Raw genomic sequence first — 115,343 nt, 5'->3', positions numbered from 1 at the left:
CTTTTACGGGGGCTTCCGACGCAATCACGTGGGAAGTGGATTGCACCAACTTTTCGCCTGTGGCTTGATCGATTTTCATTTTTTGTAAAATATAACGCGTTGCCAATTGCCCGGTAATGGGTTTTCCCTCACGATCCAACTGGGTCAGCTGATTTTCAGAAACCGCATATTCATTGGGTCCGTCGCCGTTGTTGTTAAGACGAATGTGCGTTTCATCTGCATTCCATACATAAGTTCCTTTCGTGACAAAAGGCGCATCTGACTTCCCTAAATACCGGGTAGTCAATACATAGTGCACCGTATCGTTCAATGCCAATTCGGTTTCAATCCCTTCACAATCGGCACAAGGCAAAACGCCTTTGTAATAGCCTTGGTAATCCAACGTTCGTTTGGGTGAATGGGAGACATCTGGAGTATTTTTGGCCGCTTCAGCAGCGGGATGCTCTTCTTTATTTCCACAAGAAACAAGCAGTAATCCAGACAAGACAATAGAAACAAGGGTGGTTTTCATACGGTTGATTTTGTTCCAAAAATACACGGAACTCTCTAAAATATTCCTTAACGAAAGACTAAAAATTTAACAATTGTTTTCCGGGATCGAAATCCTATCTTTGTTTTATGATGCACCAAAATCACCTGATTTATGTCGCTTTTGGCGGTAGTGACTATCACAACGAAGTCGTGTGGTCCCTGCTTTCGCTTTACCTGCAGCATCCCGAACCCGATTTCAATATCCATATTTTTACCGATGCCGTTTCGGAGATGAAAGCGCAGTTGCCCCATTCGGTGGTGATTCACGAACTCACTCCCGACCAAATTCATTGGTGGAAAGGTCCGCAAAATTATCCCTACCGTGTCAAGATTAAGGTACTCCAACAGATGCTGGAAACCCATACCGGAAATTTTCTTTATCTCGACACCGATGTTATTGTACGGCAATCGCTTTCCCCCTTGTTTGCTTCCATTGCCCAAGGCAGCGTTTATATGGATGCCAATGAGGGGCCGCTCCACGCCAACAAAGGCGGCATTGCCCGTAAAATGAAAAAACTGTTGCGGAACCAACAGCAGTTTCGATTACCCAGTGGCGAAAACGTGCATTTGGATACCCAATTTGAAGTGTGGAATTCCGGTTGCATTGGAATCACCAACCGGCAATTATCCCAATTGCAAAAGGCTGAGGCATTGATGGATGTGCTATATGCGGCCTATCCGTTGTTTAGTATGGAACAAATAGCCGTAACCGAAGCTTTGCAAACCAGCGAACTGCATGAAACGAAATCCTATTTGCACCATTACTGGTACTTTAAGGAGTTTCGTCCGGTAATTCGCGATTATTTAAAACATTATCCAACTTGGGAAGCCCGTTTGCAGCATCTGCATTCCTGGGATCCGTGGGAATTGTCGGTCGGCAAACGACAGTACAAACGAAAAGGGTTTTGGGGTCGGACCTACCAAAAAATACGCTACGGTTACCGTTGGAAAAATCCGGTCTTCCTTCCTTAAAAAACAAACAAACCGTTATCTTTGCGATTCAATTTTATAGACATGACAGCATTACAACAAACCATAGAAAACGCGTGGGAAAACCGCGAATTATTAAAAGAGGAAGCAACGCAAAACGCCATTCGCGAAGTAATCAACTTAGTGGATGCAGGTACCTTACGTGTAGCGCAACCCGTTGATGGCGGCTGGCAAGTGAACGAATGGGTGAAAAAAGCGGTAGTGCTCTACTTCCCGATTCAAAAGATGGAAACCTTTGAAGTGGGTATTTTTGAATACCACGACAAAATGCCGTTGAAACGTGGTTATGCTGAAAAAGGAATTCGTGTGGTACCGCATGCTGTAGCCCGTCACGGAGCTTACATTTCAAAAGGTGTGATTTTAATGCCGAGTTATGTCAACATCGGTGCCTACGTGGATGAAGGTACGATGGTCGATACGTGGGCGACTGTAGGGAGTTGTGCACAAATCGGTAAAGACGTTCACTTGAGTGGTGGCGTGGGTATCGGTGGGGTTTTAGAACCCTTGCAAGCCGCTCCTGTTATCATCGAAGACGGTGCCTTTATCGGTTCGCGTTGCATCGTAGTTGAAGGCGTACGTGTAGAAAAAGAAGCTGTTTTGGGTGCTAATGTTTGTTTGACCGCTTCTACAAAAATTATTGACGTTACGGGAACCGAACCTGTAGAATACAAAGGTGTTGTTCCAGCGCGCTCGGTGGTTATTCCCGGCAGCTATACTAAAGAATTCGGTGCGGGAAGTTACCAAGTCCCTTGTGCTTTAATCATCGGCAAGCGCAAACCTTCAACCGACTTAAAAACGTCGTTGAATGATGCGTTGCGCGAGTATGATGTAGCGGTGTAAAAGCGTTTCAGGTTTCAAGTTTCAGGTTTCAAGTTTCAGGTTTCAAGTTAGAACCGTTTAAAAAAGAAATTTATAGATCGGGTTGGATTCTTGAAAACACATGTTAGGAAATACTCAGAAGCTTAGCGGCTCAGAATCTCAGCAGCTATATAAAAGTTTCAGGTTTCAAGTTTAATGTTTCCAGTTAGAACCGTTTAAAAAAAGAAATTTATAGATTTAGTTGAATTCTTGAAAACTCATGTTAGTAATTGCTTAGAAGCTTAGCGGCTCAGAATCTCAGCAGCTATGTAGAAGTTTCAGGTTTCAGGTTAGTACCATTAAAGGAATAATGTACTTTTTCAAGGGACCATTTAACATTTAAAATTCAAAATTTACAATAACCACAATGATTCGCTCCTTTTCCCCTCAGGAAATCCTTTTTTGTTTTGCGTTAGAATCTGAAGCGGCGGATGTCTTTGAGGGTCAGAACGTATTGTTTACAGGTATCGGTAAGGTGCAAGCGGCCTATGCGCTGACCAAAGCCTTGGCGACCCAACGACCCAAGCTCATTATCAATTTAGGAACCGTAGGTAGTACCCATTTCCCAAAAGGAACGGTGGTGCACTGTACCCAATTTGTACAAAGAGACATGGATGTGCGCGGACTCGGGTTTGCCTTATATGAAACGCCGTTGGCGGGGGTGCCTGTGGTTTTGGAGTATGGCGAACCTTTTGCCGGACTCCCGCATGCAGTGTGTGGTACAGGAGATAGTTTTGAAATGGAGCATGCCGAATCGCTATATACCATTGTCGACATGGAAGCCTATGCCCTTGCCTACATCGCCCAACAAGAAAAGATTCCGTTTTTATGCCTCAAATACATCTCCGACGGCGCCGACGACAATGCCGCCACCGACTGGACCGAACAAGTGCATAAAGCGGCTGAAGCGTATGGGAGGCTGGTTTTAGGGTAAGGAGCTGCTGAGAGGCTGAGTGACTGAGCTGCTGAGAAGCTTTGAGAGAAAAGTAGAAAGAGGCAAGAGAAAAGAAAAAAGAGAAAAGAAGAAAGAGAAAAGAAATAGGTGCAACTTCAAGGCACGCAATACACTTTTACACCCATTCCACTTTTACACCGATATAAATTGAGCTTCTGAGAGGCTGAGCTCCTGAGCTTCTGAGCAATCGACGGATTGAAAAGAAAGAGGTGATTGATTAACTTCTAACGTCCAACGACTAAAGACTAATGTCTATCTTCTGCCCACTGCGACTGCGACTGAAAACTCCGACTTTTAAAAACATTAAGGGATTAAGAAATTTCATCATTACCGCTTATATTAAGATTTTTAAGTCGGCCTTAGGCCGCAATTCTTTTAAAACTTAAAACGTCGCGAACTTTGCGTAAACTTTGCTTCTTTGCGGTAAAAAGAAGAAAGAAATGCGGGTTACCTTCTCGGCACGCAATACACTTTTACACCTATTCCACTTTTACACCTCATACGTACTGCTCTCTGCGACTGAAAACTGATCAGTGCCCACTGATCACTACTACAGCATCCATTCTATTCCAAGCGGAAAAAGATAGATGAATACAATTACAAGTACCGGACCCAGAAGATGTCGTTTTGACAAAGCATAGCGCTCTTGAAAATCCGATTGTATTAGTCGAAACAACAACAATAAATGAATGAATAACAAAATGGCCGCAAATAATTGAATGAATTGAAAGGGTTCCGTTCCTAAAAACACCGTTTTCACAAAATGGAATCCACTTTTAAAACACATATAAATTACAGCCCCAACAAGTAATTGCCACCCCCAACGCTTTTTGAAAAGCAAACCTAAACTACCCACACAAATTCCGAGGTTAACCAAACCTTTTAACAATTCATGAATATAAATACGAACTTCAGTAGCTGAATTCACTTGATAAAAACCCATAGAAATATATTCTTTCGATAATTGAATTGTAGCATTTACTTGTATCGTCAAGAAAAATAGACTGAATGCTAAGTAAAAAATTCCAATTAGGCGTTCTTGTGTTACTAAAGCTAACTTCATAATTTTTGTGGCTTTTAAAATGTGAAAGTGTATCAAAGATATTTAATTTTGAGCAACTGTGAGAAGAAAGAAGAAAGAAGAAAGAAGCAAGAGGCAAGAGAAAAGAAATACGGGTTACCATTACGGAACGCAATACACTTTTACACCTTTCCACTGTTCAACCTTTATATGTTGAGCTTCTGAGAGGCTGAGCTCCTAAGCTTCTGAGAAATCGACAGACTGAAAAGACAGTTTTGATTGAATGCCTTCTAATGGCTAACGACTAAAGACTAAAGACTAAAGACTAATGTCTAACCTCTGCTCACTGCGACTGCGACTGAAAACTACTTTTTCAGCTTCCGCTTCAACCACTTCTTCTTATTGATCTTGCGCTTGAAATCTTGGGACGTTTGCCATAACACCGGCCAGAGTTCGCTCTCAGGAATGCCACTGAGTTGGGCATAGGTTTGTGCCACCGTTTTCAACATGGTTTTGGACAACCACATTTTCTTGAAATTGTCCATGCGTTGGTGCATACTCAGGGGTTCGAACCGCATCCGATTCAAGTCGATCAAGTAGAAGTCGTAACGCCCATTACCCAAATCTTTAATCAACGTATTGCCCGGGGAATGATCGAGAAAGTTCACTTGCGCTTCATGCATGGCATAGGTAAACGCTGTGAACTGCTCCAAAATCGCCACCCGATTGGGAAACAAGGGATCGTGAATGAGTTCGCGAATCGTAAAATCGTAGTCAATATGTCGACAGAAATAATAGCTGTCGCCCAACAACCCCAAAGCCTTTCGTTCTTCGATGTAGCCGATAGGAAACGGAGTTAAGATGCCGTGCTGTTGCAAATACAACGCATAATCATAGGAGCGTTTTGCCTTACTCTGACGGAACCACGAATAGATGATGGATTTGACAAAACCGGGGGTTTTAAAAAATTTAATGCTCACCGTTTCGTCGGCTAACCTGTTAGTTTTAATCGAATTGCGCGCACCTTTAACGATTAACGTACCCGATTGCTCAAAGTGAGCGGCCAAGTCTTCCAAAGCAGTTTGTTGGTGGGCGTAATCGGGATGCAATATCGTTGGCACAGGCAAGTTTTAAGTTGGGTAAATGTATAAAAAAATTGTACTTTGCACCAAGATTTTATCCTATGCAAAAAATTCTTATCATCCAAAACAAACGAATTGGCGATGTCTTAATCGCTTCAGTGATTGCCAACAACTTCAAACGCAAGTACCCCGATAGCGAAGTGCATTTTATGGCTTACGACTTTACCACAGGCGTTTTGGAACAGAATCCGAATATCGATAAAATCATTCCGATACAAGAAAAAGAACTGAAAAAAGTACCCAACCTCATCCGGTTTATCCGTTGGGTGCGACAGCAAAAATACGACATCATCTTTGACCCCTATTCCAAAACCCAGAGTCGGTTGATCTGTAAGTTTTCGGGAGCCAAAATGACCATTGGCCATAAATCACGTAAGAAATTCGGGAACTGGAACTACTACACCCACCCTACCGAAGCGCTGCAATCTTCGGACAAGTTCTGTGGCAAAGCCATCGAAGATCGGGTGCATTTGATTGAATATGCGGGCGACTTCACGCCGATTGATTATGCACCTAAATTGTTTCTTTCCGAGGCCGAAAAACAAGAAGATTGGCTGGGCAAATACAAGGATAAAAAAGTGATTGTGATGGGTGTGTTGGGCAGTACGCCGCAAAAGTCCATGCCCTATGATTATGTCGCACAAGTCTGTGATTTTATTGCGTCCCAGTTTGATGTGTACTTGCTCTTCAATTATTCGCCCCATCAAAAGGCAGAGGCGATGAAAATTTACGAGTTATGCCAGCACAAAGACCGCATCATTTTGGACATCTATGCGCCTTCGATACGCGACTTTATCAAACTCATGGCGCAGTGTGACGGATTGGTGGCCAACGAAGGCGGTACGGTGCATATCGCCAAAGCGCTGGACAAACCCACGTTTACGATCTTTTCGCCTTATGTCAACAAAGAACATTGGGCCAGTTTTGAAGACGGCATTCAACATACTTCGGTGCATTTGCGGGAAGAGAAACCCGAATTGTACACAGCCTTCACCTATGAAGAGCGAAAAAAGATTGAAGCCGACCCGAGTGCGATGTACCGCGAACTCCACCCGGACTTGTATCTCGCGCGATTACAGGCGTTTTTGGCTCGGTATGTGGGGTAGATACATATTGACTATTTAAGAAAACAATTAATAAAGGTTTCGTGCTAAAACTTAAATTCCGATAAAATAGAAATTGTACGGATTTATTTTTTATTTTTGTACGTATAATATATTTATTATGGATACTAAATTAACATTGAAGCTAAACCAAGAGATAATTGAGAAAGCGAAAATTTATGCTGCTCAAAAAAATGTTAGTTTATCAAGAATCATAGAAAATTATTTAAACGCAATAACAAACGATTCTAAGAAAGATAATTCAATAGAAATCTCTCCATTTGTAAAAAGTTTGAGTTCGGGTAAAAAAATGCCTGCTGACTTGGATTATAAAAAAGAATATTCCGATTATCTAATGAATAAATACAAATGATTCAGCGGGTTTATTTAGATACTAACGTAATGCTTGATTTGCTTGGTGAAAGAGAACCTTTTTATCAATCAATTGCTCAAATTGCAACATTAGCTGATCAAAAAAAGCTTCAAATCGTTGTTTCTCCCATTTCATTTGCTACAGTTAACTATTTTATTTCAAAGTTTGAAGGAAGTTCAGTTGCAAAAGATAAGTTGAGAAAATTTAAAGTGCTCTGTGAAATCGCAACTATTAATGAAACCATAATTGAAAAAGGGCTCAACGCAAACTTTGATGATTTTGAAGACTCCCTACAATATTTTTGCGCTGTTGATGCTGAATGTACAGTCATATTAACACGAAATGCAAAAGATTTCAAAAACGCCTTACTTCCAGTTATGTCCGCAGAAGAATTTATAAATAGTATCGCTTAAGTACTACTTCATAAACTGGTTACTTGGAGAACTCTAAAAATGGTATTCTTTACATGAACTTAGCGAAGTAAAAAACTTTATCTAACTAAGAAATGATTGTCTCCGATAAACATAAAAACGACCTTACAGCAAATGGTTTTACAACCGTTGTATCAATCTATTCTGATGCGGAAATAGATCGATTAATACAAACTATCGAACAAGCGGATAGCAACAAAGCGACTTTCCGAAAATCAGCGGACTTATTTGCTATTCGGCAATTTTTAAAAGAAATCCCCGCAATTGAACCTTTGGTTTTTAATGCGAATTTAAAGAATGTTGTACGACAACTCTTTGGTGAGGATTATTTCGTGGTTAAGAGCATTTATTTTGATAAACCTGAAACTTCAAATTGGTACGTTTCCTACCACCAAGACTTGACTATTTCAGTAGATAAAAAAGTGGAATTAGACGACTTTGGACCTTGGACCGTGAAGCAAAACCAATATGCTGTTCAACCGCCAATAGCTCTATTAGAAAACATTTTTACTATTCGTATTCATCTTGACGACACCGATGAAAATAATGGCGCTTTAAAAGTTATTCCTAAATCGCACGCAAAGAAAATATACCGTCCTGAAACAATTGATTGGTCGCAAGAAACAGAAACTATTTGTCCGGTAAAAAAAGGGGGTATAATGGTCATGAAACCTTTACTGTTACACAGTTCGAGTAGAACAACAAACCAAAAAAAGCGACGCGTCATTCATATTGAATTTTCAAATCAAGATTTACCCAAAGAATTAAACTGGGCAGAACGAATAAACTAATCAATAAAAAATCTACCTTGTATTCAATGAACTAAAAAAAATAATAATACTGTATTTGAAAAAGAAAATTTCAAAATAACCAATCGAATACCACGACAAAAAATGAAACAGTTCGCCTTAAAACGTCCTGAAAACTGTTCAATTGAAAAATAAAAAGTAGCGATGTTTACCCCCCAAACTTCTCTTTATACCACGCTACTTGCGCTTCTAATCCTTGGCGTAAGGAAGTTTTAGGCGAATACTCCAATAAGCGTTGGGCTTTGTCAATGACAGCGGCGGTACGTTGTTGGTCGCCTTTGCGGGCAGGACGGTGGTCTACAATTAAAGTTTTACCAAGAATGGCTTCAACTGCCTTGATACCTTCTTCAGTGGTGTTGACCTCATCGGTACCTAAGTTGATGATTTCTCCATTGACCAAGGCTTCCCGACCAATAATCGCGGCCAAACCAGCTACAATATCCCCAACATAGGTAAAACTGCGCTCGTGGCGTAAACTGCCTTCAAACAGTGGAAACGGTTGGTCGTTAATCAGGTTTTCAATCAATTTAGTATACAATTTCTCAGGCCGTTCGCGCGGACCGTAAACCGAGTACAATCGGATCGAACAAGCATTTAACTTCCCCGTACGTTGGAGTCCGAGCACCAATTGCTCCCCCGCCAATTTGGTCACCCCATAAAAAGAAACGGGCTGTGGCGGGACAGTTTCATCCACCGTAGCTTCCAATCCATAAACAGATGACGTGGCTATATTGACAAAAGATTTGAGCGATGGAGCATAAGTGAGCACCGCATCCAACAGGTTTTGCGTTGCTTTGATATTATTGATAATGTATTCGTCTAAGGTCGTGTCTGCCGAAATACCCGGCTGTGCCGCTAAATGATAGACATAGTCGTAAGGTTGTGCAAAAACCGCCGACAAATCACCATTCAAATCAGTTTTAAAAATAGTGATTCCCTTGGCTTGCAAGTCGGCCGCATTCAGTGCTTTCAGTTCCGGACTGTAGTAATCGTTGAAGTTATCGACTCCGAACACTTCATGCCCTAAAGCGTGTAGCTGTTCACATAAATGGGAAGCAATAAATCCGGCGGCTCCGGTGACTAAAATGCGCATACTGTGTTTATTTTTTTATTCCAAACGGCGTCCACTTGATTTTTTTGTCCCGCACTTCCTTGCGTATTGCCAAGTTGGCGGCTAAAGATTCTGGCGTTTTGTAACCCCGTGGATGATCCAAATGCAATACTACGGCTTTGTGGCGAATTTGTTTTCCTTTCACACCAAAATTTTCAAGACGCTCCCCAAACTCACGATCGGGTCCGCCGTATTTCATGCGCTCGTCATACCCGTTAATGGCAATCATGTCTTCACGATAGCCCGAAGAATTGCAGTTGTTAAATGACGGTGTGGTGGGAGAAATAAAGTCTAATAATTTGGCTAAAAGCGGGTTGGCACCCAACTTCAACGTATTGGAAAAACCGAGTTTGTCAATGGATTTCAACCAACTCACTTTAAAGCAATCTTGGTTAATTATGTCTTGTTCCGAAATGTGCTTGCTTGTTTTCATGGGTAGTTTGCAATAACCACCGGATAGAAAACGACCGCGTTCAGCTTCATTCGCATGGATTTCGATAAAATCTTTACGGGGTATGCAATCGCCGTCCGTCATGATAATGTACTCGTAAGCCGCCTCCATAATGGCCACATTCAAAATCTCCTGACGGCGGTAGCCTTGGTCTTCATGCCACAAATGACGCACGGGAACGGGATAATTCGCGGCGTAGCGATCAATCAATTCCTTGGTGGAAGGGCGCGAACCGTCGTCTGCGATAATCAATTCAAAATGCGGATAGGTTTGGTATTGGTAGCCAATAAGCACTTTTTCCAACCATTCTTCAGCGTTGTAGGTACTAACCACGACTGAAATTTTCAATTTGTTATCATTTTCAGGTGCCATGAGTAAGGTGCTATTTTTAACGGACTTGTTTTTCAACGTCCCTAAGTTAGTATAAAATCGGTCACGGGGAAAACGGTAATCCCACTGACCTTGGGTAGCCAATTGCAAAAAATCCGATTTCCACAGCGAACTATTGCAAAAATTAAACGGTAATTCGGGCAAGGTTTGGTCTAAAATACCGGCCCAACTCCCCGACTCCAACGGACGAAATACCGAGATGCCTGTATTCGTACCGTATTGTTCCAAAAAGGGCTTTTCAAAACAGTTCCCCGATTCAATAGCGGTGGATTCCAACTGTTCCCAAACCGTTTGTTGGATGAAAAAGAGCGAACCCGTGAGGTAAAAGCCTTCTTCCCGATTCTTGATGTGGTTCTCAATAAAATCAACACGCGGAATCGCATAGGCATCGGCAAAAACCACATAATCGGTAGTGGATGATTGCAAATAATCTTGTAAATCAGCAGAAGCCAATGCTTTTGCAGAAAAAAACAAAGGCAAATCCGGCAATGTGAATGGATTTTCTTGCAATACAACAACTTCAAAATTGCGGTAATTTTGGGCCGCATAGCCCCAAAGTGTGGAGGAAATTGGGCGTGTGCCGACGCCATTCGTTAAGACTACCGTAACATTCTTTTGCATGGGTGCAAAGGTAACCTAATTTTATTAAATTTGTTTTCTAATCCGAAAGAATGCAAACGCTTACTGTTATCATCCCCGCTTATAATGAAATTCACTATTTGGAAGACGCTGTTCGATCAGTGGCTTTTGCCCAACAAATCATTGTGATTGATTCGTTTAGCACGGATGGGACATTCGAACTCGCCCAATCGTTGGGATGTACCGTTTTGCAACGTCAATTTGATAATTTTTCCAACCAAAAAAACGCCGCGATTGCTTTGGCAACAGGCGATTGGATTCTATTCGTCGATGCGGATGAACGGGTGACTCCAAAACTGAAATTGGAAATCCTTTCGACCCTAGAAAATCCGAAACATGCGGGCTACAAAATCAACTTCCCGCATTATTTCATGAACCGGTTCTTGTACCATAAAGTCGACCGCGTGACCCGTTTGGTGAAAAATGACGGTGTACATTTCACCGGCGATGTTCATGAAAAACTCCAAGTCAACGGCACCATTGGGCAGTTGCAACACTTCATGATTCATTACACCTACAAAGGTTTGTTCCATGCCCTCAGCAAAAAGAATTCCTATGCGTGGTTTCAAGCGGGCATGTCCAAAGAAAAAGGAAAAAAAGCCACGATTTGGCATTTGTTGTTCAAACCCTTGTACCGCTTTTTCTCTTCGTACATTCTTAAAAAAGGCTTCTTAGACGGCATCCCCGGCCTTGCTTTGGCCAGCGTCAATGCCTATGGGGTTTTTTCACGGTATGTGAAGTTGCTGTTGCTTGAACGGGAAATGAAATAATTTTTTTTGAGCTTCTGAGAGGCTGAGCTACTGAGTACTGATAACTGATTACTAATCACTAGTCACTAGTCACTAGAAAACCTTCCCGAACCGTAATTTCCACTTAAACTTCCACAAGGCATCTTCGCCTTTGATGTCAATGCGTTTGATTTCGAAAGGTTGGGTGAAGGGAAACCGACTCACTTTATTTCCTATACGTAGGCCGTATTGCATGCCTAGAGCGGCGATTTGCGCAAAGAAACGTTGTTTTTCGGGATTCTTTTTGGGATAATTACCATAAGGATAGGCAATCGCGGGGAACACCTTCAGGTTTTCTTTTTCAATCACTTCAAAAGCAGCGTTGAAGTCGGATGCAATTGCCGCCTCATCCATCTTTGCAAAATGTTGGTGTTTATAAGAATGGTGGGCAAGTTCGATGACTTTCGGATTCAATTGACGCAATTGCTCTGCCGTCATGATGGGTTCGCCTCGATCTTCACCGCCATAATTCCACGAATCCGATTTCCCCAAATAGGCAAAAGGGACAAAAAACAGGGCTTTCATGCCGTATTTTTCTAAAAGAGGAACGGCAAATTCTAATTGGTTTACCGTGACATCATCAAAAGTAATAAGTACTTTTTTTCCCTTTAATGAAGTGGTTTGAGCCAATTCAGACAAAAACACAGCTTCATAACCTGCTGACTTCAAATAATTTAATTGCGACTCAAACCGCTCAGCGGCAATGGTTAAGCCTTTGGATTGGGCTAAATAAGGGGTTACATTATGGTACATTAAAATGGGAAGTCGGGCCACCATTCGTAAATTTTGAAAATTGTAATTCAGTAAAAATAGTATATTTGTCGCACATAGATTAAGCATTCATGTCCGAAACTACCCATTCGCCCAAAATTACCGCCCTGGCAATCTCTTTTAATGAGGAGGCGAATGTAAAACGGTATGTGGAAAGTTTGCATTTCGCAGATGAAATCATTTTTGTGGATTCTGAAAGTACGGACCAAACCTTAGCCATCGCCCAATCCATGGGAGTCAAAGTGATCAATCGTCCCTTTACCAACTTTTCGGAACAACGCAATTTTGCCATCGAACAAGCTAGTCACGATTGGATTGTCTTTTTCGATTTGGACGAAATCATCACGCCAGAACTCGAACAAGAGATTCGGGCCACCGTTCAAAATCCGGGCGAAAAAAATGCCTTCTTCGTCAAACGTACCTTCCATTTTATGGGAAAACGCATTCGTTTCGGGGGTTGGCAAAACGACAAAGCCATTCGTCTTTTCAACAAAAACCACGGAACCTACAATGGAAATTTAGTCCATGAAGAAGTGAAAAGCGACGGGAAAGTGGGCATCTTAAAAAACCGATTGAACCATTACAGTTACAAGAGTTTTGACAATTATAACGACAAACTCAACTTATACAGCAAATTGCAAGCGCTGAATTTGTACCAAAAGAAAAAGCGTCCGAATGCCTACCACTTTTTCATTCGGCCCTTATATCGTTTTCTGTGGCAGTACTTGTTCCGCTTGGGCATATTCGACGGAAAAGAAGGATTTATCTTGGCGTATGTCCACTCCTTTTCCGTATTCAAACGTTACCTGCAATTGTGGATGATGTACCGTAAAATCGACTAGTTATGCGTTTATTACAAATTACCGCTTCGAATGTTTGGCGCGGTCACGAACAGCAAATCGTTTATTATTATGAAGAGTTTGCCGCTAAGGTCGAACACCAAGTCTTGCTCTGCACACCCGATACGCGTTTACACGAAATAGCGGTAGAACGCCAGTACAATGTCCACACCCTGCCCTTTCATTCGGAATACGACAGAAAGTGGATGAAAAAAATTCACCAAATCATCAAAGAAGAAAAAATCGACCTGATTTTGATTCACAACAGTACGGCCCACACGCTTTGTGTGCTCTCTTCGTTGTTGTACGGTTGGAAAACGCCCATGGTCTTCTTCCGAACGTTGATCAAAAAAGTCGACACCAATTTCTTCCGCAAATGGAAATACAATTATAAAGGATTGAAGAAAATCGTGTGCGTTTCCCAAGCCGTAATTGATGTCTTGAATCCTGCAATAAAAGATAAAAGTCGGTTGTCCATTGTGGGCAGCGCGACCGACCTGAACGAATTTCATCGTACCCAACCCAACGGAAATTTACGTCGGGAACTCGGACTCGCAGACGACACCATCATCATTGGCAACATTGCCGCTTTTGTCGGATTTAAAGATCACGTTACTTTGGTCAATGCCGCGGAACAGATTGTGAAAGAAGTGCCCAATGTCAAGTTTGTTTTGGCAGGAAAAGGGGAATTGGAAGCCGATATCAAAGCCTTGGTTGGGGAGAAAAATTTAACCGATTACTTTGCCTTTTTGGGCTTCCGTACAGATATTCCGGAATTGTTTCCAGAATTTGATTTGTTTCTGTTTACGTCGAAGCTCGAACCCACAGGCGGTGTACTCTTAGAAGCCTATGCCAGCCATGTGCCAATTGTAGCGACTCGCGCCGGTGGTATCCCAGAAGTGGTGGTGGAAAACGAAACAGGATTGTTGTGTGAAAAAGAAAATGCATCCGACTTTGCAGAAAAGACCATTCGTTTACTTCAAGATAAGGCCTTGCAAGAACAATTAGTACAAAACGGTTACCAGCATTTGCTGAAAAACTTCACCCGTCAAGTGATTGCCGAGGCGATGTTCAAAGAGTTGGAAGCGGTATTAAAATCCTAGATTATGAAAGTAACGCTCATCAGTTTTGACTATTTCGATTTTGACAAAAACATCATCGATACGTTGCATCAAAAAGGGATTGAAGCCCAACATATCGACATTTCTAAATTTCGTTACCGCTACAAATCGAGTTTTGAAAAAATCAAAAACTTCTTCTCCAAAGCCTTTTTTGGGGTGAATGTCAAACGGGTAAAAATGGAAGAATATGTGCTTTCCCGTTTGGAATCTTTGGGACCCCAAGATCAAATTTTGGTCATCCGCCCCGATCGCATCAGTCGGAAAACCCATGAAAAAATAAAAGGCTACACCCAAAAATACATTGCCTATTTGTACGATAGCACCAACCGTTTTCCGGTCGACCACCTGTTGAAAGGTTTGTACGACACGATTTATACGTTTGATCTGGACGATGCCGACAAATACGGGTTTCGATTCATAAGCAATTACATTTATATCAACAAAAAACCGTTGGTTCCAGCTAACGAACTCCCCACAGACATCTTCATGATTGCCTCTATCGATGAACGCTTACCGCTATGGAATCAAGTGTCGGCTTATTGCCGTGAAAAGGGAATTCAGACGGATTTTATTTGTGTGGGCAAAAGAGAACCGGCCGAATTGGATGCGGGAATTGTCTATTCTAAAAACAATTTATTTTTAGAAGCCATTGAAAACAGGATGTTCCAATCGAAAGCGTTTTTGGATTTGATCCGCACGGAACAAAACGGATTGAGTTTCCGAATTTTTGAAGCCATGGCATACCAACGGAAAATCATCACTTCGAATGCTTCGGTGACGCGCTATCCGTTTTATAATCCCAACAATATTTTGGTGCTCAACGAATCTACTATTTCTGATATAAAAACTTTTATGGAACGGCCGTTCGAACCCTTAACGGAAGAAATGTACCACCACTACACAGTTTCCAATTGGGTGGATACGGTGTTCGAACTCTAACGTACCGCCTTAACGATATTGTCAGTTAAAACCTTACGCGAGAACGGTTGTAACGTAGTTTCGGATTGCTCGCGAATGGATTCCCATAACGTTGCATTGGTATAGGCTGCCATGATTTTTTCAGCAAACTCCGACGGACTATCCGCAATCATCGCGTCAGCTACTTTACCAAAATCAAAACCTTCTGCTCCAATGGGTGTCGTCACAAGTGGGAGTCCGAACTCAAGACTCTGCCCAATTTTCCCTTTGATTCCGGCGCCATAACGCAACGGCGCAATGAATAATCGGTGGGTACAAAACGCCTCCGACAAATCGTTGACATAGCCCAGAATTTCGAATCGTTTTTCGTGTAAGGCCAATACTTCCGGTTTGGGATTGCTCCCGATTACGGTGACTTTTACCTCAGGCAAACGCTCCCATACCAACGGCATGATGTGCTTGCGCAAATACTGTACGGCATCAACATTGGGCACATGCTCAAAACTCCCTACAAACAACAAGTCTTTGCGGTCAGAAAACGACAATTGTCCACGGGTATCCGTAATAAAATCATGGATATTACCCACTACCGTCATTTTTTGGGTTTGGGCGTAATACGGCATTAGATTTTGTTTATCCAAAGAAGAAATGACAATAATTGTATCAGCCGCTTCGCAATTGGCTTGTTCAATTTTCAAAAAACGTTCGGCTTCTGCCAATAATTTGGAATCATTGGACTTCAATTCGGCTTCCCGTTTCATGCGTAAATAGTGGAAATCCACCATATCGTACAAGGCTTTGGCATTGGGATTCAGTGAACGAACCAGGTCAATATACTTCGCAAATACCAACGGGCGGTGCAACCAAACGGCCGAAACCTGCGGCACAATTCGTTCTAGAAATCCTTCCCGAGTCACCAAATTGCCTTCGGCATCTATACTGGGAAAATAGACTTGAACGCCTTTATTTTGGTAGTATGTGCAATAACTTGTATCGTATTTGTATTCTTTTTTATCGGCCATCAAATAGACTTGAATGCCTTGTTCTAACAGAATATCAATGATTAAATTCAAGCGTCTCGAACCCGAATCTTTGTCGTATTCCGGTAATTTATCGTCGACAATCAATACGGAAGCCCCTTTTTGCACATCAGGCAAAACCACTGTAAATGCGGTTTGCGACTGCTTGAGCTTTCCTTTTAATTGTTGGTTTTTGAAATAAATTTTGAGTGATTGAAACATTGTTCGATAGCAATTATGGGCCAAAAGTACTTTTTTTCGACAAGACTTCGGCTAACCTTGTGGGCTAATTTATCATTTTTATCTTTGTAGAAATTTGAAAAACATGGAAATCATCAGCCACCGTGGATATTGGATTGATCCACAAGAAAAAAATACCGAAGCTGCGTTTGTGCGCTCCTTTTCCAAAAATTACGGAACAGAAACCGACTTTCGGGATTACGAGGGGCAATTGGTGATTTCACACGATATGGCTGATGCTAATTGTATGCCGGCGGCTACTTTTTTTGAGATCTATAACCAACACCAATGCTCGGGAACGTTAGCCCTTAATATCAAAGCGGACGGACTTCAAGCGCCGTTAATGGACTTGCTAAAAGCCCACAACATCACCAATTATTTTGTGTTTGACATGTCGGTTCCCGATTTATTGCACTATGATCGTCAAGGTTTTATTTACTATTCCCGTCGCAGCGAATACGAGGAAACTGTAAGCAAATACGCCGACTGCCACGGCATTTGGTTGGATGCCTTTCTTTCAGTTTGGTATACGGCGGGCGATATTGAGCAATTCATTCAAGACGGTAAAAAAGTGGCGATTGTCTCCTGTGATTTGCACCGCAGAGACCACCAACCCTTGTGGACGATGTTGAAAGCTGCGGGATTACACCACAATCCGAATGTGATTTTGTGCACAGATATCCCCGAAGACGCTTCGGCATTTTTTGAAATATAAACCCATTATAAACCATATTTTTAGCGCATTTATACTATTTTTGTGCAAGTTTAAAACCGAAACCCATGGCCAAAATCAAAGCCGTATTGTTTGATATGGACGGCGTACTCATCGATGCAAAAGATTGGCATTATGAAGCCTTAAACAAAGCCTTGCGCTTATTTGGAACCGAAATTAGTCGCTACGATCATTTGGTCACGTTTGACGGACTACCCACCAAAAAGAAATTGGAAATGTTGAGTCTGGAAGGTGGATTCCCTCGCAAACTCCATGGTTTTATCAACGACTTAAAACAAGTGTATACGATGGAAATGGTGTATGCCAAATGCAAACCGTCGTTCAATCACCAGTATACTTTATCAAAATTAAAAGAAGAAGGCTACCACATTGCAGTCTGTTCAAATTCGGTGCGTAATACCATCGAAATCATGATGCAAAAAGCCAACTTGACGCAATATTTGGATTTCTTTATTTCCAATCAAGACGTTACGCACGGCAAACCCGATCCGGAGATTTACCAAAAAGCGATTCAGCGCTTGGGTTTACAACCGGAAGAATGTTTGATTGTGGAAGACAATGAAAACGGAATCAAAGCGGCCCTCGCTTCGGGAGCGCATTTATTCAAAGTAGAAACGGTGGATGATGTTCAATTTACCGCTATTATGAACCGTATAAACGAAATCGAACATGCTTAAAATCATCATTCCTTTAGCCGGTAGTTCTGAATTGTATACCAATGCCGGATTCTCGTATCCCAAACCGTTGGTCGAAATTGATGGCAAACCCATGATTCAAGTGGTAATCGAGCAATTCCAATCGATTACCGAACCGTTTCAAGCGGTTTTCATTTTAAAAGATGAAGATGTACGTAAATTTCACTTGGACAACACCATTCGTTTGTTGGCACCCAACAGCGAAATTGTCAAATTGAAAAGCGATACTAAAGGTGCCTTGTGCAGTATTTTAATGACGATTGATTCGTTATCGGATGATGATCGCATTTTAGTATTGAACGGCGACCAAATCATCAACCATAATTTTCAAGCGATTCTTTCTTCTTTCGACGAGCGCAAAGCCGATGTGGGGATAGTGACTTTCCCATCCGTTCATCCCCGCTGGTCGTATGCCCGCATTGAAAATGGTGAAGTGGTGCAAACGGCAGAGAAAAATCCGATTAGTAATGCCGCTATTGCCGGTTTTTACTTTTTTGCCAAAGCCCAAGATTTCTTTACCAATGCGTTCCAATGCATCCTGGATGATGTGCAAATCAACGGAAACTTTTTTACCTCTTCGGTAATTAACGAATACATTTTAAAGAATCAAAAAGTAGTGGATTTTGGCATTAGCAAAACGGATTACCATTCGTTTTACGCCCCACAAAATTTACAAGAATACCTAAAAGCACAAAAATAATGGCGATCGAAAAACACGATTTAGCGGACATGTTCAAAGGCTGGTTCATTGGCAACTTCGAACCTTCGTTGTATAAAACCAATGATGTTGAAGTAGGCGTGAAATCCTATACCGCTGGCGAATACGAAGCAGCCCATCACCATAAAATTGCCACTGAATTTACCGTAATTATTTCGGGAGAAGTGGAAATGAGCGGTGTGCAATACGGTCCGGGTGCCATTATAAAAATTGAACCCAATACTTCCACTGATTTTAGAGCGTTAACTGACACTACCACCGTCGTGGTGAAAGTACCTGGCGCTTCCAATGATAAATACGTAGATACCTTATGATCAATATCGTTATCCCCATGGCTGGCCAAGGCAGTCGTTTTGCCCAAGCCGGTTACGAAAAACCCAAACCTTTTATCGATGTCAATGGCAAACCCATGATTGCGCGTGTGATGGAGAATTTATATTATCCGAACGCCAATTATATTTTGATTGCCCGAAAAGAGCATTTGGAACAAGAACGAGAGTTGGTGGCCGAATTGGAAAAAAATTACAATGCCAAATTCATTGAATTGGATCAATTGACCGAAGGAACAGCATGTACAGTTTTGTTCGCTCGAAAATACATCAACAACGACTATCCGTTATTGATTGCCAACTCGGATCAATTGGTGGATATGTCGATTGAAGCGTATATCAACGATTGTTTGGATCAAAAAGCAGATGGCAGTATTTTGACGTTTGTCGATGCCGAACGCAATCCGAAGTGGTCGTTTGCCAAAATCGATGACAACGGCAATGTAACTGAAGTAAAAGAGAAAAAAGCCATTTCAGAATTTGCTACAGTGGGCATTTATTTCTTTACCAAAGGGCATTATTTTGTGGATGGTGCGATTGATATGATTGCCAACAACGACCGTGTGAATAATGAATTTTATACCTGTCCTGTGTACAATTATTGTATTGCTGAAGGACAAAAAATCAAAATCTACAACATCGATTTTGAAGCCATGCACGGTTTAGGTACGCCCGAAGATTTGACCCTCTATTTGGAAAAACATGCCTAATCCCTCGGATTTTTCGGTTGTCGTTCAGGGTCCGGTTCACGGGAAACCCACTGATGAAGCGAGCTTACAACTGACAAAACGTTGTCTCGAAAGTGCCCGTGCCTTTTTACCGGGAGCGGAAATCATTTTATCTACCTGGAAAGGCAGTGATGTCTCGCATTTGGACTTTGATGTTTTGTTGGAAAATGAAGATCCGGGTGGCACCTCTTATTACGATAGCAACACCTCCAAATACAATAACAACAACCGACAGATTGTATCGACGCGCAATGGCGTATTGAAAGCCACGCGAAAGTACACAATGAAATTGCGCAGCGATTGCCGTTTGATTCATAACGGGTTTTTGGATTATATGGGCAAATACTCGGCCTACAATGATTACAAGGTTTTTGAAGAACGTGTGCTGACTTCAGTGGCGTTTACCAAAGACCCACGTCGGGTGCCGATTCTCTATCATGTGAGTGATATTTTTCAAGTGGGATTGACTACGGATATGCAGTTGCTGTGGGATATTCCCTTGCAACCCGAACCCGAGACGACCCGTCGTTTTCCTGAAAATCACATTATTTACAACGAAGCCTATCCTTACGAAGCCTATAAAATGCGCTACGCCTGTGAGCAGTACATTTGGTATGCTTGTACGTCCAAAAAAGGAATTGACTTGCAGTTGAATTATTATACCGAATTGCCGTTTTCAAAAATTGCCCTTTCTGAAAAAACGTTGATAGACAACTTTGTTTTTTTGGAATTGGACCAATTGGGATTGCGCTTACCCGAGAAAATGGACATTGAATTGGACAATCCTACCTTATACAGTTTCACCCAATGGGAAGCCTTGTACGATGCGTATTGTGTGCAAAAAAACAGCAATGACTTTTGGATGGCACTGCAGGTGAAATGGAATTCGTTCCGGTATGTTTTAAAAAATTTTAGACGAAGAAAGAAACGTTTACAACGCATGAAGCGTGCTTAAGTTATGGATCCGAAGTTAATAGCAACAGAAGTACACAACGCCTACGAAGTCATTGCGAAAGGCGGCATTATTTTATATCCCACAGATACCGTTTGGGGCATTGGTTGTGATGCGACCAATGAAGAAGCCGTGAAAAAGATCTATGCGTTAAAGCAACGCGAAGAAACCAAGAGCATGATTGTGCTGATGAATGGCGACCGCATGTTGCATTCGGTTTTTCATTCCATTCCCGAAGTGGCTTGGCAAATCTTGGATCTTTCAGAAAAACCGACCACATTGATTTTGGACCAACCCAAAAATGTAGCCCAAAATATTATTGCCAGTGACAATACACTCGGTATGCGTTTGGTGAAAGAACCCTTTTGTTTTAAATTGATGGAACGCATGAAGCGACCGTTGGTATCGACTTCGGCGAATATTTCGGGTGAACCCACACCACAATCGTTTAAAGAAATCAGTCCTGCTATTTTGAACGGTGTGGATTATGTGGTGCAATTGCAGCACGATAAGGTAAATGGAAAACCCTCGACCATTATAAAATTGACGCAAGATGCGCAGGTGACGGTGATTCGGAAATAAGATAATTTGAAAATTTGAAGATTTGAAAATTTGAGGATTTGAAGTTTCGAAAATCTAGATTGCTGCACTGATTGCACCAGCGGTAGTAGCGGCATCCTTTTATGAAGCGTCAGCGGAATAAAAGATACAGCGGATGACGCGCCAGGGTGCCCAAATAACCAAAGTGAATTTGTACTTTTGCAAAAAAAATATTCCGTTGAAAACCCAATACGCTGACGTTTTAGATCAAAAGATATTTAAAGTGGTGACACAAGCGGCTCAAGAATTAGGCCTTGAGTGCTATGTGATTGGCGGCTTTGTGCGGGATATTTTGTTGGAGCGCAACCACAAAAAAGATATTGACATTGTCGCTGTGGGTTCGGGAATTGAGTTGGCGTTAAAAGTCAGCAGCCTCCTTCCCCACCAGCCCAAAGTGCAAGTTTTCAAGAATTACGGCACGGCGATGTTGCGGTACAAAGACATGGATATCGAATTTGTTGGCGCCCGAAAAGAAAGTTATACAGAAGAGAGTCGGAACCCCCTTGTGGCCTCCGGTTCGCTTCAAGACGATCAAAACCGTCGCGATTTCACTATCAATGCCTTGGCGTTTTCTTTGAATTCGGACAATTTTGGCACATTGGTCGATCCGTTTAACGGGGTGGCCGACTTGGAAGCGAAGTTGATACGTACGCCATTGGATCCCGACATTACCTATTCTGATGATCCGTTGCGCATGTTGCGAGCGATTCGTTTTGCGACCCAATTACAATTTACGATAGTACCCGAATCGTTGGAATCCATCACGCGCAATGCCTACCGCATTGACATCATTTCGGGTGAGCGCATTGTGGATGAATTGCATAAAATATTGGCGACTCCCAAGCCTTCGACCGGATTTTTACTCTTGCATCAAACGGGCTTATTGGAACGAATTCTTCCCGAACTGACCGCCTTGAACAATGTGGAGGAAGTGGAAGGTCATACCCATAAAAACAATTTTTACCACACCTTAGAAGTGGTGGATAATATTTGTCCGAACAGCGACGACTTATGGTTGCGTTGGGCGGCATTGTTGCATGATATTGGAAAAGCGCCGACCAAGCGTTTTCACAAAAAACAAGGATGGACGTTTCATGGGCATGAATTTTTAGGCGGTAAAATGGTGAAGAAACTCTTTGCACGTTTGCACATGCCACTGAATCAGAAGATGAAATTTGTGCAGAAAATGGTGATGATGAGTTCGCGCCCGATTGTATTGGCCCAAGATATTGTGACCGACAGTGCGGTGCGCCGTTTGATTTTTGATGCTGGTGAAGATGTGGAAAGTTTGATGACCCTTTGCGAAGCTGATATTACAACGAAGAATCCCAAGAAATTTGAAAAGTACCACAAGAACTTTGAGTTGGTACGCCAAAAAATCGTAGAAGTTGAAGCACGCGATCAGGTGCGGAATTTCCAACCGCCCATTTCGGGAGAAGAGATTATGGAGGTTTTTAAGCTTAAGCCTTCGCGGGAAGTGGGGATATTGAAAGACGCGGTGAAAGAAGCGATTTTAGAAGGTGAGATTCCGAATGAATACCAAGCGGCCTATGACTTTGTGTTGGCTAAGGCGAAAGGAATGGGTTTGGTGTAGCTGCTGAGCTACTGAGCTGCTGAGTATCGTACTTTTAAAACTCAAGACTTTATTAAATTTTGGAACTTTTTACTTACACTCGTTAGAAAAAAACAAAAAATTAACCCCTGTTTAATTGTTCGAATTCGCTCCTGTGATGTACCTTTGTGGGGCTTAAAATTTTGGCACTATGAAAACCGACAAAGGCGTTATTTATTGGTTGTTAACGGGATGTGTAATGGTATTTGTCATGGTCGTTGTGGGTGGTATCACTCGCTTGACCGGATCGGGGTTATCGATGACGGATTGGCATTTGGTTACCGATACCTTCCCCCCCATGAGTGAAGCGGCATGGCAAGCGGCCTTTGACGAATATAAGAAGTTCCCGGAGTACCAAAAAATCAACAGTCACTTCACGCTTTCCGATTATAAATTCATCTATTTCTGGGAGTGGTTTCACCGTTTTATCGCAAGGATATTAGGGTTTGTTTTCTTGATTCCCTTCTTTTATTTTTTAATTAAAAAAAGACTGACGCAAGACACGGTTTTGAAATGTTTGACGCTCCTAGGAATGGGGGCATTTCAAGGCTTTTTGGGATGGTTTATGGTGAAAAGCGGCTTGGTGGATTTCAACCAACCTGATGTGAGTCATTTTCGTTTATCCATCCATTTGACCTTTGCGTTTTTGACGTTTGCTTATACGTTTTGGGTGGCGTTGGATTTGATTTATGCGGGACGCCAAGAGATAATTGCGCCTTTGAAAAAGTTGGCGCGCTTAACATGGATTTTAGTGGTCATTCAAATCATCTGGGGTGGCTTTGTGGCTGGCTTGGATGCAGGCCATGTGCACAACCATTGGCCGATGATGAGCGACGGACAGTTTTTCCATGAAAGTATTGCTTTGGAAAAACCCAATTGGCTGTTGCGTTTTACAGAAGGCAAAAGCGGCGTTCAGTTTATGCACCGAACATTGGCTTATATTGTGGTGGCCTTAATCCTTACACTTTATTTCCGCAGTAAAAAATATGCTTTGTCTACTACTCAACAACGCGGTTTGAACGCATTACTTGTTGTGGTTTTTATACAAGTTGGATTAGGGATTTTCACCTTACTTTACAGTGTGCCCTTGTGGTTGGGTGTGACGCATCAAGCGGTGGCGTTCTTTTTAATGGCGGCCATTACGTTTGTGGTGCATCGGGTGAGTAAGTAATTATTTTGAATTTAGAGTTTAGATTTTAGAATTTATAATAATCAAATTCAAAACAACAAAACCTATCCTAGCCATTCTTTAAACTCCCCTACTCGCTCTCGGGCAACAATGACTTCGTCTGCTTTGTAAGTGGAAAGTAGTACTTTGAGACGGGAATTGCTGTGTAACTGAATTTCGCGAATCGCAGCCAGCGGAATAATGAATTTACGAGAAACACGGAAAAAGGCTTTGGGATCGAGTTCGCTTTCGACTTGTTCGACTGTTTGATCCAACAGATAATCCCGATTGTCCAACGTATGAATGTAGGTTCCTTTGTTTTCGCTGTAGATGCATTCAATTTCTTCAACCGCAATCATTTTCAGTTGTTGGCCTACTTTGATGGTGAAACGCTTCTTGAAGGTTCGATCCAACGGATTCACCAATAACTTGCGAATGGTTTCAAAATCCAATGCCGCGGAAGGCGATACGGTGGCCGTTCGTGCTTTAAACTTGGCAATAGCCGACTCCAATTCGTCTTCATCAATCGGTTTAAGCAAATAATCAATACTATTTAATTTAAAAGCCTTGAGCGCATACTCGTCATAAGCGGTTGTGAAAATGATGGCACTCTTAATTTCGATGGCTTCAAAGATTTCAAAGGATAAACCGTCGGACAATTGGATATCCAAAAATATCAAATCGGGATGCGGATTGTTTTGAAACCAGGCAATGGATTCTTCCACAGAGTGCAACAAATGGGTTACAGTATACCCGAGTTTCTCCACTTTGCGTTGAAGTAAGCGCGCGGCTGGTTTTTCGTCTTCGATGATGAGTAGTGTCATGGGATAGGGTTTCAGGTTTCAGGTTTAAAGTTTCAAGTTTCAGGTTTCAAGTTGTAACCGGTTTTAAACTCAAGTTTCTTGCTTCTTGCTTCTTGCTTCTTTCTTCTAAAAATCACTTCTTTTTCTCTTCCTCCATATACTGTTGGATTTTGCGTTCTTCCCAGTCTTTTCCCAAAATAAATTCAGGAATAATCACTGATAAAGCGTGACCCAGGAGTCCGATACCCCAAAAGAAAGCCGTACTGAAAACACCGGGTTGAAAGAGGGTTTCGTTGTCGGGCAATTCCCGAGCGATAGAAAAAATGATGAGTGCATTGACTATCGCATAAACGAAGGTATGGGTATACAATCCTTTAATTTTCTTCACGCGCTCTTGCGCTGCTTCGTAAGCAAATTGATCTTCTGGTGTCATAACTATTCGTATTTTTTGCGTCTGCGTTGTTCTTCTTCCATAAACTGTCGAATTTTGCGTTCTTCCCAACCTTTCCCAAAAAAGGGATGGTGATTAAAAACCCGAATACCGTGGAAGAACACGCCGATTCCCCAACCCACTGTGGGCCAAAAGAACCATAAATGTTCGGGTGAATGTTTTAAGTTGATATACAAGAAAAAGAGATTGACTAAGATAAATACCATCAGGTGGGAGTAAAATCCGCGTATTTCTTTCACTTGTTCTTTGGCACGTTTGTAATTTTCTTGATCCATTGGTGTTTCCATAGGTACTATTTTTAATTCCATTTACTGGAGTTGTTTTTATTTTTTTGCATGAATTCTTGTATTTTACGCTCTTCCCATTTTTGGCCATACCCAAAAGTTCCAAGGGCATGCATGGTGAGTCCGAACCCCCATCCCATCATCGGAAACCAAAACCATTGGTAACCGCCCGTCCACAAATTGATGATCACGAGTAACGGAATCACGGTACAGTAAGAAATCAAATTGGCGTAAAAATCTTTTACTTTTTTCACTTTTTCACGGGCTCTGAGGTAGGCCGACTTTTCATTGAACTCCTCTACCAAAGTCACAGTTTCAATCGTTTTGGTCAATACCGGCAAATGAACCGAAAAAGTGGTAACCGAACTGTCGATGCGAACTTTTCGGTCGGTCAATAACGCGTACCGACTGAAGATATTCTGGAGTCCGACCCCTTGCCGATCGTCCAAAGTTTCCTTTTTCTGCAAATTATTTGACACGACTAAATAATCGTTTTCCAAGGTAATAGAAATATGTAAGGGCTTTTGTTCGCTCACTACATTGTGTTTGATGCAATTTTCAAGCAACAATTGTAGCGATAGTGGCACCACTTTGGCTTCTTCGGGAACTGTTGTTAGTTCGGGCAAAGTGAATGTAATACTGTTTTCAAATCGCATTTTGAGTAAGTTCATATAGGTTTTGGCGAAGGCCAATTCTTCATGAACGGTTACCACTTCTTTGTCTTTTTGTTCCAAAACATAACGGTAGATTTTGGATAAGGAAGTAGTGAACTTTTGGGCGGTATCCGGATTTTCCTCGATGAGCGAACTCAATACGTTCAAACTGTTGAAAAGAAAATGCGGGTCGATTTGGTTTTTCAAACTTTCAAAGCGGGCATTGGCAGCTCCTGCAATGAATTGTTGTTCTTTGATTTTCCGTTCGCTCAAGGCTTTATAGAAATAAAACGCATGGATGGCCAAGGAAACGATGAGGGTGATGATGATTGAAACCAGGTAATTGGCGGGAGATTCTTTGGCTAAAAAGAGTTCCAAAGGTTTACCTTCGATGACTACAACTTGCCCCAAATGTAGGAGAAACAAAACTCCGATGGTCACTGAAAACGAAGCTAGAAATCCGAACACCAAGCGTTTTGGCGTAAATCGATTGTTGGCAAACATTTTATCCAAGCCCATAAACACCACAGCATTGGCATAATACAGCGTTAAGCCGTAAGTCATGGTATAGAGGAACATCGGACGGATATCGTTCCAAAAGTCCATTTTAGCACCCAACAAAAGATTGATACCTAGCAACACCAAAAATATGGTAAGGGAAATCCAAAGGGCGCGCGGGAATTCTTTAAGCAGTTTCATGGCGTACTGTTTCTGTATTCGGTGAGATTATTTACACTTTGCCAATTGTTCTTGGGCACGATCGGCACCCCAAGAAGGCGCAAAAGGCATCGTCGGTTTTTCAGCGGCAAACAAAACGGTAGCGCGTTCTACGTCTTTACACAAGGCTTTTACATCGGCACCCGTCCATTGTGCGCCACCAATTTCAAATTCGGCTTTACCAAAAACAGCACGCGGATTTTTAGGGTCTAAGGCAATGGCTTTGTTATAGAGTCCGATCACCGTTGCTGAAAGTCGCATACCGTTGGTCATCGGGTCGTAAGCTATCCAAGCGGTATGAATTAGTGCTTGCATTACGATTAACTCTACATTGTCTGGAGCTTTTGCAGTTTCAATATCCAAAACAGCTTGTGCTTTGGTCAACAAGGCATTTACATTCTCGCGATTTTTCGGGTTGAATGCTTCCGTCGTGTTGATTAAAGCAATGTAATAATTGGGCAACCAACTGTTTTTTTCGGCAGCAGCAATGCGTTCTAATAAAGCAGCAGCTTCAGTAGGTTTGTTCTCGCCCCAAAGTTGCATGGCTTTTCCCATTCCTTGTTCAAATGGCGCTTGTGCTGTGATGAGTTGTGCTAAAAAGAAAGTGAATGCGGTGATGATTGTTTTCATGATTTCTATTTTTTAAGGTTTTTGATTCGTAATTATTTGCTTTTTGTTTTTAATTCTGAATCAAAATTCGGTAGAAAGTACCAACATAAAAATTGAAAGATACTGAATTGTCGAAAAAGGGGGACGAATTGTAAATTTATACTTTTTATAATGGATTTAGTGCTTTAGTCTGTGTAATTATGGGCAACAAGGGATGAACCTGCTTATTGATTTCTTGTTCCAAAAAATACAAAACCCGTCGTTTTACAAAATGCCGGTGTACCACCAATCCTATGGAACGAACCGGTACCGGATTTTGAAAATTTCGCAAATACGATTGATCGGATTCCGATAAAGATAATGCGGCCAAATACGGAACAAGCGTCGTGGCTTGATTGGCACGAACAAATCGCAACAAACTATCAATAGAACCCGCTTTGAAATTAAAATTGAGGTGAGTATTGCAATAGTTTTTATCCAAATCACAGAACTTCAAAATTTGGGTGCGCATACAATGGCCTTCTTCCATCAACCAAATATCAGCGGGATCCAGTGCTTCAACGCTCAACGAATTGGTGTATTTTTCCCGATAATCCAACAATTGAAAAGGTTCGTTATATAACGGAATTTCAATCAAATCGGGGTCGTTGATAGGTACGGATAAAATACCGATATCCAATTCACGGGATTTGAGTAATCGGGTAATTTCAGCAGTGGTTTGCTCCCGTATCTCGATATGCAATTGGGGAAATTTTTCAGCAAACGATTGCAAAAACAGCGGTAATAATGGAGGTGCCACTGTGGGAATCACTGAGATGGTCAAATTGCCATTAACTTCTCCTTTGAATTCTTTGGCCAATTCATTCAATACTCCAATTTGGGATTGAATGGCTTTAAGTTGTTCGATTATTACTTCGCCCTCTGCCGTGATCTCAACCGGTTTCTTTTTGCGGTTGAAAATGGTAATGCCCAATTCTTCTTCAAATTTTGAAACCATCGTACTCAACGTCGATTGGGTTGCAAAACATTTTTCGGCGGCCAATTCAAAATGGCGAATTTCTGCGACCGCTAGTATATACTCAAACTGACGTATGTTCATCGATTTTATCAATATTAGGTTTGAAAATATCGTTTTTATCAATCAAATATACATCATAAATTTACATCTCAAACAAATGCTAACACAAACCTTTTTACGATGAAAAAAATACCCATACTCCTATTTGCTGCTTTTTCAAGTAGCGGATTTGCCCAAGATTCGGCAAAAAAAGATTTGTCGCAATGTCCGTTCCACAACGGTACAATGGATGCGGCCAAAACTGAAATTAAGGCAACTACTACAAAAAATAGTGATTGGTGGCCGAGTCAGTTGAACTTATCCGTCTTACGTCAAAATTCCAATTTGACTAACCCGATGGATCCGAATTTTGATTACATCAAGGCCTTTCAGTCCTTGGATTATTTGGCGTTAAAAAAAGACATTCAAGCGGTTTTAACCCAATCTCAAGACTGGTGGCCCGCTGACTTTGGCAACTACGGACCTTTATTTATCCGAATGGCTTGGCACAGTGCGGGAACGTACCGTACCGGTGATGGTCGTGGTGGATCGAGTTCGGGTCAACAACGCTTTGCCCCACAAAACAGTTGGCCCGACAACGCCAACTTAGACAAAGCCCGCCGATTGCTTTGGCCAATAAAACAGAAATACGGCAACAAAATTTCATGGGCGGATTTAATGATTTTAACGGGTAATGTTGCCTTAGAATCTATGGGATTTAAAACATTTGGATTTTCGGGAGGCCGTGCTGATGTTTGGGAACCCGAATCGAATGTGTATTGGGGTTCGGAGTCCAAATGGCTCGACAACAGCAAACGGTACCAAGATGGAAAACTAGAAAATCCACTGGCGGCGGTTCAAATGGGATTAATCTATGTAAATCCAGAAGGACCGAATGGCAATCCCGATCCAGTTTTAGCCGCAAAAGATATCCGCGAAACTTTTGGCCGTATGGGAATGAATGATGAAGAAACCGTGGCCTTAATTGCGGGCGGACATACATTCGGAAAAACCCACGGTGCAGGTCCGGCGAGTCACGTAGGTCCAGAACCCGAAGCAGCGAGTATTGAACAACAAGGCTTGGGTTGGAGCAGCAGCTACAAAAGCGGAAAAGGTGCCGACGCCATCACTTCGGGATTGGAAGTAACCTGGACCACAACTCCCGCCAAATGGGGACATGACTATTTCATGTTGCTCTTTGGTAACGAATGGGAATTAACGAAGAGTCCGGCCGGTGCGCACCAATGGGTGGCTAAAAACGGTGCGAATATAGTTCCTGATGCTTTTGATGCTACTAAAAAGCACAAAGCGACGATGTTGACTACTGACTTGTCGTTGCGTTTTGATCCCGTTTATGAAAAAATATCACGCAATTTCTTAGACAACCCAAAAGCATTTGAAGATGCCTTTGCACGTGCTTGGTACAAATTAACCCACCGTGATATGGGACCAAAAACCCGTCATTTTGGACCAGAAGTTCCTAAAGAAGATTTGATTTGGCAGGATCCTATTCCGATGGTGAATCACCCCTTGGTAGATGCAAAAGACATTACTAATTTGAAAACAGCCATTGCCAATTCAGGATTATCTACTCAAGAATTGGTGAGTACTGCTTGGGCTTCAGCATCGACATTCCGCGGTTCTGACAAACGTGGTGGAGCCAATGGCGCACGTATTCGTTTGTTACCGCAACGCAATTGGGAATGCAATAATCCACAGCAATTGAATAAAGTATTGGAGACTTTGGAAGGCATTCAAAAGAAGTTTCAAGCTAGTTCGGGTGCGAAAAAAATCTCCATGGCCGATTTGATTGTTTTGGCTGGAAATGTAGGTGTTGAAAAAGCGGCCAAAGCGGCGGGATACCCCGTAAACGTTCCCTTTACTCCGGGTCGTATGGATGCCACGCAAGAACAAACCGATGTGAATTCGTTTGCAGTTTTGGAACCGATGGCGGATGGATTTCGCAATTACAAGAAAACACAATATACATTTACCACTGAAGAATTATTGGTTGATAAAGCGCAATTGTTAACCTTAACTGCACCCGAAATGACTGTATTAGTGGGTGGAATGCGTGCGATTGGTGCCAACTACAACGGCACAAACACAGGCGTTTTCACTACAAAAACAGGAGCTTTGACGAATGATTTCTTTGTGAATTTATTGGATATGAATACCCTTTGGAAAGCTAAAGATGCCGACAAAGAAGTATTTGAAGGTCGCGATCGTAAAACCGATGCGGTAAAATGGACAGCGACTCGTGCCGATTTGATTTTTGGTTCCCACTCGGAATTACGTGCATTGGCAGAAGTGTATGCGAGCAATGATGCCAAAGAAAAAATGGTAAAAGACTTTGTGGCCGCTTGGAACAAAGTAATGAACTTGGACCGTTTTGATATACAATACAAAAAATAATTGCTGCACTCTAAAGTAGCAAAGGGGATGTTTCGTTTTGGAACATCCCCTTTTGATTTGAAAACAACTCATGATTTTCAGCCCCGATCGTAACGGCATCCCCCGATTTCTATCGGGGATACAGTGGAGAGCGGGTTATAATTGAGTGAAAAAATCGACTTGTGCTGCCTATAAATTATTCAGCTGACTCTCTTTTTTGTTGTCACTAATAGTCCAAAAGAAGCCGATAAAGAAAAAGCGATCAGCGGTGGGTTGGATGGTTCTTCGATTATAGATTCCGTTGGCATCGGGTGAATTGGCATATTCGTACCCAAATACATTTTGTGTTCCTAATAAGTTGGTCATCGAAAAATACAGAATTTTTTGGGAAGAAATCAAATAAGCCCAACTCAAACTTAAATTGTTGTACGGTTTCGTTTTTCCATTCATAAAAGCCGTCTCGTTGGGATTGTTGAATGGGCGACCCGTCGTAAAACTATGGGTAACACTCAACTGCGATTTCCAATCGTTGATCCAGTATTTTCCAACCACTGACAAACTATGTTTGGCAATAAAATTGGGGGTTACCGTTGCCGTGAAATTGCGGTAATCGCGTTGGCTATCAATGTAGGAATAGGAAATCCAATATTCTAGATTTTTAACTGACTTTCCATCGCGCCAAAAGATATCCAAGCCACGAGCATAGCCGGTTCCGGCATTGTTAAACTGACTGTTGAATTGGGCAGCAGGCGTATCGTATTTGATCAAACTTGAATATTCTTTATCATAAACTTCGACACGAAAGGTTTGACGGTCCCGATTGAACAAATAATTCAAAATATAATGAGCGGCCCGTTCGCTATCCAATTGGCTATCGTATTTCAAATAGTTGGCATTAGGCGCTTGCACAAAAGTTCCATACGCCAAAGAGAATTGATGGTTTTTGGCGGTCTTGTATGCTAAAGAAACACGCGGCGTTACATTGGATTCTACTAACAAACTATTGTAAGAATAGCGGGCACCCACTTTGGCAGCAAATTGTTTGGTGAAAATAATATCGGCTTCTGTATAAAGGGCCGAAATACGGGTTGCATAGCCACTTTTGGATTGGATCGAAGCATTGGAAAAGTCTTCGTTAAAGTCGGTCACAAACTGATCCCCTCCAAAACTCACCTTCACGCGATCAGAGAAAGATTTGCGCAATTTCAATTTCAAGTGTACCGCATTTTCTTGATTAAACGCATTACCCGAATCCAAATGAATTTGATTTTGTCCATGACCATACCCCATTCCGGTGGTGATGAGCCAGCCATCGCCAAAATTTCCTTTGTATGAAGAGTTTAGATAAAAATTATTGTTGGTTAAATCAACTTGCGTTTTGTAAGGCGCATTGATGGTTTCTTGTGTAAGGTCAAAATTGGAATGATCAAAGGCAGCATAGAGCTTAAACATACCGACTTCAAACTTATGACGAAACACCGATTCTCCCGAAAAAGATTGGAACGGTTTATTCCATTGCACATTTTGAGGTACCAATTTTTGATAAGGTTCGAGATTAAGATAGGCAGTGTTAAAGGTGAGCGAATTTTTACCCCAAACTTGCGTATTGGCCAATCCTAGACCCACGGTCATGAACGAAATATCGGTACGTTCTTTCACTTCTTCTTCTTTTGAATTTAATAACAAAACACTGGAAAGTGCTTCCCCATATTCAGCAGAATAACCGCCGGTTGAAAAAGACATCCCACTAAACAAAAACGGTGAAAAACGACCGCGTGTGGGGACATTTTGCGTGGTGGCGCCATAGGGTTGTGCCACCCGAATACCGTCAATGTATGTTTGGGTTTCGTCGGCTTCTCCCCCACGGACAAAGAGTCGGCCATCTTCCGCTACGGTTTGTGTTCCGGGTAAAGTTTGCAAAGCAGCGACAATATTTCCGTTGGAACCTGCGGTAGTTACAATATCCAAAGGTTTAAGTACAGAGACACGCGCCCGTTCCCCAGCATCATAGGTTCCTGCAGTAATGACTACAGTATCTAATGTGTTCACACTCTCCCGTAATTTTATTATTTGGGGCGTGTATTGTTCGAGGGTAATCGCAAGGGTAACGGTATCATAGGTTAACATTGTGATGACCAAATTTTTGGTTCCTTTTTCGGTAGTTTCAAATGAAAATTTACCGTTTGCATCGGTAATGGCGCCATCATAAGTACCGTCAATATAAACGTTGGCACCCACTAACGGTTTATTTTTTGCATCGGTGACGGTACCCGTTAGTGTTGTTTGTGCAAATCCGATGGTGGTTAGGATAAAAAGTACGAAGGTGGTTAAGGTTTTCATGTGTTTCAATTTCTGGAGCAAAGTTGTTTGTTTTTTTGGGGATAAAAAAAAAGGAATGACCGAACTGTAGAAAAAACGGGATGAATTGTTGAAGGTAAATCAAAATACTTTTCTATATTTGGCTTAGAAAACGTTAATCGTCTAAAAGTAAAGTTATGAAATTCGTAAAATTTATTATTGCTGCAGTTGCTTTTTTAGCTGTACAAACCATTTCCGCTCAGTCGGTTACTTCTAAATGGACTCAGTTGCATGAGTACCATGAATTATTATCGAAAACCTTTCACCCTGCAGAAAATGGTAATTTTACTGCGATTAAAAATTCACACGATTATTTAGTTCAAAAAGCGGAAGCGTTGGATGTAGCTACAATGCCTGCTGACTTAAAAACACCCGTAGTGGTTGAGAATGTAGCAGTTTTGAAAAAATTGACTAAAAAGCTAAGCGAGTTGATTACTAATAAAGCTCCGGATGTAGAAATCCTTCGAACTTTCCAGAATGTTCACGATGTATTCCACAAGATTGAAAAAGAATGTGAACATCCAACAAAATAAAAATTTAACCCGACCATGTGTCGGGTTCTTTTTTTAATCCAATTTCCTGCCGTACTTTTGCAAAAATAATTTTTATGTCAAATGTTTATCTCGGGTTTCATTTTACCGTGGAACCAAAAGAGCCTGCTACAGAAATCTTGATTGCTGAATTAGCGGAATTGCCTTTTGAAAGTTTTGTTGAAAACGAAAATGGTGTATCTGCTTATATTCAGAAAGACTTATATGAAGAAGGATCGCTTCAAGAGGTTTACATTTTACAATCGGAAGAATTTACTATCAATTATACTATTGAGGAAATTGATCAAGTGAATTGGAACGAGGAATGGGAGAAAAATTTTGACCCTATTGACGTGGATGGCGTTTGTCATGTACGTGCACCTTTTCATGAAAAAACGGGTGCGGAGTATGATATAGTGATCGAACCCAAAATGAGTTTTGGTACAGGGCATCATGAAACGACGCACATGATGATTCAACATTTGTTGGCGATGGATGTAAAGGGTATGAAAACCTTAGACATGGGGTGCGGAACCGCTTTGTTGGCGATTTTAGCCGAAATGAAAGGTGCACAACCGATTGATGCTATCGATATTGACAATTGGTGTTATTTGAATTCGATAGAAAATGCTGAACGTAACGGTTGCCAGTACATTACGGTTGAAGAGGGCGATGCCGGACTTTTACCTGGTCGTTCCTACGATTTAATAATAGCGAATATCAACCGTAACATTTTACTCAATGATATGCCAACCTATGTAGATTGTTTGCGTCCGGGTGGCACGTTGTTATTGAGTGGATTTTACATCGATGACATTCCGTATTTGGATACAGCTTGTACAGAAAAAGGATTGAAATTTGAATCGAAATTGGACCGCAATAATTGGGCTTCATTGCGTTATAGTAAATAAATAAATGAATATGAGTACCATTGAAAAAGTAAAAGAATCGGTAGAACTTGCCGAAGCTTTGGATTTTGAGAATGAGATTATTTTATTCAATGATGATGTGAACACCTTTGATCATGTTATTGACACCTTGATTCGGGTATGCGATCATACGCCTATACAGGCTGAACAATGTGCAATTTTAGTACATTACAAAGGACAATGTGGCGTAAAATCGGGTTCTTTTGAAGACCTTAAGCCGTTGTGTACCGCTTTGCTGGATGCTGGATTGAGCGCCGAAATACAATAAAAAAGTCCCAAACAAATTGGGACTTTTTTCATAAATGCATTTTGCCAATAGCGCAACTCACTAGGGATTTGGCTTTATCGCCAATTGTATTTTGATCACCTAGAACGGGATAACCGTTAAACTTTAATACTTCTTGGGCATGTTGTAGCGCCATTTCATCCAAATAGTCAAAGGATACGGCACTTTCTTCTACATCTACGTGCACTTCGCCAATATCCTCGAGTTCGGATAATTTTTTGGTTATGGTTCTGGCACAGCCACCACATTTTAAGTTTTGAATATATACCGTCGTTTTCATCGTTTAAATTTTTGACAAAATTACAACGACGGCATGCAACGTTTTGTGACTTTTGTCACTTAATGGGGTAAATAATCTTTAATACAACCGTAAATAAAGGTTCCGAGTAAAGCACCGATCAAAACCAATCCGACCGACATAAATCCAGTTCCTAATAAGATAAAAATGGGCCCCGGACAAGCGCCTACCATGGCCCATCCGAGTCCGAAAATCAAGCCACCAATCCAATAACGAAAGGTTCCTTTTTCTTTATCAGGAATAGTAATGGTTGCGCCATTGATGTCTTTTAGCTGCTTTCTTTTTATGATTTGTACGCCAACAACTCCCGTCATTACGGCAACACCAATGATTCCATACATGTGAAAGGAATCAAATTGGAACATTTCATAGATACGGTACCAAGAAACAGCTTCGGCTTTAGTGAGCACAATACCAAAAACAAACCCGACGAGTAAGAATTTTATATATCTCATAATTTAGAAAAGTAAGGGTAAAATAAAATGCGCCATTAAAAGTCCGCCCACAAAAAAACCAATTACCGCTTTAAGGGATTGTCCTTGAAAGGCGCTCAACCCAGTGATGGCATGACCGGAAGTACATCCTCCGGCATAGCGGGAACCGAAACCGATTAAAAATCCGCCAAGAATAAGTACCACTATCATCTTGGGTTCGGTAAAAACCGTATTCCCAAACAAAGCATCGGGCAATAATTTTGCCTGAGGAGCTTCGATATGTAACTTTTCTAATTTCTCAATGGTTACAGGATTAATTTGAACGATGGTGTCATTAGACAGGTAATTTTTAGCGACAAATCCGCCGATCATGGCCCCTAATACAACGACTAAATTCCAGCGCTGACTTTTCCAATCCCAATCAAAGAATGCAATTTTTTTTCCTACCCCTGTCATAGAGCAAAGACTGCGAAGATTGGAAGACATTCCAAATCCTTTTCCAAAATAAATTAATAGTAGCATGACCATCCCGATTAAAAATCCGGAGATGGACCAATGCCACGTACCCATGATTACATCCATAATTTCCACATTTGAGACAAAAATAAAAATCGTGGTTTGATTATTGCATAGAATTTGAGAAATTTGGCTAATATTTAATCGACATGGAAAAAAAACTTGCCTTCGTTTTATTAATTGCGCTTTCGATAAGTTGTGGGGGTACCCAACTTGTCATCCGAAATATTGACAATACGGCACGAAAGTTACAGACCAAAAATGGTCATTTCGAAATGACAGAATATACAGCAGAACCTAAATACGGGTATACTATGGATTATCCCATCAATTTAGGTTTTGACAATGAACGCAACAATCCAAGAAATGTGGATTATTTTTTCAAAGCTTTGGCAGGACCGAATGGAGAAGAAATTCAGTGGAAAAAAATAGACACTTGTTGTCCATTCCCGAGTGCAAAAAGTAGTACAGGGGCAGGCACACTAGAAATTTACGAAGTTACTTTTGGCAACCAAAAGCTCACCTTTTATGTCAATTTATTCGAACGAAGTAAAATTGTTTGTCCAATTGGATTAACTATTAAAAAAGATTAACTCACACTCACCTTCTTCCCCACCGAAGAAGGTTTTTTATTTCATATATTTGTACATCAAAAATTAATTTCATGAATTTAAATAATCTACCGCAAATCAAACATACCGATAGCGGTAACTTCTTTATTTTGGCTGGGCCTTGTGCCATTGAAGGGGAAGAAATGGCGATGCGAATTGCCGAACATCTTTCAAAAATTTCAGACCAATACCAAATCCCATTTGTTTTTAAGGGTTCGTTTAAAAAAGCTAACCGTTCGCGTATTGACAGTTTCACTGGAATCGGTGATGAAAAAGCTTTAAAAATATTACGTAAAGTTTCGGAAACTTTTCATGTTCCCACAGTAACGGATATTCATACCAATGAAGATGCTATCAAAGCGGCGGAATATGTGGATGTTTTACAAATTCCGGCTTTTTTAGTTCGTCAAACCGATTTAGTGGTTGCCGCTGCTGAGACAGGAAAAACCGTGAATCTCAAAAAAGGACAATTCATGAGTCCGGAAAGCATGAAGCACGCCACACAAAAAGTATTGGATTGCCACAATGAAAATGTGATGGTTACCGATAGAGGAAGCATGTTTGGATACCAAGACTTAATTGTAGATTTTCGCGGTATTCCTACTATGAAACAATTTGCGACTACTGTTTTGGATGTAACGCACTCCTTACAACAACCCAATCAAATGTCGGGTGTAACGGGTGGCCGACCGGATATGATTGAAACCATAGCCAAAGCAGGTATTGCAGTAGGTGTCGATGGCATTTTTATCGAAACCCATTTTGACCCGGCTAATGCCAAAAGTGATGGTGCCAATATGTTGCACTTGGATTATTTTGAAAGTCTAATGCAAAAACTTACACTGATTCGAAAAACGATTAATCAATTTTAAAATGAAATTTTTAGTACGAGGTTTAATCACCTCATATATTGCCTTAAGTTCTTTTACAAGCATTGCTCAAAATCAAGACCAAGTAAAGCCTGAACGCTACACCAAACACAATAAAGGAAAATTCTATATTTTTTGGGGAGGGAATCGGGAATCATATACAAAATCGGATATCCATTTCGAAGGAGCCAATTATAATTTTACCGTTCACGATGTAACGGCCCATGATAAACCAAAAGGTTGGCATTGTGATTACATCAATCCGGGGAATATGACCATTCCGCAAACCAATTTTAGGATGGGTTATTTCATTTCTGATCATTACAATATTTCGGTTGGTTTGGACCACATGAAATATGTCATGACCCAAGACCAAACCGCTATTGTTAACGGTTATATCAATTTACCAGCTAATGAAGTTGGTTCGATGTACAATGGCATTTACCAAAATGCACCCGTTAATTTTGGAACCAATTTTACAGGTTTTGATGATACGACACCGCCACCTTTTCTCACCTTTGAACATACCGACGGCCTCAATTATGTGAATACAGAAATTTGTAGAGTTGATGATTTGTCCGAATTATTTCATTTGCCTAATACGGATAAATTCCAAATTAATATTACCGAAGGGATTGGACTTGGCGTTTTGTATCCCAAAACCAATGCCCGTGTTTTAGGGAAACCAAGACATGATGACTTTCACATTGCAGGTTTTGGTGTTTCGGCTAAAGTGGGATTAAATTTTACCTTTTTCAAACACTTCTTTATTCAAACTGAATTAAAAGGAGGATATATTGATATGCAAGACATTAGAACAACTCACAGTTCAACAGATAAAGCCAGTCAACATTTCTTTTTCTTACAACGAATTATTGCTTTAGGAGGAATTTTTAGAATTTAACAGCCTAAATTAGTATTTTTTTATATTTTTGATAGCTAACAACATAAATACAAACAAACCCATCAATTATTAATTTTTATGAAAAAAATTACTTTATTGATCCTGTTTGCTTTCATGCATTTAACAGGATACTCCCAGTTTCCTACTCCTGGGGTTGAAGGTTTTGAGAATACGACCAATCCGGACGTAGCGACGAATCCTTCACCATGGACTTTAGGAACAGGAGCCACAGGTAACCAGTGGGCAGTTTTTGACAACGGTGTGGGTACCGCCCGTCGTTGGACAATTACCACATCTGCTGCCAATGTTTATGCCGGTACCAATTCGGCGTTCATGAATAATGAAAACATTGGTCAAGGAAACACTTCCGAGGATTACTTGGCTACACCAAAAGTTACAGTACCTGCCAACGGTGAATTACACTTTTGGACCCGTTCAACTTTAACCGGTCCGCAGGGTACAGAATACCGCGTTTTGGTAAACCCTACAGCTACTGCAGGTACGCAAACCAATATTGCGAGTTATACAGTAACTGCCGCTACCTACACTGAAGCAACGCTTTCAACTACCTTTAATGTGTATGAAGAAAAAGTGGTGGACTTATCAGCGTATGCGGGTCAGCAAGTATACATTGCCTTCATGATGCGTTTCACGCAGCCTACTACTGCTTTAGGTGGAGACCGTTGGTTAATTGATTCGGTGAGTTTAGTAGAACGTTGTTTGGTTCCAACCAATTTATCAGCAACAAGTATTACGCAGACTTCTGCACTTTTAGGATGGACGGGTACAGCGCCTCAATACGAAGTGGAAGTGGTACCGGCTACTGGTATTCCAACCGGTTCGGGAGTAACTGTAAGTACAAATTCATATTCAGCTACGGGATTAACACCTGCTACACCTTATGTATATTACGTTCGAGCGTTGTGTTCGCAAAGTAACAGTGCGTGGGTGGGACCGTTTAACTTCACTACGGCCACTCCAGGGTTAACATGTAACTCAGCCATTGCGATTCCGACCTTACCGTACAGTACCAATGACAATACAGCTACATATGCCGACACCAACGACACCAATCAAGGGGGATCGTGTGGTTCGACAACCAATTATATGATTGGTAATGAAGTGTATTATTCGTATACACCTACTACTACAGGTGCTATCAGCATCACGATGACGCCAGGCGCAACCAACTCGGGTATCTTTGTTTACCAAGGGTGTGCGAATGTGGGGGTGAACTGTGTGGCCGGTGTGGCAGATGCTACTTCTGGTGTACGTAACATTCCGAGTTTGAATGTAACAGCGGGTCAGACCTATATTATTGTATTATCATCCTCTGCAGCAACGCAGAGTTATTCGTATAGTTTAATTATTCAACAATTGAACTGTGCGCAACCGGATGCATTAACTGCAACCAATATTGGATTAAACGGAGCTACACTTTCATGGGGTAACCCAGGAGGTGCTACTTCATGGGAATATGTAGTGCAAACTTCAGGTTCAGCTATTCCTTCAGGTTCAGGAACGACAGTAGCAGCAAATACGGGGACTCCTGTAACTGGATTGAACCCAGACACAGCCTATCAATACTGGGTTCGTGCCGATTGTGGTAACGGTACCTTCAGTGCATGGGCAGGTCCGTATGTATTCAACACCTTAGTTCCTCCTCCAGCATGTGGCGGAACGTATACTGATGGTGGTGGTGCAGCGGCAAACTATGCCAACAATGCTGACCAAACAGTAACCATTTGTCCACAAACAGTTGGAGATGTAGTAACTGTAACGTTCACTAGTTTCAATGTAGAAGCGACGAACGATGGTTTATATATTTTCAACGGAAACTCAACAGCAGCACCACAGATTGCTAGTGCTAATGGCGCAGGGGCAGTTCCTGGTGGTTTAGCAGGTGCTTATTGGGGAACTACGAATCCAGGTTCGTTCACTTCTTCAAGCCCTGATGGATGTTTGACATTCCGTTTCCGTAGTAATGCGACTACTACAGCTGCTGGATGGGTAGCCAATGTAACGTGTGCGGCTCCTCCTCCATGTCCAGCTCCATTTTCTTTAACACCAACGGTTGTATTGGGAACATCAGCTACCTTTACATGGACAGCAGGTGGAACAGAAACTCAATGGGAAATCATTGCACAACCTTGTGGAAATGCGGCACCTACGGCTACTACTGTGGGAACTGTAGTAAACACAAATACTTATACAATTCAAAACCTAAACGGTTTAACTTGTTATGATGTCTATGTTCGTGCCATCTGTACTTCACCTGATGTGAGCACATGGACCGGACCAGTATCCATCACAACACAAGTTGCACCACCTGTATGTGGTGGTATTTATGTTGATGAAGGAGGATTAACGGGTAATTATAACAACAATACCAACCAAACGGTTACAATCTGTCCAGATGTTCCAACCAATGTTGTAACGGTAACTTTTACAAGTTTTGCGACAGAAGCCAACTGGGATGGTATGTATGTTTTTGACGGGACATCTACTTCTGCTCCTCAAATTCCTAGTGCAAACGGTCCAGGTAACGTTCCTGGTGGTTTGGCTGGATCTTATTGGGGAACATTGACTGGAGCAAATTTACCTTCATTTACCTCTTCTGCTCCAGGCGGATGTTTGACTTTCCAGTTTATTAGTGATGTAATCATCAATGCTGCTGGTTGGACAGCAAATGTTGTTTGTCAAGCACCACCTGCTTGTCCTAGCCCTTCGGCTTTAACAGTAACAGGAGTAACACACAATACAGCGGTATTTGCTTGGACATCAGCCTCAACCACTCCTACATCGTGGAATGTAATTGCATTACCTTGTGGTTCACCTGTGCCAACAGCTACTTCAACTGGCTTCTTTACGACAAATACAACATCATATACATTTACTACATTATTACCTGATACTTGTTATGATTTCTATGTACAATCTGTTTGTCCTGACGGATCAACAGGTTGGTGGATTGGCCCAAGAAGTGCTACCACTCAAATAGCGCCTCCAGCTTGTGGTGGTGTGTTTACTGACCCTGCAGGTCCAAATGCTAACTATGCAAACAGTACCGATTATACGGTAACTATTTGTCCGAACTCACCTAATGAAGTTGTAACAGTTACTTTCACAGAATTTAATACTGAACAAAACTGGGACGGACTTTATGTGTTTGATGGTAGTGATATTAATGCACCCCAAATTGCAAGCACAAATGGTGCTGGCAATGTACCTGGAGGATTACCTGGTTCCTACTGGGGTAACTTAACTGGAGCTAACTTACCTGGTCCATTTACCGCTTCATCTGTGGGTGGTTGTTTAACATTCCGTTTTAGAAGTGATGGTTCTGTTAATAATCCTGGATGGATTGCAAATGTAACTTGTGAGCCTGCCCCAGCTTGTCCAAAACCTGTGGCATTAAATGTTCAACAGGTAACACAATCATCTGCTCAATTATATTGGACAGAACAAGGTACTGCGACACAATGGGAAATTTTCATTGTACCATTGGGAGGATTACCACCTAATGGAACAAGTATTGGTATTCTAACAACACAAATGCCTTACACTTTAACTAATTTACCTGCTGGAACAGCTTACACGTTCTATGTACGTTCAATTTGTAATGCTTTAGGTGAAACGAGTACATGGTCACAACCATTCACTTTTGGAACTTTACCTGTGAATGACGAATGTAGTAATGCATCTTTTGCCATTGTAAATCAGAACTTGAACTGTGTACAAACAACACCCGGTACTTTAATAGGTGCAACACAGTCTAACCCTGTAGTTAACTGTCCTCCAGGTGTTGCCAATGATGACGTATGGTATACATTTACCGCTACAGCACCAACTCACATTGTATCTTTTAACAATGTTACTGGTAACGCCGATTTAGATTATGCCATTTTTACGGGAACAGCTTGTGGTAACTTTACTCAAGTTAACTGTAACTCAGCTGATAACTTAATACCAGGTACTACGTATTACATTCGTATTTACTCAGCATCTGCTGCTACACAATATGTAAACTTTAATTTGTGTATTGGAACATTACCTTGTACTGAAGCTCCCGCTTTCTGTACAGGTCAAACAGTGACTTATGCGAATTCCACAAACGTACCCAGTTTAGGTCAGATTGGTTGTTTATTTACTTCTCCTAACCCTGCTTTCTTCTTCTTGCAAGTAAATCAGGCAGGGCCTTTGAGTTATTTGATTTCTCAAGTTGACAACAATGGAACTCCTCGTGACGTTGACTATGTGGCTTGGGGACCATTTACCGATTTGAATACAGCATGTATTGGAGTTCCAGCTAACCCAATGGCGGGTCAAATTCCAGCATTAACTCCGGCTCAAGGATGTAATGGAACGTTACATGCTTGTAGTTATTCTGCAGCACCTCAAGAGATTATGTGTATTCCAAATGCTCAATTGTGTGAAGTTTATGTAATTATGATTACCAACTTCTCCAACCAAGCGGGTACAGTAACATTCACGCAAACCAATACAACAGGAGGTACAACTGCTTGTTTCCCAATTAATATTTTCAATTACGATTCAACGTTTTATTGTCAAAATGGTACAGATCCAACTCCGGTATTAGCACCTGGTGCTACAGCAGGAACTTATACCGCTACACCAGCTGGTTTAGTAATTGATTCTGTAACGGGTACTATTGATTTGTCAGCAAGTGCTCCTGGAGCTTATGTAATTACAGCTACAACGGCTACTACTATTGGAGGTACTTGTAATACCATTCCATTTATCACTACATCACGCACAGTAATTATTACTGCACCTGCTAATGCTACAATTGCCTATAGCCAACCTGCGTATTGTAATAATGACTTTACACCTCAAACGGCAACAGTAACAGGTACAACAGGTGGTACTTACAGTGCTTCTCCTGCAGGCTTGAATATCAACACCGTCACAGGAACCATTATTCCTGGCGCTAGTTTACCTGGTGTTTATACTGTTTCCTACTCAATTCCAGCAATCGGTGGCTGTGCCGCTTTTGCAGCTACTACAACCGTAACTATCAATGCAACACCAGTTATTCCATTTATGGCTAACGTTGTACAATGTGGTGATTACACCTTACCTGCCTTGACTGTTGGAAACTACTTTACAGGTCCTGGTGGAACGGGAACGCAATTAAATGCAAATGATTTAATTAGTACATCACAAACAATTTATATTTATGCTAGCTCGGGTACTACCCCAGACTGTACAAGTGAACGTAGCTTTACAGTAACTATCACTCAGCCGGTAGATCCAACATTCCCTGTTATCAATAGTATTTGTCAAAATGCTACTGCACCTGTATTACCGACAACTTCCGATAATAATATAGACGGTACATGGTCACCAAGTGTCATTGATACTAGTATTTTAGGTTCGACCGATTATGTATTTACACCTAATTCAGGAGAATGTGGAAATCCATTAACGGTAAGTATTTTAATTACAACGCCATTAACACCTACATTTGATCCTATCACGGTTTGTCAAGGTCAGACAGCTCCTGCGCTTCCAACTACTTCAACTAATGGAGTTTCTGGAACATGGAATCCTGCAACTATTGATACATCAACTATCGGTAACTTTGATTATGTATTTACACCAAGTTCTGGAAACTGTGCAGTAGCGGTTACCTTAACGGTAACTATTACAACGCCAACAGGTACGCCAACTTTCACACAAATTGCACCTATTTGTCAAGATCAATCCGCTCCTTCTTTACCAACAACATCTGGTGAAGGTATATCAGGAACTTGGTCTCCAAGTGTAATTAGTACGACAACAGTTGGAACTACTACCTATACATTTACACCAGGTCCAGGTCAATGTGCGAATACAGCCACAATGGATATCACCATTTATGCACCGAACATTACACCAACCTTTAATGCTGTTACTCCAATTTGTCAAGGTTTACCAGCTCCTGCTCTACCGTCTTCTATCGAAGGTATTACAGGTACTTGGAATCCAAATACAATTAGTACCGCTACGGTTGGAATAACTACGTATACATTTACACCGGATGCAGGACAATGTGCTGTTGTAGCAACTTTAGATGTTACAATTACAGCTCCAAACATTACACCTACATTCACCGCTATTGCTCCAATTTGTCAAAATGGCACTGCTCCTACTTTACCAACTACTTCTAACAATGGAATTACGGGTACTTGGTCAGGAACAGTTGACACGACAACGGTTGGAACACAAACCATCAACTTTACACCGGATGCGGGTCAATGTGCTGTGGCTACTTCAATTAGTGTGACTATCAATCCACCTACTACACCAACATTTAATGCTTTAGCTGCTGTTTGTCAAGGAAGCACTGCTGTGACCATTCCGACAACTTCTACTAATGGAGTTACGGGTACTTGGTCTCCAGCCACCTTTACCACAGCAACTGCAGGTACGTTTACTTCAACGTTTACTCCAGATGCTGGACAATGTGCAACAGGTACTACTATCAGTATTACGGTTCATCCAACTCCAGATGTATTACCTATTTTAGATGTTGAAGCTTGTAATAGCTATACATTACCTGCTTTAACTGTTGGTAATTACTATACAGGTCAAAATGGAACAGGTACACAGTTGAGTGCCGGTGCTGTAATTTCGGCATCCACTACCTTGTATGTTTACGCACAAAGTGGTACTACACCTAACTGTACGGATCAAGAAAGTTTTGATATTACCATCACTCCTTCTCCAGCATTTACAATTGATGGAGGTTGTGTAGGATCGGTATATGTTTTGGAAGTTATTCCTTCTAACTTTACAAGTACAAACGCTTCTTACTTATGGACGAATAGTTCAGGTGCCACTGTTGGAACAGGCGCTACCTTGAATGTTTCTGGAGCGGGTGTTTACAATGTAACGGTTACTATTCCAAATGGAACTGGATTCTGTACCGATACACAAAGCTTTACAGCGAATGATGTAACGTGTTCGATTCCTAAAGGTATTTCTCCAAATGGAGATGGTTTGAATGATAATTTTGACTTAACCGGAATGAATGTTCGTCAATTGAGCATTTACAACCGTTACGGTACAAAAGTGTATTCAAAAGGAAATTATACCGACCAATGGTATGGACAATCGAATGATGATAACGAACTTCCTGATGGAACGTATTACTACGTAATCGAGCGTGATGGCGTAAGTGACAAATCAGGTTGGGTTTACATCAACCGTGAAATTAAATAATCACAAAATTCTATAAACAAAAGGAGGTTCTTTACTGAACCTCCTTTTTTTTTGCACTTATCTTGCGTGAGGGATAGTAGTGAAAAGCCCGGATACCGAGGTTACGAGGTAACGGACTTGCAACGGATAGCCCGACCCGTTGCGCTAAAGAGAACTAGATTAATACTTTGATTGGTGCGCAAAAGGGGCACGCCCCAATTTTAGCACAAAGAAATGGCTTCTTCAAGAACAGCCACAAGTATTGCTTGATCAATGGTTTCCAACTGGTAATAGCGTAAGGATTTCACCGTATTGCGATTGTCCCCATTCAAGGCATCTTGATGCAAAGTGAGTTGATAACCTTTGGTCAAACCGAGGTCCATAAATTGGCCTTTGTGGTTGGGAGCTAAATAACAAAAAGGTTTTCCGCGGAAATAATAAAACGGTATTTTGTAGCTAAATCGGAGTTCGATCTCGGGAATACACGCTTCAATAGTCGCCATACAATGCATCATGATGGATTGGTAGGGCTCCGGTTGGTTAAGTGTGTAAACTAAGGCAGGATGCACTATAAGATTCCGTATTTGTCGAATAAATAAATTAAGGAAGTCATGGCTGCGGCGCCTAACTCCAATTCGCGTTTGTTGACGGCATCAAAGGTATCGTTGGCCGCATGGTGGTGATCGAAATAGCGCTGGGAATCCGGTTGGAGTCCGGCTTTCACAATCTTTGGTGATTTCAACGGACCGATATCCACGCCGGAATGGCCTTTTCGGAACAAGTGAATCAAATAGGGTTCGAACAACGGTTTCCACAAACCCACTTGACCAAAATTGGCGTCATCAATTTCAAAGGAAAACCCGCGCGGTGCAAATCCGCCCGCATCGCTTTCCAAAGCAAAAATATGGTGCTCCCCTTTGCGTTGCGCTTCGGCTTCGTATTGGAGTCCGCCCTTTACCCCATTTTCCTCGTTCATAAATAATACCGCGCGAATGGTATGTTTGGGTTTGTAGCCAATTTTTTTAAAGAGTTCCAATACTTCCATACTTTGCACACAACCGGCACCGTCATCGTGGGAGCCGTCACCCAAATCCCATGAATCCAAATGGCCGCCAACTACCATGATTTGGTTGGGATATTCAGTGCCCGTAATTTCGCCAATCACATTATAGGAAAGTACCTCGCCCTTATTCACACAACTTTGGCGAAAAAACAAGGTGGCATTGGGATTGGATTTTAAGGCTTCACTAAGCGCATTGGCATCGAGTGTACTCACGGCTGCAGCAGGAATGCGTTGGTTTTCGGGAGTATCTCCGTAATTGGTCATTCCCGTATGTGGTAAATCGTCGAGGCGAAGATTCATCGAACGAACAATTACGCCCACAGCGCCTAACTTACCGGCTTCACGGGCACCCGACGAACGTTGGTCTACACAACCGCCATAGGCTCGAAAGGTTTCAATTTGTTCAGGGTCCATGGGGCGATTGAAAAAGATAATTTTACCTTTCACTTTATCTGCTCCTAAGGCTTTCAATTCGTCTAAAGATTTAACTTCGATCGCTTGCGCTTCGAGTCCGTTCTTGGGCGTAGCTACTGACATACCTAGCGCACAAATCGAAAGATCCAAGCGTTTTTTACCCAGGTTTAAATAAGCAACCTCCTTCTCCCCTCGCTCCCATTTGGGGACCAAAACTTCTTGAAGGTAGACTTTATCGAGTCCCAATTGATTCAGTTGCTCTTGCGTATACTTCACTCCTTTGGCCGCCCCTTCAGAACCTGAGAGTCGGGCCCCCACTTTATTTGACAAATCATCCAACCATTGGTAACAATGGCCTTGAGTCAATGCGGTTTTGTGGATGCGATCCAACATTTCCGCATCGGTCTGTGCCGTTAGAGATTGTATTGCCAATAAAAGTGCAAGGGAGAGTCCGTATTTCATGGAAGTGAATTTTTCTCAAAAATAATCGAAAAAAAGTTTGCTCAAAAATTAAATATTACTTTACTTTGTATCTCAAAGTACTTTTTATGGAAACGAATGATTATTTAAAGGACTTAAAAGACATCAAAGAAATGATGTCTAAATCGTCGCAGACATTATCGTTAAGTGGCTTGTCGGGAATCTTAGCCGGATTGTATGCATTAGCAGGTGCTTGGTATGCCGATTACCTACTAACTACTTACGACGTGCAAGATTATACGAATTACCGTATGCAAACTCCCTTCCCGATTGATGATTTAACGATACAGTTGGTGGGATTGGCAGCACTTATTGTATTTGCCTCTATCGTAACCGGAATTGTACTGAGTGCGGCTAAAGCCAAAAAACTAGGCGAAACGCTTTGGAATAGTTCGTCACGCCGCTTAATCGTAAATTTCAGTATTCCACTAGGAACGGGCGGAATTTTGGTACTGATTTTACTCAGTAAAGGATATTACGAATTGATTGCCCCCATGATGCTGTTGTTTTACGGTATGGGTTGTGTGAATGCCTCCAAATACACCTTTCGTGATGTGCGGTATTTGGGGATTACCCAAATTATATTAGGACTGATGGCGGCGTTCTTTAAAGATTCGGATTTGTTGTTTTGGGCCTTGGGCTTTGGTGTTTGCCATATCGTTTACGGCGCCATGATGTATGTCAAATACGACCGAAATTAATTGTACTTTTAACCCACTCTTGTGAAATCACTACTAGAAAATATCAACAAAGCTTTTGATCATCGCATCCGACTCGGAATCATGTCGGTGTTGATGGTCAATGACAGCGTGGATTTTAATACGTTGAAAGAGCTATTGGGGGTTACCGATGGGAATTTGGCGTCACACATCAAAGCGCTTGAATCGGAAGCCTACATCCAAGTGGAAAAACAATTCATTGGAAAGAAACCCAACACCCGCTATTTGGCGACAATTGCGGGAAAAACCGCTTTTAAAAATCATATTGACGCGCTCGAAAAATTGATTCAAAAATCATAAACCTATTTTTTTATCTAATTACTTTGTATTTCAAAGTACTTTTTGTTATGAAAGATTTATTTATAGAATGGATGTACCGCACGGTGAAAATACCTTACCAATGGGTATTTAAGAAAAAAGAAGCGTGGCCGGTGACGCTACAAGATTATTTACGTTTGCCCGAAGAAAGCCTCGGATTTCACCTGGGATGCTTTTTATGCCAACATAATTTTGACATCCAAGCCACCTTGGAAGAACACGATGTGTTTCATGTTTTGACCCACACCGGGATCACCGTTTTGGACGAAATCAACATGCAATTTTATCTATTGGGAAATGGAAAACGGAGTCCGTTTCTCTTCCTTGTCATCGGTACAGGTTTGGTTTTTTATCCATTTAAATTGAAAACCTTTTACCAAACCTATTGCCAAGGAAAACGGGCGCACCGGTTTTATGATCTGGATTTTCTGCAACTCCTTCCCCAACCCATCGCGCATTTACAACAAACGTTAAACATCAAACCATGAAAAAATTATCCGCCTACCAACGTATCGCTTTGGTCACCTTTTCTGGTGGAACGCTCCTTTTCTATGGTGCCCTAATCACAGGAGAAGACATCTTTATTCCGATCTGTATTCTATACACACTTATCTGTGGATTAATTCACGGAATTTGCCTCCTTCTTTTGTTTTTTTCCTTTTTAAAGCATCCGCTGCAACGCAAAACCATTGTACGAGAGGGACTCATCCTCTGGGTGAATTTCCCCATCGCTTTGCTATACCTCTTCATCTATTTGTATCATCAAAAAATACTTTTATGACCCGTCAACAATACCAAAGCGCTACCGGAATTACCTCCACGCGTATCGCCCTCGCTTCGTTTGGAATCGGGACCGTATTACTAATTGTACAAATGACATATCCCCATTTCAATCTTCTTTTTGGAGGATTTCTTTTTGTACTAACGGCCACATTCGTCAACTTGATTGTACTCGCCAATCTCGTTTATCACTTGTGTATCCAACACAACCATCGCGACTATTACCTCGTCAAAATATTGATTGTGCTGGCCAACATTCCCATCACAATCGTGTACCTCAAGATTCTTTTTAATTAATTATAACACTTACAATTATGGAACATCAAGATCAAGAAATGCAAACATTCATGCAGTCCAACACCGCCAAAATCATGATGGTGGGTTTTCTCACCCTCATTCTACTCATCCCGTTAGTTTTTGTCCAAAATTTAATCACCGAACGCAGTCAACGCCAAAAAGAAGTCGTCGATGAAACCACCGCCAAATGGGGTGGAGAAGTCTTTTGTTACGGCCCCGTACTGAAAGTCCCCTACTACGACAATGCCACCAAAAGCCTTGAGACGGCCTATTTTTTCCCAGACCAATTGAATACAACAACCGATGTGAAAATGGCGCGCGAACTCAAACGCAGTATCTACAAAGCCAACGTGTTTACCGCGGGTATTACTTTTGACGGCCAATTTTCGAATCCAAATTTCAACGGACTCTCCATTCCGGCCGAAAATATTCGTTGGAACGAAACCCAAGTCGTCTTACGCACCACCAACTTGAGTAGCATCAATAGCGAAGTTAAAATCCACGTGAACGGGCAAAATTTGACGTTCGAACCCGTTACTAGTGACAAACCTAGCGATACCATCGCCACTTTAGAAAGTGCCCGTTTCCCCATCACGGCCTTGTCAGGTCAGCGTTTCAAAATGCATTTGAATTACAACGGGAGCCACGCTATCCGCTTTGTGCCTGTAGGTAAAACCACCAAAGCTTCGATGACCGGTGATTGGAATTCGCCCAGCTTTACCGGAAACTTTCTCCCCGGAACACAGCAAATCGACAAAAATGGATTTTCCGCTCAATGGAACATCTTGCATTTCAACCGTCCGTTTAACCAACAGCAGTTTGGGGCGTTGCCCGATCTGAGTAAATATGCCTACCAAGTCGATTTAATCACGCCTGTTGATGAATACCAACAAAACGAACGAGCGTCAAAATATGGTTTCTTGGTCATCGGACTCACCTTTATAGTGTTCTTTTTGATCCAAAGCATTAGTAAAATCAACATCCATATTTTTCAGTATACCATGATCGGAATTGCGCTGGTGCTCTTTTACACCTTACTAATTTCGATTACCGAACACAGCAGTTTCACCGTCGCCTATGCGATTGCAGGAACAGCCATCGTCGCCCTAATCACCACCTATTCCCTTTCCATCCTCAAAAACCGAAAATTCCCGATGCTCATCGGTGGTGCGTTATCCCTTATTTACGCGTTCCTTTTTGTAATCATTCAGCTTGAAGATTACGCATTGCTGGTGGGCAGTATCGGGTTATTCGCCATCCTTGCCGCGGTGATGTATTTCTCGCGTAAGATTGATTGGAGCAGATAGTTGGGTGTCCTATTCACCTGCCTTCCTGCTGTCCGCGCTACACGCCTCCCTGCGTCCGGCGGGGTAGCTTGCTCCCATCAGGGCTAAGTGTCGGGTGCCAATTTCAAAAAAAACTCCGAAGTGTAAGTGCTTCGGAGTTTTGTTTTTATTGAAATAGATGTTAATTAATGACCACCACTTACTTTTTGGTCAAAACTAATACCTTGCGATTTTAAAATACCACTCACTTTCCACGCATAGAAAGCCAAGTAGGCAAAACAAGCAACGCCTACTATATAACTGGCATGGATACTGGTAACATCGGCTAAGTAACCTTGTAGCAAACTTACGAGGCCGCCCCCCATAATCATCATGATTAAATAACTACTACCTTGTGAAGTATGCTTTCCTAAACCGCTAATGGCTAAAGTAAAAATACAAGGCCACAACGTACTACAGAATAAACCAACTGAGGTAAATGCATAGACCGAAACCATTCCTTTGGTCGCCATCCCGAGTCCGAGAGCTGCAATTCCCAAGAATGAGAAAATCAATAACATTCGTGCCGGATTCCCTTTACTAGCGATATCCGCTAAGATGAGTACAAAAATCACAGCCGCATAAACATAGAACGGCGTTAAATCATGATTCATAAATTTATTCACACCCAAGAAAACTCCGAAAGCTAAATACGGTGCGATAAAACGTAAAATTTGACGCAAGTTCATATCTTCCGTAAAGGCTTCAACCGCCCCTGTCCAACGACCAATCATCAAACTCGCCCAATATAAAGAAATGAACGGTGCGATATCTTTGGTCGCAAAACCCAAATCTTTTTCCATATAAGCCGGTAAATTACTTGCCGTTGAAACTTCGACACCTACATAAACAAAAATTCCAATCATTCCCAACACCAATTGTGGATAGTTCAACGCCGATTGACGCACAACTGTTCCCGCAGTGACTTCATCTTCTACAACGGCTGCAGGCTTATCGGGTAAAGAAGACATTTTTAGTAAAATGGCTACGGCTAAAAAGGCCACTCCCAAAACCAAATACGGGATTTTCACACTTTCAATACTCATTTCAGTACTTTCAGAAGAAGCAGCACCAAAAATCGCAAAACTCACGATTAAGGGTCCGATGGTTGTCCCTAAATTATTGATTCCTCCCGCCATGGTTAATCGTTGCGATCCGGTGTTTATCGGACCCAATGCGATGGCTAACGGATTGGCTACGGTTTGTTGCAATGAAAAACCCAGTGCTACAATGAATAATGCTGATAACATCAACGGAAAGGAACCGCCGTTATTCGCTGCAGGATAAAACAACAAAGTACCAAGGGCTGAAATTCCTAAACCTAAGGCTAGGGAATTTTTATAGCCAATGCGGTTGATAATATCGCCTCCCGTGGCTTTTGATAATAGGATATACAAAATGGAACCAACGGTATAGGCAATGTAAAAGGCTACAGAAACGAGCTGACTTTGCCATTGTTCCAAGGTAAAGGCTTTTTTGAAAACAGGAATTAATATGTCGTTACTTGCTGCGACAAATCCCCAAAAGAAGAACACACTCGCCAATGGGATGAATTGGCCCCAATTGGTTTTTGTTTGCGCTGTACTCATAGTTAGTTTGGTTTAAGGTTAATCGATTCTAAAGATACAGTTTCTCTCATTTTTGAACGCATTACAACGTTATAGTTATCAACGAAATCGATTTCATAACTCAATTTTTGAGGATTTTTCAAAAAAATTACAACGTTTGCGGTTGTTGATAACAATAATGCAATCAATCGACTTTGATTACGGGTGTGCGCGGACTGATTCCGTTGGCGTTGAAAGCCTCGATTTGGAAGTAGTACACATCCGTGCGGTCCATGCCCGTGAAAAAATAGTCGCTTTTTCCATAGACCATGATACTGCCGTACAATTTATTGGGGTCTTTCCCAAAGTAAATTACATAGCCGTCCGCGTTTTGGTGTTGCTTCCATCGGATCCACGAACTGCGACGCTCGCCAAATTTCTTGGTATCGGCACGCAATACCATGAAATTTTCTACAGCTGTAGGGGCATCTCCGTTTCCTTTTCCAAATACCCGCAAGCCACTTAAAGCAAATTTACCCGAAGGCATGTGGGTATTTTCAAGTTTCACAAATCGCGCTTTTACGGGAGTTTTCAATTCGATATAATCGTGGGGAACGTCCTTTGTATTCTTACTTTTATCCGTAATGATAAACCATTTTTTCCCGTCTAGTGAACCCCAGAGTTTGTATTGGTGGTAAATGCCGTTGACTTTTCCCATCAATTCAACATCTTGGTCGGCGTAATTGATTTGGATAGCGTGCACAGTAGAAACAGCGCCTAAATCGGTTTGCAACCATTCGCCTTTATTTCCAGTTTCAGCGGACCAATAGGTTTTAATGTCTTCATCCACGGCAAAATTGGGTTGGAAACTCCCTAGAGTAGATGAAACTTGTACGGGTTTGTTGTAATTCAACAACATCCAACCCGCGAACATGTTGGTTAAATGCTCCCCCGCTTTGTTGGGTAACTTTGTGGGATAGTCGCCGTAGGCGGTGTTGCAATACAACACATCGTCTTTGTCAAACCCCGCAGGCCAGATTCCGGTGCGGCGTTCAAAATTATTTTTTACACCGATGGCAATCGTTGATGTATGCCACCAATGGTCGTAATTGTCTTTAAAAGTAGCGCCATGTCCGGCCCCTCTTGCAAATCCGCCCGGTTTATACGAAAATGGATTATGGGCTTGATAAGCAAAACCATCCAAGGGTTGGTCACTCACAAAAACTCCATCGGCGTAGCCCGAAAACTCGGTTGCGGGAGCGCCGTATTGCAAGTAATATTTTCCGTTGTACTTGGTCACCCACGCCCCTTCCATAAAGGGTTGCAAAAACGTATTGTCGTTGTATTCTCCAAAGCGTTCCCAACCGTGGTCTTCGGGATGTAACGACAAAAGTGGCTTTACATAGCCATCGGACTGCATGGTTTTTAAATTGATTTCGGTGCCGAGTAAGGGAAATTCATTGCTCGAACCCCAGTATAAAAACAATTTGTCTTTTTCTTCATCATAGAGAAAACCGGGATCCCACGCGCCTACTTTAAAGTTTTCTACCGCAATTTTCCATTCGTCTTGGGTGGGGTTCTTACTTTTCCAAAGGGCAAAATTGGGGCCGTGTGTTGAGCCAATGACATACATTTCGTCTTTCATGACAAACACGGCCGGAGCACAGAGTTCGTCATATACATTGGCATCGGGTTTCAAGAATTTACGGGAAATAAAATGCCAATCACTCATGTCGTCACTCCACCAATAGCCCCATTGGTTGGTAGAAAACAAGAAATACTTGCCTTTAAACGTGACCACAACGGGATCGGCGGTGGCGCGGTGTTTGCCTTGTTGGACAAAATTTGGAATGGGACAATACCCGTAATCGACGTTGATGGGATTGCAATAGGTGGTATTTTGAGCGTGAAGGTTAACACATACTAGAATTAGAAGCACAAACCCCATAGCCCTGATAGCAACGGAAAGCCCGCGTGCGGTGACGGCCGTACTTTGACCCATTGGCCGTAGCGACTTTAGGAGCTCACGGGCGGTGGTATTCAAAGGGCCAGAACAAACGCGGCTTGCAGTGGATAGCAGGAAATAGCTCATACAAAAACTTATTGAATCGGCTCGAAACTAACTGCAGTTCCGCCGCCTTTGGCAAGGTTTACTTTTAATTTGGACTTGGACGTTACCGTCATGGTTTTGATTTCGTAGGCTTTGGGATTATCTTTCCAATCGGCGCCTTTTCCATCTTGGTAGATGATGGCTTTGTATTTTTTGCCGGGCGTTAAGAAGTCCAATTTGACTTCGCTCGAACGTGCATTTTCATCAGTGATAGCGCCAAGGAACCAACGCTCACCGTTTTTCTCTTTGCGGGCTACGGTCAAATAATCGCCCGGTTCAGCCTCTAAATACTTGGAATCTTGCCAGTCTACCGCCACATCTTTGATGAATTGGAATGCATCGAGGTAACGCTCGTAGTTTTCGGGTAAGTCGGCTGCCATTTGCAACGGCGAATATAAAGTTACATACAACGCCAATTGCTTGGTTAAGGTGGTATGCACTTGTTCCGTTTTGGTTTTGTCGTAGTAGCTCATTTTAATTTCGAAAATCCCTGGCGTATAGTCCATTGGGCCACCCAACAAGCGGGTAAACGGCAAAATGGTTTCGTGAGCGGGCGGATTTCCGTTGCTCCAACCGTTGAATTCGTTGCCACGAGCGGCTTCGGCAGCGATGTAGTTGGGATAGGTGCGACTGTAACCTGTAGGGCGCGAACTCTCGTGCGAGTTAACCATCAAATTAAAGTCGGCTGCTCGGCGTGCCACAAAATTAAAGTGGTTTACCATGGTTTGTCCGTCATGGAATTCACCTCGAGGAATGATTCGGCCCACATAGCCCGACTTCACAGCAGGATAGCCGTATTCTTTCATTAGATTGAAGGCACGATCGAGGTGGCGTTCGTAATTGGCTACCGAACCTGAGGTTTCGTGGTGCATGATCATTTTCACGCCTTTGGATTTGGCGTAATCGTTTACTGCTTTTAGATTAAAGTCAGGATAGGGAGTCACGAAATCGAAAACGTCTTCTTTCCAGTTCCCGAACCAGTCTTCCCAGCCCACGTTCCAACCTTCGACCAATACGCCGTCAAAGCCGTGTTTGGCAGCAAAGTCGATATAGCGTTTTACGTTTTCGGTAGTAGCGCCGTGTTTGCCTGAAGGTTTTAGCGACCCGTCGGCGGCGTTTTGTGCATTTTGCGAACCGGCAAAGTCCCAGGTGGATTTACCCACGTGCATTTCCCACCAAACACCAACATATTTCATAGGTTTGATATAGGAAACGTCTTTGATTTTACAGGGTTCGTTTAAGTTGAAAATCATTTTTGAGGCTACGATTTTACGGGCATCGTCGCTGACAAAAATCGTACGCCATGGTGAAACAGCTGGCGTTTGTAGGTAGGCTTTATCCCCAATGGCATTGGGCACTAAGTGTGATGTCAATTGATATTTTGCGGGAACCGAATTCAGGTGCATTACGGGATAATTCACCACAGCCGCTTCAAAAATATTAAGGTATAAACCATTGGCTGATTTCATCATGAGGGGCGACTGGATGCGGTGATTATCGCGAATTGTTTTGAGTCCGATCCCATTGTTCATATCCAATTTGGATACATCGATATCCGAGAATGGCGTTTCATTGTACACATATTCTTGGCTATCGTAGTCGCCAGGAATCCAAAAGGTTTTGTGATTGCCCGCCAAATTGAATTGGGTATTTTCTTCTTTGATGATGAAATAATTCAGATTGGGTTGTTTCGGGAATTCATAGCGAAAAGCCACGCCCTCATCGTACACTTTGAAAATGATGTTCATTAAACGACCTGTTTCTTTTTGTTGCAGATTCAGGGTGAGTTGGTTGTACTTATTTTGAATCACCGCGTACTCGCCCATTACGGGCGTCCAGGGTTCATCCATGGCTTTTTCAGAGGAATTGATCAAGCTAAACCCTTTTTCTAAAGCGGGAATATCTTTCAATTCGATGCCCAACGTAGAGGTTAAGATCACGTCTTGGTTTTTGTATTTCACCGTATACGAAGGTTGCCCTTGAGCGGTAAGTTGGAAATTCACTTGAATTTCTTTGCTAGGTGAAGTTGTGGTTTGTGCTTGAACTAGAGTTACCAGTATGAGCAAAGCTGTAGTTATTAGATTTTTCATTCGAACTAAATTTTGGCTAAAGATACATTATCCTTTTTGGAGAAAAAACCCTTTAGCCAAACTCCAACTAAAGGGTTTCTGTTTAAAACATGAAAGGTATTATCTAATTAACTCAAATTCAACTTTGTTTTGGGTATCGGAATTCGTTCCGACGAACACCTCAAATTTTCCGGGTTCGGCCTTAAATTCTAAGGCATTGTTATAAAACTTCAAATCGTTTTCGGTGATTTCAAACGTGACGGTTTGCGTTTCCCCTTTTTTTAATTCAATTTTTTGAAATCCTTTCAACTCACGAACGGGGCGGGTTACCGAACCTACCACATCGCGGATGTACAATTGCACGACTTCTTTCCCGTCGTAATTACCCGTATTGGATACAGGAACCGAAACCGTGATTTTTCCTTTAGCATTCATTTTTGGAGCAGAAAGGGTGGCTTTACCGTAGGTAAACGTGGTATAACTAAGACCGTATCCAAAGGGGTATAAGGGTTCGTTGCGCTCATCTAGATAGTTGGAACGGAACTTTTCGAATTTCCCTTCCGTATTGTGCAGTGGGCGGCCGGTGTTTTTATGAGCATAGAAGATTGGAATTTGTCCGACACTTCTTGGGAAAGTAGTGGATAATTTTCCGGAAGGGTTTACTGCGCCAAAAACGACATCGGCGATGGCGTGTCCGGCTTCAGAACCGCCAAACCAAACGTCGAGGATGGCAGGAACTTTTGCATTTTCCTCTGTAATAACCATGGGACGTCCATTGAACAACAGAAGTACAACAGGCTTTCCTAATTGCAACATCTCTTTTAAAAGATCTTTTTGGGCTTGAGGGATTTCCAAGTTGGTTCGACTACTGCATTCCCCGCTCATTTCTGCTGATTCTCCTAATGCTAAAACGATAACATCGGATTGTTTGGCAACCGAAATGGCTTCATCCAACAATTCTTTTTTAGTGCGGTTATCGCGGTTTAGCGATTTACTGAACATGGTGGCATTGTCTTCAAATACGGGATCGTCATCGAGATTGGAACCTTTGGCATACATAATTTTAGCTTGGGTGCCCACAGCATCTTCGAATCCTTTTAAAACGGGAATTGAATTCTTTTGCACGGTAGCCACGCTCCAAGTTCCTGCCATGTTTTCCGCATTGTTGGCTAAGGGTCCGATTAAAGCGATGGTTCCTGACTTTTTAAGTGGTAAAATTTGGTTGTCATTTTTTAAGAGTACGATGGATTGAGCTGCGAGATTTCGGGCTTCTGCACGATGTGCTGTTGTATAAATTTCAGTCTTTTGACGGGTTTCGTTTAGGTATTTGTAAGGATCTTGAAAAAGTCCTAAATCGTATTTGGCTTCTAAAATTCGTTTGGCGGCAGCATCGATATCGGCGGTAGTAATTTTGCCTTCGGCTAATGATTTTTTCAATGTGGTTAAAAATCCTTCACCCACCATATCCATATCAATTCCAGCTTTTAAGGCTAGCTTCGAACATTCTTGTAGGTCGCCCATGCCGTGGTCGGTCATTTCATTGATTCCCGTATAATCGGTAACTACAAATCCGTTGAATTTCCATTGTTTGCGCAATACATCGGTCATCAACCAACGGTTTCCTGTTGCGGGCACCCCATCGATTTCATTGAAAGAAGCCATTACCGAACCAACCCCGGCGTCAACAGCGGCTTTGTAAGGTGGAAAATAATCGTTGTACATGCGAATCCGACTCATGTCCACGGTATTGTAATCGCGGCCGGCTTCGGGTGCTCCGTATAAGGCAAAGTGCTTTACACAGGCCATGATTGTATTGTCTGCGGTTAAATCTTTGCCTTGATATCCTTTAACCATGGCTTTGGAAATCAAACTTCCTAAATACGGATCTTCCCCTACTCCCTCGGCAATGCGACCCCAACGCGGGTCACGGCAAATATCGACCATGGGAGAAAAGGTCCAACAGATACCGTCGGCACTGGCTTCAATAGCCGCGATGCGGGCACTGCGTTCGATCAAGTTCATATCCCAACTACAAGACATCGCTAAAGGAATCGGGAATGTGGTTTCGTAACCGTGAATGACGTCCATTCCGAAAAGTAGTGGAATTTTTAAGCGTGAATTTTCAACGGCTATTTTTTGAACGTCTTTAATTTTTTGGAGCGATTTTATGTTGAATAATCCGCCGACTTTTCCATCGCGGATTTTTTGTGCCACATTAGTATTTTTGGCTTGACCGGTAACAAAGTCATCGGAGCCTGGTAAATTGAGTTGTCCTATTTTTTCGTCCAAGGTCATTTTTGCCAACAATTCGTTGACAAATTTTTCTTTGGGTGTTTGTGTGGTTGTCTTTTTCTTTTGCGCAAATCCGGTGAGGGCAATAAGAGAAAAAGTAAGTACTGTAGTTCTTAGTTTCATTGTAGTTTCTATGGTGGCCGAAGCCGATTTATTGGTGTTGTTGGAATAACCAGGTATAAAATTCAGGATTTGAATAGGTAGAATCCCAACTGTTGTGATTGTCGTTGGAGAAAATGGTTAATTCGACATTGGCTCCAATTCCTTTTAATTTTTGAAACATCTCAATCGAATTATCAGGAGTGACTACATCATCGAGTGCGCCATGAAAAATCCGAATGGGTTTTGATTTTAATTTTTCAGCGGTAAAAAGCATCATACGATCAACAGGCGCACAAACGGGAGCCACTGCGGCAAAGAGTTCGGGATGCTCCAGAGCCAATTTCCAGGTCCCCCACCCGCCCATGCTGAGTCCGGTTAAGTACACGCGACTGGGATCGATATTGTTTTTAGCGATTGTTTTTTTGATGAGTTCGTAAACCACTTCCGTGTCCCACCAAATGCCTTCGGGACATTGAGGCGCCAGGATGGCAAAGGGTTCTTTGATCAGATTTTGATACGTAAACGGACTGTGCGCTTTGACTAGTTCTAGGTCAGTTCCCCGTTCACCCGAACCGTGTAAAAAAACGATGAGCGGGTATTTTTCTTTCGTATTTTCAGGTAACTGTAGGACATAGCCCATAGTGACTTTTTTGGTTATTTTTTCTTCAAAAAGTGCCTTGGTTTCTTGAGCAAAACTGGTGAAACCGAAAAATACTAAAAGTAGTACACTTAATTTTTTCATTAGAATCCGTGTTGGGTTGATGAAAATCCGAGGTTTTGCAATCCAGTTTTCACTTCGGGTGCTTGCATGAATAAATTCCACAATAATCCTGTGCGGTAATTTTCAACCATGGGCGCAATAGTGCCTTGGTCGATAGCCAAATACCGTGGCGTTACCCAGTTGTATTGTGGTGAAAACGCATCATAGGGTCCGGCCACACCTACATAACTCGATTTTTTTTCATTGTATAAATACCGTAAAAACTTCATCGATTCGTTGGGTGTGTAGGGCATTGAGGATAGTGCAGCTGTAGGAGTAATAACGCCCGTATCATTATTGGGTTGGTGTGCTGTATAGCCCGTGGAACCATCGGCATTGCGGGTATAACTAGCGGTTAATCCCCAGCATTTATCCGAATAACCGGTATAGCCGTGTGGATTGGCAATACAGTATTGATTGATGATTTTACTATGATTTTGAGTAAGTGTCCAATAATTAGCATATTGATCCGTCAAACCGCGTGGATCCAATCCTAAATAGGAATATTGACACCAGAATTGGGGTCCGACATTCCCTGTAGCCCCATTATAATTAAGCACGACAGGTAAGCCAAATTGGACTCCTGAATTTACAATTGCGCCAGTTCGCGCCCAACCTTGTTGGTACACTATTGGCGAAATAGGATGCGTTGGTGAAGCGGCGGCCATTACATAGGTAATTAAACACTCGTTATAACCTTCGATTTTCATATTCATTTGCCAACCGTAATTGGGTGACCAATGCCAGTAAAGTGCATTTTCACCTTTGGTATACCAATCCCATTCTACCCCTTTCCAAAGGTTATCTGCTTTTTGAGCGAGGGCTTGTTCGGTGGCATTCCCATTTTTAAAATATTCGCGAATACAAATTAATCCTTGACAAAGGAAGGACGTTTCGACTAAATCGCCGCCATTATCGACCGTTCCAAACGGAATGACATGACCTGTATTTCCATCGATCCAATGCGACCAAGCACCGTGAAAGCGATCGGCATTTTCGAGAAAATTCAGGGCAGTAGTCAGTCGGTTTACCGCTTCAGCACGATTGATAAATCCGCGATTGACACCTGCAACAATCGTCATCAATCCAAATCCAGAGCCACCTGTAGTGACAATATTGGATTCAAAGGATGGATTGTCGGTATGGTAACGTTCGCGCGCCAATTTTGAATTGGTTTCGGCATATTCCCAAAAATATTTTAGGGCATCTTGTTGCACTTTATCCAAGAGTTCGGTATCCGTATAAACCACGGGATTCTCAGGAGTAGTGTTTAATGGCGTACCTGACGAACTGCTATCTGAAGAAGAAGAACAGGCCCAAACCGTCAGTGCCAATACGATTGCTTTTAGCATATTTTTTTTCATAATCAAAAAAGTAACCACCCTTTGAGATAAAAGGTGGTTACTAAAAAAACAAAATATTACCTGTTATCTTTTTCTAACAAATACAAAGCACGTACATCATTGTCGGCTAAAGCAGTATTGTAAATACGGAATTCATCCAATAGACCCGTATAGTGAAGCATCCAACCATCCGGAGCACTCCAAGGCGAACCTAAATGTTGTTGGTAGCCACCGATAACGAATTTTGACACATCTGAACTGGCTAAGTTTCCATAAGGCACACCACCGGAAGCGGGATCATTGGTATAGCGTTTCGACATGGATTCAGGTAACGTCAACTTTTGTCCATCGATATACATACTGTAAGTAGATGTTGTAGCGTTGTAAGACCAAACCATGTGTTTCCATACACCAAACATGTTGTTCAATACATTGGAACCATCGTGCACAATCCATTGCCCACTCCATGGGATGGAAGGTGTAACATCTTTTTGAATATGATTTTTCACGAGCATGGTCGTGTTCGGTCCCGTTCCTTCAATCAATGTAAAAATGTTGCCCCAGAAATCTGTTGTTTTGGGTAACATAAACAAACATTGGGCACCACCGGTATGGGGATTTGTTTTAATCCAACCCGATACCGTTATACTCGTTAAATTCTTCACATCATTAGACACATTATCATAGGCGATAAAAGCAGAGGAAGATCCTTGATAGGCTTTCCCTTTTACACCTGTTTGATAGGTAACATCGGTACCGTTACCACCACTAATTCCATTTTTAGAATCGGTAATGTTGTCTTCAAAACTACATTTCACCAATAAATTACTAGGTGAAATTTCATCGGAACTGGCATATCCTCCAATGGGAGCATACGGAATTGGAGCATTATCTTCATCAATACTCTCTTTATTACAGCTCACTAAGGCTACTGTTGTGAACAGGGTAGCACAAAAAAGCGCAAGTACATTTCTATTTTTCATGATACTATAAAGGGATTAATAACCAGGATTTTGTGAAGATAATCCGGCTGATTCATTAATAAATTTTTGAGGAATTGGGAACAATTCATGTTTACCCACTACGAACGTTTTTCCGTCAAGTGCAAAAGCCGCTTGTGCTTGACCTGTGCGCACTAAATCAAAGAAACGATCGTGTTCAAAAGCCAATTCGAGACGACGTTCTTTCCAAATAGCTGTTCGAACATCACCTTGAGAAAGTGCGGTTGTATTACCTAAACCTGCACGGTTACGAATGGTATTCACCAAACTTATCGCGCCTGATGTTTGACCTAATTCGTTCATCGCTTCAGCTTTAATCAAAAGCACTTCAGCATAACGTAAGTATTTAATATTCACGTCGGTTTCCCATCCATCGGTAAAACTAGAAGAATACGCTTTATAATTGTAGCGTGGATTTTCTACAGTTGTAGGAACAAAGCGCCCGTCATACAAGGTGGTTCCTGCGAAAATGATGGTCGCATCTTTACGAGCGTCACCCGACTCATAAGCATTCACTAAACTTTGCGAAGGCGTATTGAAGCCCCAGCCCCAACCTCCAGCACCACGGGCACCTTGAGAAGCGGAATAGCCTTGAATCCCTTTTCCGGGAGCAGAACCTACCCCTGAAATTTCAAAAATAGATTCGGTGTCAAATTCACCGGATAAACGGTATTGTGAAGCGTATGTAGGTGCTAAACTATAACCTGTAACCGCATCGCAATGATCGATAGCTTGTTGCCATTTTTGTTGGTATAACGATACTTTTGCTAATAAAGCATGGGCTGCACCAACAGAAGCTCTAGCTTTCTCGGTAGAAGCATAGGCACTTTTTGCGGGTAAAACCGCAATGGCGTCAATTAAATCTTGTTCGATGAAAGCATACACTTCCGCTTTGGAACGACGGGTCAATTCCATCACGCGATCCGCGTCTGAAGAAGGATTTGGAACGTGGTCAACAATAGGTACGCCACCGTACATGCGAACCAAATTAAAGTACATAAAAGCACGTAAATATTTGGCTTCACCAATTAACCGGGCACGTAAATCGGCATCAGCATTGTCTAATTGTGGAATATAATACAAGGCTTGATTACATCGATTTATTCCTTGGTATTGCGCCAAAAAAACTTCTTCAACCGATAAACTTGAAGCATTATAGGTTAAAGCATCCATCAAATCCTTATCGGTACCGGTATCACCTGGAGACGACCCTTTATCGGCATCATCGGAAGCAATACTTGTCATTCCATTCCAAGAGAAAGAAGTCATGTTCCAATCTAAAAATTTCGCATAAATTGAAGTGACAAAGGATTTTGCACCTTCATTATTGTTGTACAATGCCAAATCGGAAGTAGAAATACTCTCGGTTTGATCAACATCTAAAAAGTCTTTTGAACAGCCTACATACAATAGACCTGACAAAACAACTAATGGGATATATAACTTTTTCATAGTTTAATTAAAATTTAAGGTTAACACCAAACACAAAAGAACTTAAGGTTGGATAAGCATCCAATTCCACTCCCATGGTGTCTGTTGGATTTCCATTACCTAATAATTCAGGACTAAATCCAGAGAATTTTTTCACGATGAATGGGTTGATGGCATTGAAATACACACGAGCATACGAAATGTATTTTGTAAATTCTGGCAACTTATACCCTACTGTAATATTGTTTACACGGAAGAAATTACCGGACTCTAAGTAGTATGTAGAAGCTACTGGAACTTGGTTAAACGCAGCAGGATTGGAAGCGCCTGTATTTTGAGCAGTCCAAAAATCAGAAGCAATTGAATCTTCTATGTTTTCTCCAGAAAAACGTTGCGCTTTTTTACCGTTGTACACTTTTGAACCTAATGTTCCGTAAGTATCCACAGTCACGTCAAAGTTTTTATAGTTCATACCAAACGACAATCCGTAAGTAGCATTTGGCAATACAGAACCTACATATTTACGGTCAGCATAAACCAAAGCATCTTGCGTTACTTTAGAACCATCGGCTTTGTAATATAACATTTGCCCATTGGCATCTAAACCTGCATAATCATACAAGAAGAAACTTCCTAAAGCATGGCCAACAGAAGATTTGTCCATAATTTTAGTGAATTGACCGTTTCCTAATCCACCGCCTGTTTGTGTGGCAATATTGGGGTTATTCAAGCTATCCAACATATTACGGTTGTGGTTGAAGTTACCTGAAACAAAATAGGTCAATTGATCATTTACTTTACCATCCCAACGCAACGACAACTCATACCCTTTATTGGAAACTACGCCCACATGACCAGGTGCTGCATCGCTAACCCCTGCAGTACTGTATGGAAGAATATTTAAAATAACATTCTCTGTCTTTTTATTATAAAAATCCAATGATCCTTTCAAATGACGTCCTAAGGTTTCAAAATCAAAACCACCAGAGGTTTCTCGTGTAATCTCCCAAGTTAATTTAGGGTCGATTTGAGAATTGATGGTAATACCAGATAAATATTGGGTCATGTAGTAATTATAATCCCCACCTGTAGCGAAAGCTTGGTTATTTAATGGAACGTTTTGGTTTCCTAGTTTCCCCCAGCTTGCGCGAACTTTTAAGAAATCCAATCCTTTGATGTCTTTCATAAAGTCTTCATTGGTAGCAATCCATCCCAAACCTACTGAAGGGAACGTTCCCCAACGGTAATCTTTAGCAAATTGGGAAGAACCGTCACGGCGCACAGTGGCCGATAGTAAATAACGGTTGTTGTATTTGTATTGCAAACGACCAAAATAGGAATTTAATCGTCGCTCGTTGTACATAGTCTCTTTATAACTCGTAACGTTTGGCAATAATTCATTACCAGCAGTAGACCAGTAATTGGAGTTCGGACTCACATTTTTTAACGTTGTCGTAGTAATAAAACCACTTCCTGTACTTGTAGCCTCCATACCTGCTACCAATTCAACATCGTGTTTTTGAGCAAAAACTTTGTTGAAAGTAAAGTAATTGGAAAGGTTCCAACTGTAATTTCGAGAATTTTCACGGTTTAATGTGTTTAAATTACTACCTCCAGGATAGTTTGAAGCTACTCGCGTTGGATCTGCAGCTAACCAAATACTCAAATCATCCGAGTAATTGTATTTACGGAAGGTATTGTATTCCGTATTGTACACGGATGAAAATTTCAATCCTTTGGCCAATTCAATATCCAATTTTAATCCGCCTTGTAAGGTCATCCCGCGTTGTTGTTCGTCAAAGAAATTCAATTGCGCAACCGGATTCCCTACATTGTTGAACGAACTTCCTGTGGTTGAAGCAAATCCGTTGGTTCCAACAAAAGAAACACCATACTGTCCTGATGGAAAGTAAACAGGTACAATTGGCGATTGTTTGTAAGCTGTAGTAAAAGCCGAATACGGTTTGGGTTGGTTATTGTTTGTAGCAATACTCAAGTTTTGGGCAAGCGTAATACGTTTTGAAATTTTAAATTCGTTATTCGTACGGAAAGTAATTCGGCTAAAATCCATCCCATTCAAAATCGCTTGCTCGTTGTAACGACCTAAACTGAAAAAATATTTAGCTTCTTCATTCCCACCAGAAACGGCAATGTTGTTTTGGGTATAATTTCCTGTACGTGTTATCGCTTTAAACCAGTCGGTATTCACCGGTTGATCTTGTGAAAATGTGGTAGAGCCTAAAGCCATATTGCTGTAGAAAGCATACTTGTTACTTCCTGCCATTTTCACCACACTTTGCGGCGTTCTGAACCCTACAAAAGAATCCAATTCAACATTTAATTTTCCTTTTCCTTTTTTGGTTGTAATAATGATTACCCCATTTGCCGCACGGTTACCATATACCGCCAAGGCAGAAGCATCTTTAAGCACTTCAAAGGAAACAATATCATTGGAATTGATATTTCCTATTCCGTTAGTAGGCATCCCATCCACTATATACAAGGGATTTCTTCCTCCTAACGCAGTCCCCAAACCACGTATAATAACTGAAGGTTGTGAACCCGGTGCATCAGATGCGACAACTTGAACCCCTGCTGCCTTTCCTTGAATACCTTGTACAGCATTCAAAACTTTGGTACGGGTTACCTCTTCTGCTTTTAATGAAAGTACTGCTGAAGTATTGTCAATTTTTTTTCGGGTACCGTACCCAATTACTACCACATCGTCTAATTTCGTAGTTGCATCGGCTAACACTACAGGGTTTAATGTGGCATTAGATTTAAGGGTTACCGTTTCAAATCCAATCATGGAAAACTGTAAGTCATCCACTTCTTTAAGATTTAGTTTGAAACTACCATCTTGATCGGTGATGGTGGAAAGCTTGGAATTGATTGCTTTCACATTGACTCCTACCAGAGGAGCACCATTTTTGTCTACTACTTTTCCAGAAATGTTTTGTGCATGCATAAACACTGGAAAAATAAGCAACAAAAGCAATACTAATTTTTTCATACTCTATTTTGTTGTTTTAAGGTTAATTGTCAACGAATTTAGGTATTACAACGTTATAGTTGTGTTGATTAAGTACACTACATTACTACATCATTTTTTGATAAATAAATTTTAAATTATTTATTTTCAACAATTTAAAATGTTAATTAAAAATAAAATACCTCTCATATAAAAACCCAAATGATGTAGTTGTGATGCAGTAAATTGAAGTGACTAATTGATAAAAAAATAGGGATTAATTTACTAACCCCTCATTTTTTCAATCCAATTATAACGTATTTATAAAACTAGACAAACTTGTATCTGACGCTAAGTTCAATTTCTTTCGTAGTCGGTACCGATGTAATTCAACTCCACGAAAAGAAATATTCATCAAAGGGGCTATTTCTTTAGAAGATAAACTCATTTTAAGGTAAATACACAATTTGATGTCCTTGGAGGTAAGTTTTTCACAATGAGCCGTTAATCGTTTTACAAAATCTTCATGGCTCTTGTATAAGTTATTCTCAAAAGTTTCCCATTCTTTTTTATTGATGGAATTTAACTTGATTACTTTTTTGATGTTACTTTTTAAGGAATCCAAATCATTTTCTTTCTCCAAAAGTTTTAGAATTGAATCAATCATCTCGGATTGTTTGGCTATGGAAAGCGACTTCCCTGCTACTTCCGATGCTTTTTTCTGCACTTGAATTTCCAAAATACTCTTTTCGTATTCTTGAATCTTTAACTTATTGTCTGCATCCAATTCCAATTGGTAAACGACTTGTTGGTGGCGCATTTCCTCCTCTTTCAAACGAAGTTTTTCAATATAGCGCACTTTGTTCCATCGGTAGTACAAGAACAATCCACCCGAAATCAAAATCAAATAGACCAAAACCATCCAAACTGAAAAATACCAAGGTTTAGCCACCTGAAAAGAATAATACCCCACTTGCTGAAAGTTGGCTCCTTGACGTTTATAAATTCGGATTTCCTGTGTTCCGGAATGCAAATTATTTAAAGTGATATGGCCTCCGTCGGCTGACTTATACTCCCCTTCCTCATTTAATTTATAAAACAGATCTTCACGATTAAACCCAAAATAAGGTGTTAAAATGTTTATATCAACCGTTTGATTAAATTGAATGGTTGTTGCATCATCAATTAAAGAATGGTTATAATATCCTTCAATGGGATATTGTTGGATGGGTTTTCGATGGGCCAAATAATCATAAATAAAAAATCCGTCGTCCAAGTTGATAATCAATTTATTCCCTTGCTTCACTACCTGAGTATCTTCTGCACTATTTTTTCCTTGGTAATATTTCTTCGGAATCAATTGCCATTTGAATTGATTATTTTCAAATGTGATGACAAACAACAATCCATTTTTCCCAATCAAAAAATGATCATCATCAATGGATGTGCACGAGGTTATAGCCTTAAAATTAGAATTAAATAAAGCGTTGGATTCCAATTTATTGGTTACTTGATTTATCGTATACCATTGATTATTTAAGTAAAAAAAGGGCGATCCTTTGAATTCAAACAGTCGGACATTAAAATCGTTTTTTATCTTATTCAATGCCGTGATATTGATCACTTGGCTTACTTTTCCCTGCTCCAATAAAATCTTATACAGACTTTTGTAATTATCTACCGCATACAATTCATCAGGACTTATTTGAATCAAGTTTCGAATCGGTTTTTGAATTTTATCGAGTTTTCCTTGGTATTGTAAACGCGAATCATATAGTGCAATCCCTGAATAGTTGGCTTGGTAATACCCATCTCCAAACGGACTTTTATACAATTTCCATCCACCCGTGACCGGACTCAATTTGGCAAAATTTCCAGCTGAATAAGTAAACGTCCCATCGTTATGACCAATAACATAATTGGCCCCTATTTTATCAATTTGCCAAACTTGCCCTTGAGAGCCTTTCACTAATTGCAATACGTTATTTTGATACCGAAACAATCCATGATTAGACCCTAATAAATAGCCGTTTTCAAAAGGTGCAATGGCATATACGGTTCCCAAAACACCACTGGTGTCATTGTAGGTAAGAAATGGCGAGTTGATCTCTATGTGCGCAATTCCATTATCCATACCCAACCAAAGGTCTTTTTCATTATCCAAACAAATGGATAAAATCGAATTGTTCTTTAAGGCATTATTTCGGTTAATATTGGTAAACGTTTGGTTTTGTAGATCAACAATATATACCCCTTTGAATGCTGTACCGATGGCCAATCGATACGAGTCAATCATTTTAGCGGAATTGATTAATTCCGATTGTAATTGTAGATTTAAAGCGTGATTCCAAGGTGTAATAGACGAATTATTAGCCACAAAAACACCATGATTTCGGGTAAAAAAATACAATTGTTGCTGAACTTGTTCTATCCCGTGGATAATTTTATTTTCCAAAATAGACCATTGTTTTTGCGGTTGCATAGTAACCCCATCAAAGGTGTAGACGCCTTTATTCACCGTAGCAATATACATTGTAGAATCAATAGGAAAACAATAGGAAATTTGACCTGGCAAATCAATTTTACGAACACTATTACCATTTAAAGCATACAATTGATTGAACGATTGAAAGTAAATTACTCCTTTGAACTTGAATATTTTCCAAATCTCTTCATTGACCGAATTTCCTAAAAATAATTTTTTACGAGCCGACAACGAATGGTAGTGCATTTTTCCTTGCTTTCTTTCCCAATACCCAAATTCGTTATACGAACCTGAATATATTCGCTTCCCATCTGCATAAACCGATCGGATAATTGTTTTATTCGGCAATTGATATTTATCCCATTGCACACCATTGTACCGCACTAAATTGTGGTTATTGGCAAAATACAACGCATGGTCTTCTCCTTGCGTTACATTCCATACCTGATTATCACCTTGATAATCGGATTTATTAAAATTTTCCACAAAAGGTAAAACCTGTTGCCCAAAAGTCGGGGCAACGATAAATAGGAATCCCAGTAGGAAAAAACGTAGTTTCATGATACTTAATTGTGTGTCTAAATATAACTATTTTGACAAAAAAATCCCGACACTTGGCCGGGATTCCTTTTATTTTTCATCAACATAATCTTGAAGATACGCAAATCGCGGAGTGAGTTTTCCTCCCTCGGTCATCTTCGCCCGTTGCAAGATACCGTCTTTATCCCCGTTAAAAAAGGCCGGGATGACATGTTCCATAAACATTTCTCCAAATCCTTCGCTAGCGTCTTTGGGCAATTCACAAGGTAAATTATCCACAGACATGACCATAATAGAACCAGGATGGGTAAAAGGTACTTCTTTGTGTTCGTTGGTTAAATACCCCATGAAAGGCTCAGCAATGGTGGTTGCGCGAACGGTACATGCTACCGGGCCGTCCACATCACAGGAGATGTCAGCGACAACTTTAATTTTACAATCGGGAGCTTTTAACATGTCTTGTGTTAAAATATCTGGTGCGCCATTACCGTGAAAATGTCCGGCAATAAACACATCACTCACTTTGGTAAACCGTTCAAAATCGGAAGTATAGGCTTCGGGATGGGTGTAAAAATCTTTATTATCTTTTACTTGTCCATCAATACGTTTATTATAATCCAAAACATCGATTTGGGTATAAACCGGTTGGGTGTAGGTTTTGGTGAGGTAATCTTCTAGGGAAACTTGTTTCATTTTCATACCATCCAAAATTTCCTTGGCTCCCATCCCTACTTTACCATGACCCGTCAATACAACCTTAATGTTTGGTAACGTCTGACGCTTTAATCGGGCAATTAAATCTTCCTTCGAATGTAAGGTTTCAGCCTTAGGTAAATTGAACAATTCGTATTTAATTCCAAATCCGCGGAACCCATTGTAAGCCCCAACTAATCCGGCATAACGACCAAAACCAATTAAGCGTTTGTTGTTGGCATCCACGATGGTTTCGTGATCGTACAATTCGATGTTTTTGGCTAAAACCGCTTGCAACAACTTACGATTGTAGGGTTGTTTCTTTATGGTATGGGAAAAGAAAAAATATTTTTTATTGGGAATCAAAGCATCTACCGGAATTTCTTTTACCCCAAATAACACATCGCAATCCTGCATATCGGTTACGACATCAATACCCAAATTGGCATACGCTTCATCCGGAAAAACACGAATGTCGGAAGATTCCACTTTTACTTTGGCTTCAGGATGTTCGTTTTGTAAACGCACTAATTCTTCGGGGGTAAAAACCACACGGCGATCGGGTGGATTTTTTCGTTCTTTGACTACTCCAAAAATCATGATAATTCTTGCTTTTATTTTAAAATGCGTCCAAAAGTACGGGTAACGAAAACGATTTCAAAACTTTTGGTCGAAATTCACCAAATGGTTGTCACCTCAGGGTCAGATGCTTGGGATACGCTGTTAATAATTTTGTTATTTTTTCAATTTTTTGGGTAAAAAAATAGGGAACTGACTTTCTATATTTGTTTTTTTACGACTAACCCATGACCCGAAATAATTACTTCTATATAACGCTCATTACCGCACTCATGTTTGTGGGTTGCCACAAATCGGGCGGACAGAAAAAAGAGTATAATGGCCCTGAATACGCCATGCTTCCTCCTCAAGATTCATTACCTAAATTGGAAGAATCGTATAAGAATGCTAAGAAGAATGAAATTGAAAAATACATTAAAAAATTCTTCAACAACAACTTTGAAAACATTTGTTTTTTAGTGGCCAAAAATGGGGAAATCATCTATGAGCGCTACGAAGGCTATGCCGATAAAGAACATAACCTGCTCAATTCAGAAAACACTCCACTTCATATTGCTTCGGTTTCAAAAGTATTGACGGCTTCTGCCATTTTAAAATTGATTGATGCGAAGAAATTGGAATTGGACCAAAAACTAACCACGCTTTTTCCCGGATTTCCTTACACTGAAGTGACGGTTCGCACCCTTTTGAATCACCGTAGTGGCATGAAAAAATACAATTACTTCTGTGATGATGCAAAAATTTGGGGCCGCAAAAAAACCTTGACCAACCAGGATTTATTAAATGTCATTATGACCAAAAAAATCCCGTTGGAAACCAAAACGGACACGCATTTTAGTTACAACAACACCAATTACGCCATGTTGGCCTTGGTGATCGAAAAAGTAACCGGTAAAAAATACCGCGATGCCATGAAGGAAATTATTTTTGATCCACTGGGCATGACCAATACCTATGTTTTTGATGAGGACAGTCCCAAAGATAAAGCGACTCCCTCATATAAGTACAACTATGTGAAATACGGTTTTGACTTTTTAGATGCAGTGTACGGTGATAAAAATATTTATTCAACGCCAAGGGATTTATTAAAATTTGATTTGGCCCGAAATTCGCCCGACTTTCTCAGTAAAGACTTGTTGGATCAAGTGTACAAAGGCTACAGTTATGAATCCAAAGGTGAGAAAAATTACGGATTGGGTATCCGTTTGCGCGAGTGGAAAAACGGTAAAAAATTGTATTATCACAACGGTTGGTGGCACGGCAATACATCGAGTTATATCACTTTGCGCCATGAAAATACGGTAATCATTGCCTTATCGAATAAATACACCAAAAAAACCTATCAATTAAAAAACCTTTCCGCCTTATTTGGGGATTATCCCTTTGCTTTGGGTGACACGGTTTCCAATGGGGAATAAGTTTTTTGATTTCATTGATTTTACCTACATTTGCCCTCCTTATTAGGGAAAATTCCAGGGGACGACTGGTTTTGACAGCGAGTGGAATTAAATAGTAAGCACGTCGAGCATTGTACTTTTTGCTCGCTAATCCAAAGGTACACACTTATAAACGGCGAAAATAATTACGCTTTAGCTGCTTAATCCGAAGTTTAGTACGATTTGCCTAGTCTCGTCAAGGACGAGAAGCTAGATTCACCTCAAAAGCCTTGGTTTATGGCGGTTGGTCAAGGTGAACCGTAAAAGTAAACCTAGGAAAGGTAATGCTTTAAATCCTTTCTGACACTGATCAAGCTAAGCAAAGAGTGGCTGTTCTTGGCCTTGCTCTTTGACGAAAATCCAATCAAGAACTAAACGTGTAGAAAGCTATTCGATTGCTTGTTTGGACCCGAGTTCGATTCTCGGCGTCTCCACAAAAAAAGCCTGCAAATTCATGCAGGCTTATTCTTTAAATATATTTTCGGTTTTTAATCCCTATGAAAAGGTGCGCACTACAAAAAGAATAAATTTTATTTATCATAAACATAAAAAAATACACAGATAATAGTTAAAAATTAAAATCCAAACAACACAAGCTTTCGTAAATGGTTTTAAATACGAGAGCCATGACTACCTTAAAAAACAACAATCAGTTTGTGCATTTTAGCAAAAAATTTGGTTTGATTACTCCTAACCAAGTAATTTTAATCAATGGTACCCAACAAGAATCGATTGATTTAGAATCTATCTCAACCGTTAATCTGTTTAAAAAGCGTATTTTCTCTGTAAATTTACTTTTGTTTGCTGCAGGTATATTATTCTTAGCTGTGGCTTATTTTTTATACATCATCAACGAAGCAATGCTTTTTTGGTCAACCTTAGCTATAGGGAGTATTATGACATCGTACTCATTAGTACATAAATTCCATTCCTACCGATTGGTGATTTTGGAAAAAAACAAAGCAATACATGAAGTAAAGGCCACACAATTCCACCGCAAATGCATTAAGGAATTCTATGCCTCTATTCACCACAAAACAGTGAATGCTAAACGAAAAAACAAGGTTATGGCTGAGTAACTTCGCCTTGCCAATTCATAAAACCACCTTCCAAGTTGTAGATGTGTTCAAACCCCAATTGCTTCATAATTTGGCAGGCCTGGGCACTTCGCCCACCTGCCTTACAGTACACGTAATAATTTTTGGATTTATCCAATTCTTCCAAACGGTAAATAAATCCTTGTCCTTTATATATATCGTTCAATAGTGCACCCGGAATAATTCCGTCTTCCCATTCTTCTTCGGTTCGAACATCTAAAATTACGGCATTTTCATCTGCAGCTAATTGCGCTGCCCACGCTTCTTGAGACAAATGTTGCATGATCTTTTTTTTTCAAAAATAGTGCATTTTACCTCCTTTGCCAAAACCCCATCTTAAAAGATTAACAAAAAAATAACACACATTTGTATATACAAGTATTTAAAATAATCATACATTTGTACCTACAAATTTTGTAATTACAATTATGAAGATTGAAGAGATTATAAAATCGAATGTTTCTTTGGATGATGCCAAACGGGTCATCTTAAATTTGATGTATACCCAAAATGTGGTCGCTGAAAAATTTTATGAAACGCTAAAGCCTTTCGAACTCTCGGGTGAGCAATACAATGTCTTGCGCATTTTAAGGGGACAAAAAGGGAATCCGGCGAACATGTGTGTGATTCAAGAGCGCATGATTACCAAAAACAGCAATACCACGCGTTTGATTGATAAATTGCTTTTAAAAGGTTTGGTAACGCGTAATGTTTGTCCCGAAAACCGTCGTAAAATGGAAATTTTTATAACAGAAAAGGGATTGGATTTGTTAAAAGAATTGGACCCCATTGTTGTTGAACATGAACAGCTTTTTACGCAAAATCTTACTTCGGAGGAAATACAAAATTTAATTCAATTACTAGAAAAATTTAGAACCATTAATAATTAATAACTACTATGAGTCAATTTAATGAAAATGCCAAATGGCGTTATGCGACCAAAAAATATGATGCAACACGTAAAGTAAGTGCTGCTGATTTAGCCACTCTTAGAGAAGCGATCAACCTATCGGCTTCTTCCTATGGTTTACAACCTTACAAAGTTATTTTTGTTGAAAATCCAGAATTACGTGCCAAATTACAACCCGCTTCATGGGGTCAGTCACAAGTTGTTGACGCCTCGCATTTGGTTGTTTTTGCCAACGAATTAAATCTAGGTAACGATCAAATCGATGCATACTTCGAAAATTTAACCCAAACTCGCGGAATTGCACTTGAAAACGTACAAGGGTATGTGGATTTCATGAAAGGTGCAATCAACAACATTCCGATGGAAATTCGCAACGTATGGACCGCAAAACAAACCTATATCGCGTTAAGTAACTTAATGAATGCGGCTGCCGAATTAAAAATCGACACTACTCCGATGGAAGGTTTTGACCCACAACAATACAACGAAATTTTAGGTTTAAACGATAAAAACTTAAATGCAGCTGTGGTTTGTGCAATTGGATACCGTCATGCTGAGGATGACACCCAACATTACGCTAAAGTGCGTAAAGCTGAAAACGACTTATTTGTAACTCTATAACACTAATTCAAAAACAAGAAAAAATGAAAAATTTCAAATCAATTGCGTTGGCTTTATTCGTAGCCGCTTCAACTATCGTAACCGCTCAAAATAAAAAAATCGATGTGGCGAAAAGCAAAATCGAATGGGTAGGTAAAAAAGTAACTGGACAACACAATGGTACAGTTAACTTCAAAGGGGGAACCTTAGTTTTCAAAGGTAAAAAATTAACAGGAGGTTCATTTGTAGTGGACATGACTTCGTTAACAGCAACCGATTTACAAGGAGAATACCAAGGAAAACTTAACGGTCACTTAAAAGCAGATGATTTCTTTGGTACGGATAAATTCCCAACCTCTAAATTGGTTTTCAAAAAAATCGTTGACAAAGGAAATGGTGTATTTGGTGTATCTGCTGATTTAACCATCAAAGATGTAACAGCTCCAGTACAATTTGAAATCACTGTTAAAGACAATACTGCTACAACATCTTTCAAAATTGACCGTACAAAATACGGGATCAAATACAAATCAGGAAGCTTCTTTGACAACTTAGGTGATGCTACTATTAGTGACGAATTTGATGTAACCGTTTCGTTACAATTCTAATTCAAGGGAAATATTGCTATAGAAAGCCTCGGTAAGTCCGAGGCTTTTTTTTTCTCGTTATATTTGACCCCATGAAACCGATTCTATTACTCGACAATTACGATAGCTTTACCTTCAATCTTGTACATTATTTGGAAGCGCTTGGGGCGAAAGTGATTGTGTATCGCAATGATGAAATCGAACTCGATGACGTGGAAGATTTTGATTGTATCGTTCTTTCGCCCGGCCCCGGTTTACCAAGTGAAGCTGGAATACTAATCCCCCTTCTTACGAAATATGCTGCCACAAAAAATATCCTCGGCATCTGTTTGGGGATGCAAGCTATTGGAGAAGTTTTTGGCGGAAAATTAGCCAACCTCAACTCCGTGTATCATGGCATCGCCACTCCAATTACAATAACCGAACCGTCTGATATTTTATACCAAAATTTACCTTCAACTATAGAAGTAGGGCGCTACCATTCCTGGACCATTAGCCCTGAAAATTTTCCAATTGATTTAGTGATTACTGCCCAAACTTTACAGGGAGAAATCATGTCCATTCGCCACCAAAACTACAACCTTTATGGCGTACAATACCATCCAGAAAGCATTCTAACTCCTTTTGGAAAAACACTACTCGACAATTGGTTACAACATTTTTACTTTAAACAATAACTTTATAAAAAAACACTTCATCTAATTGGTATTTAATTTTTTAAAAGTCTAATATAGATTTTTCTTATACTACCCTACTCCATTAATATTCTGTTAAAATCAATTTAAACAAACGTTTAATTTAAACAAATGTTTAATTTTGTCTTGTCAAATTATTGAACATTAAAAAAATGGAATTCAACGACAAACAATTGGAGATCTTGAAGGTCGCCGAAACCCTCTTCGCTGAAGAAGGATTTGACGGCACTTCGGTTCGCGATATTGCCAAAGCAGCCAATATCAACATCGCTATGATCTCCTATTATTTTGGCTCCAAAGAAAAACTCTTGGAAGCCTTAATTCTAAAAAGAGCTGCCGCCCTCAAACTCAAGATGGAAAACCTATTCCAAACAGAATTGAGTCCGATCGAGAAAATAGAACAAATGATCGACCTCTATTTCGATACCATCAATTGCAATCGAAACATGTATCAAATCCTTCATTTTGAAATCATGACTAAGAAAAGGGATATCGATACGCAACATTTTACCGAAGTCAAAATCAACAACCTAAAAATGTTGGAAAACGTGATTCATGAAGGTCAACAAAAAGGATTGTTTAGTCCAACCGTGAATATCGGACTCATCCCTACGCTCGTTATTGGCACCTTGATGAATTTTAGTATGAACCGTCATTTTTATGAAAAATTATACGGACTTACTTCCGATGAGGCTTTTGAAAACTACATCAACGGTCCATTAAAGCAACACATTAAATTAACCATCAAAGCCCTCTTAACTTATGAAGTTTAAGTTTTTATTTGTTTTGATCTTATTTGCGTCTTTCACTTACGCACAAGACACCAAAACCCTATCGCTCAAACAGGCGGTAGAACTCGTAACCCAACAAAGTGACGAAGCACTTCTTGCTGCCCAAAAAGAAACAACAGCCAAGTTGGAATGGGAAAGTATGAAAAACAACCAATATCCGGGTTTCAAATTATCTGGACAATACATGCAACTCACGAATGCCAACATTTCTTCTCCTCTAAATGTGGGGAGTGGCGTCAAAGTTTCCAGCTTGATGATTGGTCAGGCCAATGCGAATATGCCGGTTTTCAATGGTTTCAAATTAAAAAACAGTATTGCCGCTTCCAAAAGCTTGTACGACGCACAAAAATGGGACACCCAACACGCCAAAGAGGAATTGGCCTTGGAAGTGGTCGAACTCTTTGCTGATCTATACAAAGCCAATGAAATGGTCACTTTGTTTCAAGAAAATTTAAAAAGCGCCCACCAACGCAGTACTGATTTTACCGCAATGGTAGATAATGGGTTGATGGCGCGAAACGATCTTTTGAAAGCCCAATTGCAAGAATCAAACGTGCAATTATCCTTAGACAATGCTATTAAAAATGTGAACATTATTACCTTTCGTTTAAATGAATTGTTGAATTACCCCAAAGGCACTAAAATCAACATTGATATTGATACCATAAAACGTGAAATGGCCGCCAGCGAACTCCAACAATTCGATGGTACTCGCAGTGATTTATTAGCCTTACAATCCCGTGAAATAGCCGCTCAAAAAGGGATACAAATTGCAAAAGCCAACTACTACCCTTCCCTAACGTTAATTGGCGGATACATCGCTTTTGACTTAAAAGACGTCATGACGGTTACCAATGCCATGAACTTTGGCGTAGGGATCAGTTATGATGTTGCGTCAATTTTCAAAAACAAAAAAGAAGTGCAATTGGCCCGAAGTAAAGCCGAAACAGCTCAAAAAGCGGTCAAAATATTGAACGAAAAAATAGAAACAGAAACACTTGAAGCCCAAGAAAACTATGCTTTGTCGCGCAAACAAAACCAAGTTTATGCCCTTGGTGTTGATCAAGCCAACGAAAACTACCGCATTGTCAAAGACAAATACGACAACAGTTTGGCCAACACCAACGACTTGCTAGAAGCCGATGTGCAACAATTGCAAAGTAAAATCAATTTTGCCTTATCCCAAGCCGATGTGGCTTTGAAATACTATCAATTACAATATGCTACTGGAAAATTAATTCAATCGCTAACTCCCAATTCAAAATAATCATGGAAAAACGTCAGACCAATAAAAAATTCATTCTCATTTTTGTTACACTACTTATCGTAGGTGGCGGGTATGGAATCTACAAATACCAACATGCGCAAGCGCATGAAATTACCGATGATGCGCAAATTGAAAAAAACATGAACCCTATCATCCCTCGCGTGAGTGGGTATGTTACGCAAGTTTTGGTAAAAGATAACCAAGAAGTAAAAAAAGGCGATACCTTGTTTATCATCGATGATCGCGATTACCGTGTTCGTTTAGAAGATGCCAAAGCAGCCCTTGCCGCTGCTGAAAGTTCGTTTGAAGTTTCCAAAGCTGATGTAGGTTCGGCCAGCGCCAATGTATCGGTTTCGGATGCCAATCTCCAATCGACTAAAGGGAATATCGAAACGGCAAAAGTTCGCCTCACCCGTGCTACCAACGATTATGAACGTTACGCCAATTTGTACAAAAACCGAACAATCACCAAACAACAGTTTGAACAAGCGGAAGCGGCCAAATTAGAAGCCGAAAATCAATTGAAAGTGATTCTTGAGCAACAAAAAGCATCGGCTTATCAAAAATCAGTAGCTGCGTCTCGAACAGTAGTTTCAGGAAAACAAACGGCCGTAGCGCAAGCCAACATCAACCGTGCAAAAGCGGCACTTGAAGCTGCTGAATTAAATTTAAGCTACACGGTAGTTACCGCTGCTATTGATGGCCAAGTCTCAAAAATTGCCCTTCAAGTAGGACAATTTGTACAACCGGGTCAGTCACTTTTTTATATTGTCAACAACAAAGAACCTTGGGTGGTAGCCAATTTTAAAGAAACACAATTGAATAAAATGGTGGAAGGTCAGAAAGTATCTATCAAAGTAGATGCCTTCCCTGATGATGAATTCACCGGAACCATCGCTAGTTTCTCTCCGGCTACAGGTGCTAAATTTTCATTGTTACCACCCGATAATGCTACTGGAAACTTTGTAAAAACCATTCAGCGTTTACCTGTAAAAATTACGTTAGACGCTTCTAATGATCCGAATAAAATTAAAGTATTACGTCCGGGGATGAATGCCTTAGTGGATGTTCATTTAAAATAATAAAACATGCAGAATCAAGCAGACAGTTTGGTAGAATACGGCTACCGCAGGGTAATTATTACCATCACAGCCGTACTCTGTGCCCTACTGGAAATTGTCGATACGACCATTGTCAATGTGGCGTTGACCAATATGCGCGGAAGTTTAGGGGCAACCTTGAACGACATCGCTTGGGTCATTACAGCCTATGCTATTGCCAATGTAATCGTAATACCGATGACGAGTTGGTTGTCCCAACAGTTTGGCCGTCGCAATTACTTTGCCGTTTCCATCGTGGTATTTACTATTGCTTCCTTCTTGTGTGGTAATGCGACCAATATTTGGGAACTCGTATTCTTCCGATTTATTCAAGGATTGGGCGGTGGTGCGTTGTTGGTAACAGCACAAACCATCATTACGGAGAGTTATCCTATTGAAAAACGCGGGATGGCACAAGCCATTTACGGTATGGGAGTAATTGTGGGGCCTACACTCGGTCCGCCTTTGGGTGGTTACATCGTGGACAATTTTTCATGGCCGCTTATTTTTTACATCAATATTCCTATCGGAATTGCGGCCACTATCTTGACACTAACTTTTGTTCGCAGTCCGAAATACAGTGAAAAATTAAAAGCCAATCAAGTGGATTGGTGGGGAATTTTATTCCTAGCGGCTTTTATCGGCTCCTTGCAGTTTGTGCTCGAACACGGACAACAAGATGATTGGTTCAACGATGAAGTGATTGTAACCTTAAGCATCGTATCCCTTTTAGGACTTCTGGCATTCATTTGGCGGGAATTGGTATACAAGCACCCTATTGTCAATTTAGGAGTTTTAAAAGACGGGAATTTGCGTATTGGTTCACTACTAGGGTTTATATTGGGGTTCGGACTCTATGGCTCTACCCTGGTTATTCCCATTTACACCCAATCGATATTAGGTTGGACCGCTACTGATGCCGGTTTATTGTTAATCCCTGGTTCGATTACCACCGCCATCATGATGCCCTTTGTAGGTCGAATGATTCAAAAAGGAGTGCCGCAAGCCTATATGGTTTCGGCGGGTTTTGCCATCTTTTTTCTGTTCACCTCCTGGATGCATAATGTAATGACACCGGATACAGGGGTCGAACATTTCTATTGGCCTTTGATTATGCGTGGAATTGGGTTGGGCTTACTTTTTGTCCCTATTACCACCCTTTCATTATCCACATTGCGCGGAAAAGAAATTGGTGAAGGTGCGGCCTTTACGGGTATGTTCCGCCAATTGGGAGGTTCTTTTGGTGTGGCGATTATTACCACTTTTATTACGCGTTTGAGTCAGACCCATCGCGTTGACCTCATTCCGTATGTGGATCCAAGTCGCCCAGAAGTGCAGCAGCGTTTACAGGGGATGCAAGCCAATTTTATGTCCAAAGGTTTTTCTGCCAATGAAGCCCTTCAGAAAGCGCAAAACATGATGGAATTAAGTGTACTCAAACAAAGTACGGTATTGGCCTATATGGACATTTTTTGGTACTTGGGATTGGTTTTCTTGTGTTGTATCCCCATTATGTTTTTTGTCAAACGCAGTAAAAATAAAATTAACCCCGCTGATGCAATGCATTAATAAAGGTTATTCTATGTTGGTTGAAAACTCCGGAGTCCCCACTTCGGAGTTTTTCTTTGCTTAAAATCAGAAAGTTATCAACAAAATTTCATTCTAACGCAATAAGTTTTTAATTTTAAATAACTCTTAGCCAAATATTTAACCAACACCTAACCATTATGGGACTTTTTGGACAACACCATCAACGGCAATTGATTTCGACTTTACAACAAAAAAGCGAAGCCATTCATCAGGATATTTCACAAGAAATTGATGAATTGTTAGATGAATTAAAATCAGAATACGAAGAAAACCAAAAGGTTGATCATGAGCTCGAACAATTGCTGAGTGAATTGGCCAACAAACTTGACCCGCAGGAGTTATCACGACTACAACAACTTTCAATTCATTTAAAACAAGTGAAACGCTGTGCACGAAAAGGCGTGGACGCCATGAAACAATTGGCTAGAGATCACAAAAAGGCAGTGCAAGAAAATAGACGTGAATATGAAGAATTTCTCTACGAATAAATAAATACAATTTAAGCTCCCTGTTAGGGAGCTTTTTTTAAATAGATAAAAATTTAAAGTAGGGTAAAACAGCTATTGCTTGTTATTTGTATAACACATATAACTATTATGCTGTTCACTCTAAAACAAAACGGCCTCTGTACGAGTCATAGCAGAGGTCTATTTTTTTTAACGAGTAAAGACTAATTGGGTGGCCGAACTCAGATTCGCATCAAAGGCATACCCCTCGTAATTGAAGGCTTGCAGGTCTTCGAGCGTCTCAGCACCTGTGTCTAAAATATACCGCACCATCAACCCCCGCGCTTTTTTGGCAAAAAAACTAATCATTTTCAATTTTCCGTCTTTGTAATCTTTGAACTCCGGAGTGATGACAGGCACTTTTAATTTTTTGGCATCCAAAGCACTGAAATATTCGGTACTGGCTAAATTCACAAACAATTCTCCTTTTTGCAACTCCGCGTTCATCGCTTTGGTTAAGGTGTCTTTCCAAAAAGCATATAAGTTTTTTGATGTTCCCACAGGCAAACTTGTTCCCATCTCTAACCGATAGGGTTGCATTAAGTCCAAGGGTTTCAAAATCCCATACAATCCCGAAAGAATGCGCAGTTTATCTTGTGCCACAGCCAATTGGGCTTCGGTCAAACTGTAAGCATCTAACCCCACATACACTTCCCCATCAAAAGCAAAAACAGCTTGACGTCCATTTTCAGGGGTGATTGCCGTAACATCTCGCTCTTGATTGCGCTGCCAATTGAGTTCGGCCAACTTCTCCGAAATCTCCATCAGTTCCATTAATTGCTTCGGCTTTTTCTTTTTGAGGACACGGTCAATGGTGGCCGACTTTTTGGCAAAACCATATTCCGTAAATTGAGAAGTAGGTACCGGACGCTCAAAATCCAACGATTTGGCCGGTGAAATAACGATTTTCATAGGGTGCAATTTTATTCTTTCAAAAATAGAAAGATTCTGTTGTTTCCCCAAAATTCTGACCTTCAACAGTTCGAAAATCTTATCAACAATTGGGATTTTTGAAAGTAAGATTCTAAAATAAAATTTATCTTTGAACCCTCAAAAACAACCGCAGTATGATCTATAAATTCAGAGCCATTCTGGACGCCGAAGAAGATATTTTCAGAGATATTGCTATCGATGATAACGATACTTTAGAAGATTTACACAATGCTCTTGTCAATGCTTTTGGCTTTGACGGTATGGAAGTCGCCTCGTTTTACACTTGTGACGACACGTGGAATCAAGAAGATGAAATTCCGATGTTTGATACCGGTGATGCTCCCGGTGAAATACGCACCATGGCGGATTTCCAATTGCACGAAATTTTATATGAAGAGCAAACCAAAATCATTTACGTGTACGATTTCATCAACATGTGGACGTTTTTGGTGGAATTAGCTGCTATTGAAGAACCGGTTCCTGGAGCTACTTACCCGGACTTATTATTCTCGCATGGTGAAATGCCTGCTGAAGCGATGGAAAAACAATTCGAAGCCGATGGTGATTATGAATCCTACAATGATTTTGAAGACGAATTGGACGAGGAAGACATGGACATGTTCGGCGGTGATGACCATTTTGAGGATTATGGGTTTGAGGAAAATTGGAATTAATGAGCCAATGTGTCAATTTGAGAATGTGTCAATTTGAAAATAACCATCGACTAAACAACATTAATGCAATCTTCCATCATTTACTAAAAACAATTTCCAATGTTAAATTTATTCAATACCCACATAGATTCCCTTTCCATTCATCGTGTTGGAAATAAAAGTCGTAACGAAAACATGTTCTTATCGGATTCCAACTATAGCTTGACCGATGAGATTGTGCCTTTGATCAAAGAGTATTTCTTCCGTCCGTTTCGGGAGAAAGAAGAGAACTATTTCCAATTTGCACATGATGTGGATTTGGAATATAATGAAATGTTCAATCTAGCCACCGAGGTATTTACAAATCCCGGCAATGTGCATGAGGTTTCCAAAAAAATCACCCGCCACTTATTCGAGCAATCGAATCATCCCCACATTAAAAACGGGGAAGTGTATGTGGCGTATTTGACTAATATATCCATCGACAACCAAACCGTGGATGCTTTGGGCGTATTCAAAAGTGAGTTGAAAACCGACTTTTTACAGTTTGAAGAACGTGGTTCCAACTTAGAAATGATTCTTCAGGAAGGGATTAATTTGAATAAATTGGACAAAGGGTGTCTTATTTTCAATTACAAAAAAGAAGAAGGGTATAAAATCTTAACTGTAGACAGCAACCGTTATGATGCCCGCTACTGGTTGGAGCACTTCCTATCGGTTGATGCGTTCCAAGATGAAAACTACATGACGAAAAAATACTTGAAGTTTTGTCAAGAGTTTGCCAAAGAAGTCGTATTCCCAGCCGAAGATAAAAAAGAAGAAGTGTTGTTTATGAACCGCGCAGTCAACCACTTTGCTAAAAATGATACGTTTGAAGAAACCAAGTTTTTGAATGAAGTGATGGACAACCCGGATTTGATTCCCGAATTCAAAAGCTTTAAAGCTGACCGTGGTGAGAAATACAGCATTGAAGATGTAACGTCGTTCCCGATTGCCAACGCAGCGGTTTCTGATGCCCGTCGTGCGATTAAAAACGTAATTAATCTAGATACTAATATCCAAATCAAATTGGATTTTGTGAATCCCGATAGTGCGGAAAAGTTTGTAGAAAAAGGATGGGATGAAGAACGTCAAATGTATTACTACTTGGTATACTTCAACAAAGAACAGAAAAGCTAATCGTCCTACCAGACAAATAAAAAAATCCTAACCGAATACTATTGGTTAGGATTTTTTTTGAATTTACTTTTTTAAATCATTTCCAATTAAATAAAAAACAAGGCGTAAGAATTCAAATATGTCTTTAAATATTGCGTTTAATGACATTTTACGAATCACTATCTTTGTAAAAATTGCAAGCCCTTGAGTAAGTTTTGGTTCCTTATCGCTGTATTCATTGGAAGTATGTGTTACGGTCAGCAACCCGTTACCCCCACCAAATCCGATACGTTGTACCAAAAAATTAATACCTATGCCAAAGACAAAAAGGTCGTTGGCTTCTTTCATCGGTTAATTTTTCGCAAATCGGTTCTATCCGCCACTACCAATAAGAAAAAAAGCAAAACCCAAATTCCGGTTCAACGGGACTACGCCAAATTTCAATGCAAAATTATTCGCAACATTACCATTGAAACCCTCGACCCGTTTGGGTATTCAGCGGAAGATGTAAACCGCGAACCTCAACACCGTATCGAACGTTGGGGGAATTTTTTACACATTAAAACAAAGAATTGGACGGTACGAAATTTCCTTTTATTTCAAAAAAACGACCAGCTCGATTCACTCAATTTAAGAGAGTCCGAACGCCTTTTGCGCCAACAACGCTATATCCGCACGGTCATTATCAAACCCGTCGCAGTTCCAAACTCCAAAGATTCAGTGGATGTTTCGATTCGCGTTTTGGACACCTGGAGTACCATTCCTACTGGTGCCATTTCCACTTCCAAAGGAAACATTGATTTTACGGAACGTAATTTTATGGGGTTGGGTCACGAATTTGATTTCAATTATCTATCGAGCTTTGAGCGTTCGACTCCCAATCGCTTCGGCTATGATACCTATTATAAAATTCCAAATTTCAAGCATACGTTCATCAGCACAACGTTTTCGGCGCGAAATGATTTAAACAACAACACCCAAAACGCCATTCGTATCGAACGAAAATTCTATTCCACCTATGCCCATTGGGCTGGGGGTTTTTACCATGATTACCGTTCCACGACTGAAAAATTAAACGATACCGCTGCTGTACCTACGTTGTTGTACTTTAAATCCAAGTCATACGACCTTTGGGCCGCACGTTCCTTCAGTATTTTTGGAAATGGCAATGAGTTTTCTCGCGGTACGCACCTCATCACATCAGTTGGGTTTAATCATACCGCATACCTCAATCTCCCCGACCAGCAATACGACCCCATTCGCTTTGTCAATTCCACCAAATCAGCACTGATGACGATCGGAATTTCGAGTCAGCGCTTTTACCAAGAAAAGTACTTGTTTCGCTATGGCATTGTAGAAGACGTTCCGTATGGCAAAGTGTTTTCGATCACGGGTGGCATTGAAAACAAAAACCAAGTGAATCGTGCCTATTGGGGCAGCCGATTTTCGTATGGTGACCTTTTTGATTTTGGCTATTTACAAGGAAATGTGGAATGGGGGACTTTTGTGAATAATGGAAAAAGTGAACAGACCACGTATAAATTGGAAGCCAACTATTTTACCAATCTCATTCCAATGGGAAGTTGGAAAATGCGTCAATTTATTCGACCGCTTCTAGTAATGGGTGGCAATCGATTGGAAAGTGATCGTGACCGACTGAAATTAGTGGACATCAACGGAATTCCGGGTTTTGATTCGCGTCAATTACTGGGCACCAAGAAATTTCTAACCACTTTTCAATCCCAATTTTACTGTTTGAGAGATTGGTATGGCTTTACATTAAGTCCGTACCTCAATTACACCCTCGGATTTTTAGATCAAGGCAATGCTACCTTTTTTTCCAACAAAATGTATTCTCAAATTGGAGTCGGTGTATTGATTAACAATAAATATCTGGTATTTAGCAGTTTCCAATTCTCCTTTTCATATTATCCAACTTTACCCCTTGCAGGCAATAACATTATTAAAACCAATACCTTTCAAAACAACAGCATTGATTTTAATGATTTTCAAATTGGGGAACCGTATGTGTTGCCGTTTCAGTAATCTTAGGGCATTTCTGAGAGTATTGTTGCAATACACCATTCCCTTTAAAATTTAAAAAAGAAATACACTACTGCCGCCCATTCTTTTTTCACGCCTCGGGCATAACCAATGGTACTATGACTCGAATTTTCAACGGTTCCATCATTTTTAATATAGCCAATCGTGGAATGACTGCTGTTCTCCACTGTGCCGTCACTTTTAACATAACCTACGGTAGAATGGCTACTATTTTCAATAGTCCCGTTGCTTTTGATATAGCCAATGGTACTGTGACTGCGGTTTTCAATAGTTCCGTCATTTTTGATGTATCCCACAGTGGAATGGCTACTGTTTTCAATCGTGCCATCTGATTTAATATACCCCGTTGTACTGTGACTCCCCGATTCAATGGTTTGTGCTTGTGTTACTGAAAATGTACCAATTGCTAGAAGTGTAAAGATTGTTTTTTGCATAATGAATAAATAATTTTACCGCAAGTTACTTTATTTTTGGTAACTCTATAAACAACATTAATAGCTTTAGAAAATCCCAAACCACAGTTCATTTATTGTGTATTTAAATCGAAATAAGTCCACGGTGAATCTGTGAAAAATATCCTTTATTCGGTAAAACATCGGAAGCTTTCGGGCAAAAAAAGTAAAATAGTATGGTTGATGCATCCATCTGACGGAGCTGGCAAGCCAAGGAACCTCCACAAACTCGGTTCTTTTTCATACCTTTGCCCAAAATAAATACCATGAATTCATTTGAACCGTTTCAATTACCCAAATCCTTGCAGAAAGCTGTGGACGAAATGGGACTCACCCAACCCACGCCTATTCAGCAACGCGCCTTTTCGGTGATTTTATCGGGACGCGATGTGATGGGAATTGCCCAAACGGGAACGGGAAAGACCTTAGCCTATTTGCTTCCTGTATTGAAACAGTGGAAATTCATGGAGTCGGAAACCCCACGGGTTGTTATATTGGCACCCACCCGTGAATTAGTCGTGCAAATTACCGATGTCGTTACCCAATTGACCCAATACATGTCAGTGCGCACACTGGGCGTGTATGGTGGGGTAAACATCAACACTCAGAAAAAAGCAGTGTATGAAGGTGTGGACATTTTAGTGGGAACACCCGGTCGTATCATGGACTTGGCCTTGGATAATGTGGTACGCTTTGATACCTTACAAAAATTAATCATCGACGAATTTGATGAAATCTTGAATTTGGGATTCCGAGTACAAGTAACTTCAATTTTGACCATGTTGCGCAACAAACGGCAGAACATCTTGTTCTCCGCCACCATGACGGATGAAGTGGATGAAATGTTGGACGAATACTTTGATTTTCCAGAAGAAGTCAGTTTGGCACCTTCGGGAACGCCTTTGGAGAAAATTGAACAATTGGCCTATCAAGTGCCCAATTTCTTGACCAAAATCAACTTGCTGAAACATTTGCTACATGAAGACGAAAACATGGAGCGCATTTTGGTTTTTGCCAACAATAAAAAAACAGTTGACTTAATTGCTACGGCAGTAGAAACCGACTTTCCCGAGCAGTTTGGAGTGATTCATTCCAATAAATCCCAGAATTACCGTTTGAATACTATGGCGGCTTTTCAACGGGGCGAACTCCGGGGCATCATCACTACCGATGTGATGGCGCGTGGTTTGGATATTTCAGATATCACACACGTCATCAATTTTGAATTTACCGAAATCCCTGAGCAATACATTCACCGCATTGGTCGAACCGGTCGTGCCGATAAATCGGGTATCGCATTGAGTTTTATCAGTCCGCGGGAAGAAGAAATTCAAATCGAAGCTGAAATGCTTATGGAAAAGGAAATAACGGTATTGGAATTTCCTGAAGAAGTTGAAGTGGTAAATCGATTATTAGAATTTGAAAAAGACAAAAAGAAAGTCAAATTCTTATTGAAACGACCCAAACTTACGGGCGGTTCTGCTTTTCAAGAGAAAAAAGACAAAAATAAAAAAGTGAATTTAGGCGGACCTGGCAAGCGTACACCGCGAAAATCGGCCCCGCGCAATCGGGCAGTCGAACGCAAACGCAACGAAAAACGCAAACGCGGGTAAGCTAAATTCAGGTTAAAAAAGCCTTCAGAAGTTGGTGAAAATTGTTATTTTTGAAGCACTAAACTAACGCCACCGAAATGCATTTCAAACATCCGGAAGTTCTCTACTTTTTATTCCTGTTGCTGCTCCCGATTCTGGTGCATTTGTTTCAGTTGCGTCGGTTTAAAACCGAACTTTTCACCAACGTTCGTTTCCTTAAAGAATTGGTGGTGCAAACCCGCAAGAGTTCGAAACTCAAAAAATACCTGTTACTTGCTACGCGTTTATTGTTGTTTACGTTTTTAATTTTGGCTTTTGCCCAACCTTTTTTTGAGGCCAAAGACCATAAAAATGCAAACAACGAATTGTACATTATTTTGGACAATTCGTTTTCTATGCAAGCCAAAGGAAAAAAAGGGGAATTATTGAAACGAGCCGTTCAGGATTTGTTGGAACAGGCGCCAGAGAACACTCAATTTTCATTAATTACCTGTACCGATAATTTTTGGAATACCGACATTAAGTCCATTCAAAAAGAGCTTCAAAATTTGACCTATAGTGCCACTCCTTTCCAGCCGGAAAGCTTACTCGCCAAAGTCAAAGCCCATCCTTCGGCCTTCAAAAAAGACATTGTGATTATTACGGATGGTGTCGGACTCGAATCAAAATCGTTTGGAAAACCCCAAGCCGATGAAAATGTGTATTTCATTCTTCCCGAAGCCGAAAACACCAATAACATAGCCATTGACAGTGTGTATTTGCACCAAACCTTGGATCAATTCTATGAAATTGGGGTAGCGGTTACGGCGCATGGCGATGATTTCAAAGACATTCCTTTGGCCATTTACAATCAAGGAAAACTCGTTGCAAAAACCTTAGTCAATTTTGACAAACCCAAGCAACAATTGAAATTCAATCTCCCTAAAGAGGATTTTCACGGCTATGTTTCTTTAAATGACAATGCCTTGGAATATGACAACACCTATTATTTTAGTTTGTCGAAACCCCAGAAAAATAACGTTCTCTCCATTGGTGATAACAACAATGCTGCTTTTCTAGGAAAAATCTACACTACGGACGAATTTAATTATACCCACTACGAATTACGGAATTTGGATTATAATGCCATTGAAAAACAAGATGCAGTGATCTTGAATGAATTGCCCGATATTCCGGCTTCGTTACAAACCACTTTAAAAACCTTTGTGGCCAAAGGCGGGAATGTGGTTGTTATTCCGGCGGCTAATGCCAATACAACTGCCATGAATGCACTAACAAAGGCGTTGGGCGGTGGTTATTCTTATGGCAATTGGAAAACCGAAGAGCAACTCATCTCCAAAATCAACTTCAACCATCCGTTGTACAGTCAGGTGTTTGAAAAGAAAACCGATAATTTTCAATATCCCAAAACCAAAGCGAGTTACCGCGTTCAGTCGTCGTTACCTTCGGTTTTGGAATACAATGACCAAAGTCCGTTTTTAAGTGCAACCACAAACGGCATTGCCAACATTTACTATTTTGCAGCGCCCATTGACAAAGACTACAGTAATTTCTGCAATTCGCCTTACCTCATTGTTCCCACTTTTTATAATATGGCGTTAAGTGCTCAAAAAGTGGGGATTAATGCTTTGATTATAGGGGATTCAAAACCCTTTATTACCAATAGTATTTTAGGTAAAGATGAAATTGTATCGATCACCAATGCCAATGAATCGTTTATTCCGGTGCAACAAATTATGAATCAAAAGGTGAAATTGACCTTTAACGATAATCCCAAAACGGCAGGTAATTATCAAGTAGACCGTAAGGGTCAGTTTTTAGAAAATTTAAGTTTCAATTACGCCCGAACGGAAAGTAATTTAAACAATCGCAATACAGCTATTGCTGACGAATTTAAAGAAATTGACAGTACCGATCACTTGTTTGACACTTTACAAGCCGATCGCAACGATACCCAAATTTGGAAATGGTTTTTACTCCTCACGCTCCTTTTTGCCTTGGTAGAAATCGCCATTCAAAAATGGGTGAAATAACACAACAACACAACTATGACAACACTATTTAAATCGGCAAAAATCATCGACCCCCAAGGGAAATACCACGGGCAAGTGGTTGATGTAGCGATTACCGATGGCCGAATTTCTGCGATTGGAAACGCTCTTCCTGTTGATGAAAACACCCAATGCATTGAGCAAAACGATTTGCACCTGTCACCCGGTTGGTGGGACAGTTCGGTCGTATTGTGCGAACCCGGTTACGAAGATGCAGAAACAATTGCAAACGGTTTACAAACGGCTGCTGCTTCGGGTTTTACAGAAGTGATGGTGCAACCCAATACGTTTCCTGTAGCCGACAATCAAGCCGTGATTCAATTGATTCGCCAAAAAGCGGTGGGTCAACCTACTTCCGTGTATCCCATTGGTGCATTAACCTTGGGCAGTGAAGGAACCGCGTTGGCAGAACTGTATGACATGCAACAAGCGGGCGCAATTGCATTTGGCGATTATAAAAAAAATATGAGCAATGCCAATTTGATGAAAATTGCACTACAGTATGTGCAAGACTTTAACGGATTGGTGATGGCTTTTTGCCAAGAAGATAAAATCAAAGGGAATGGCGTTGTGAACGAAGGAATTACCTCTACCCGATTAGGCTTGAAGGGGATTCCCAACCTCGCTGAAGAATTGATGGTGGCGCGTAACCTGTACCTCTTGGAATATACTGGGGGTCGAATGCACATTCCAACAATTTCTACTGCAAAATCTGTGGAATTGATTCGGGAAGCCAAAGCCAAAGGATTGCAAGTGAGTTGTAGTGTTGCCGTGCATCATTTGGTACTTAACGATACTGTTTTAGAAACTTTTGACAGCAACCTAAAAGTGAGTCCGCCCCTACGCTCTGAAACCGACCGATTGGCCTTAATTGCTGGGATTTTAGACAACACCATTGATTGTATTACTAGCGATCATCATCCGGTGGACATCGAACATAAAAAATTGGAATTCGATTTGGCGCAAAACGGCACTATCGGACTTGAATCGGCTTTTGGCGCATTGCTTACCGTATTGCCATTGGATAGTATTATTCAAAAATTAACCGCAGGTCGCCTTTTATTTGGCCAACCTAAAGTGAGCATCGAAGTCGGAGCTCCTGCCAATTTAACCGCTTTCTCTACCCAAGACGAATGGACATTTGAAAGAGCCAACATTCGCTCTAAATCAAAAAATGCCGCATTATTAGGGCAAAAAATGAAAGGAAAAGTTATCGGTATTTTTCACAATCAACGTTACACCACAGCATAATATGGACGAACAAACCATCAAAGAAGGAAAATCACTAGCGATCTTAAGTTATATCTTAATCTTGGGTCCGCTGATTGCGCTATCAGTCAATTCTGAAAAGAAAAACCCTTATGCCTCATTTCATATTCGTCAAGGTTTAGGGTTAACATTGACCTTCTTTTTAATCGGACTCACGATGAGTAGTTATTTTAATCGCTCAAATATAAATCCGGATTTGGCCTTAAACATTGCGGTTCCTTTTTGGATTTTTATCACCATATTAACCTTTTATGGCATGTTTACTGCCGTGATGGGTCAGACCCGCCCTATTCCCTTATTGGGATCTTTTTTTCAAAAATGGTTGAAAAGACTGTAACATAAATTCGTTTTGTGGACTCATTGGAAAATTTTTTCAATGGAAACAAAACAAAACACACTCCAATTACCCTTTTTTATTCTATTCGCCTTATTCACTCTCTCTTTTTCAACGTATGCCCAAACGGGAAGTTTAAAAGGAACGGTGAGTTCAATCAAAGAACCCAAACTTTTTTCGGCTTCTATAGCTTTATTTAACGAAAAAAACACCTTGGTAAAAGCGGTACTTTCCAATGCTGAAGGCGCGTTTGCCATTACGCGTTTACCCGAAGGTACTTATTCTTTAAAAATTACCATGGTGGGCTATGAAGATAAAATCGTACCCGGAATAACAATTACCGATTCTTTAGTCAATTTGGGGACAATAACGTTGAATGAAAGTGCCGTACAGTTGAATGAAGTGGTGGTGAAAAAAGATAAACCCTTGGTTCAAGTTCTGGCTGACAAAACGGTTTTTAATGTAGAAAACACCATCAATGCCACAGGAAATACCGGATTCGAATTGTTGCGAAAAGCGCCTGGTGTAGTGGTCGACAACAATGACAATGTGATTGTTGAAGGAAAAAGTGGTGTGTTGTTTTATATCGATGGGAAACAATCGTTTTTAAGTGGATCGGATTTAACCAATTATTTAAAAACGATACAATCGGCAGATATTGAATCCATTGAGATTATTACGCAACCGTCGTCTAAATTTGATGCGGCAGGAAATGCGGGAATTGTAAATATCAAATTAAAACGCAATAAAAATTACGGTACAAATGGAACGGCTTCAGCGGGATACAATTATGGCCGTTATGGGACTTCGGTGAATTCTGTTTCTTTAAACAACCGTACAAAAAAATGGAACAGCTATTTGAATTATAGTAATCGTTTTGGAAAAAGCTATAATTTCATGGAATTTGAACGCCAACAAAATGGCAAAGTCTTCAATTCAGATACTAAAACCGATTACACTTCCAATGCCAACAACGTGAAAATTGGTTTGGATTTCACCAAAAACCGTCGCAATACTTTTGGTATGGTCTTGACCGGAAACTTCAACAATGCCTATGGTGACGGGCGTTCACGCACGCCTATTCGCCAAATTACTTCGAATAGCATTGATAGTATTTTAGTCGCACAAAATAAGGCACACAATAAAAATTATAATTTATACGCGAATATAAACTACCGTTTTCAAGATACTACAGGTGTTTCGCTGAGCACGGATTTGGATTTGGGTCGTTTTAATTCTGATCGGAATACTTATTTACCCAATTATTATTACAACCCTAGTGAAACGGTGATTTTAAGTTCGATCATCAACAGCCAATATACGCCTGTAACCATTGATGTAGGTTCGTTGAAATCCGATTATGAACAACGTTTGTGGAAAGGAAAAATGGGCGCGGGTTTCAAAACTTCATTAGTGGAAACCGAAAACACGTTTGATGTCTACAATTACCAAAGTGGGCAACCGGTATACAACACGACGTTAAGTAACCGATTCAATTACAAAGAAAACATCAATGCGCTGTATGTGAATTACAATCGCTTGATTAAAAAATTCAATTTCCAGTTGGGATTGCGTATGGAGAATACCAATTCCGATGGAAATCTCACGAGTACTCAACAGAACAATGATACCCGTGTAAGACGCCATTATACTGACTTATTCCCTAGTGGTGGAATCACTTATAATCAAAACGAAAGCAATTCCTGGGCCGTAACCTACAGCCGACGTATTGAAAGGCCGAGTTATAATTCTTTAAATCCTTTTGAATACCAAATTGATGAATTGTCGGTAAGCAAAGGGAATCCATTTTTACAACCCCAATATGTGCACAATATCAAAGCTTCGCATACGTACAAATACAAACTCAATACGTCGTTGAGTTATAGTTATGTGTCCGATTTCTTTGCACAAGTAACCGAAGCAGTGGGCCAAAACAAGAGTCGGATGACCACCAAAAACGTAGCCAATCAAGAAACCATCAACTTAGGGATCTCTTATCCGTTTACGGTTAAAAATTGGTGGAGTGTGTATTTGAGTGTGAATGCTTTTCGTAGTAAATACATCCCAACCGACCCATCCTTTACGGGTATTACCCAAGAAACGTTAAACATTTATGGTCAAAACAATTTCAAATTACCCAAAGGAATTAATTTAGAAGTATCGGGTTGGTTCAATTCCCCATCGGTTTGGGGAGGAACGTATCGTACTGCCAGTTTGGGTTCGCTAGATATGGCGGTTCAGAAAAAGTTTTTGAAAGATAAAATGACGCTACGATTAGCGGTTTCGGATATCTTTTACACCTCACCATGGACCGGAAAAACGGAGTTTGCCAACGTAATCATCAACGGTCGCGGTGGAAGTGACAGCCGCCAGGTTCGTTTCAGTTTGGCGTATAACTTTGGAAATGATCAAGTGAAAAAAGTCCAAAACCGTAGTACGGGGGTTGAAGACGAGAAAAACAGAATTGGGGGATAAATTTCTGTTATCTTTGGCGAAAAAATTGAATTATGCAACTTCACTACCTCGTCCGAGAACCCCACGATAAAAAAACAACAAATCCTGTTTTAATACTGCTTCATGGATATGGCAGTAATGAACAGGATTTGTTTTCATTTGCCAGTGAACTTCCGGGTGACTATTATGTGATTTCAGTACGAGCGCCTTATGACCTGATGTACGGTAGTTATGCGTGGTATGCCATCAACTTTGATGCCGATGAAAACAAGTTCTCAGATATCGGTCAAGCCCAACAATCGCGGGATTTGATTGCCGATTTCATTGACGAAATCCTTCAAACGTATCCGATAGACCCGAAACAAGTTACACTTATTGGTTTTAGTCAGGGTTGTATTTTGAGTTATGCCGTGGCTGTTTCCTATCCTGAAAAAGTTCAACGCGTAGTGGCCATGAGTGGGTATTTTAATGCCGAAATTGCAGTAGATGGTTTTGCAGAAAATGATTTGAAAAAACTTCAAATTTTTGCCTCTCACGGGTCAGTTGATCAAGTAGTTCCCGTGGAATGGGCACGAAAAGCAGCCCCACTTTTGGAAAGTTTAGGGGTACAAATCGAATACAAAGAATACCCAGTTGGGCATGGTGTGGCACCACAAAATTTCTTTGATTTTCGGAATTGGTTAGAAAAAACGCAACCTTAATTATTGTTCCGTATCGGAACTTCCAGAAAATTTATTGCCAATTTCGCCATCGCCTGCATAAAGATTGGTTTCGCCTTTTTTAAGAATATACCCTTTCCAAGGTACCAATTGATAATCATTATTAATCCAGGGCTGACCTTCTTTGCTGCGTTTTAAAATAATGGATTCTGAATTGGGTATAAAGACTTCGGCCTGACTTTTATCTTCACTGAATAAAACATACGCCGACAAAGTCTCATCTTCATTGTTGGGTTGGTCAACAGGAGTCAATTGCATTCCGGTAAACATACGCACACAATCTTTGTACATTTTGGACCATGTAAATCCGGCAGAGGCCAAACAACCGTGTTCGTCTTGATCCGCTCCCGCTATGGTTGAATCTTTTACTGTGGTTCTGGCATCAGCAGCAGTCGTTTCCTCCGTATGCTTGCAAGACAACATAGTTGCCAAAACGAAACTTAAAAACAGTATTTTTTTCATGGTTGGTTGGTTTTAGTATTCTTCTTTGGGATAGATAAATGTATCCATGGTTTGGAAAGTCGCTTTTCCTTTATCGTCTACAAAATACTTAATCATTGCTTCACCCCAGTAGGTTCCATCACTATAATTGGCAATAATCCAACGGTGATTTAAGACTTTCATTTTGTTGATGATGAATTTTTGTTCGCCCAATTTTTCTTGACCTGTATACACATTCCCTGCCGGACTATCATTAAAGGCAATGAGTTGTTCGCGGATGGAAGGCTCTAATTGTTTTACGTCAAAATTTACAAAATAGTTTTGCGCATATTCATTTTTAAGCAATGTAAATGCATTGGATTCGTCCAATTGATTGGTCAATTGCACAATACTATCCGATTTGGATTTCAACATTTGGGTCTTGGAATCTTTTTCAAACTTTAATTGTTTACTGTAATACACATAAGTAAATGAAGCCAATAATGCTGTAATAATGAATAAATACAAGTATAGTTGTCGTGCCATTTTAAAGAGTGATTTCTAAATTATCATAGGCCAAAAATACATTTTCTGGCAATTGTTTTTCCCGTTCTGCATGAAAACCCATATGATGACTGATGTGCGTCAAATACGTTTTCTCGGGTTGTATCAAAGTTACAAAATCCAACGCTTCTTGCAAATTGAAATGTGTAGCATGCGGTTCTTCGCGTAAGGCATTCACGACCAACACTTTTACCCCTTTTAATTTTTCAATTTCATCCGATTCAATGGTCTTCACATCGGTCAAATAAGCAAAATCACCTATTCGAAATCCCAAAACGGGTAAATTGCCGTGATATACACGAATGGGTTGGATTTCCCAATTGCCAACAGCGAAAGGTTGGTCAACCTGAATTTCGTGTGCATTAACCGAGGGCGCACCGGGATAGCGATTTTCGGTTTCAAAAATATAATCAAAACGCTTTTGCAGATTGTTCAATACACGTTGTTCGGCATAAACGGGCATCGGACCCTGTTGAAAGTTAAATGGACGAATATCGTCTAAACCCGCGGTATGATCGGCGTGTTCATGAGTAAATAACAAAGCATCGATTCGTGCACAACCCGACTGCAACATCTGCTGCCGGAAGTCGGGACCACAATCCACCACCACCGAATGATTTTCATCTGAAATCCAGACCGATACACGCAATCTTTTGTCGCGAATGTCGTTACTTAAACATACGGGGTGCTGACTCCCAATAACTGGAATTCCTTGTGAAGTACCTGTTCCTAGAAAATAAATTTTCATGTAGCACGATTTTTGAGGTCTTCTTTTACCCAAACGGTACAGAAGCGTTAATTTTTCTACAAAATTAGGATTAATTCGCTTTAAATACCGCAATCGTTTTATTAACTTTGCGAGGCATTTTTGAATTATGGCAGGTAACGAATTAAACATCAAATTAAAAGGTGATCGTGTAATCACACAAATCCCTACAACAAAAGATAAAGCTTTACGCATTAACCTCAACGAAAATATTTACGGAACTTTCGCTGAAATTGGCGCTGGTCAAGAAACGGTGCGTCACTTTTTCCGCGCTGGGGGTTCTTCAGGTACGATTGCAAAAGCGATGTCTGCTTATGATAAAGACTTTAGTGATGCGATATACGGCAACGAAGATGATGGTCGTTACGTGACAGAAAGTCGGTTGAAAAAAATGCTCAATCACGAAGTTCGTCTAATCGAAGAACGTTTAAAACGGGACAAACACCCCAATAAAATGTTTTTCAGTTATGCGAATACCGTAGCGACGATTGATTTCGCCAAACAATTCAAAGGCCACGGCTGGGTAGGCATCAAATACCAAGTGGAGCCGGATGAAGACTACAACGAAATCACACTTCACATTCGATTTAAAGAAAATGATGCGCGTTTACAACAAGAAACTTTAGGTATTCTTGGGGTAAATTTAATTTACGGTGCCTTTTATAAATACAATGACCCCAAGAAATTGTTGCGTTATTTGTACGACCATTTGGACAAAGACCAATTGGAAATCGACACCATCAATTTCTCCGGACCACGCTTTGCCAATGTAGACAACCGATTGATGAGTTTACAATTGGTACGAAATGGCATGACCGATGCCGTAATGTTCAGCCCTGACGGGAAAAACATCTTACCGGCTGCCGTATTATACAAGAAAAATATCTTAGCTATCCGTGGTAGTTTCCGTCCAGTAACCCGCGTGAATATGGACATGTACAAACGTTCCTTGGAAATGTTTTCTCAAGAAAATAAAGTCGACAAGGAAAATACGTTTGTCGTTTTTGAAATTACGTTATCCAACTTACGTTCAGAGGGCGAAATTGACGAACGTGATTTCATGGACCGCGCTGAATTACTATGCTCGCTGGGACAAACCGTAATGATTTCCAATTTCCAAGAGTATTACCGTGTTGTAGAATATTTCTCCAATTATACCAAAGCCCGAATGGGATTGGTGATGGGAGTTAACAACTTGGTCGATATCTTTGATGAAAAATACTACCGTCATTTGAGTGGAGGAATTTTGGAAGCCTTTGGTAAATTATTCTACCGCGATTTAAAAGTATATCTGTACCCCATGGAAGTGGATGGCGAAATTATCACTTCCCAAAACTTGAAAGTACATCCACGCATGAAAGAGTTGTATAAATTCTTTGCTTATAATGGTAAAGTGGTGGATGTGACCGACTTTGATCGTACGAACTTGAAAATTTTCTCTCGTGAAGTATTGAAAATGATCACGAGCAACATACCAGGCTGGGAAGCCATGCTACCCATTGGAATTCCAGAATTAATCAAACAACACCATTTGTTTGGTTATGATCCGAATAAGATTTTAGAAGAAGAAGAAGTATAAAAAAATCCCCAAGCTTGGGGATTTTTTATTATCGTAAGATTTGCGCGGCATGTGCTTTTGTTTTCACATCAGTAATCACTTCTTCAATAATTCCTTCTTCATTGATTACAAAAGTAGTTCGATGAATACCGTCGTATTCTTTTCCCATAAATTTCTTGGGACCCCAAACGCCAAACGCTTGAATCACAGATTTATCTTCATCTGCCAATAAGGGAAAAGGAAATTCATATTTATTTTTAAAGCTCGATTGGGCTTTTGCCGAATCTGCACTGACACCCAATAAAGCATAATTCTGAGCTTCAAATCGGGCATAATTGTCGCGTAAATCACACGCCTCTGCGGTACAACCCGGTGTATTGGCTTTCGGATAAAAGAATACGACTAATTTTTTACCTGCATAATCAGCTAGTGTATGCGTTGTCCCGTCTTGATCTTTACCCGAGAAATTGGGGGCTTTATCCCCTTTTTGTAATGTGGTCATGCTAATTTTTTATTTGAGTTAGTTTCCTTTAAATTCGCAAAACTAAAAGTACAAAAATGACGAAGAAAGAGCGCGCAACGTTTGTTATAAATACGTTAAATGACCTTTATCCCTCGATTCCCATTCCCTTGGATCACAAAGACCCGTATACTCTTTTGATTGCCGTATTATTATCTGCGCAATGTACGGATGTTCGGGTGAATTTAACCACACCTCATCTATTCGCCAAAGCGGATAATCCCTTTGCTATGGTACAATTAAGTGTGGAGGAAATCCGAGAGATTATCAAACCTTGCGGCCTCTCCCCGATGAAATCCAAAGCCATTTTTGGTTTATCCCAAATATTAATAGAAAAATACCAAGGTGAAGTTCCCCAAAGTTTTGAAGCACTGGAAGAACTACCTGGCGTCGGACATAAAACAGCGAGCGTGGTGATGAGCCAGGCCTTCAGTGTGCCTGCCTTTCCGGTGGACACCCATATTCACCGCTTGATGTACCGCTGGGGTTTAACCAATGGAAAGAATGTGGTCCAAACCGAAAAAGATGCCAAGGCCATTTTCCCTAAAGAATTGTGGAACGATTTACACCTACAAATCATTTGGTACGGCCGCGAATATTCACCCGCTCGAGGATGGAATTTAGAAAAAGACATTATCACCAAAACCATAGGACGAGCATCAGTGATTAAAGAAGCACAAAAAAAATCCCGATAGGGTTTCTATCGGGAAGTTCATTAATTTGAAATGAGTTCGAAGTTTAAAGTACCGGCTTTTACAATTTTTAATGCTTTCGAATAGTGAAGCAAAAAATTCACGGTTTCTTTTTTTGGTAACATTTTTGGAGACTTAGTTTTTGTAGAGTAAAGTTTCGCCATATTGTTTTAATTTGCGTGTTATTCTCTACTATAACGTCTTCGTACTCCAAATATTGTTAATTGGTTAAAATAATTTTATTCTTGTCAATTACTTTACGCAAATTCATGAGCGCATAACGCATTCTCCCTAAGGCGGTATTGATGCTTACCCCAGTAATTTCAGCGATTTCATTGAAACTTAAGTCTTGGTAAATACGCATCACCAACACTTCTTTTTGATCGGCAGGAAGTTCGTCAATGATACGACGCAAATCGTTTTCAATCACTTCGGTGATCAATTGGCCCTCTACATTTTTCGTTTCATCTTTGATAATCGAAAAAATAGAGAACTCGTCCGTTTCCCGCAACATGGGCATCTTTTTATTTTTACGGAAGTGATCAATGATTAGATTGTGCGCAATACGCATCACCCATGGTAGAAACTTACCTTCTTCATTGTATGAATTGGACTTCAATGTTTTAATCACCTTGATAAAAGTGTCTTGAAAAACATCATCTGCTACATCACGATCCGATAATTTAGAGTAAATAAACCCATAAATTTTGGCCTGATGTCTGTGAATTAGAAGTGCCAAAGCGTTCTCATCGCCGGCAATGTACTTCTTTACCAATAAAGCGTCGGGGGTCTGATTAGTAGCCATAAAATTACCTTTTAGTTTTGGGTTAACAATCTAAAATTTTTCTAAAAAGTAATTTTTATCAATAGGCTTAATGCTTTTTGTGGATTATTGTATGGTCAAATATAAAACATAATTTTAACAAAAACCAAACAAAATCAAAAAATTTAACATTTAATCCTACGAAACACCTCCGTTTATGCAATAAAAATTGCAAAACACCATCAATTGTTTAGCTAGTAATTCCGGGTTCAATTTCTTATCTTTGGAGTTTATCTTTTTGCTATGATTTCCAAAGATATTTCACAACTCGAACCCAAGAAAAACATACTTATCAAAGGGGCTGGCATCCACAATTTAAAAAATATAGATGTAGCCATTCCGCGTAATCAACTGGTGGTAATTACCGGTTTGTCAGGGTCAGGAAAATCCTCCATTGCCTTTGACACGCTGTATGCCGAAGGGCAACGCCGTTATGTGGAAAGTTTATCGTCTTACGCACGCCAATTCTTGGGTCGTTTGGACAAACCCAAAGTGGAATATATCAAAGGCATTGCGCCGGCTATTGCCATCGAACAAAAAGTAAATACAACTAATGCGCGTTCAACCGTTGGAACCTCCACTGAGATTTATGATTATTTAAAATTGCTTTTTGCCCGAATCGGAAAAACAATTTCACCAATCTCTGGTCAAGAAGTAAAAAAGGACAGCGTTTCTGATGTCATTGATTTTGTCAAAACACTGTCCATCGATTCCAAATGGTTATTACTCGCTCCCATTCATTTGGAAGAGGGACGAAAATTGGAAGACAAACTCAATGTATTGCTCCAACAAGGTTTTGCGCGAATTTTAGTAAAAAATGAAACCGTTCGATTGGACGAAATTGATCAACATTCGCTGGATCATAAAGATATTCTCTTAATTATTGACCGAATTGTAGTCAAAGAGGAAGAAGAATTTTATAACCGATTAGCGGATGCCGTACAAACGGCTTTTTATGAAGGCAAAGGAGTTTGCTATTTGCAAGAATTGGCAATCGAAGAACGGAAGGAGTTTAGTGCCAATTTTGAATTGGACGGATTGCAATTCTTGGAACCCAATATTCATTTGTTTAGCTTTAACAATCCGTATGGTGCTTGTCCTAAATGCGAAGGCTACGGCAATGTCATCGGAATTGATGAAGATTTGGTTATTCCAAATACTGCGCTTTCCATTTTTGAAAACGCCATTTATCCTTGGCGCGGCGAAAGCATGAGTTGGTACCGCGACCAATTGGTAAATTCTGCCTACAAATATGATTTCCCTATTCATAAACCCTTTTTCCAACTTACCCTTGAACAAAAAGAATTACTTTGGACCGGGAACCGTTACTTCATTGGATTGCATGCCTTTTTCCGTGAATTGGAAGAGAAAAATTACAAGATTCAGAATCGTGTACTGTTATCCCGATACCGTGGTAAAACGCGTTGTCCGGAATGCAAAGGAAAACGACTCCGTCCTGAAGCCAATTATGTGCAAGTGGGCGGAAAAACATTGTCCGAATTGGTCGACTTACCGATTCGTCGTTTGACACCGTTTTTTGAGGAACTCCAACTCTCCGAACACGATTTTGCGGTCGCCAAACGATTGTTGATCGAAATAAAAAACCGTCTGCGTTTCTTGAACAATGTGGGATTGGATTATCTTACTTTAAACCGTAATTCTGCCTCACTTTCAGGTGGAGAATCGCAGCGCATCAATCTTGCCACTTCGCTGGGAAGTAGCCTTGTGGGTTCGATGTACATTCTCGACGAACCCAGTATTGGCTTGCATCCAAAGGACACCGAATTGTTGATTGAGGTTTTGAAAAACCTACGCGATTTGGGGAATACAGTAATTGTGGTCGAACATGATGAGGATATTATGCGTCAAGCTGACATGATTATCGATATCGGACCGGAAGCTGGGAGTTATGGGGGCGAATTAGTGGCGCAAGGGACTTTTGATGAAATTCTACAATCGAATTCCTTAACCGCGCACTACTTAAATGGAGCATTAAAAATTGAAATCCCAAAAACCCGACGTTCTTGGAATGCCTATATTGATATTTTAGGGGCTCGAGAAAATAACCTTCAAAATCTGGATGTTCGTTTTCCATTAGAATGTTTAACCGTGATTACGGGAGTTTCAGGAAGTGGAAAAAGTACCCTGGTCAAAAAAATCCTTTTCCCAGCTTTGCAAAAGAAAATTGAAGGTATCGGTGAAAAAGCCGGGCAATTCTCCGATATGCAAGGGCATTATCACCGCATTCATCATATTGAGTACGTGGATCAAAATCCGATTGGCCGCAGTTCGCGTTCCAATCCAGTTACCTATATCAAAGCGTATGACGATATCCGGGATTTGTTTGCCAAAGAAAAATTATCCAAAATTCGTGGCTATCAACCCAAACATTTTTCTTTTAATGTGGACGGTGGCCGTTGTGAAACCTGTAAAGGAGATGGGACCATCAATGTTGAAATGGTTTTCATGGCCGATGTGGAGTTGCCGTGTGAAACCTGTGGTGGCAAGCGCTTTAAAAAGGAAATTTTGGAAGTTAATTTCAATGGAAAAAATATCGATGACATCCTTTGCATGACGATCGATGATGCAGTGGCCTTTTTCAAAGTGCATAACCAAACTAAAATCATCCAGAAATTACAACCACTTCAAGATGTTGGATTGGGCTATGTGCAATTGGGCCAATCGTCATCAACACTTTCGGGTGGTGAAGCCCAACGAATTAAATTAGCGTCTTTTTTAGTCAAAGGGACTTCCAAAGAAAAAGCTTTGTTTGTGTTTGACGAACCCACCACGGGCTTGCATTTTCATGATATTAAAAAATTATTAGCGTCATTCGATGCCCTGATTGAAAAAGGACATTCCATAGTGGTTATTGAGCACAATTTGGATTTAATCAAATGTGCCGACTGGCTGATTGATTTAGGTCCGGAAGGTGGTGAAAACGGCGGACAATTATTGGCTGTAGGTACTCCTGAAGAAGTGGCTAAAAACCCCAATTCCATCACGGGCAAGTATTTAAAAGATAAACTCTAACAAAAAACCCTTCTCATTGTAAGAAGGGTTTTTTATTTATTCTAAGACTATTTTCTTTGCGATGCGTTGGCCTTCGGTTTCTAATACACCGAGATACATTCCCCGTGCTAAATGTGCCACTGAGAATCCTTGCAACAGCGGTGCATTATCTACGACTTGTGAAAAAACGCTTTTTCCATGAATATCATACAACGAAAAAGTATAATGGGTTTGCGGTAATGACCCAAGATTCAAATAAATTTCATTGGTCGCTGGATTCGGAAAAACGCTAACCATATAGTCATTTTGCTCAATGGTATTCAATGGTGTTGTACTCGCTACAGCAAAATGCAACATGGCTCCAATGGCCGCTTTTGCTACATTATAATTATAAACAGGATCCATATTGACTAATAAGTCCGTAGCTGTATGCTTATGGGTGGTTTCATTTGTTTCAAAAAAACCAGTAATGACTTCATTATTACTTTGAAACGGCATATAATCCGAAGCATAGGCATACGACAAAAATGTATTTAACGGAGAATACAATTCCGTACAAGCGATCAATTCATTGGTAAAAGTATTCGAAGCCGCATTATTAGTTGTAGGTGTCGACGTATCGCGTTCACAAGTAATGGTATCATTGGTGAGGCCGGCCACTCCCCCTACTTCATCCAAATTAAAAAGCAGACGAATATTCATTTTGGGGGATGTCCCGTTGACTACGGTGGTTACATAATTCTGACTTCCCTTTAACCCATCTTCTTCCCCCGAAAAATTAATGAATTTGATGGAATATTCAGTGGGGACATTGCGTAACAATCGGGCCACTTCCAAGATAGATGCTACTCCACTTCCGTTATCATTCGTACCCGTTCCAACAATCGAATCATAATGTCCGCAAATAATGACATAGGTATTGGGATAGGTTGTTCCAATTTTAGTAACCACTAAATTTTTACAAGCAGCTGTAGAACCGGAATAGGTATATGAAAACTCTTGAAGCTGACTAGCAGTATAGCCGTAGCTCAAATATTTGTTTTTTAACCAATCCAAGGTATTTTGAAGGGCAGTCGTTCCTCGACGTTTTACACCGAGTGCTTCAAATTCGGTTAGACTATTGGTAATGTTGGTTTGCGAACATTGGTTGACAATATCGGCATACGCTTGAATATACGTTTGCGCCTTTGAGGCCATTGGGCAAACAAAAAGTACAGTCAGTACTAGTAGGTATTTTTTCATTATTCGATTGAAATCTAGAGTTGGTTTGTTATCCGTTTCAAATGTATAAAAAAAATCCGCATGGAAAAACCCTACTTTTCAACAGCAATTAAATTGTTTTTCAAGCGGTTAAATATCATTAACAAATCGTTGACATCTTATTTAAATCACTTGGCACAGCAATTGAAAATACCCTAACATCAGAAAACAACTGATCGAAGACGCTGAAAATCGAAAGAGTAAGCACCAACGATTAAATTTTTGAATTATGAAAACAATTACCCTTTTAGCAAGCATGGTATTGATGACTGGAACAGCTTTAGCAACTCCTACAACTTCAACCCAATTTACTGAAACATACAACAACTGTTTTAGTATGGAAGAACCTATTACGTTCATGGAAAGAGGCATTGAATTTTTCGTATTTCCAAATGGTGATTTTGATTTCAATACCCGTCCAGATGATGTTGCAGGAAGTTATTATTTCCGCAAAGCGAATACCAAAGAAACCGCAAGAGGCAGCCGTCCTGTTAACTACGGTGTACTGATAGAATTTGATAGTTTCGGACGTGTTCGACGTCTTGGTAACACATTCATCAACTACGACAGTCGTGATCGTGTAAACCGCATCGGTAGTGTGTTTATGAGTTATAACCGATTTGCTTTAACACAAATTGGTGGATTGCGAATCATTTACAATCGTTTTGGTGAAATTGTAGATATGATTGGTAGTGTAAAACGCAACGGATTTACACACAATTATTACGGGAACCAAAACACCTATTATGGTGGTGGAAACGCTTACAACGGTACAACTTATCAAGATAATGGTCATTACTATTACCGAGAAGACGGTACAAAAGCGAGGATGCCAGAAGAAAATGAAACACGTAAAGAAGAAGAAAAAAAGTAAGAGCTATAGTTAAATAAATTGGTTGGTTAGGTTCGGAGGCCCCGGTAGCACGTCTATCGGGGTTTTCTGTTTTTATAAGTGAATAGAAAATTTTGCAGCAACGTTTCGAATTACTTGATTCACTTCAGTAGAAACCTTCCCATAGTAATGCAATCCCACATAAAACAAAGTAACGATTATCGATTTTAAAGCGATGTTTAGAATGGGATGAAACGGAAAATCCCAAAAATAAAATAAACCAAATCCAAGGCAAACAATACCCAATGAAACCCCCGTTTTTGCAGTAAACGGAAACAACTTCATTTTTTTAACCACAAAAAAGAACTTAATCGTGTTGTAAATCATTATGGTTAATAACGTAGCAAAAGCGGAACCATTAATTCCATAAAGAGGGATGAAAATGGCATTCAAAACAATCATTAAAAAAACGGTAAACACCCCAAACAAAAGTACGGTTCGGTAATAATGGGTATTGACAATAATCGAATTGTTATTTCCTAACAAAACATCGTAGTACTTCGATAAACCAATCATGAATACGACCCAGAGTCCGCCCGAATAATCATCAGGCACAATCTGATACATTTGATTTACGTTGACAAAAATGAGCAACATGATGAATCCACCGGTAACTTGTAAATTGATTGATGTTTTTTGGTACAATTCATTCAGTTCTTCCCATTTTTTCTCCACCATTAATTTGGCTGTAATGGGTGCAACAATTTGGGTCATGGCCCGAAAAGGAACGGCAATAACTGTAGCAAAAAAGATGGCTACCGAGTACACTGCATTTTCTTCTATCGCTTTGTATTTGGGAATAAGTACCTTGTCAAAATCAACTAACATTACCGCTACCCCACCCGAAACAATAATGAAGGTGGAATAATATACCACTTCGCGAATATTTTCAGGGATTACTAAAGTAAAGGTGGGGCGTCTGACTTTCATCGCATAAATGACCATTCCTACCGTTTGGGCCAAATAGGCAAAGGCGACACCGTAAACGAATTGCGGTTTGGTTAACACTTCAAAATGGACCATCAAAAGCATAACCATAACTAAAGATCGCACCAAAACTTCGCTGATAAAATTACCAATTACCGATTGCATGTGGACTTTCACCCACGCATAAAACACTTCAAAATACGCCATTAACAATCCTACCACAGGAATCAACCAAAAGAAGGGTTTCAAGGATGGATTTTCCTGCAACCACACACCCGCTATTTCATCGTAAAAGATATAAAACCCGATTCCGAGTGGTACTATCAAAAACAAGGGCATGAAAACGATAAACGACAAAAACTGTTCGCGTTTTTCTTCTGTTTCGTATTGGGAAAAGAAACGAATGATGGTATTTTGAACACCAAAAGCCATAATGGGCATTAAGATATTGGCACCGGATAATATGGTACTCACAATACCGTAATATTCTTTTTGTAAAAAGGACGTATAAAAAAACAAGGCATTAATCGCTCCAATTCCAAAACCGAAGAATGTAATTAGGGTATTCCGAATGGATTGTGATTGTACGATTCCCATTATACTTGTTCGATTACACGCACCAATTGTTGCGTTAAGTTCTTGCGAGAATACTGATGTAAGCCCACAGCATGAGCGACCAATTCCCCCTTTTGAAAATTGCGGTACCAATCCAATAAGGTCGCCTTTAAAGCAACCTTTTCATGGTACTCATAAAACACGCCCGTATTGGTTGATTTGACCATTGCGGCAAAGTCGGATCCACTAGGTCCCATTGCTAAAATGGGTCGGCCGGAAACCATATATTCAAAAAGTTTACCCGGAATAATGCTCCGTGTATCCGGTGAATTGATTTCGATTAATAACAATACTTGCGATTTTCGTTGGTGGGCTACGGCTGTTTCATGGGACACATAGCCTAGGTTATTGACAAAGGTTGACAAACCATTTTGAGCAATGCTAGCCAACACTTCTTCGCTGGTTTTACCAATCAATTTTAATTCAAAATCTTGGGCAAAATCAGCATGTTCTTCGATCAATTCCTTGATGGATTCCCATAAGATACTGGGATTACGATCGGATAAAAAAGAGCCAATATGGGCCAACGTAAATTTTTGATCCAACGATTGTGGCGCTACATTCTCAGTATCATAGCCATTCGTTATGACTTCGATGGGTCGGGAAGTAAGTTGTTGAAATTCGGTTTTGGTTGTCGGACTCGTTACCAACACTAAATCTGCGCTATTGAGCACTTTCTTTTCTAATGCTTTGTGTTTTTTTTCTGCATAGGCCGATAACTTCAAGGCTTTGTGATAACCTATGGTTGTCCAAGGATCCCGAAAATCTGCAATCCATTTTACCTTGGTTTGCTTTTGCAATTCTAATCCGATTAAATGCAAACTGTGCGGCGGTCCCGAGGTGATGATGGTTTCTATTTGATGTTCGTCAATGTACTTTTTTAAAAAAGCAACTGATGGATTCACCCAGAATACACGCGCATCGGGAATAAATAAATTACCGCGAACCCAAAGCAAAAAACGTTGCAATACCGTTTGTTTTTTGGTGGCAGGAATAATCCCTGAACTAATTTTTTGGGTTGATTTCTTGGAAAAAAGTCCGGCAAGTAAATACGGTTCCCATATTTTCCTTTTCAAGATAATTGCTTGGGGCGAAACATCAGCCACCAATTTCTCATCAACAATGGGATACGTCGGATTCTCCGGAAGATATACGATGGGTTGCACCCCAAAATCGGGTAAATATTTCACAAACTTCAACCAACGCTGTACTCCAGGTCCGCCTGCTGGTGGCCAGTAATACGTAATAATGAGTACTTTGTTGGTGTTTGCCATTATGCCTTTCCCTTTTTGCGTGAAAAATAGAACGCTGCTCCCGTGACACCCAACATGAAAAGGAAACTGATTAATGTAATCGTACTTCCTGTTTTCACCACTTGGGGTTCGAATTTAAATTCGATTTCATGTTTCCCTGCTGGAATTGGCATGCCGCGTAAAGCAAAATCCACTTTGATATAATCGGTTAATTTGCCATCGATATAGGCATTCCAACCGTTTTTGTAATACATTTCAGAGAATACTGCAAAACCTTCTGATTTTGATTGGGATGTATATTTCAACTGATTCGGTTGATACGAAAGCAACTGAATTGTGGCTGTAGTATCTTTCACAAAATTGGTCTTGGCCACTTTAAAGTCGGTACTATTGAAAACCGCTTCCTCTTTCGTATTCAACTTATCCAACGCTTTCATGACCGCATCGTCATTCGCGACAGCGGTTAATTTGGATACAAACCATGCATTTCCATTGGCATTGCGATTGACGGTTGGAAACTGCTCCCCTTTTTCATTAACCTGAATAATGTATTTGATATTCAACATATCAATGACTTCCATATTATTCTTAGCAATTTGGTAGTCGAACAATTCTTGAATGGCTCGAGGTTTTACCGCACTATAACCACCAATGGATTTATGAAAGAACGAAGCGCGAGCACTGCTCATATTACCGTCAACATCCAATACTCTGTAATAGGACGGATCTTGTAAAATTTGTTGATCGGCAGGGGTCATTTCAAAAGGTTGTTCGACTTCTCTCGCAGAGACAAAATCTTCACTGTTCACGTATTTTTTGTCCACAAAAAACAAGTCAAAAACCATAAATAATCCCACCAAAACAACGGCTGTAGATACGGCTAACTTGTCTTTGGCATAACGCCATAACACTACAAATGCAAGCGCCATAAGTACGCCCGAACGCAACAAATCTGCGGCATACATGGTTTTACGATCTTCTTGCAAGGCGTCGATAAATCCAATTCCAAAACTTTTATCTTGTCCTTCACTAAACATGCGTAGCAAACTGCTATCCATACCGCCCGCAAAACTAAACTGACTGCGCAACAGAAACAATCCTCCAATGAGAACAAGACAAGTAATTCCGGTTTTTTTCAAGCTATTCCAACGTTTATCGGCATCAAATGTCATAAACGAATGCAATCCCATGATGGCTAATACAGGGATACACAATTCCAAAACTACTTGTATAGATGAAACAGCTCTGAACTTGTCATAGAGCGGAATGTAATCAATAAAAAAGTCGGTCAAAGCCGGGAAGTTTTTCCCCCATGATAAAACCAAAGAAACTAATGCACCCACAAGAAAAACCCATTTAATCTTGCGTTTATCGTGGTACAAGGCCAAAACAAACAAGAAAAACACTACGGCTCCAATGTAGGCGGGCGCTGCAACAATGGGCTGACTTCCCCAATAAGTTCGTGCATAGGCATCGGTAAACTGACGGGCTTCCGCTTCGGTAGCGCCATAATTCAACATGTAATTGTATACACTTGAGTCGTCGCTTAATTTTTCATCATTACCGCCACCAAATAAACGGGGTGCGATTAAGTTCAAACTTTCGTCAATACCATAGCTGTATTCTGTAATATAGCTGCGATCCAAGGTAGTATTCGACGTTTTGGGTTTGCCCATTTCATCCAATTTCAACGTGCTTTTACCACGGGTACTGAATGTTGCATATTCTTGTGTTGCGAGTAAAGCTGTGGCGTTGGCGCCAACCGCTAAAATCAAAGCAACTGCAAACGTTCCTATGATTTTAGGTAGATCTTGTAACGTTTTGTTGAGGAACATTTTTACGCCATAGTAAATTCCGATTCCCAACAAGACAATCAACAAATAATAGGTCATTTGGAAGTGGTTCGCATTGATTTCTAAGGCTACGGCAAACATGGTTAGGATTCCGCCCCAAATATAATTGCGCTTAAAAACCATGAGCACACCGGCCACAACTAAAGGCATATAGGCGATAGCATGCGCTTTGGCATTGTGCCCAACACCGAGAATGACAATCAAATAGGTTGAAAATCCAAACGCGAGTGCTCCGAAAAAAGCTTTAAGCGGATCGGTTTTCAAGACGAGCATGAGCACATAAAACCCAAGAAAATAAAGGAATAAATAATCGGCGGGTCGTGGAAGAAAACGCAAGACATCATCGATATGTCCTATGAAATCATTGGGGTATTGCGCCCCTAATTGATAGGTAGGCATTCCGCCAAAAGCACTGTTGGTCCAATAGGGTTCTGTATGTTGCGCTGCTCTAAAATCGTTTTGCTCTTTGGCCATCCCAGTGTACTGCACGATATCACTTTGGTAGATTTTTTTTCCTTGTAAAACAGGGTAAAAATAAATCAAGGACACCATTACAAAACCTAATACGACTAAGGCATGAGGATATATTTTTTTAAAAAAATCTTGCATTTTTTGGTTCATTGGAAAGGTCATTACGGTTAGTCTACTTCTTCAAAATCAATATATTCTCCCACTACTTCTTTGGATTTTTCGGGTGAAGTTGAAGTCGCTTGTTGTTGGGATTGTTGTTGATGTTGGCGAAATTTATCTTCCATTTGTTGGTTGGCTTTTTCGACTACTTTTTGCGCTAACACAGGCAATAGTAAGCGTGCCACAAATTTGAATATATAATAAAACAAAAGAATATAAAAGAGTGTACGCACTAAATTATTAAGACTTGCTTCTTGCATTGTACTAAATTTTGTCAAAAATACTAAAAAGCCTAATTCCAATCGTGGGAAACTTCATAAATAAATAATAAAAAGTGTATTTTTGGAACACCTAACTTCGAATAAAAAACATGACAAAACAACGTTTATTTTTATCCTTATTCTTGATTTTTTCGATGCTCCTGCAAGCGCAATATACGGACGAAATCAACACTAACCGACCAGGAGAATCCATGAATGCCTATGCGGTGGGTAAACAAGTGATTCAATTGGAATCGGGGTTCAATTATGTAAAAGAGCAATACGATAAAAACCTTTATAATACCGAGGGTTATAGCATCAATTTAAATACCCGCTACGGATTTTGGAAAGAGCAATTGGAGGGAATTTTAGAATTGACCTATCAAAACGACACGTATTTTTCCCAAGCGGGTAATTACCACCGTGATGGTTTTAGAAAGGTTGCCTTAGGGTTTAAATACCTAATTTATGACCCGTTTAAAAACTACGAAACCAAGCCCAACGTGTACAGTTGGAAAGCCAACCATAAATTCAATTGGCACATGATGATTCCTGCGATTTCTGTATATGCTGGGACCAATATCAAATTTGGAAATTATCCCTTTATGTACAAGGGCGAACATTATGGTGCTTTAAGTCCGAAAGTAATGTTGGTCACCCAAAACACATTTACTGGAGCTTGGTCCATTGTCACCAATTTATTTGTGGATAAAATTGCCTCTAATAATCAAACTATTGGTTTTATTGGGACAATTGCCAAAGGATTTAATCGTTGGTCCGGATTTATTGAAGGAAAAATGTTGAGTGGTGGTTACTACAGTGATACCTTTTTTACGATGGGAGCCGCCTATTTGTGGGGGTCAAGCTTCCAAGTGGACGCGTATGTGAGTCAGAACATGAAAAACACACCCAATATTACCTATGCGGGATTAGGTGTTTCCTGGCGAACAGATACCATGTATGAAGATTACATGATTCGATCGCCGAAAGACAAAGACAAAAAGGAAAAGAAAAAATCAAAAGAAGAAAAGAAAAAAGACAAGGATAAGCAAAAACTTAAAAAACGTTTAGACGAAGTCCCTCCAGCAAAACCTTAAACCATGATCACTATAAAAGAAGCGAATACTCCAACCTTGATGAAGTCATTCGTAATGTTTCCTTTTGAATTATATAAAAATGATTCCAATTGGGTTCCTCCTTTAATTCAGGATGAATTAGACACCTTCGACCCCCAAAAAAATCCATCTTTCTCGAATGCAGAAGCTTATTTTTATTTGGCGTATCAAGAAGGTAAAATTGTGGGTAGAATCGCTGCAATTATCAATTGGGAGGAAGTAAAACACCAACAAAAATCGAAAGTTCGATTTGGATGGTGGGACGTGATTGATGATCTTGAAGTAACCAAAGCGTTGTTGGAAAAAGTATACGCTTTAGGCAAAAAAAACAATTTAAGTTATGTAGAAGGTCCGATGGGATTTTCCAATTTGGACAAAGTGGGTGTCGTCACAGAAGGTTTTGACCGCATTGCATCCATGATTACGTGGTATAATTTCCCGTATTACAAAAACCATCTTGAGGCATTAGGGTATGAAAATGAAAAAGAATACATCGAAAGTCATTTCAGTTTTTCCAATGTCGATATAGCACCGTATAAAAAAGCAGGAGATTTGATTCGAAAACGGTATGGGTATGTTTCCAAGAGCTTTCAATCGACAAAAGAAATTCTGCCCTATATCGACGAAATGTTTGCCTTATTTAATGAAAGTTATGCCCGATTATCATCATTTGTGGCGATCAATCAAATTCAAATCGACTATATCAAAGAGAAGAATATCAAACTGATTAATCCCGAATACATCAAATTTGTTTTTGATAAAGAAGGAAAAATGGTCGCCTTTGGAATCGTAATGCCGAGTTTTTCTAAAGCCTTAAAAAAAGCAAAGGGACGGTTATTTCCCTTTGGATTTTTGCATTTGTTACGGGCAAAAAAACACCATGATGAAGTGTTATTTTATTTGATTGGTGTTGACCCTGAACATCAAAATAAAGGCGTCACCGCTTTAATTTTTGAAGAATATTATGATTCATTCAAAAAAAACGGAGTGCAAAATTGTATTCGCACTCCGGAATTAGAGGATAATGTGGCCATTCAAAACATTTGGAAAAATTTTAATTCAGAAGTTTTCCGCCGTCGAAGAACCTATACAAAAGCGTTATAATTATTTTCCTAGGTAAACAAAACCATTGATAGCCATGTACGGATTTTGCACATTCAAAGCTTGTTGCGTCACTCCACCATTTATTGATGATGTTGTGTGACTGTGTGATCCACTTGATGAAGTAGAGGATGTGTTCGTTGTAGAATTCAATAACTGGTAACCAACGGAGCCGGTTAAATTCAATAAATACGTAGAAGATGTACCTGCAGTATGGGTGTGTGCTCCATTAGTTGAAGTCGATAAAGTTACATCAGGAAGTTGGTTTTGTGCGATAGAAATCGAAGCATTCCCTCCTGTTCCACCTAACGGTTTTGATCCACTTGTACCTACAATAGTTTTATCGGATAAATCAGGTAATGATTCTCCAAATCCTAAAGCAGTTGCTGCATCTTGTTGCGTAGTAGTCAATGTAGATTTTGATCTTCCATCCATCAAAATCCAACCATCATGGTCTGTAGTTTGAAAACTGTATTTCACATCACCATAACTATTTACTTGCTGATAAATAGGTAGCCAAGAAGCACCTCCATAGTAATAATAATGGTTATCGGTTGTGAGATAAACCACCTGACCAGCACGATTACCGGTAGCAGGCAGTGTTGAAATTTGCGGAATCGCAATCCCTGCTGTTGCATCAGGAGCTGCAGGATTAGTAGTTCGTACGTCTAAGTCGGCTTGAGGATTAGTAGTTCCTACTCCCACTTGTGCCATAGCTGCATTCACTAGGCAAAAACTGATTAATAGTAAGGTTTTTTTCATGGTACTTCAGAATTTTTCTCTGATGGGGCATCAGAATTTTGTTTGACTTCAGTGATTTGCAGAAATACCTTTAGACTAACTAGAGTCTTAATGGATTGTTAGGGCTTAATCCGAGAATAAAATTAGAATTATCTTACAAATTTACCAAAAAAATAATCGGTAAAATACTACAAAAAACGATAAAATGCAATTTTAAATTATTTTTATACTAATTTTCTTACAAATTATAAATGATATAGGAATCATATTTTAACACAACTAGTTATCTTTCAAAGTAAATGTTATCGACTTTATAGAAGAATATTCATAAAAAAAATCCACCGTTTCGGGTGGATTTTTATAATTGTTTATTGCTAAGTATTACGATACATCAACTGTAGTCGCCTCAGCAATCTTTTTATACGTACCGTTTTCTAATTTTTCACGAATCGCTTCAAATGCTGCTAGGGTTTCATCAACATCTTGAATGGTATGCGATGCTGTAGGAATCATACGTAATAAGATAATTCCTTTTGGAATTACTGGATACACTACAATCGATAAGAAAATATTGTAGTTTTCCCGTAGATCATTCACCATCACCATGGCTTCCGGAATCGAACCTTCTAAGTAAACTGGCGTCACACAAGTATTGGTATCCCCAATGTTAAAGCCGCGTGACGTCAAACCGTTCTGTAAATAATTGACATTATCCCAAAGCTTTTGCTTTAACTCAGGCATAGTGCGCAACATTTCCAAACGTTTTAAAGCACCGACTGTCATAATCATAGGTAATGACTTGGCAAACATTTGAGAACGC

General features: G+C 40.4%; 105 protein-coding genes and 1 other RNA gene (2 of these 106 running past the window's edge). 61 read left to right on the top strand and 45 right to left on the bottom strand.

Annotated elements, in window-relative coordinates; genetic code table 11:
* Positions 1-511, bottom strand: the 5' portion of a protein-coding gene (locus OLM45_RS07945) for a copper resistance protein NlpE N-terminal domain-containing protein (protein ID WP_264509465.1). 344 nt of this gene lie to the left of the window's left edge; the window shows 511 of its 855 coding nt (coding positions 1-511); it begins with the start codon at positions 509-511; its stop codon lies off the left edge, out of view.
* A gap of 107 nt (positions 512-618) precedes the next feature.
* Here OLM45_RS07945 and OLM45_RS07940 point away from each other — a divergent pair, with 107 nt between their 5' ends.
* The 3 genes from OLM45_RS07940 (at position 619) to OLM45_RS07930 (ending at position 3,313) form a co-directional block, all read left to right on the top strand.
* Positions 619-1,503 (top strand): hypothetical protein, encoded by an 885-nt coding sequence (locus OLM45_RS07940; protein WP_264509464.1) that lies wholly within the window; start codon positions 619-621, stop codon positions 1,501-1,503.
* Between the two features lie 42 nt (positions 1,504-1,545).
* Positions 1,546-2,361 (top strand): 2,3,4,5-tetrahydropyridine-2,6-dicarboxylate N-succinyltransferase, encoded by an 816-nt coding sequence (locus OLM45_RS07935; protein WP_129460954.1) that lies wholly within the window; start codon positions 1,546-1,548, stop codon positions 2,359-2,361.
* Positions 2,362-2,746: 385 nt separating this feature from the next.
* Positions 2,747-3,313: a nucleosidase gene (locus tag OLM45_RS07930; protein WP_264509463.1), complete on the top strand. Its 567-nt coding sequence runs from the start codon at positions 2,747-2,749 to the stop codon at positions 3,311-3,313.
* 571 nt (positions 3,314-3,884) lie between these two features.
* Here OLM45_RS07930 and OLM45_RS07925 read toward each other — a convergent pair.
* A complete protein-coding gene (locus tag OLM45_RS07925) occupies positions 3,885-4,397 on the bottom strand; it encodes a hypothetical protein (RefSeq protein ID WP_264509462.1) in 513 nt (170 codons plus the stop codon).
* Positions 4,398-4,720: 323 nt separating this feature from the next.
* A complete protein-coding gene (locus OLM45_RS07920) occupies positions 4,721-5,476 on the bottom strand; it encodes a lipopolysaccharide kinase (protein WP_264509461.1) in 756 nt (251 codons plus the stop codon).
* 62 nt (positions 5,477-5,538) lie between these two features.
* Here OLM45_RS07920 and OLM45_RS07915 point away from each other — a divergent pair, with 62 nt between their 5' ends.
* The 4 genes from OLM45_RS07915 to OLM45_RS07900 all read left to right on the top strand — a co-directional run bounded on the left by OLM45_RS07915 (position 5,539) and on the right by OLM45_RS07900 (position 8,195).
* On the top strand, positions 5,539-6,603 hold the full coding sequence (locus tag OLM45_RS07915; protein ID WP_264509460.1) for a glycosyltransferase family 9 protein: 1,065 nt from the start codon (positions 5,539-5,541) through the stop codon (positions 6,601-6,603).
* Between the two features lie 118 nt (positions 6,604-6,721).
* Entirely contained in the window at positions 6,722-6,973 is a 252-nt protein-coding gene (locus OLM45_RS07910; RefSeq protein WP_264509459.1) for a DUF6364 family protein, read from the top strand.
* Entirely contained in the window at positions 6,970-7,386 is a 417-nt protein-coding gene (locus OLM45_RS07905) for a type II toxin-antitoxin system VapC family toxin (RefSeq protein ID WP_264509458.1), read from the top strand. Before OLM45_RS07910 ends, OLM45_RS07905 begins: the two co-directional genes overlap by 4 nt.
* A 92-nt stretch (positions 7,387-7,478) precedes the next feature.
* Positions 7,479-8,195 carry a phytanoyl-CoA dioxygenase family protein gene (locus OLM45_RS07900; protein ID WP_264509457.1) on the top strand — a complete coding sequence of 239 codons (717 nt, stop codon included), beginning with the start codon at positions 7,479-7,481 and terminating at the stop codon, positions 8,193-8,195.
* Positions 8,196-8,361: 166 nt separating this feature from the next.
* Here OLM45_RS07900 and OLM45_RS07895 read toward each other — a convergent pair whose 3' ends face one another.
* Both OLM45_RS07895 and OLM45_RS13235 read right to left on the bottom strand, forming a co-directional pair.
* Positions 8,362-9,306, bottom strand: a complete 945-nt coding sequence (locus OLM45_RS07895; protein WP_264509456.1) for an NAD-dependent epimerase/dehydratase family protein — start codon at positions 9,304-9,306, stop codon at positions 8,362-8,364.
* A 7-nt stretch (positions 9,307-9,313) separates the two neighbouring features.
* Positions 9,314-10,786 carry a glycosyltransferase gene (locus tag OLM45_RS13235; protein ID WP_319799967.1) on the bottom strand — a complete coding sequence of 491 codons (1,473 nt, stop codon included), beginning with the start codon at positions 10,784-10,786 and terminating at the stop codon, positions 9,314-9,316.
* A 50-nt stretch (positions 10,787-10,836) separates the two neighbouring features.
* Here OLM45_RS13235 and OLM45_RS07885 point away from each other — a divergent pair, with 50 nt between their 5' ends.
* A complete protein-coding gene (locus tag OLM45_RS07885; protein ID WP_264509455.1) occupies positions 10,837-11,574 on the top strand; it encodes a glycosyltransferase family 2 protein in 738 nt (245 codons plus the stop codon).
* 72 nt (positions 11,575-11,646) lie between these two features.
* Here OLM45_RS07885 and OLM45_RS07880 read toward each other — a convergent pair whose 3' ends face one another.
* The gene (locus OLM45_RS07880) at positions 11,647-12,369 is read right to left on the bottom strand and encodes a polysaccharide deacetylase family protein (RefSeq protein WP_264509454.1); all 723 of its coding nucleotides are present in this window, start codon (positions 12,367-12,369) and stop codon (positions 11,647-11,649) included.
* 65 nt (positions 12,370-12,434) lie between these two features.
* On the opposite strand from OLM45_RS07880, the gene OLM45_RS07875 reads away from it, so the two are divergent.
* Genes OLM45_RS07875 through OLM45_RS07865 form a run of 3 tightly spaced genes read left to right on the top strand, consistent with a single transcriptional unit; the run spans position 12,435 to position 15,262 of the window.
* Complete coding sequence (locus tag OLM45_RS07875) at positions 12,435-13,205, top strand: glycosyltransferase family 2 protein (RefSeq protein ID WP_264509453.1); 771 nt, start codon at positions 12,435-12,437, stop codon at positions 13,203-13,205.
* A 2-nt stretch (positions 13,206-13,207) separates the two neighbouring features.
* Positions 13,208-14,305 carry a glycosyltransferase family 4 protein gene (locus OLM45_RS07870; protein ID WP_129460940.1) on the top strand — a complete coding sequence of 366 codons (1,098 nt, stop codon included), beginning with the start codon at positions 13,208-13,210 and terminating at the stop codon, positions 14,303-14,305.
* A 3-nt stretch (positions 14,306-14,308) separates the two neighbouring features.
* On the top strand, positions 14,309-15,262 hold the full coding sequence (locus OLM45_RS07865) for a hypothetical protein (protein WP_264509452.1): 954 nt from the start codon (positions 14,309-14,311) through the stop codon (positions 15,260-15,262).
* On the opposite strand, the gene OLM45_RS07860 is transcribed toward OLM45_RS07865, so the two are convergent.
* Positions 15,259-16,482, bottom strand: a complete 1,224-nt coding sequence (locus OLM45_RS07860) for a glycosyltransferase (protein ID WP_264509451.1) — start codon at positions 16,480-16,482, stop codon at positions 15,259-15,261. The two genes, OLM45_RS07865 and OLM45_RS07860, sit on opposite strands and share 4 nt — an antisense overlap.
* A 103-nt stretch (positions 16,483-16,585) precedes the next feature.
* Here OLM45_RS07860 and OLM45_RS07855 point away from each other — a divergent pair, with 103 nt between their 5' ends.
* The 9 genes from OLM45_RS07855 (at position 16,586) to OLM45_RS07815 (ending at position 24,038) form a co-directional block, all read left to right on the top strand.
* Positions 16,586-17,215, top strand: coding sequence for a hypothetical protein (locus OLM45_RS07855; RefSeq protein ID WP_264509450.1), 630 nt, complete (start codon positions 16,586-16,588; stop codon positions 17,213-17,215).
* A gap of 65 nt (positions 17,216-17,280) precedes the next feature.
* On the top strand, positions 17,281-17,910 hold the full coding sequence (locus OLM45_RS07850; RefSeq protein ID WP_129460936.1) for an HAD family hydrolase: 630 nt from the start codon (positions 17,281-17,283) through the stop codon (positions 17,908-17,910).
* Positions 17,903-18,628 (top strand): glycosyltransferase family 2 protein, encoded by a 726-nt coding sequence (locus OLM45_RS07845; protein ID WP_264509449.1) that lies wholly within the window; start codon positions 17,903-17,905, stop codon positions 18,626-18,628. The genes OLM45_RS07850 and OLM45_RS07845 overlap by 8 nt, the downstream gene beginning before the upstream one ends.
* Complete coding sequence (locus OLM45_RS07840; RefSeq protein ID WP_206733875.1) at positions 18,628-18,960, top strand: hypothetical protein; 333 nt, start codon at positions 18,628-18,630, stop codon at positions 18,958-18,960. The genes OLM45_RS07845 and OLM45_RS07840 overlap by 1 nt, the downstream gene beginning before the upstream one ends.
* A complete protein-coding gene (locus OLM45_RS07835; RefSeq protein ID WP_264509448.1) occupies positions 18,957-19,685 on the top strand; it encodes a glycosyltransferase family 2 protein in 729 nt (242 codons plus the stop codon). The genes OLM45_RS07840 and OLM45_RS07835 overlap by 4 nt, the downstream gene beginning before the upstream one ends.
* Positions 19,678-20,658 (top strand): WavE lipopolysaccharide synthesis family protein, encoded by a 981-nt coding sequence (locus tag OLM45_RS07830; RefSeq protein ID WP_264509447.1) that lies wholly within the window; start codon positions 19,678-19,680, stop codon positions 20,656-20,658. The genes OLM45_RS07835 and OLM45_RS07830 overlap by 8 nt, the downstream gene beginning before the upstream one ends.
* 3 nt (positions 20,659-20,661) lie before the next feature.
* Positions 20,662-21,237: an L-threonylcarbamoyladenylate synthase gene (locus tag OLM45_RS07825; RefSeq protein ID WP_264509446.1), complete on the top strand. Its 576-nt coding sequence runs from the start codon at positions 20,662-20,664 to the stop codon at positions 21,235-21,237.
* 190 nt (positions 21,238-21,427) lie between these two features.
* Positions 21,428-22,849 carry a CCA tRNA nucleotidyltransferase gene (locus OLM45_RS07820; protein ID WP_413614198.1) on the top strand — a complete coding sequence of 474 codons (1,422 nt, stop codon included), beginning with the start codon at positions 21,428-21,430 and terminating at the stop codon, positions 22,847-22,849.
* 169 nt (positions 22,850-23,018) lie between these two features.
* Entirely contained in the window at positions 23,019-24,038 is a 1,020-nt protein-coding gene (locus tag OLM45_RS07815) for a COX15/CtaA family protein (protein WP_264509444.1), read from the top strand.
* A gap of 62 nt (positions 24,039-24,100) precedes the next feature.
* Here the strand turns inward: OLM45_RS07815 and OLM45_RS07810 are convergent, their stop codons facing one another.
* From OLM45_RS07810 to OLM45_RS07785, 6 genes are all read right to left on the bottom strand, one after another.
* Positions 24,101-24,859, bottom strand: a complete 759-nt coding sequence (locus OLM45_RS07810; RefSeq protein WP_264509443.1) for a LytR/AlgR family response regulator transcription factor — start codon at positions 24,857-24,859, stop codon at positions 24,101-24,103.
* Positions 24,860-24,971: 112 nt separating this feature from the next.
* Positions 24,972-25,271, bottom strand: a complete 300-nt coding sequence (locus OLM45_RS07805) for a 2TM domain-containing protein (RefSeq protein WP_264509442.1) — start codon at positions 25,269-25,271, stop codon at positions 24,972-24,974.
* A gap of 2 nt (positions 25,272-25,273) precedes the next feature.
* On the bottom strand, positions 25,274-25,597 hold the full coding sequence (locus tag OLM45_RS07800; RefSeq protein WP_235829030.1) for a 2TM domain-containing protein: 324 nt from the start codon (positions 25,595-25,597) through the stop codon (positions 25,274-25,276).
* Positions 25,588-26,925: a histidine kinase gene (locus OLM45_RS07795; protein ID WP_264509441.1), complete on the bottom strand. Its 1,338-nt coding sequence runs from the start codon at positions 26,923-26,925 to the stop codon at positions 25,588-25,590. The genes OLM45_RS07800 and OLM45_RS07795 overlap by 10 nt, the downstream gene beginning before the upstream one ends.
* Before the next feature lie 27 nt (positions 26,926-26,952).
* Positions 26,953-27,573: a hypothetical protein gene (locus OLM45_RS07790; RefSeq protein ID WP_264509440.1), complete on the bottom strand. Its 621-nt coding sequence runs from the start codon at positions 27,571-27,573 to the stop codon at positions 26,953-26,955.
* Positions 27,574-27,718: 145 nt separating this feature from the next.
* Positions 27,719-28,651, bottom strand: coding sequence for a LysR substrate-binding domain-containing protein (locus tag OLM45_RS07785; protein ID WP_264509439.1), 933 nt, complete (start codon positions 28,649-28,651; stop codon positions 27,719-27,721).
* Between the two features lie 99 nt (positions 28,652-28,750).
* On the opposite strand from OLM45_RS07785, the gene katG reads away from it, so the two are divergent.
* A complete protein-coding gene (katG, locus tag OLM45_RS07780) occupies positions 28,751-31,024 on the top strand; it encodes a catalase/peroxidase HPI (protein WP_264509438.1) in 2,274 nt (757 codons plus the stop codon).
* A gap of 168 nt (positions 31,025-31,192) precedes the next feature.
* Here katG and OLM45_RS07775 read toward each other — a convergent pair whose 3' ends face one another.
* Positions 31,193-33,343 carry a TonB-dependent receptor gene (locus tag OLM45_RS07775; protein ID WP_264509437.1) on the bottom strand — a complete coding sequence of 717 codons (2,151 nt, stop codon included), beginning with the start codon at positions 33,341-33,343 and terminating at the stop codon, positions 31,193-31,195.
* 155 nt (positions 33,344-33,498) lie between these two features.
* Here OLM45_RS07775 and OLM45_RS07770 point away from each other — a divergent pair, with 155 nt between their 5' ends.
* The 3 genes from OLM45_RS07770 to OLM45_RS07760 all read left to right on the top strand — a co-directional run bounded on the left by OLM45_RS07770 (position 33,499) and on the right by OLM45_RS07760 (position 35,088).
* Positions 33,499-33,894 carry a hypothetical protein gene (locus OLM45_RS07770; RefSeq protein ID WP_129460923.1) on the top strand — a complete coding sequence of 132 codons (396 nt, stop codon included), beginning with the start codon at positions 33,499-33,501 and terminating at the stop codon, positions 33,892-33,894.
* Positions 33,895-33,968: 74 nt separating this feature from the next.
* A complete protein-coding gene (gene prmA / locus OLM45_RS07765) occupies positions 33,969-34,802 on the top strand; it encodes a 50S ribosomal protein L11 methyltransferase (RefSeq protein WP_264509436.1) in 834 nt (277 codons plus the stop codon).
* 10 nt (positions 34,803-34,812) lie between these two features.
* The gene (locus OLM45_RS07760) at positions 34,813-35,088 is read left to right on the top strand and encodes an ATP-dependent Clp protease adaptor ClpS (protein ID WP_129460921.1); all 276 of its coding nucleotides are present in this window, start codon (positions 34,813-34,815) and stop codon (positions 35,086-35,088) included.
* A gap of 28 nt (positions 35,089-35,116) precedes the next feature.
* On the opposite strand, the gene OLM45_RS07755 is transcribed toward OLM45_RS07760, so the two are convergent.
* Genes OLM45_RS07755 through OLM45_RS07745 form a run of 3 tightly spaced genes read right to left on the bottom strand, consistent with a single transcriptional unit; the run spans position 35,117 to position 36,420 of the window.
* Positions 35,117-35,386 (bottom strand): heavy-metal-associated domain-containing protein, encoded by a 270-nt coding sequence (locus tag OLM45_RS07755; RefSeq protein WP_264509435.1) that lies wholly within the window; start codon positions 35,384-35,386, stop codon positions 35,117-35,119.
* Between the two features lie 59 nt (positions 35,387-35,445).
* Positions 35,446-35,859 carry a DUF6691 family protein gene (locus OLM45_RS07750; RefSeq protein WP_264509434.1) on the bottom strand — a complete coding sequence of 138 codons (414 nt, stop codon included), beginning with the start codon at positions 35,857-35,859 and terminating at the stop codon, positions 35,446-35,448.
* A gap of 3 nt (positions 35,860-35,862) precedes the next feature.
* The gene (locus OLM45_RS07745; RefSeq protein WP_264509433.1) at positions 35,863-36,420 is read right to left on the bottom strand and encodes a YeeE/YedE family protein; all 558 of its coding nucleotides are present in this window, start codon (positions 36,418-36,420) and stop codon (positions 35,863-35,865) included.
* A gap of 83 nt (positions 36,421-36,503) precedes the next feature.
* Here OLM45_RS07745 and OLM45_RS07740 point away from each other — a divergent pair, with 83 nt between their 5' ends.
* The 4 genes from OLM45_RS07740 to OLM45_RS07725 all read left to right on the top strand — a co-directional run bounded on the left by OLM45_RS07740 (position 36,504) and on the right by OLM45_RS07725 (position 45,965).
* Positions 36,504-36,947, top strand: a complete 444-nt coding sequence (locus tag OLM45_RS07740) for a 2-dehydro-3-deoxyphosphooctonate aldolase (protein ID WP_264509432.1) — start codon at positions 36,504-36,506, stop codon at positions 36,945-36,947.
* Positions 36,948-37,018: 71 nt separating this feature from the next.
* Complete coding sequence (gene kdsA, locus OLM45_RS07735; RefSeq protein ID WP_264509431.1) at positions 37,019-37,837, top strand: 3-deoxy-8-phosphooctulonate synthase; 819 nt, start codon at positions 37,019-37,021, stop codon at positions 37,835-37,837.
* A gap of 1 nt (position 37,838) precedes the next feature.
* A complete protein-coding gene (locus OLM45_RS07730; RefSeq protein WP_264509430.1) occupies positions 37,839-38,738 on the top strand; it encodes a hypothetical protein in 900 nt (299 codons plus the stop codon).
* 78 nt (positions 38,739-38,816) lie between these two features.
* Entirely contained in the window at positions 38,817-45,965 is a 7,149-nt protein-coding gene (locus OLM45_RS07725; protein WP_264509429.1) for a fibronectin type III domain-containing protein, read from the top strand.
* A gap of 200 nt (positions 45,966-46,165) precedes the next feature.
* On the opposite strand, the gene OLM45_RS07720 is transcribed toward OLM45_RS07725, so the two are convergent.
* Together OLM45_RS07720 and OLM45_RS07715 are read right to left on the bottom strand one after the other, a co-directional pair.
* Positions 46,166-46,513, bottom strand: coding sequence for a DUF1801 domain-containing protein (locus tag OLM45_RS07720; protein ID WP_264509428.1), 348 nt, complete (start codon positions 46,511-46,513; stop codon positions 46,166-46,168).
* Positions 46,513-47,883, bottom strand: coding sequence for a M28 family peptidase (locus OLM45_RS07715; RefSeq protein ID WP_264509427.1), 1,371 nt, complete (start codon positions 47,881-47,883; stop codon positions 46,513-46,515). Before OLM45_RS07715 ends, OLM45_RS07720 begins: the two co-directional genes overlap by 1 nt.
* Before the next feature lie 86 nt (positions 47,884-47,969).
* Here OLM45_RS07715 and OLM45_RS07710 point away from each other — a divergent pair, with 86 nt between their 5' ends.
* From OLM45_RS07710 to creD, 6 genes are read left to right on the top strand one after another with little or no spacing between them, the layout of a single operon-like run.
* The gene (locus OLM45_RS07710; protein WP_264509426.1) at positions 47,970-48,602 is read left to right on the top strand and encodes a hypothetical protein; all 633 of its coding nucleotides are present in this window, start codon (positions 47,970-47,972) and stop codon (positions 48,600-48,602) included.
* A 21-nt stretch (positions 48,603-48,623) separates the two neighbouring features.
* Positions 48,624-48,920, top strand: a complete 297-nt coding sequence (locus tag OLM45_RS07705; RefSeq protein WP_264509425.1) for a winged helix-turn-helix domain-containing protein — start codon at positions 48,624-48,626, stop codon at positions 48,918-48,920.
* Between the two features lie 47 nt (positions 48,921-48,967).
* Entirely contained in the window at positions 48,968-49,426 is a 459-nt protein-coding gene (locus OLM45_RS07700) for a ubiquinone biosynthesis protein COQ4 (RefSeq protein ID WP_264509424.1), read from the top strand.
* Complete coding sequence (locus tag OLM45_RS07695) at positions 49,423-49,719, top strand: hypothetical protein (protein WP_264509423.1); 297 nt, start codon at positions 49,423-49,425, stop codon at positions 49,717-49,719. Before OLM45_RS07700 ends, OLM45_RS07695 begins: the two co-directional genes overlap by 4 nt.
* A complete protein-coding gene (locus OLM45_RS07690; protein WP_264509422.1) occupies positions 49,716-50,015 on the top strand; it encodes a hypothetical protein in 300 nt (99 codons plus the stop codon). Before OLM45_RS07695 ends, OLM45_RS07690 begins: the two co-directional genes overlap by 4 nt.
* A 17-nt stretch (positions 50,016-50,032) precedes the next feature.
* Positions 50,033-51,322, top strand: a complete 1,290-nt coding sequence (creD, locus tag OLM45_RS07685) for a cell envelope integrity protein CreD (RefSeq protein WP_264509421.1) — start codon at positions 50,033-50,035, stop codon at positions 51,320-51,322.
* A gap of 164 nt (positions 51,323-51,486) precedes the next feature.
* On the opposite strand, the gene OLM45_RS07680 is transcribed toward creD, so the two are convergent.
* The 11 genes from OLM45_RS07680 to OLM45_RS07630 form a co-directional block, all read right to left on the bottom strand.
* Entirely contained in the window at positions 51,487-52,929 is a 1,443-nt protein-coding gene (locus OLM45_RS07680) for an MFS transporter (RefSeq protein WP_129460905.1), read from the bottom strand.
* Between the two features lie 163 nt (positions 52,930-53,092).
* The gene (locus OLM45_RS07675) at positions 53,093-54,835 is read right to left on the bottom strand and encodes a discoidin domain-containing protein (protein ID WP_264512951.1); all 1,743 of its coding nucleotides are present in this window, start codon (positions 54,833-54,835) and stop codon (positions 53,093-53,095) included.
* A 152-nt stretch (positions 54,836-54,987) separates the two neighbouring features.
* Entirely contained in the window at positions 54,988-57,087 is a 2,100-nt protein-coding gene (locus tag OLM45_RS07670) for a glycoside hydrolase family 97 protein (protein ID WP_264509420.1), read from the bottom strand.
* A 99-nt stretch (positions 57,088-57,186) separates the two neighbouring features.
* Complete coding sequence (gene bglX / locus OLM45_RS07665; RefSeq protein ID WP_264509419.1) at positions 57,187-59,481, bottom strand: beta-glucosidase BglX; 2,295 nt, start codon at positions 59,479-59,481, stop codon at positions 57,187-57,189.
* Between the two features lie 28 nt (positions 59,482-59,509).
* Positions 59,510-60,202 (bottom strand): prolyl oligopeptidase family serine peptidase, encoded by a 693-nt coding sequence (locus tag OLM45_RS07660; protein WP_264509418.1) that lies wholly within the window; start codon positions 60,200-60,202, stop codon positions 59,510-59,512.
* Entirely contained in the window at positions 60,202-61,572 is a 1,371-nt protein-coding gene (locus tag OLM45_RS07655) for a glucoamylase family protein (protein WP_264509417.1), read from the bottom strand. Before OLM45_RS07655 ends, OLM45_RS07660 begins: the two co-directional genes overlap by 1 nt.
* A 68-nt stretch (positions 61,573-61,640) precedes the next feature.
* A complete protein-coding gene (locus tag OLM45_RS07650; RefSeq protein WP_129460900.1) occupies positions 61,641-62,546 on the bottom strand; it encodes a LamG-like jellyroll fold domain-containing protein in 906 nt (301 codons plus the stop codon).
* Positions 62,547-62,561: 15 nt separating this feature from the next.
* On the bottom strand, positions 62,562-64,016 hold the full coding sequence (locus OLM45_RS07645; protein ID WP_264509416.1) for a RagB/SusD family nutrient uptake outer membrane protein: 1,455 nt from the start codon (positions 64,014-64,016) through the stop codon (positions 62,562-62,564).
* 7 nt (positions 64,017-64,023) lie between these two features.
* Positions 64,024-67,008, bottom strand: a complete 2,985-nt coding sequence (locus OLM45_RS07640) for a SusC/RagA family TonB-linked outer membrane protein (protein WP_264509415.1) — start codon at positions 67,006-67,008, stop codon at positions 64,024-64,026.
* A 268-nt stretch (positions 67,009-67,276) separates the two neighbouring features.
* Positions 67,277-70,012, bottom strand: coding sequence for a LuxR C-terminal-related transcriptional regulator (locus OLM45_RS07635; RefSeq protein WP_264509414.1), 2,736 nt, complete (start codon positions 70,010-70,012; stop codon positions 67,277-67,279).
* A 69-nt stretch (positions 70,013-70,081) separates the two neighbouring features.
* Positions 70,082-71,284: an NAD(P)-dependent oxidoreductase gene (locus OLM45_RS07630; RefSeq protein ID WP_264509413.1), complete on the bottom strand. Its 1,203-nt coding sequence runs from the start codon at positions 71,282-71,284 to the stop codon at positions 70,082-70,084.
* Between the two features lie 206 nt (positions 71,285-71,490).
* Here OLM45_RS07630 and OLM45_RS07625 point away from each other — a divergent pair, with 206 nt between their 5' ends.
* The 3 genes from OLM45_RS07625 (at position 71,491) to OLM45_RS07615 (ending at position 73,778) form a co-directional block, all read left to right on the top strand.
* Complete coding sequence (locus tag OLM45_RS07625; RefSeq protein WP_235829028.1) at positions 71,491-72,681, top strand: serine hydrolase domain-containing protein; 1,191 nt, start codon at positions 71,491-71,493, stop codon at positions 72,679-72,681.
* A gap of 57 nt (positions 72,682-72,738) precedes the next feature.
* Positions 72,739-73,136: a transfer-messenger RNA gene (gene ssrA, locus OLM45_RS07620) on the top strand.
* A gap of 189 nt (positions 73,137-73,325) precedes the next feature.
* Complete coding sequence (locus tag OLM45_RS07615) at positions 73,326-73,778, top strand: hypothetical protein (RefSeq protein WP_264509412.1); 453 nt, start codon at positions 73,326-73,328, stop codon at positions 73,776-73,778.
* On the opposite strand, the gene OLM45_RS07610 is transcribed toward OLM45_RS07615, so the two are convergent.
* Complete coding sequence (locus OLM45_RS07610) at positions 73,765-74,079, bottom strand: rhodanese-like domain-containing protein (RefSeq protein ID WP_264509411.1); 315 nt, start codon at positions 74,077-74,079, stop codon at positions 73,765-73,767. The two genes, OLM45_RS07615 and OLM45_RS07610, sit on opposite strands and share 14 nt — an antisense overlap.
* A 145-nt stretch (positions 74,080-74,224) precedes the next feature.
* On the opposite strand from OLM45_RS07610, the gene OLM45_RS07605 reads away from it, so the two are divergent.
* The 9 genes from OLM45_RS07605 (at position 74,225) to OLM45_RS07565 (ending at position 81,824) form a co-directional block, all read left to right on the top strand.
* Positions 74,225-74,686, top strand: coding sequence for a MarR family winged helix-turn-helix transcriptional regulator (locus OLM45_RS07605; protein ID WP_129460891.1), 462 nt, complete (start codon positions 74,225-74,227; stop codon positions 74,684-74,686).
* An 8-nt stretch (positions 74,687-74,694) separates the two neighbouring features.
* Positions 74,695-75,327 (top strand): NAD(P)H-dependent oxidoreductase, encoded by a 633-nt coding sequence (locus OLM45_RS07600; protein ID WP_264509410.1) that lies wholly within the window; start codon positions 74,695-74,697, stop codon positions 75,325-75,327.
* A 23-nt stretch (positions 75,328-75,350) separates the two neighbouring features.
* Entirely contained in the window at positions 75,351-75,914 is a 564-nt protein-coding gene (locus OLM45_RS07595; RefSeq protein WP_264509409.1) for a YceI family protein, read from the top strand.
* A gap of 71 nt (positions 75,915-75,985) precedes the next feature.
* Entirely contained in the window at positions 75,986-76,570 is a 585-nt protein-coding gene (locus tag OLM45_RS07590) for an anthranilate synthase component II (protein WP_264509408.1), read from the top strand.
* 170 nt (positions 76,571-76,740) lie between these two features.
* Entirely contained in the window at positions 76,741-77,361 is a 621-nt protein-coding gene (locus OLM45_RS07585; RefSeq protein ID WP_264509407.1) for a TetR/AcrR family transcriptional regulator, read from the top strand.
* Positions 77,351-78,646: a TolC family protein gene (locus tag OLM45_RS07580; protein ID WP_264509406.1), complete on the top strand. Its 1,296-nt coding sequence runs from the start codon at positions 77,351-77,353 to the stop codon at positions 78,644-78,646. Before OLM45_RS07585 ends, OLM45_RS07580 begins: the two co-directional genes overlap by 11 nt.
* Positions 78,647-78,648: 2 nt before the next feature.
* Positions 78,649-79,728 carry an HlyD family secretion protein gene (locus tag OLM45_RS07575; RefSeq protein ID WP_264509405.1) on the top strand — a complete coding sequence of 360 codons (1,080 nt, stop codon included), beginning with the start codon at positions 78,649-78,651 and terminating at the stop codon, positions 79,726-79,728.
* Positions 79,729-79,734: 6 nt separating this feature from the next.
* A complete protein-coding gene (locus tag OLM45_RS07570; RefSeq protein ID WP_264509404.1) occupies positions 79,735-81,315 on the top strand; it encodes an MDR family MFS transporter in 1,581 nt (526 codons plus the stop codon).
* 158 nt (positions 81,316-81,473) lie between these two features.
* A complete protein-coding gene (locus OLM45_RS07565; RefSeq protein WP_264509403.1) occupies positions 81,474-81,824 on the top strand; it encodes a hypothetical protein in 351 nt (116 codons plus the stop codon).
* A gap of 168 nt (positions 81,825-81,992) precedes the next feature.
* Here OLM45_RS07565 and yaaA read toward each other — a convergent pair whose 3' ends face one another.
* Complete coding sequence (gene yaaA / locus OLM45_RS07560; protein WP_264509402.1) at positions 81,993-82,754, bottom strand: peroxide stress protein YaaA; 762 nt, start codon at positions 82,752-82,754, stop codon at positions 81,993-81,995.
* A 155-nt stretch (positions 82,755-82,909) separates the two neighbouring features.
* Between yaaA and OLM45_RS07555 the strand changes: the two genes are divergently transcribed.
* From OLM45_RS07555 to OLM45_RS07545, 3 genes are all read left to right on the top strand, one after another.
* On the top strand, positions 82,910-83,449 hold the full coding sequence (locus tag OLM45_RS07555) for a plasmid pRiA4b ORF-3 family protein (protein ID WP_264509401.1): 540 nt from the start codon (positions 82,910-82,912) through the stop codon (positions 83,447-83,449).
* A 99-nt stretch (positions 83,450-83,548) separates the two neighbouring features.
* Positions 83,549-84,607 (top strand): nucleoid-associated protein, encoded by a 1,059-nt coding sequence (locus tag OLM45_RS07550; protein ID WP_129460878.1) that lies wholly within the window; start codon positions 83,549-83,551, stop codon positions 84,605-84,607.
* Positions 84,608-84,790: 183 nt separating this feature from the next.
* Positions 84,791-86,632: a hypothetical protein gene (locus OLM45_RS07545; protein ID WP_264509400.1), complete on the top strand. Its 1,842-nt coding sequence runs from the start codon at positions 84,791-84,793 to the stop codon at positions 86,630-86,632.
* 44 nt (positions 86,633-86,676) lie between these two features.
* On the opposite strand, the gene OLM45_RS07540 is transcribed toward OLM45_RS07545, so the two are convergent.
* Positions 86,677-87,084: a 5-fold beta-flower protein gene (locus OLM45_RS07540; RefSeq protein WP_264509399.1), complete on the bottom strand. Its 408-nt coding sequence runs from the start codon at positions 87,082-87,084 to the stop codon at positions 86,677-86,679.
* 284 nt (positions 87,085-87,368) lie between these two features.
* Between OLM45_RS07540 and OLM45_RS07535 the strand changes: the two genes are divergently transcribed.
* The 6 genes from OLM45_RS07535 to OLM45_RS07510 all read left to right on the top strand — a co-directional run bounded on the left by OLM45_RS07535 (position 87,369) and on the right by OLM45_RS07510 (position 95,503).
* The gene (locus OLM45_RS07535) at positions 87,369-88,715 is read left to right on the top strand and encodes a DEAD/DEAH box helicase (RefSeq protein WP_264509398.1); all 1,347 of its coding nucleotides are present in this window, start codon (positions 87,369-87,371) and stop codon (positions 88,713-88,715) included.
* A 77-nt stretch (positions 88,716-88,792) separates the two neighbouring features.
* Positions 88,793-90,727: a VWA domain-containing protein gene (locus OLM45_RS07530; protein WP_264509397.1), complete on the top strand. Its 1,935-nt coding sequence runs from the start codon at positions 88,793-88,795 to the stop codon at positions 90,725-90,727.
* Between the two features lie 15 nt (positions 90,728-90,742).
* Complete coding sequence (locus OLM45_RS07525; protein ID WP_264509396.1) at positions 90,743-91,996, top strand: dihydroorotase; 1,254 nt, start codon at positions 90,743-90,745, stop codon at positions 91,994-91,996.
* A 1-nt stretch (position 91,997) separates the two neighbouring features.
* A complete protein-coding gene (locus OLM45_RS07520) occupies positions 91,998-92,351 on the top strand; it encodes a hypothetical protein (RefSeq protein WP_264509395.1) in 354 nt (117 codons plus the stop codon).
* Between the two features lie 39 nt (positions 92,352-92,390).
* Entirely contained in the window at positions 92,391-94,823 is a 2,433-nt protein-coding gene (locus OLM45_RS07515; protein ID WP_264509394.1) for an outer membrane beta-barrel family protein, read from the top strand.
* Positions 94,824-94,855: 32 nt separating this feature from the next.
* Positions 94,856-95,503 (top strand): alpha/beta hydrolase, encoded by a 648-nt coding sequence (locus OLM45_RS07510; protein WP_264509393.1) that lies wholly within the window; start codon positions 94,856-94,858, stop codon positions 95,501-95,503.
* Here the strand turns inward: OLM45_RS07510 and OLM45_RS07505 are convergent, their stop codons facing one another.
* From OLM45_RS07505 to OLM45_RS07495, 3 genes are read right to left on the bottom strand one after another with little or no spacing between them, the layout of a single operon-like run.
* The gene (locus tag OLM45_RS07505; RefSeq protein ID WP_264509392.1) at positions 95,504-95,983 is read right to left on the bottom strand and encodes a hypothetical protein; all 480 of its coding nucleotides are present in this window, start codon (positions 95,981-95,983) and stop codon (positions 95,504-95,506) included.
* Between the two features lie 12 nt (positions 95,984-95,995).
* Positions 95,996-96,487: a hypothetical protein gene (locus OLM45_RS07500; protein ID WP_264509391.1), complete on the bottom strand. Its 492-nt coding sequence runs from the start codon at positions 96,485-96,487 to the stop codon at positions 95,996-95,998.
* A 1-nt stretch (position 96,488) separates the two neighbouring features.
* Positions 96,489-97,253: an MBL fold metallo-hydrolase gene (locus OLM45_RS07495; protein ID WP_264509390.1), complete on the bottom strand. Its 765-nt coding sequence runs from the start codon at positions 97,251-97,253 to the stop codon at positions 96,489-96,491.
* Positions 97,254-97,380: 127 nt separating this feature from the next.
* Here OLM45_RS07495 and OLM45_RS07490 point away from each other — a divergent pair, with 127 nt between their 5' ends.
* Positions 97,381-98,850, top strand: a complete 1,470-nt coding sequence (locus tag OLM45_RS07490) for a TonB-dependent receptor (RefSeq protein WP_264509389.1) — start codon at positions 97,381-97,383, stop codon at positions 98,848-98,850.
* Positions 98,851-98,878: 28 nt separating this feature from the next.
* Here the strand turns inward: OLM45_RS07490 and bcp are convergent, their stop codons facing one another.
* Positions 98,879-99,331 carry a thioredoxin-dependent thiol peroxidase gene (gene bcp / locus OLM45_RS07485; protein ID WP_264509388.1) on the bottom strand — a complete coding sequence of 151 codons (453 nt, stop codon included), beginning with the start codon at positions 99,329-99,331 and terminating at the stop codon, positions 98,879-98,881.
* A 56-nt stretch (positions 99,332-99,387) separates the two neighbouring features.
* On the opposite strand from bcp, the gene nth reads away from it, so the two are divergent.
* Positions 99,388-100,044, top strand: coding sequence for an endonuclease III (gene nth, locus OLM45_RS07480; protein WP_264509387.1), 657 nt, complete (start codon positions 99,388-99,390; stop codon positions 100,042-100,044).
* Between the two features lie 217 nt (positions 100,045-100,261).
* On the opposite strand, the gene OLM45_RS07475 is transcribed toward nth, so the two are convergent.
* Positions 100,262-100,846, bottom strand: coding sequence for an RNA polymerase sigma factor (locus OLM45_RS07475; RefSeq protein WP_129460860.1), 585 nt, complete (start codon positions 100,844-100,846; stop codon positions 100,262-100,264).
* A gap of 261 nt (positions 100,847-101,107) precedes the next feature.
* Between OLM45_RS07475 and uvrA the strand changes: the two genes are divergently transcribed.
* Positions 101,108-103,897: an excinuclease ABC subunit UvrA gene (uvrA, locus tag OLM45_RS07470; RefSeq protein ID WP_264509386.1), complete on the top strand. Its 2,790-nt coding sequence runs from the start codon at positions 101,108-101,110 to the stop codon at positions 103,895-103,897.
* A gap of 36 nt (positions 103,898-103,933) precedes the next feature.
* On the opposite strand, the gene OLM45_RS07465 is transcribed toward uvrA, so the two are convergent.
* A complete protein-coding gene (locus OLM45_RS07465; protein WP_264509384.1) occupies positions 103,934-105,118 on the bottom strand; it encodes a M28 family peptidase in 1,185 nt (394 codons plus the stop codon).
* A 247-nt stretch (positions 105,119-105,365) separates the two neighbouring features.
* Here OLM45_RS07465 and OLM45_RS07460 point away from each other — a divergent pair, with 247 nt between their 5' ends.
* Positions 105,366-106,010, top strand: a complete 645-nt coding sequence (locus OLM45_RS07460) for a hypothetical protein (protein ID WP_264509382.1) — start codon at positions 105,366-105,368, stop codon at positions 106,008-106,010.
* 72 nt (positions 106,011-106,082) lie between these two features.
* Here the strand turns inward: OLM45_RS07460 and OLM45_RS07455 are convergent, their stop codons facing one another.
* The 4 genes from OLM45_RS07455 to OLM45_RS07440 are packed head-to-tail and all read right to left on the bottom strand — an operon-like array spanning position 106,083 to position 111,566.
* Positions 106,083-107,552: a lipopolysaccharide biosynthesis protein gene (locus tag OLM45_RS07455; RefSeq protein ID WP_264509381.1), complete on the bottom strand. Its 1,470-nt coding sequence runs from the start codon at positions 107,550-107,552 to the stop codon at positions 106,083-106,085.
* Positions 107,552-108,844, bottom strand: coding sequence for a glycosyltransferase family 4 protein (locus OLM45_RS07450; RefSeq protein WP_264509380.1), 1,293 nt, complete (start codon positions 108,842-108,844; stop codon positions 107,552-107,554). The genes OLM45_RS07455 and OLM45_RS07450 overlap by 1 nt, the downstream gene beginning before the upstream one ends.
* Entirely contained in the window at positions 108,844-111,285 is a 2,442-nt protein-coding gene (locus tag OLM45_RS07445) for a YfhO family protein (protein WP_264509379.1), read from the bottom strand. Before OLM45_RS07445 ends, OLM45_RS07450 begins: the two co-directional genes overlap by 1 nt.
* 29 nt (positions 111,286-111,314) lie before the next feature.
* Complete coding sequence (locus OLM45_RS07440; RefSeq protein ID WP_264509378.1) at positions 111,315-111,566, bottom strand: DUF4834 domain-containing protein; 252 nt, start codon at positions 111,564-111,566, stop codon at positions 111,315-111,317.
* A gap of 110 nt (positions 111,567-111,676) precedes the next feature.
* On the opposite strand from OLM45_RS07440, the gene OLM45_RS07435 reads away from it, so the two are divergent.
* Positions 111,677-112,663 (top strand): transporter, encoded by a 987-nt coding sequence (locus tag OLM45_RS07435; RefSeq protein ID WP_264509377.1) that lies wholly within the window; start codon positions 111,677-111,679, stop codon positions 112,661-112,663.
* A gap of 3 nt (positions 112,664-112,666) precedes the next feature.
* Complete coding sequence (locus OLM45_RS07430) at positions 112,667-113,785, top strand: GTP cyclohydrolase (protein ID WP_264509376.1); 1,119 nt, start codon at positions 112,667-112,669, stop codon at positions 113,783-113,785.
* Here OLM45_RS07430 and OLM45_RS07425 read toward each other — a convergent pair whose 3' ends face one another.
* A complete protein-coding gene (locus tag OLM45_RS07425; protein WP_264509375.1) occupies positions 113,786-114,544 on the bottom strand; it encodes a hypothetical protein in 759 nt (252 codons plus the stop codon).
* 360 nt (positions 114,545-114,904) lie between these two features.
* On the bottom strand, positions 114,905-115,343 hold the end of the coding sequence (locus OLM45_RS07420; RefSeq protein WP_264509374.1) for an aminotransferase class I/II-fold pyridoxal phosphate-dependent enzyme. It continues 821 nt past the right edge of the window; 439 of the gene's 1,260 nt are visible here — the last part of the coding sequence; its start codon lies beyond the right edge, outside the window — the gene reads right to left on this strand; its stop codon occupies positions 114,905-114,907.

The sequence above is a fragment of the Flavobacterium sp. N1719 genome (assembly GCF_025947045.1).
Taxonomy (GTDB): domain Bacteria; phylum Bacteroidota; class Bacteroidia; order Flavobacteriales; family Flavobacteriaceae; genus Flavobacterium; species Flavobacterium stagni.
The sequence above is the reverse complement of the archived record's forward strand: the minus strand, read 5'-3'. Positions and strand labels throughout refer to the sequence as shown.

What these genes read in the sequence shown, in the direction of transcription:
- OLM45_RS07940 (WP_264509464.1), top strand. Translation starts at nt 619, where the DNA reads ATGATGCACCAAAATCACCTGATTTATGTCGCTTTTGGCGGTAGTGAC.
- OLM45_RS07935 (WP_129460954.1), top strand. Translation starts at nt 1,546, where the DNA reads ATGACAGCATTACAACAAACCATAGAAAACGCGTGGGAAAACCGCGAA.
- OLM45_RS07930 (WP_264509463.1), top strand. Translation starts at nt 2,747, where the DNA reads ATGATTCGCTCCTTTTCCCCTCAGGAAATCCTTTTTTGTTTTGCGTTA.
- OLM45_RS07925 (WP_264509462.1), bottom strand. Translation starts at nt 4,397, where the DNA reads ATGAAGTTAGCTTTAGTAACACAAGAACGCCTAATTGGAATTTTTTAC.
- OLM45_RS07915 (WP_264509460.1), top strand. Translation starts at nt 5,539, where the DNA reads ATGCAAAAAATTCTTATCATCCAAAACAAACGAATTGGCGATGTCTTA.
- OLM45_RS07910 (WP_264509459.1), top strand. Translation starts at nt 6,722, where the DNA reads ATGGATACTAAATTAACATTGAAGCTAAACCAAGAGATAATTGAGAAA.
- OLM45_RS07905 (WP_264509458.1), top strand. Translation starts at nt 6,970, where the DNA reads ATGATTCAGCGGGTTTATTTAGATACTAACGTAATGCTTGATTTGCTT.
- OLM45_RS07900 (WP_264509457.1), top strand. Translation starts at nt 7,479, where the DNA reads ATGATTGTCTCCGATAAACATAAAAACGACCTTACAGCAAATGGTTTT.
- OLM45_RS07895 (WP_264509456.1), bottom strand. Translation starts at nt 9,306, where the DNA reads ATGCGCATTTTAGTCACCGGAGCCGCCGGATTTATTGCTTCCCATTTA.
- OLM45_RS13235 (WP_319799967.1), bottom strand. Translation starts at nt 10,786, where the DNA reads ATGCAAAAGAATGTTACGGTAGTCTTAACGAATGGCGTCGGCACACGC.
- OLM45_RS07885 (WP_264509455.1), top strand. Translation starts at nt 10,837, where the DNA reads ATGCAAACGCTTACTGTTATCATCCCCGCTTATAATGAAATTCACTAT.
- OLM45_RS07880 (WP_264509454.1), bottom strand. Translation starts at nt 12,369, where the DNA reads ATGGTGGCCCGACTTCCCATTTTAATGTACCATAATGTAACCCCTTAT.
- OLM45_RS07875 (WP_264509453.1), top strand. Translation starts at nt 12,435, where the DNA reads ATGTCCGAAACTACCCATTCGCCCAAAATTACCGCCCTGGCAATCTCT.
- OLM45_RS07870 (WP_129460940.1), top strand. Translation starts at nt 13,208, where the DNA reads ATGCGTTTATTACAAATTACCGCTTCGAATGTTTGGCGCGGTCACGAA.
- OLM45_RS07865 (WP_264509452.1), top strand. Translation starts at nt 14,309, where the DNA reads ATGAAAGTAACGCTCATCAGTTTTGACTATTTCGATTTTGACAAAAAC.
- OLM45_RS07860 (WP_264509451.1), bottom strand. Translation starts at nt 16,482, where the DNA reads ATGTTTCAATCACTCAAAATTTATTTCAAAAACCAACAATTAAAAGGA.
- OLM45_RS07855 (WP_264509450.1), top strand. Translation starts at nt 16,586, where the DNA reads ATGGAAATCATCAGCCACCGTGGATATTGGATTGATCCACAAGAAAAA.
- OLM45_RS07850 (WP_129460936.1), top strand. Translation starts at nt 17,281, where the DNA reads ATGGCCAAAATCAAAGCCGTATTGTTTGATATGGACGGCGTACTCATC.
- OLM45_RS07845 (WP_264509449.1), top strand. Translation starts at nt 17,903, where the DNA reads ATGCTTAAAATCATCATTCCTTTAGCCGGTAGTTCTGAATTGTATACC.
- OLM45_RS07840 (WP_206733875.1), top strand. Translation starts at nt 18,628, where the DNA reads ATGGCGATCGAAAAACACGATTTAGCGGACATGTTCAAAGGCTGGTTC.
- OLM45_RS07835 (WP_264509448.1), top strand. Translation starts at nt 18,957, where the DNA reads ATGATCAATATCGTTATCCCCATGGCTGGCCAAGGCAGTCGTTTTGCC.
- OLM45_RS07830 (WP_264509447.1), top strand. Translation starts at nt 19,678, where the DNA reads ATGCCTAATCCCTCGGATTTTTCGGTTGTCGTTCAGGGTCCGGTTCAC.
- OLM45_RS07825 (WP_264509446.1), top strand. Translation starts at nt 20,662, where the DNA reads ATGGATCCGAAGTTAATAGCAACAGAAGTACACAACGCCTACGAAGTC.
- OLM45_RS07815 (WP_264509444.1), top strand. Translation starts at nt 23,019, where the DNA reads ATGAAAACCGACAAAGGCGTTATTTATTGGTTGTTAACGGGATGTGTA.
- OLM45_RS07810 (WP_264509443.1), bottom strand. Translation starts at nt 24,859, where the DNA reads ATGACACTACTCATCATCGAAGACGAAAAACCAGCCGCGCGCTTACTT.
- OLM45_RS07805 (WP_264509442.1), bottom strand. Translation starts at nt 25,271, where the DNA reads ATGACACCAGAAGATCAATTTGCTTACGAAGCAGCGCAAGAGCGCGTG.
- OLM45_RS07800 (WP_235829030.1), bottom strand. Translation starts at nt 25,597, where the DNA reads ATGGAATTAAAAATAGTACCTATGGAAACACCAATGGATCAAGAAAAT.
- OLM45_RS07795 (WP_264509441.1), bottom strand. Translation starts at nt 26,925, where the DNA reads ATGAAACTGCTTAAAGAATTCCCGCGCGCCCTTTGGATTTCCCTTACC.
- OLM45_RS07790 (WP_264509440.1), bottom strand. Translation starts at nt 27,573, where the DNA reads ATGAAAACAATCATCACCGCATTCACTTTCTTTTTAGCACAACTCATC.
- OLM45_RS07785 (WP_264509439.1), bottom strand. Translation starts at nt 28,651, where the DNA reads ATGAACATACGTCAGTTTGAGTATATACTAGCGGTCGCAGAAATTCGC.
- katG (WP_264509438.1), top strand. Translation starts at nt 28,751, where the DNA reads ATGAAAAAAATACCCATACTCCTATTTGCTGCTTTTTCAAGTAGCGGA.
- OLM45_RS07775 (WP_264509437.1), bottom strand. Translation starts at nt 33,343, where the DNA reads ATGAAAACCTTAACCACCTTCGTACTTTTTATCCTAACCACCATCGGA.
- OLM45_RS07770 (WP_129460923.1), top strand. Translation starts at nt 33,499, where the DNA reads ATGAAATTCGTAAAATTTATTATTGCTGCAGTTGCTTTTTTAGCTGTA.
- prmA (WP_264509436.1), top strand. Translation starts at nt 33,969, where the DNA reads ATGTCAAATGTTTATCTCGGGTTTCATTTTACCGTGGAACCAAAAGAG.
- OLM45_RS07760 (WP_129460921.1), top strand. Translation starts at nt 34,813, where the DNA reads ATGAGTACCATTGAAAAAGTAAAAGAATCGGTAGAACTTGCCGAAGCT.
- OLM45_RS07755 (WP_264509435.1), bottom strand. Translation starts at nt 35,386, where the DNA reads ATGAAAACGACGGTATATATTCAAAACTTAAAATGTGGTGGCTGTGCC.
- OLM45_RS07750 (WP_264509434.1), bottom strand. Translation starts at nt 35,859, where the DNA reads ATGAGATATATAAAATTCTTACTCGTCGGGTTTGTTTTTGGTATTGTG.
- OLM45_RS07745 (WP_264509433.1), bottom strand. Translation starts at nt 36,420, where the DNA reads ATGGATGTAATCATGGGTACGTGGCATTGGTCCATCTCCGGATTTTTA.
- OLM45_RS07740 (WP_264509432.1), top strand. Translation starts at nt 36,504, where the DNA reads ATGGAAAAAAAACTTGCCTTCGTTTTATTAATTGCGCTTTCGATAAGT.
- kdsA (WP_264509431.1), top strand. Translation starts at nt 37,019, where the DNA reads ATGAATTTAAATAATCTACCGCAAATCAAACATACCGATAGCGGTAAC.
- OLM45_RS07730 (WP_264509430.1), top strand. Translation starts at nt 37,839, where the DNA reads ATGAAATTTTTAGTACGAGGTTTAATCACCTCATATATTGCCTTAAGT.
- OLM45_RS07725 (WP_264509429.1), top strand. Translation starts at nt 38,817, where the DNA reads ATGAAAAAAATTACTTTATTGATCCTGTTTGCTTTCATGCATTTAACA.
- OLM45_RS07715 (WP_264509427.1), bottom strand. Translation starts at nt 47,883, where the DNA reads ATGAAATACGGACTCTCCCTTGCACTTTTATTGGCAATACAATCTCTA.
- OLM45_RS07710 (WP_264509426.1), top strand. Translation starts at nt 47,970, where the DNA reads ATGGAAACGAATGATTATTTAAAGGACTTAAAAGACATCAAAGAAATG.
- OLM45_RS07700 (WP_264509424.1), top strand. Translation starts at nt 48,968, where the DNA reads ATGAAAGATTTATTTATAGAATGGATGTACCGCACGGTGAAAATACCT.
- OLM45_RS07695 (WP_264509423.1), top strand. Translation starts at nt 49,423, where the DNA reads ATGAAAAAATTATCCGCCTACCAACGTATCGCTTTGGTCACCTTTTCT.
- OLM45_RS07690 (WP_264509422.1), top strand. Translation starts at nt 49,716, where the DNA reads ATGACCCGTCAACAATACCAAAGCGCTACCGGAATTACCTCCACGCGT.
- creD (WP_264509421.1), top strand. Translation starts at nt 50,033, where the DNA reads ATGGAACATCAAGATCAAGAAATGCAAACATTCATGCAGTCCAACACC.
- OLM45_RS07680 (WP_129460905.1), bottom strand. Translation starts at nt 52,929, where the DNA reads ATGAGTACAGCGCAAACAAAAACCAATTGGGGCCAATTCATCCCATTG.
- OLM45_RS07675 (WP_264512951.1), bottom strand. Translation starts at nt 54,835, where the DNA reads ATGGGGTTTGTGCTTCTAATTCTAGTATGTGTTAACCTTCACGCTCAA.
- OLM45_RS07670 (WP_264509420.1), bottom strand. Translation starts at nt 57,087, where the DNA reads ATGAAAAATCTAATAACTACAGCTTTGCTCATACTGGTAACTCTAGTT.
- bglX (WP_264509419.1), bottom strand. Translation starts at nt 59,481, where the DNA reads ATGAAACTAAGAACTACAGTACTTACTTTTTCTCTTATTGCCCTCACC.
- OLM45_RS07660 (WP_264509418.1), bottom strand. Translation starts at nt 60,202, where the DNA reads ATGAAAAAATTAAGTGTACTACTTTTAGTATTTTTCGGTTTCACCAGT.
- OLM45_RS07655 (WP_264509417.1), bottom strand. Translation starts at nt 61,572, where the DNA reads ATGCTAAAAGCAATCGTATTGGCACTGACGGTTTGGGCCTGTTCTTCT.
- OLM45_RS07650 (WP_129460900.1), bottom strand. Translation starts at nt 62,546, where the DNA reads ATGAAAAATAGAAATGTACTTGCGCTTTTTTGTGCTACCCTGTTCACA.
- OLM45_RS07645 (WP_264509416.1), bottom strand. Translation starts at nt 64,016, where the DNA reads ATGAAAAAGTTATATATCCCATTAGTTGTTTTGTCAGGTCTATTGTAT.
- OLM45_RS07640 (WP_264509415.1), bottom strand. Translation starts at nt 67,008, where the DNA reads ATGAAAAAATTAGTATTGCTTTTGTTGCTTATTTTTCCAGTGTTTATG.
- OLM45_RS07635 (WP_264509414.1), bottom strand. Translation starts at nt 70,012, where the DNA reads ATGAAACTACGTTTTTTCCTACTGGGATTCCTATTTATCGTTGCCCCG.
- OLM45_RS07630 (WP_264509413.1), bottom strand. Translation starts at nt 71,284, where the DNA reads ATGATTTTTGGAGTAGTCAAAGAACGAAAAAATCCACCCGATCGCCGT.
- OLM45_RS07625 (WP_235829028.1), top strand. Translation starts at nt 71,491, where the DNA reads ATGACCCGAAATAATTACTTCTATATAACGCTCATTACCGCACTCATG.
- OLM45_RS07615 (WP_264509412.1), top strand. Translation starts at nt 73,326, where the DNA reads ATGACTACCTTAAAAAACAACAATCAGTTTGTGCATTTTAGCAAAAAA.
- OLM45_RS07610 (WP_264509411.1), bottom strand. Translation starts at nt 74,079, where the DNA reads ATGCAACATTTGTCTCAAGAAGCGTGGGCAGCGCAATTAGCTGCAGAT.
- OLM45_RS07605 (WP_129460891.1), top strand. Translation starts at nt 74,225, where the DNA reads ATGAAGATTGAAGAGATTATAAAATCGAATGTTTCTTTGGATGATGCC.
- OLM45_RS07600 (WP_264509410.1), top strand. Translation starts at nt 74,695, where the DNA reads ATGAGTCAATTTAATGAAAATGCCAAATGGCGTTATGCGACCAAAAAA.
- OLM45_RS07595 (WP_264509409.1), top strand. Translation starts at nt 75,351, where the DNA reads ATGAAAAATTTCAAATCAATTGCGTTGGCTTTATTCGTAGCCGCTTCA.
- OLM45_RS07590 (WP_264509408.1), top strand. Translation starts at nt 75,986, where the DNA reads ATGAAACCGATTCTATTACTCGACAATTACGATAGCTTTACCTTCAAT.
- OLM45_RS07585 (WP_264509407.1), top strand. Translation starts at nt 76,741, where the DNA reads ATGGAATTCAACGACAAACAATTGGAGATCTTGAAGGTCGCCGAAACC.
- OLM45_RS07580 (WP_264509406.1), top strand. Translation starts at nt 77,351, where the DNA reads ATGAAGTTTAAGTTTTTATTTGTTTTGATCTTATTTGCGTCTTTCACT.
- OLM45_RS07575 (WP_264509405.1), top strand. Translation starts at nt 78,649, where the DNA reads ATGGAAAAACGTCAGACCAATAAAAAATTCATTCTCATTTTTGTTACA.
- OLM45_RS07570 (WP_264509404.1), top strand. Translation starts at nt 79,735, where the DNA reads ATGCAGAATCAAGCAGACAGTTTGGTAGAATACGGCTACCGCAGGGTA.
- OLM45_RS07565 (WP_264509403.1), top strand. Translation starts at nt 81,474, where the DNA reads ATGGGACTTTTTGGACAACACCATCAACGGCAATTGATTTCGACTTTA.
- yaaA (WP_264509402.1), bottom strand. Translation starts at nt 82,754, where the DNA reads ATGAAAATCGTTATTTCACCGGCCAAATCGTTGGATTTTGAGCGTCCG.
- OLM45_RS07555 (WP_264509401.1), top strand. Translation starts at nt 82,910, where the DNA reads ATGATCTATAAATTCAGAGCCATTCTGGACGCCGAAGAAGATATTTTC.
- OLM45_RS07550 (WP_129460878.1), top strand. Translation starts at nt 83,549, where the DNA reads ATGTTAAATTTATTCAATACCCACATAGATTCCCTTTCCATTCATCGT.
- OLM45_RS07540 (WP_264509399.1), bottom strand. Translation starts at nt 87,084, where the DNA reads ATGCAAAAAACAATCTTTACACTTCTAGCAATTGGTACATTTTCAGTA.
- OLM45_RS07535 (WP_264509398.1), top strand. Translation starts at nt 87,369, where the DNA reads ATGAATTCATTTGAACCGTTTCAATTACCCAAATCCTTGCAGAAAGCT.
- OLM45_RS07530 (WP_264509397.1), top strand. Translation starts at nt 88,793, where the DNA reads ATGCATTTCAAACATCCGGAAGTTCTCTACTTTTTATTCCTGTTGCTG.
- OLM45_RS07525 (WP_264509396.1), top strand. Translation starts at nt 90,743, where the DNA reads ATGACAACACTATTTAAATCGGCAAAAATCATCGACCCCCAAGGGAAA.
- OLM45_RS07520 (WP_264509395.1), top strand. Translation starts at nt 91,998, where the DNA reads ATGGACGAACAAACCATCAAAGAAGGAAAATCACTAGCGATCTTAAGT.
- OLM45_RS07515 (WP_264509394.1), top strand. Translation starts at nt 92,391, where the DNA reads ATGGAAACAAAACAAAACACACTCCAATTACCCTTTTTTATTCTATTC.
- OLM45_RS07510 (WP_264509393.1), top strand. Translation starts at nt 94,856, where the DNA reads ATGCAACTTCACTACCTCGTCCGAGAACCCCACGATAAAAAAACAACA.
- OLM45_RS07505 (WP_264509392.1), bottom strand. Translation starts at nt 95,983, where the DNA reads ATGAAAAAAATACTGTTTTTAAGTTTCGTTTTGGCAACTATGTTGTCT.
- OLM45_RS07500 (WP_264509391.1), bottom strand. Translation starts at nt 96,487, where the DNA reads ATGGCACGACAACTATACTTGTATTTATTCATTATTACAGCATTATTG.
- OLM45_RS07495 (WP_264509390.1), bottom strand. Translation starts at nt 97,253, where the DNA reads ATGAAAATTTATTTTCTAGGAACAGGTACTTCACAAGGAATTCCAGTT.
- OLM45_RS07490 (WP_264509389.1), top strand. Translation starts at nt 97,381, where the DNA reads ATGGCAGGTAACGAATTAAACATCAAATTAAAAGGTGATCGTGTAATC.
- bcp (WP_264509388.1), bottom strand. Translation starts at nt 99,331, where the DNA reads ATGACCACATTACAAAAAGGGGATAAAGCCCCCAATTTCTCGGGTAAA.
- nth (WP_264509387.1), top strand. Translation starts at nt 99,388, where the DNA reads ATGACGAAGAAAGAGCGCGCAACGTTTGTTATAAATACGTTAAATGAC.
- OLM45_RS07475 (WP_129460860.1), bottom strand. Translation starts at nt 100,846, where the DNA reads ATGGCTACTAATCAGACCCCCGACGCTTTATTGGTAAAGAAGTACATT.
- uvrA (WP_264509386.1), top strand. Translation starts at nt 101,108, where the DNA reads ATGATTTCCAAAGATATTTCACAACTCGAACCCAAGAAAAACATACTT.
- OLM45_RS07465 (WP_264509384.1), bottom strand. Translation starts at nt 105,118, where the DNA reads ATGAAAAAATACCTACTAGTACTGACTGTACTTTTTGTTTGCCCAATG.
- OLM45_RS07460 (WP_264509382.1), top strand. Translation starts at nt 105,366, where the DNA reads ATGAAAACAATTACCCTTTTAGCAAGCATGGTATTGATGACTGGAACA.
- OLM45_RS07455 (WP_264509381.1), bottom strand. Translation starts at nt 107,552, where the DNA reads ATGGGAATCGTACAATCACAATCCATTCGGAATACCCTAATTACATTC.
- OLM45_RS07450 (WP_264509380.1), bottom strand. Translation starts at nt 108,844, where the DNA reads ATGGCAAACACCAACAAAGTACTCATTATTACGTATTACTGGCCACCA.
- OLM45_RS07445 (WP_264509379.1), bottom strand. Translation starts at nt 111,285, where the DNA reads ATGCAAGATTTTTTTAAAAAAATATATCCTCATGCCTTAGTCGTATTA.
- OLM45_RS07440 (WP_264509378.1), bottom strand. Translation starts at nt 111,566, where the DNA reads ATGCAAGAAGCAAGTCTTAATAATTTAGTGCGTACACTCTTTTATATT.
- OLM45_RS07435 (WP_264509377.1), top strand. Translation starts at nt 111,677, where the DNA reads ATGACAAAACAACGTTTATTTTTATCCTTATTCTTGATTTTTTCGATG.
- OLM45_RS07430 (WP_264509376.1), top strand. Translation starts at nt 112,667, where the DNA reads ATGATCACTATAAAAGAAGCGAATACTCCAACCTTGATGAAGTCATTC.
- OLM45_RS07425 (WP_264509375.1), bottom strand. Translation starts at nt 114,544, where the DNA reads ATGAAAAAAACCTTACTATTAATCAGTTTTTGCCTAGTGAATGCAGCT.